110 protein-coding genes, 2 tRNA genes, 1 other RNA gene and 2 pseudogenes (1 of these 115 running past the window's edge) are annotated in these 115343 nt (G+C 42.2%); 70 read left to right on the top strand and 45 right to left on the bottom strand.

Features of this window, described 5'->3' with window-relative positions:
• Positions 1-335, bottom strand: partial view of a 3'-5' exonuclease gene (locus H8S63_RS10350; protein ID WP_186926718.1) — the 5' portion only. It extends 187 nt beyond the left edge of the window; only the first 335 of its 522 coding nucleotides appear in the window; its start codon is at positions 333-335; its stop codon lies off the left edge, out of view.
• A gap of 74 nt (positions 336-409) precedes the next feature.
• Between H8S63_RS10350 and H8S63_RS10345 the strand changes: the two genes are divergently transcribed.
• Together H8S63_RS10345 and H8S63_RS10340 are read left to right on the top strand one after the other, a co-directional pair.
• Positions 410-1234, top strand: a complete 825-nt coding sequence (locus tag H8S63_RS10345) for a helix-turn-helix domain-containing protein (RefSeq protein ID WP_186926717.1) — start codon at positions 410-412, stop codon at positions 1232-1234.
• Positions 1235-1314: 80 nt separating this feature from the next.
• Complete coding sequence (locus H8S63_RS10340) at positions 1315-1731, top strand: pyridoxamine 5'-phosphate oxidase family protein (protein WP_186926716.1); 417 nt, start codon at positions 1315-1317, stop codon at positions 1729-1731.
• Positions 1732-1795: 64 nt separating this feature from the next.
• Here H8S63_RS10340 and H8S63_RS10335 read toward each other — a convergent pair whose 3' ends face one another.
• The gene (locus H8S63_RS10335; protein ID WP_186926715.1) at positions 1796-2071 is read right to left on the bottom strand and encodes a putative quinol monooxygenase; all 276 of its coding nucleotides are present in this window, start codon (positions 2069-2071) and stop codon (positions 1796-1798) included.
• 110 nt (positions 2072-2181) lie between these two features.
• Positions 2182-2616: a hypothetical protein gene (locus H8S63_RS10330; protein ID WP_186926714.1), complete on the bottom strand. Its 435-nt coding sequence runs from the start codon at positions 2614-2616 to the stop codon at positions 2182-2184.
• 529 nt (positions 2617-3145) lie between these two features.
• Between H8S63_RS10330 and H8S63_RS10325 the strand changes: the two genes are divergently transcribed.
• The 5 genes from H8S63_RS10325 to H8S63_RS10305 all read left to right on the top strand — a co-directional run bounded on the left by H8S63_RS10325 (position 3146) and on the right by H8S63_RS10305 (position 10514).
• A complete protein-coding gene (locus H8S63_RS10325; RefSeq protein WP_186926713.1) occupies positions 3146-3766 on the top strand; it encodes an HU family DNA-binding protein in 621 nt (206 codons plus the stop codon).
• 78 nt (positions 3767-3844) lie between these two features.
• Positions 3845-5557, top strand: a complete 1713-nt coding sequence (locus H8S63_RS10320; protein WP_186926712.1) for an ATP-binding protein — start codon at positions 3845-3847, stop codon at positions 5555-5557.
• A 153-nt stretch (positions 5558-5710) separates the two neighbouring features.
• On the top strand, positions 5711-6250 hold the full coding sequence (locus tag H8S63_RS10315; protein ID WP_186926711.1) for a flavodoxin family protein: 540 nt from the start codon (positions 5711-5713) through the stop codon (positions 6248-6250).
• 117 nt (positions 6251-6367) lie between these two features.
• Positions 6368-7171: an MBL fold metallo-hydrolase gene (locus H8S63_RS10310; protein ID WP_186926710.1), complete on the top strand. Its 804-nt coding sequence runs from the start codon at positions 6368-6370 to the stop codon at positions 7169-7171.
• A gap of 37 nt (positions 7172-7208) precedes the next feature.
• Complete coding sequence (locus tag H8S63_RS10305; protein WP_186926709.1) at positions 7209-10514, top strand: S41 family peptidase; 3306 nt, start codon at positions 7209-7211, stop codon at positions 10512-10514.
• 82 nt (positions 10515-10596) lie between these two features.
• Here the strand turns inward: H8S63_RS10305 and H8S63_RS10300 are convergent, their stop codons facing one another.
• Positions 10597-11064, bottom strand: a complete 468-nt coding sequence (locus H8S63_RS10300) for a hypothetical protein (protein WP_186926708.1) — start codon at positions 11062-11064, stop codon at positions 10597-10599.
• Between the two features lie 213 nt (positions 11065-11277).
• A complete protein-coding gene (locus H8S63_RS10295) occupies positions 11278-13035 on the bottom strand; it encodes a 1-deoxy-D-xylulose-5-phosphate synthase (protein WP_186926707.1) in 1758 nt (585 codons plus the stop codon).
• Positions 13036-13353: 318 nt separating this feature from the next.
• Between H8S63_RS10295 and H8S63_RS10290 the strand changes: the two genes are divergently transcribed.
• The 17 genes and pseudogenes from H8S63_RS10290 to rhuM all read left to right on the top strand — a co-directional run bounded on the left by H8S63_RS10290 (position 13354) and on the right by rhuM (position 32363).
• On the top strand, positions 13354-14487 hold the full coding sequence (locus H8S63_RS10290; RefSeq protein WP_022276575.1) for an OmpA family protein: 1134 nt from the start codon (positions 13354-13356) through the stop codon (positions 14485-14487).
• 201 nt (positions 14488-14688) lie between these two features.
• Complete coding sequence (locus H8S63_RS10285; RefSeq protein ID WP_117935035.1) at positions 14689-15762, top strand: STM4015 family protein; 1074 nt, start codon at positions 14689-14691, stop codon at positions 15760-15762.
• 3 nt (positions 15763-15765) lie between these two features.
• Positions 15766-16776 (top strand): STM4014 family protein, encoded by a 1011-nt coding sequence (locus tag H8S63_RS10280; RefSeq protein WP_186926706.1) that lies wholly within the window; start codon positions 15766-15768, stop codon positions 16774-16776.
• Entirely contained in the window at positions 16763-17617 is an 855-nt protein-coding gene (locus tag H8S63_RS10275) for an STM4013/SEN3800 family hydrolase (RefSeq protein WP_186926705.1), read from the top strand. The genes H8S63_RS10280 and H8S63_RS10275 overlap by 14 nt, the downstream gene beginning before the upstream one ends.
• Positions 17614-18891, top strand: a complete 1278-nt coding sequence (locus H8S63_RS10270; RefSeq protein ID WP_186926704.1) for an STM4012 family radical SAM protein — start codon at positions 17614-17616, stop codon at positions 18889-18891. Before H8S63_RS10275 ends, H8S63_RS10270 begins: the two co-directional genes overlap by 4 nt.
• An 11-nt stretch (positions 18892-18902) precedes the next feature.
• Positions 18903-20468 (top strand): STM4011 family radical SAM protein, encoded by a 1566-nt coding sequence (locus H8S63_RS10265; protein ID WP_186926703.1) that lies wholly within the window; start codon positions 18903-18905, stop codon positions 20466-20468.
• A gap of 237 nt (positions 20469-20705) precedes the next feature.
• Positions 20706-22070, top strand: a complete 1365-nt coding sequence (locus tag H8S63_RS10260) for an MATE family efflux transporter (protein WP_186926702.1) — start codon at positions 20706-20708, stop codon at positions 22068-22070.
• Positions 22071-22089: 19 nt separating this feature from the next.
• The gene (locus tag H8S63_RS10255) at positions 22090-22968 is read left to right on the top strand and encodes an AraC family transcriptional regulator (protein ID WP_186926701.1); all 879 of its coding nucleotides are present in this window, start codon (positions 22090-22092) and stop codon (positions 22966-22968) included.
• A gap of 93 nt (positions 22969-23061) precedes the next feature.
• Complete coding sequence (locus H8S63_RS10250; protein ID WP_186926700.1) at positions 23062-23484, top strand: pyridoxamine 5'-phosphate oxidase family protein; 423 nt, start codon at positions 23062-23064, stop codon at positions 23482-23484.
• Positions 23485-24130: 646 nt separating this feature from the next.
• Positions 24131-24337, top strand: coding sequence for a helix-turn-helix transcriptional regulator (locus H8S63_RS10245; RefSeq protein WP_186926699.1), 207 nt, complete (start codon positions 24131-24133; stop codon positions 24335-24337).
• Entirely contained in the window at positions 24334-24672 is a 339-nt protein-coding gene (locus H8S63_RS10240) for a HipA N-terminal domain-containing protein (protein WP_186926698.1), read from the top strand. Before H8S63_RS10245 ends, H8S63_RS10240 begins: the two co-directional genes overlap by 4 nt.
• Entirely contained in the window at positions 24665-25606 is a 942-nt protein-coding gene (locus H8S63_RS10235; protein WP_186926697.1) for a HipA domain-containing protein, read from the top strand. The genes H8S63_RS10240 and H8S63_RS10235 overlap by 8 nt, the downstream gene beginning before the upstream one ends.
• 492 nt (positions 25607-26098) lie before the next feature.
• The gene (locus H8S63_RS10230; protein WP_186926696.1) at positions 26099-26302 is read left to right on the top strand and encodes a helix-turn-helix transcriptional regulator; all 204 of its coding nucleotides are present in this window, start codon (positions 26099-26101) and stop codon (positions 26300-26302) included.
• A gap of 72 nt (positions 26303-26374) precedes the next feature.
• Positions 26375-27280: a Dam family site-specific DNA-(adenine-N6)-methyltransferase gene (locus H8S63_RS10225; protein WP_186926695.1), complete on the top strand. Its 906-nt coding sequence runs from the start codon at positions 26375-26377 to the stop codon at positions 27278-27280.
• A gap of 35 nt (positions 27281-27315) precedes the next feature.
• Positions 27316-29652, top strand: coding sequence for a DGQHR domain-containing protein (locus H8S63_RS10220; protein ID WP_186926694.1), 2337 nt, complete (start codon positions 27316-27318; stop codon positions 29650-29652).
• Positions 29649-31325: a DEAD/DEAH box helicase gene (locus H8S63_RS10215; protein ID WP_186926693.1), complete on the top strand. Its 1677-nt coding sequence runs from the start codon at positions 29649-29651 to the stop codon at positions 31323-31325. The genes H8S63_RS10220 and H8S63_RS10215 overlap by 4 nt, the downstream gene beginning before the upstream one ends.
• 51 nt (positions 31326-31376) lie before the next feature.
• A pseudogene (gene rhuM / locus H8S63_RS10210) lies at positions 31377-32363 on the top strand (RhuM family protein).
• 36 nt (positions 32364-32399) lie between these two features.
• On the opposite strand, the gene H8S63_RS10205 reads toward rhuM, so the two are convergent.
• The 6 genes from H8S63_RS10205 to H8S63_RS10180 form a co-directional block, all read right to left on the bottom strand.
• On the bottom strand, positions 32400-32804 hold the full coding sequence (locus H8S63_RS10205) for a hypothetical protein (protein WP_186926692.1): 405 nt from the start codon (positions 32802-32804) through the stop codon (positions 32400-32402).
• A 34-nt stretch (positions 32805-32838) separates the two neighbouring features.
• Entirely contained in the window at positions 32839-33780 is a 942-nt protein-coding gene (locus H8S63_RS10200) for a relaxase/mobilization nuclease domain-containing protein (RefSeq protein ID WP_186926691.1), read from the bottom strand.
• A complete protein-coding gene (locus tag H8S63_RS10195) occupies positions 33770-34078 on the bottom strand; it encodes a MobC family plasmid mobilization relaxosome protein (RefSeq protein ID WP_018668625.1) in 309 nt (102 codons plus the stop codon). Before H8S63_RS10195 ends, H8S63_RS10200 begins: the two co-directional genes overlap by 11 nt.
• Before the next feature lie 137 nt (positions 34079-34215).
• On the bottom strand, positions 34216-35295 hold the full coding sequence (locus H8S63_RS10190; protein ID WP_186926690.1) for a DUF6371 domain-containing protein: 1080 nt from the start codon (positions 35293-35295) through the stop codon (positions 34216-34218).
• A 79-nt stretch (positions 35296-35374) separates the two neighbouring features.
• Positions 35375-36751, bottom strand: coding sequence for a DUF3987 domain-containing protein (locus H8S63_RS10185; RefSeq protein WP_186926689.1), 1377 nt, complete (start codon positions 36749-36751; stop codon positions 35375-35377).
• Between the two features lie 8 nt (positions 36752-36759).
• On the bottom strand, positions 36760-37128 hold the full coding sequence (locus H8S63_RS10180; protein ID WP_186926688.1) for a helix-turn-helix domain-containing protein: 369 nt from the start codon (positions 37126-37128) through the stop codon (positions 36760-36762).
• A gap of 306 nt (positions 37129-37434) precedes the next feature.
• On the opposite strand from H8S63_RS10180, the gene H8S63_RS10175 reads away from it, so the two are divergent.
• The gene (locus H8S63_RS10175; RefSeq protein ID WP_186926687.1) at positions 37435-38355 is read left to right on the top strand and encodes a hypothetical protein; all 921 of its coding nucleotides are present in this window, start codon (positions 37435-37437) and stop codon (positions 38353-38355) included.
• Here the strand turns inward: H8S63_RS10175 and H8S63_RS10170 are convergent, their stop codons facing one another.
• The 5 genes from H8S63_RS10170 to mnmE all read right to left on the bottom strand — a co-directional run bounded on the left by H8S63_RS10170 (position 38356) and on the right by mnmE (position 43539).
• A complete protein-coding gene (locus tag H8S63_RS10170; RefSeq protein ID WP_186926686.1) occupies positions 38356-39243 on the bottom strand; it encodes a mobilization protein in 888 nt (295 codons plus the stop codon). It lies immediately after the preceding gene.
• A gap of 182 nt (positions 39244-39425) precedes the next feature.
• Positions 39426-39788 carry a lipofamily protein gene (locus H8S63_RS10165; protein WP_186926685.1) on the bottom strand — a complete coding sequence of 121 codons (363 nt, stop codon included), beginning with the start codon at positions 39786-39788 and terminating at the stop codon, positions 39426-39428.
• Positions 39789-39796: 8 nt separating this feature from the next.
• Positions 39797-40903, bottom strand: coding sequence for a site-specific integrase (locus tag H8S63_RS10160; protein ID WP_186926684.1), 1107 nt, complete (start codon positions 40901-40903; stop codon positions 39797-39799).
• 84 nt (positions 40904-40987) lie between these two features.
• Positions 40988-41893 carry a helix-turn-helix domain-containing protein gene (locus tag H8S63_RS10155; RefSeq protein WP_186926683.1) on the bottom strand — a complete coding sequence of 302 codons (906 nt, stop codon included), beginning with the start codon at positions 41891-41893 and terminating at the stop codon, positions 40988-40990.
• A gap of 248 nt (positions 41894-42141) precedes the next feature.
• A complete protein-coding gene (gene mnmE, locus H8S63_RS10150; protein ID WP_186926786.1) occupies positions 42142-43539 on the bottom strand; it encodes a tRNA uridine-5-carboxymethylaminomethyl(34) synthesis GTPase MnmE in 1398 nt (465 codons plus the stop codon).
• A gap of 130 nt (positions 43540-43669) precedes the next feature.
• Here mnmE and H8S63_RS10145 point away from each other — a divergent pair.
• Positions 43670-45136: pseudogene (locus H8S63_RS10145) on the top strand (histidine kinase dimerization/phospho-acceptor domain-containing protein).
• A 58-nt stretch (positions 45137-45194) separates the two neighbouring features.
• Here H8S63_RS10145 and H8S63_RS10140 read toward each other — a convergent pair.
• The 4 genes from H8S63_RS10140 to H8S63_RS10125 form a co-directional block, all read right to left on the bottom strand.
• A complete protein-coding gene (locus H8S63_RS10140) occupies positions 45195-46073 on the bottom strand; it encodes a nucleoside phosphorylase (protein WP_007748128.1) in 879 nt (292 codons plus the stop codon).
• A 157-nt stretch (positions 46074-46230) separates the two neighbouring features.
• Positions 46231-47232: a flotillin-like protein FloA gene (gene floA, locus H8S63_RS10135; RefSeq protein ID WP_007748127.1), complete on the bottom strand. Its 1002-nt coding sequence runs from the start codon at positions 47230-47232 to the stop codon at positions 46231-46233.
• A gap of 43 nt (positions 47233-47275) precedes the next feature.
• Positions 47276-47746, bottom strand: coding sequence for an NfeD family protein (locus H8S63_RS10130; RefSeq protein ID WP_022276613.1), 471 nt, complete (start codon positions 47744-47746; stop codon positions 47276-47278).
• A 16-nt stretch (positions 47747-47762) separates the two neighbouring features.
• Complete coding sequence (locus H8S63_RS10125) at positions 47763-49184, bottom strand: tetratricopeptide repeat protein (protein WP_186926682.1); 1422 nt, start codon at positions 49182-49184, stop codon at positions 47763-47765.
• 183 nt (positions 49185-49367) lie between these two features.
• On the opposite strand from H8S63_RS10125, the gene H8S63_RS10120 reads away from it, so the two are divergent.
• Together H8S63_RS10120 and H8S63_RS10115 are read left to right on the top strand one after the other, a co-directional pair.
• Entirely contained in the window at positions 49368-50114 is a 747-nt protein-coding gene (locus H8S63_RS10120; RefSeq protein ID WP_007748120.1) for an ATP-binding protein, read from the top strand.
• Positions 50115-50117: 3 nt separating this feature from the next.
• Positions 50118-50489 carry a DMT family protein gene (locus tag H8S63_RS10115; protein WP_007748119.1) on the top strand — a complete coding sequence of 124 codons (372 nt, stop codon included), beginning with the start codon at positions 50118-50120 and terminating at the stop codon, positions 50487-50489.
• Positions 50490-50556: 67 nt separating this feature from the next.
• On the opposite strand, the gene H8S63_RS10110 is transcribed toward H8S63_RS10115, so the two are convergent.
• The 7 genes from H8S63_RS10110 to H8S63_RS10085 form a co-directional block, all read right to left on the bottom strand.
• Positions 50557-51483, bottom strand: a complete 927-nt coding sequence (locus H8S63_RS10110) for a site-specific integrase (protein WP_186926785.1) — start codon at positions 51481-51483, stop codon at positions 50557-50559.
• 226 nt (positions 51484-51709) lie between these two features.
• On the bottom strand, positions 51710-52315 hold the full coding sequence (locus H8S63_RS10105) for a hypothetical protein (protein WP_255467645.1): 606 nt from the start codon (positions 52313-52315) through the stop codon (positions 51710-51712).
• Between the two features lie 17 nt (positions 52316-52332).
• The gene (locus H8S63_RS20330) at positions 52333-52536 is read right to left on the bottom strand and encodes an aspartyl aminopeptidase (RefSeq protein WP_007748112.1); all 204 of its coding nucleotides are present in this window, start codon (positions 52534-52536) and stop codon (positions 52333-52335) included.
• Between the two features lie 325 nt (positions 52537-52861).
• Positions 52862-53155 carry a hypothetical protein gene (locus H8S63_RS20085; protein WP_229091208.1) on the bottom strand — a complete coding sequence of 98 codons (294 nt, stop codon included), beginning with the start codon at positions 53153-53155 and terminating at the stop codon, positions 52862-52864.
• Complete coding sequence (locus H8S63_RS10095) at positions 53127-53471, bottom strand: hypothetical protein (RefSeq protein WP_229102214.1); 345 nt, start codon at positions 53469-53471, stop codon at positions 53127-53129. The genes H8S63_RS20085 and H8S63_RS10095 overlap by 29 nt, the downstream gene beginning before the upstream one ends.
• 728 nt (positions 53472-54199) lie before the next feature.
• On the bottom strand, positions 54200-54544 hold the full coding sequence (locus H8S63_RS10090) for a hypothetical protein (protein ID WP_186926681.1): 345 nt from the start codon (positions 54542-54544) through the stop codon (positions 54200-54202).
• Between the two features lie 3 nt (positions 54545-54547).
• Complete coding sequence (locus tag H8S63_RS10085; RefSeq protein WP_007748091.1) at positions 54548-54847, bottom strand: septum formation initiator family protein; 300 nt, start codon at positions 54845-54847, stop codon at positions 54548-54550.
• Positions 54848-55005: 158 nt separating this feature from the next.
• On the opposite strand from H8S63_RS10085, the gene H8S63_RS10080 reads away from it, so the two are divergent.
• Entirely contained in the window at positions 55006-56865 is a 1860-nt protein-coding gene (locus tag H8S63_RS10080; protein WP_186926680.1) for a DNA polymerase III subunit gamma/tau, read from the top strand.
• Positions 56866-56942: 77 nt separating this feature from the next.
• Here the strand turns inward: H8S63_RS10080 and H8S63_RS10075 are convergent, their stop codons facing one another.
• Both H8S63_RS10075 and H8S63_RS10070 read right to left on the bottom strand, forming a co-directional pair.
• A complete protein-coding gene (locus H8S63_RS10075) occupies positions 56943-57176 on the bottom strand; it encodes a PspC domain-containing protein (RefSeq protein ID WP_007766317.1) in 234 nt (77 codons plus the stop codon).
• A gap of 216 nt (positions 57177-57392) precedes the next feature.
• Positions 57393-58319, bottom strand: a complete 927-nt coding sequence (locus tag H8S63_RS10070) for an AraC family transcriptional regulator (RefSeq protein WP_186926679.1) — start codon at positions 58317-58319, stop codon at positions 57393-57395.
• Between the two features lie 176 nt (positions 58320-58495).
• On the opposite strand from H8S63_RS10070, the gene H8S63_RS10065 reads away from it, so the two are divergent.
• The 3 genes from H8S63_RS10065 to H8S63_RS10055 all read left to right on the top strand — a co-directional run bounded on the left by H8S63_RS10065 (position 58496) and on the right by H8S63_RS10055 (position 60572).
• Entirely contained in the window at positions 58496-59320 is an 825-nt protein-coding gene (locus H8S63_RS10065; protein WP_082436461.1) for a carboxymuconolactone decarboxylase family protein, read from the top strand.
• A 42-nt stretch (positions 59321-59362) separates the two neighbouring features.
• Positions 59363-59929, top strand: a complete 567-nt coding sequence (locus H8S63_RS10060; protein ID WP_022276620.1) for a sugar O-acetyltransferase — start codon at positions 59363-59365, stop codon at positions 59927-59929.
• A gap of 76 nt (positions 59930-60005) precedes the next feature.
• Entirely contained in the window at positions 60006-60572 is a 567-nt protein-coding gene (locus tag H8S63_RS10055; protein WP_186926678.1) for a flavodoxin, read from the top strand.
• Positions 60573-60782: 210 nt separating this feature from the next.
• Here H8S63_RS10055 and H8S63_RS10050 read toward each other — a convergent pair.
• Positions 60783-60856, bottom strand: a tRNA-Asp gene (locus tag H8S63_RS10050).
• A gap of 55 nt (positions 60857-60911) precedes the next feature.
• A tRNA-Asp gene (locus H8S63_RS10045) sits at positions 60912-60985 on the bottom strand.
• Positions 60986-61427: 442 nt separating this feature from the next.
• On the opposite strand from H8S63_RS10045, the gene purU reads away from it, so the two are divergent.
• From purU to H8S63_RS09995, 10 genes are all read left to right on the top strand, one after another.
• On the top strand, positions 61428-62285 hold the full coding sequence (gene purU, locus H8S63_RS10040; RefSeq protein ID WP_007748072.1) for a formyltetrahydrofolate deformylase: 858 nt from the start codon (positions 61428-61430) through the stop codon (positions 62283-62285).
• A complete protein-coding gene (gene hisH, locus H8S63_RS10035; RefSeq protein WP_186926677.1) occupies positions 62285-62881 on the top strand; it encodes an imidazole glycerol phosphate synthase subunit HisH in 597 nt (198 codons plus the stop codon). Before purU ends, hisH begins: the two co-directional genes overlap by 1 nt.
• Positions 62882-62961: 80 nt before the next feature.
• The gene (gene hisA, locus H8S63_RS10030; RefSeq protein WP_007748069.1) at positions 62962-63681 is read left to right on the top strand and encodes a 1-(5-phosphoribosyl)-5-[(5-phosphoribosylamino)methylideneamino]imidazole-4-carboxamide isomerase; all 720 of its coding nucleotides are present in this window, start codon (positions 62962-62964) and stop codon (positions 63679-63681) included.
• A gap of 131 nt (positions 63682-63812) precedes the next feature.
• Positions 63813-64568 carry an imidazole glycerol phosphate synthase subunit HisF gene (gene hisF, locus H8S63_RS10025; protein WP_186926676.1) on the top strand — a complete coding sequence of 252 codons (756 nt, stop codon included), beginning with the start codon at positions 63813-63815 and terminating at the stop codon, positions 64566-64568.
• Between the two features lie 21 nt (positions 64569-64589).
• A complete protein-coding gene (hisIE, locus tag H8S63_RS10020; protein ID WP_007748067.1) occupies positions 64590-65201 on the top strand; it encodes a bifunctional phosphoribosyl-AMP cyclohydrolase/phosphoribosyl-ATP diphosphatase HisIE in 612 nt (203 codons plus the stop codon).
• A 42-nt stretch (positions 65202-65243) separates the two neighbouring features.
• Positions 65244-65972: a cell division ATP-binding protein FtsE gene (locus tag H8S63_RS10015; protein WP_007748066.1), complete on the top strand. Its 729-nt coding sequence runs from the start codon at positions 65244-65246 to the stop codon at positions 65970-65972.
• Between the two features lie 13 nt (positions 65973-65985).
• Positions 65986-67305, top strand: coding sequence for an aspartate kinase (locus tag H8S63_RS10010; protein ID WP_007766339.1), 1320 nt, complete (start codon positions 65986-65988; stop codon positions 67303-67305).
• A 77-nt stretch (positions 67306-67382) separates the two neighbouring features.
• Positions 67383-68543 (top strand): diaminopimelate decarboxylase, encoded by a 1161-nt coding sequence (lysA, locus tag H8S63_RS10005; protein ID WP_186926675.1) that lies wholly within the window; start codon positions 67383-67385, stop codon positions 68541-68543.
• Between the two features lie 141 nt (positions 68544-68684).
• Positions 68685-69164 carry a ferritin gene (locus tag H8S63_RS10000; RefSeq protein WP_186926674.1) on the top strand — a complete coding sequence of 160 codons (480 nt, stop codon included), beginning with the start codon at positions 68685-68687 and terminating at the stop codon, positions 69162-69164.
• Between the two features lie 174 nt (positions 69165-69338).
• Positions 69339-71603 (top strand): ATP-binding protein, encoded by a 2265-nt coding sequence (locus tag H8S63_RS09995; RefSeq protein WP_186926784.1) that lies wholly within the window; start codon positions 69339-69341, stop codon positions 71601-71603.
• On the opposite strand, the gene H8S63_RS09990 is transcribed toward H8S63_RS09995, so the two are convergent.
• A complete protein-coding gene (locus tag H8S63_RS09990; protein ID WP_186926783.1) occupies positions 71600-72013 on the bottom strand; it encodes a DUF2721 domain-containing protein in 414 nt (137 codons plus the stop codon). The two genes, H8S63_RS09995 and H8S63_RS09990, sit on opposite strands and share 4 nt — an antisense overlap.
• Before the next feature lie 85 nt (positions 72014-72098).
• Entirely contained in the window at positions 72099-73286 is a 1188-nt protein-coding gene (gene kbl, locus H8S63_RS09985; protein ID WP_007748055.1) for a glycine C-acetyltransferase, read from the bottom strand.
• A gap of 135 nt (positions 73287-73421) precedes the next feature.
• Between kbl and H8S63_RS09980 the strand changes: the two genes are divergently transcribed.
• The 6 genes from H8S63_RS09980 (at position 73422) to H8S63_RS09955 (ending at position 78847) form a co-directional block, all read left to right on the top strand.
• On the top strand, positions 73422-74375 hold the full coding sequence (locus H8S63_RS09980; RefSeq protein ID WP_007748052.1) for an NAD-dependent epimerase/dehydratase family protein: 954 nt from the start codon (positions 73422-73424) through the stop codon (positions 74373-74375).
• Positions 74375-75223, top strand: coding sequence for a DUF4348 domain-containing protein (locus tag H8S63_RS09975; RefSeq protein ID WP_186926673.1), 849 nt, complete (start codon positions 74375-74377; stop codon positions 75221-75223). Before H8S63_RS09980 ends, H8S63_RS09975 begins: the two co-directional genes overlap by 1 nt.
• A 20-nt stretch (positions 75224-75243) precedes the next feature.
• On the top strand, positions 75244-76233 hold the full coding sequence (gene murB, locus H8S63_RS09970) for a UDP-N-acetylmuramate dehydrogenase (protein WP_186926672.1): 990 nt from the start codon (positions 75244-75246) through the stop codon (positions 76231-76233).
• A gap of 6 nt (positions 76234-76239) precedes the next feature.
• Positions 76240-76998, top strand: a complete 759-nt coding sequence (locus H8S63_RS09965) for an MBL fold metallo-hydrolase (RefSeq protein WP_007748038.1) — start codon at positions 76240-76242, stop codon at positions 76996-76998.
• An 83-nt stretch (positions 76999-77081) separates the two neighbouring features.
• On the top strand, positions 77082-78662 hold the full coding sequence (locus H8S63_RS09960) for a DUF3352 domain-containing protein (RefSeq protein WP_186926671.1): 1581 nt from the start codon (positions 77082-77084) through the stop codon (positions 78660-78662).
• 26 nt (positions 78663-78688) lie between these two features.
• Positions 78689-78847, top strand: coding sequence for a hypothetical protein (locus tag H8S63_RS09955; protein WP_007748034.1), 159 nt, complete (start codon positions 78689-78691; stop codon positions 78845-78847).
• 273 nt (positions 78848-79120) lie between these two features.
• On the opposite strand, the gene H8S63_RS09950 is transcribed toward H8S63_RS09955, so the two are convergent.
• Positions 79121-79495: a DUF3127 domain-containing protein gene (locus H8S63_RS09950; protein WP_007766361.1), complete on the bottom strand. Its 375-nt coding sequence runs from the start codon at positions 79493-79495 to the stop codon at positions 79121-79123.
• A gap of 152 nt (positions 79496-79647) precedes the next feature.
• Here H8S63_RS09950 and dnaN point away from each other — a divergent pair, with 152 nt between their 5' ends.
• From dnaN to H8S63_RS09910, 8 genes are all read left to right on the top strand, one after another.
• A complete protein-coding gene (gene dnaN, locus H8S63_RS09945) occupies positions 79648-80772 on the top strand; it encodes a DNA polymerase III subunit beta (RefSeq protein ID WP_186926670.1) in 1125 nt (374 codons plus the stop codon).
• 109 nt (positions 80773-80881) lie between these two features.
• Positions 80882-81661: a 3'-5' exonuclease gene (locus tag H8S63_RS09940; RefSeq protein ID WP_186926669.1), complete on the top strand. Its 780-nt coding sequence runs from the start codon at positions 80882-80884 to the stop codon at positions 81659-81661.
• Positions 81661-82878: a bifunctional phosphopantothenoylcysteine decarboxylase/phosphopantothenate--cysteine ligase CoaBC gene (gene coaBC / locus H8S63_RS09935; protein ID WP_186926668.1), complete on the top strand. Its 1218-nt coding sequence runs from the start codon at positions 81661-81663 to the stop codon at positions 82876-82878. The genes H8S63_RS09940 and coaBC overlap by 1 nt, the downstream gene beginning before the upstream one ends.
• Before the next feature lie 23 nt (positions 82879-82901).
• Positions 82902-84563 (top strand): DNA repair protein RecN, encoded by a 1662-nt coding sequence (gene recN, locus H8S63_RS09930; protein ID WP_186926667.1) that lies wholly within the window; start codon positions 82902-82904, stop codon positions 84561-84563.
• A gap of 72 nt (positions 84564-84635) precedes the next feature.
• On the top strand, positions 84636-85379 hold the full coding sequence (gene rlmB, locus H8S63_RS09925; protein WP_007748020.1) for a 23S rRNA (guanosine(2251)-2'-O)-methyltransferase RlmB: 744 nt from the start codon (positions 84636-84638) through the stop codon (positions 85377-85379).
• A gap of 4 nt (positions 85380-85383) precedes the next feature.
• Positions 85384-87096, top strand: a complete 1713-nt coding sequence (locus H8S63_RS09920; protein ID WP_186926666.1) for a serine protease — start codon at positions 85384-85386, stop codon at positions 87094-87096.
• A 336-nt stretch (positions 87097-87432) separates the two neighbouring features.
• Positions 87433-87930 carry a DUF805 domain-containing protein gene (locus tag H8S63_RS09915; RefSeq protein ID WP_186926665.1) on the top strand — a complete coding sequence of 166 codons (498 nt, stop codon included), beginning with the start codon at positions 87433-87435 and terminating at the stop codon, positions 87928-87930.
• Between the two features lie 216 nt (positions 87931-88146).
• Positions 88147-88521 carry a RidA family protein gene (locus tag H8S63_RS09910; protein ID WP_007758287.1) on the top strand — a complete coding sequence of 125 codons (375 nt, stop codon included), beginning with the start codon at positions 88147-88149 and terminating at the stop codon, positions 88519-88521.
• On the opposite strand, the gene H8S63_RS09905 is transcribed toward H8S63_RS09910, so the two are convergent.
• Complete coding sequence (locus H8S63_RS09905) at positions 88489-89979, bottom strand: folylpolyglutamate synthase/dihydrofolate synthase family protein (protein WP_186926664.1); 1491 nt, start codon at positions 89977-89979, stop codon at positions 88489-88491. The genes H8S63_RS09910 and H8S63_RS09905 overlap by 33 nt on opposite strands.
• 133 nt (positions 89980-90112) lie before the next feature.
• On the opposite strand from H8S63_RS09905, the gene H8S63_RS09900 reads away from it, so the two are divergent.
• Positions 90113-91438, top strand: a complete 1326-nt coding sequence (locus H8S63_RS09900) for a PhoH family protein (RefSeq protein WP_007758285.1) — start codon at positions 90113-90115, stop codon at positions 91436-91438.
• A 121-nt stretch (positions 91439-91559) separates the two neighbouring features.
• Here the strand turns inward: H8S63_RS09900 and H8S63_RS09895 are convergent, their stop codons facing one another.
• The 4 genes from H8S63_RS09895 to H8S63_RS09880 all read right to left on the bottom strand — a co-directional run bounded on the left by H8S63_RS09895 (position 91560) and on the right by H8S63_RS09880 (position 94360).
• Entirely contained in the window at positions 91560-92537 is a 978-nt protein-coding gene (locus H8S63_RS09895; protein ID WP_186926663.1) for a dihydroorotate dehydrogenase-like protein, read from the bottom strand.
• A 15-nt stretch (positions 92538-92552) separates the two neighbouring features.
• Positions 92553-93227, bottom strand: coding sequence for a YggS family pyridoxal phosphate-dependent enzyme (locus H8S63_RS09890; protein WP_022276637.1), 675 nt, complete (start codon positions 93225-93227; stop codon positions 92553-92555).
• A 6-nt stretch (positions 93228-93233) separates the two neighbouring features.
• Positions 93234-93713, bottom strand: a complete 480-nt coding sequence (locus H8S63_RS09885) for a DUF4494 domain-containing protein (protein WP_007758282.1) — start codon at positions 93711-93713, stop codon at positions 93234-93236.
• 83 nt (positions 93714-93796) lie between these two features.
• A complete protein-coding gene (locus tag H8S63_RS09880; protein ID WP_186926662.1) occupies positions 93797-94360 on the bottom strand; it encodes an HdeD family acid-resistance protein in 564 nt (187 codons plus the stop codon).
• A gap of 135 nt (positions 94361-94495) precedes the next feature.
• On the opposite strand from H8S63_RS09880, the gene tpx reads away from it, so the two are divergent.
• Complete coding sequence (gene tpx, locus H8S63_RS09875; RefSeq protein WP_007758280.1) at positions 94496-94993, top strand: thiol peroxidase; 498 nt, start codon at positions 94496-94498, stop codon at positions 94991-94993.
• A gap of 108 nt (positions 94994-95101) precedes the next feature.
• Here the strand turns inward: tpx and H8S63_RS09870 are convergent, their stop codons facing one another.
• The 4 genes from H8S63_RS09870 to H8S63_RS09855 are packed head-to-tail and all read right to left on the bottom strand — an operon-like array spanning position 95102 to position 99863.
• A complete protein-coding gene (locus H8S63_RS09870; protein ID WP_186926661.1) occupies positions 95102-95740 on the bottom strand; it encodes a DedA family protein in 639 nt (212 codons plus the stop codon).
• Positions 95741-95773: 33 nt separating this feature from the next.
• Positions 95774-97246 (bottom strand): lipopolysaccharide assembly protein LapB, encoded by a 1473-nt coding sequence (locus H8S63_RS09865; protein ID WP_186926660.1) that lies wholly within the window; start codon positions 97244-97246, stop codon positions 95774-95776.
• An 11-nt stretch (positions 97247-97257) separates the two neighbouring features.
• Positions 97258-99000, bottom strand: a complete 1743-nt coding sequence (locus H8S63_RS09860; protein WP_007758273.1) for a glutamine--tRNA ligase/YqeY domain fusion protein — start codon at positions 98998-99000, stop codon at positions 97258-97260.
• Between the two features lie 50 nt (positions 99001-99050).
• The gene (locus H8S63_RS09855) at positions 99051-99863 is read right to left on the bottom strand and encodes a PstS family phosphate ABC transporter substrate-binding protein (protein WP_022276638.1); all 813 of its coding nucleotides are present in this window, start codon (positions 99861-99863) and stop codon (positions 99051-99053) included.
• Between the two features lie 191 nt (positions 99864-100054).
• Between H8S63_RS09855 and pstC the strand changes: the two genes are divergently transcribed.
• The 6 genes from pstC to H8S63_RS09825 all read left to right on the top strand — a co-directional run bounded on the left by pstC (position 100055) and on the right by H8S63_RS09825 (position 105619).
• On the top strand, positions 100055-101251 hold the full coding sequence (gene pstC / locus H8S63_RS09850; protein WP_186926659.1) for a phosphate ABC transporter permease subunit PstC: 1197 nt from the start codon (positions 100055-100057) through the stop codon (positions 101249-101251).
• 1 nt (position 101252) lies between these two features.
• On the top strand, positions 101253-102128 hold the full coding sequence (gene pstA, locus H8S63_RS09845; protein WP_007758267.1) for a phosphate ABC transporter permease PstA: 876 nt from the start codon (positions 101253-101255) through the stop codon (positions 102126-102128).
• A gap of 10 nt (positions 102129-102138) precedes the next feature.
• A complete protein-coding gene (pstB, locus tag H8S63_RS09840) occupies positions 102139-102897 on the top strand; it encodes a phosphate ABC transporter ATP-binding protein PstB (protein ID WP_007766411.1) in 759 nt (252 codons plus the stop codon).
• Positions 102898-102956: 59 nt separating this feature from the next.
• Positions 102957-103646, top strand: coding sequence for a phosphate signaling complex protein PhoU (phoU, locus tag H8S63_RS09835; protein ID WP_007758257.1), 690 nt, complete (start codon positions 102957-102959; stop codon positions 103644-103646).
• Between the two features lie 820 nt (positions 103647-104466).
• Positions 104467-105069: a riboflavin synthase gene (locus H8S63_RS09830; protein WP_186926658.1), complete on the top strand. Its 603-nt coding sequence runs from the start codon at positions 104467-104469 to the stop codon at positions 105067-105069.
• Position 105070: 1 nt separating this feature from the next.
• Positions 105071-105619 (top strand): nitroreductase family protein, encoded by a 549-nt coding sequence (locus H8S63_RS09825; RefSeq protein WP_007758254.1) that lies wholly within the window; start codon positions 105071-105073, stop codon positions 105617-105619.
• 1 nt (position 105620) lies between these two features.
• On the opposite strand, the gene H8S63_RS09820 is transcribed toward H8S63_RS09825, so the two are convergent.
• Positions 105621-106940, bottom strand: a complete 1320-nt coding sequence (locus tag H8S63_RS09820) for a YihY/virulence factor BrkB family protein (protein ID WP_186926657.1) — start codon at positions 106938-106940, stop codon at positions 105621-105623.
• Between the two features lie 21 nt (positions 106941-106961).
• Positions 106962-107335: RNase P RNA component class A (gene rnpB, locus H8S63_RS09815), an RNA gene on the bottom strand.
• Between the two features lie 98 nt (positions 107336-107433).
• Here rnpB and H8S63_RS09810 point away from each other — a divergent pair.
• The 6 genes from H8S63_RS09810 to H8S63_RS09785 all read left to right on the top strand — a co-directional run bounded on the left by H8S63_RS09810 (position 107434) and on the right by H8S63_RS09785 (position 114212).
• Positions 107434-108417: a C40 family peptidase gene (locus tag H8S63_RS09810; protein ID WP_186926656.1), complete on the top strand. Its 984-nt coding sequence runs from the start codon at positions 107434-107436 to the stop codon at positions 108415-108417.
• Between the two features lie 32 nt (positions 108418-108449).
• On the top strand, positions 108450-109595 hold the full coding sequence (locus H8S63_RS09805) for a dipeptide epimerase (protein ID WP_007758249.1): 1146 nt from the start codon (positions 108450-108452) through the stop codon (positions 109593-109595).
• 219 nt (positions 109596-109814) lie between these two features.
• Positions 109815-111350, top strand: a complete 1536-nt coding sequence (locus H8S63_RS09800; protein WP_186926655.1) for a trypsin-like peptidase domain-containing protein — start codon at positions 109815-109817, stop codon at positions 111348-111350.
• A 184-nt stretch (positions 111351-111534) separates the two neighbouring features.
• Entirely contained in the window at positions 111535-112395 is an 861-nt protein-coding gene (locus tag H8S63_RS09795; RefSeq protein ID WP_002561589.1) for an RNA polymerase sigma factor RpoD/SigA, read from the top strand.
• Positions 112396-112517: 122 nt separating this feature from the next.
• Positions 112518-112919, top strand: coding sequence for a hypothetical protein (locus H8S63_RS09790; RefSeq protein ID WP_022276645.1), 402 nt, complete (start codon positions 112518-112520; stop codon positions 112917-112919).
• A gap of 108 nt (positions 112920-113027) precedes the next feature.
• Positions 113028-114212: a clostripain-related cysteine peptidase gene (locus tag H8S63_RS09785; RefSeq protein WP_186926654.1), complete on the top strand. Its 1185-nt coding sequence runs from the start codon at positions 113028-113030 to the stop codon at positions 114210-114212.
• The last annotated feature ends 1131 nt before the right edge of the window (positions 114213-115343 follow it).

The raw sequence follows: 115343 nt of genomic DNA, 5'->3' as shown, positions 1-115343 counted from the left end.
AATTTATATGGAGGATAAGTCATTCCATACAGTTCATGAACCGCACGAAGGCAACCCTCATCAAAAGGGCTGTTGTGAGCTACCAGTGGCAAACCGTCTATCAGCGGTTTGATTTCCGCCCATACTTCTGGAAAATCATCCGCTTCTATCGTGTCATCGTACGTGAGTCCGTGGACAGCTGTCGTCCATTGGGTATAGTAGTTGGGGGCAGGACGAATCAAACGATAGATTTTGTTCATAATCTTTCCTTCCTTTACAATGACAACACCAACACTGCATATGCTAGTACGTTTGCCGTTGGCTGTTTCAAAGTCGATAGCAGCAAAATTCCTCATTTATTTTTTTATTTTGAGATACAAATGTATGAATTAGAATTTATTCTCTCTATATTTGTTTGCAAAATATATCCATGTATACAGAATATCAGCCTTCTCATTTACTTGTTCCCTATATTGATAACTATTGGGAGTTTAAGGGTAATCCGGATTATGGTATGCGCATCCATATTCTGCCGGATGGTTGTACCGATTTTATATTTACGCTGGGAGAGGTGGCTAATGCTGTTGAAGAAGGAAGTCTGATGATGCAACCCTATCGTTCCTATTTTGTAGGACCTATGACAAAATATTCGGAACTCGTCACTTATGCAGAATCGGTTCATATGTTTGGCGTTCGTTTTTTACCTTGCGGGCTCTCTTGTTTTACAAACCTGCCTCTGCATGAGTTTGTGAATAGTAGAATCAATGCCAATGAGATGAAGGCTGTTTTTGATGATACTTTTATTGAAAGACTGTGTGAGCAGAAGCATATTGCAGATCGAATACGAGTAGTGGAGGAATATTTGCTGGCATATTTGGCGCGCCATTATCGGCCTGCAGATTCGCACGTCGCTATGGCAGTGAACATGATTAATCATTCCGGAGGAAAACGTTCAGTTCGCAGCTTGATGGATGACGTCTGTTTGTGTCAGCGTCATTTTGAGAGAAAGTTCAAGCATTATACCGGATTTACTCCTAAAGAATACAGCCGTATTGTCAAATTTAAGAATGCTGTGGAATTATTGAGAACCACAACATCAGCCAATCTGTTGACTACGGCAGTCGATGCAGGATATTATGATTTAGCGCATTTTTCAAAAGAGATTAAGTCGATGTCCGGCAATACTCCTGCGTCTTTTCTTTCCCTTACCGTTCCGGAAGAAACTACACTTACTTATATCGAACCACAAAGATAGATAGGTAAAAGTCGCTTTTTTACAATAGAATGGGAAGATATGCCGTTACCTTTGCAGGGTTAATAAAAAACAATCAGCTTATGACCACAAAAACAATGAAAGAGAAAGCAACAGAATTGTTGCAGAGATGTGAAGTAGTTACCCTTGCTTCTGTGAATAAAGAAGGTTATCCCCGCCCTGTACCGATGAGCAAAATCCTGGCAGAAGGAATTTCCACTATTTGGATGTCTACCGGAGCAGATTCATTAAAAACAATTGATTTCTTATCGAATCCGAAAGCGGGATTATGTTTTCAGGATAAAGGAGACAGCGTAGCGTTAACGGGGACAGTGGAAGTTGTAACTGACGAAAAGATGAAGCAGGAACTTTGGCAGGACTGGTTTATCGATCATTTTCCCGGTGGCCCCACTGATCCCGGCTATGTCTTGTTGAAATTTGAATCGAATCACGTAACTTATTGGATTGAAGGAACATTCATCCATAAGAAACTCGACTAATTCTACTCGGGGAGATAAGGAATAGCGGTTAACGAGGCTGTTCGAGAACAGCCTCGTTATTCATTTAGAATTCAAATTTTTCCAATTTCATTTCAGCCAATTTCTGAATGATACCTACATATTGAGCGAAATGAGGAGATTTTTCGTGTGCTGCTAATACTTCGGCATTCTGCCAAGTTTCGCAAATCATGAAAACGTCAGGACGCGTGCTGCTTACGAAAGTATCATAAGCAATACATCCTTCTTCTTTTAAAGAGCAGGCAGTCAGTTCTTTTGCCGCTTTTATCGCTTCTTCGCGGTTGGATTCGTTTACACGAACAAAAACATTTAATCTGATCATAGTTTTTTTTATTAAATAGTTAGAATTTACTTTATCACGTTCTTGTGAATAAATCACGGGCAAAGATAACATTTTTGTGTATTTCCTAATTGTTTGTTCTTCAAAATTTACTACTCTTTGTCTGACGCCAAAGACAATAATAACATATTCCAAGCCTTTATCCCCATGAGATAAGGAAATTCTTGTGTCTGAGTGATTCTGACATTAACTTCCGGCAGTACACAATTGCCGATTCGAATATTAAACAGATGCACAGTGAGACTGTCGTTTACTGTATTCTCCTTTAGTTGCCTTATGGTTTCTTCTCCGCCTATTTCTTCGGTTGTCAGTACTCCCGCTTCATGCCATGCTAATACACCTTGCGGAGAGACAGTGAATTCACTATTTTCATCTGATAGTTGAAAACAGGTTTTACTACCGTTCACTATGACAGATACAAGTTTTCCTTTATCAGTAATTTCCATAGGAAGTTCGAGCGTCTTATCTTTTCCCTGAAAGGTATATACAGGGTGTTTATTCGATTCAATAGCCCGGATTTCCGACATAACTTTCGCTGTTTTTATTTTCTCTCGATGTTCTCTTATACGTCCGTTACGAGATTTGCATCTGAAGAGTATCAGCAGACATAGAAGTAAAATGAATATGAGTACAGAGACTAAGTAATCTTTGCATTTTTCTCGGAGTCTATTTAGAGAGGAAGAAGATTTTCTCATTGTTGTTGCTTTTAAATCACCCGATGTTGCAGCACCAGATATGAAAGGCTTATTTCCCATAAGCCTCAACTGTTAATTCAAGCAAAGATAAGTAATATCTCTATTACTAACCATGTTTTTGCTTAAAACTTAATGGTTGTATCTCATAAAGTTATATCTTTGTATGCGATGAATTAATCGTCTGACAGTTGTTGTACTTTCGTCTGACAATTGTTATCTTTTCGTCTTACAGTTGTCATACGAAAAAGATACAGTTGTCAGACGATTAATTTTATATAGACTGATGATTAAAGTTTAATGAATAGAGATTAAATCTATGCAGTAGAAGTAATAAATGTATGAACTAATAAAAAATATGCTTATGAGTGCCCAATATGATTTGTATGAAACGCCGGATCCTGCTAATACCGGTGAACAAAAGCCACTACACGCCCGTATCGTTCCAAGCGGAACCTACTCGAAAAAAGAGTTTCTGGAACGTGTGTCCCGTTCTTCCCAGACTTTTAATTATAATGTTATAGATGCGGTGGTAGGAGTGGTGATAGACGAACTGGCTGAGGCTCTATCAGAAGGATATACCGTCGAACTTGGCGAGCTTGGTTATTTCAGCATCTCTTTGAAATGTACGCATAAAGTGATGAATAAACGGGAGATTCGTGCCGAATCAATCTGTTTTGATAATGTACATTTGCGCACTTCCAAAGAGTTCAAAAGGAAGATTAAGCGTGAGATAGAGTTGGAACGTGTGGATAAATCCAAACACTCTTCTCAAAAAGTGGAATTTTCTATGGAGCAACGCCAGCAGCTTTTACAGAAATTTCTGAAAAGTAACGGTGGTATTACCCGGCTGGAATATAGTAGCTTGACCGGACTTTCCCGGCTGAAAGCAATAGATGATTTGAATACTTTCATTGAGAAAGGGATTCTTCGTAAACGTGGAGCTGGAAGAGCCGTGTTTTATGTTTGGAAACAAGAGCAATAACAATCAATTCAAAGATTTCTTCTTGTTATTGCTAACAATTTTGTACCTTTGTTTGTCTATAGAAAAAACAGTAGGATTATGGCAAGTATAACAATTCCTTATGCAGTAGCAGATTTCATAGAAATGCGTGAACGTGGTTTCTATTACGTAGATAAGACCCAATATATAGCTAAGCTTGAAGATTATAAGGCTCCTGTATTTCTGCGTCCCCGTCGCTTTGGAAAGAGTTTGTTAGTCTCTACTCTAGCTTGCTATTATGACCGTACGAAAGCGCATCGGTTTGAAGAACTGTTTGGTGACACGTGGATTGGAAACCATCCGACAAAAGAACATAACCGTTATATGATAATCCGTTATGACTTCTCCGCAATGGTAATGTCAGACCATATTCAAGGGCTGGCACAGAATTTTAATGACCTGAATTGCGGTCCGGTAGAAGTAATGGTAGCACATAATCGTGATTTGTTTGGTGATTTTGAATTTACCAATCGCGGGGATGCATCTAAAATGTTGGAAGAAGTGCTTACTTACGCCCGCTCTCACGAACTGCCTAAAGTTTATATTTTGATTGATGAATATGATAATTTCACCAATCAATTACTTACTGCCTATAATGATCCACTCTATGAAGAAGTTACTACTAATGACAGCTTTCTGCGTACTTTTTTTAAAGTAATTAAAAAAGGTATTGGTGAGGGGAGTATCCGTACTTGTTTTTGTACAGGTGTGCTGCCTGTCACTATGGATGATTTGACTAGTGGATATAATATTGCAGAGATATTGACTTTTGAGCCTAATTTCCTGAATATGCTTGGGTTTACATACGAAGAAACTGAAACGTATCTACGTTATGTGCTTGATAAGTATTCTACGGGACAGGATCGCTTTGACGAAATATGGCAACTAATAGTGAGTAACTATGATGGTTATCGTTTCCGTCCGAATGGAGATCGGTTATTCAATGCCACTATCCTTACTTACTTCTTCAAGAAATTTGCAGCCAATGCCGGTAGTATTCCGGACGAATTGGTAGATGAAAATCTACGTACTGACATTCATTGGATTCGTCGGTTGACTCTTTCGCTGGATAATGCGAAAGCGATGTTGGATGCATTGGTAATTGACGATGAATTGCCTTATAATGTGGCTGATCTTGCCGGTAAGTTTAATAAGAAAAAGTTTTTTGATAAAGAGTTTTATCCCATTAGTTTGTTTTATTTGGGAATGACGACGTTGAAGGATAAATTTGTGACCACATTGCCTAATATGACGATGCGTAGTGTATACATGGACTACTATAATCAACTGAACAAAATAGAAGGCAATGCACAACGTTATGTTCCTGTGTATCGGCACTATGATTCCAATCGAAGCTTGGAACCACTCGTTCAGAATTATTTCGAACAATATTTGGGACAATTTCCAGCACAGGTTTTTGATAAGATCAATGAAAACTTTATCCGGTGTTCTTTCTACGAACTGGTATCGCGTTATTTAAGTAGCTGTTATACCTTTGCCATCGAACAGAATAATTCAGCAGGCCGATCAGACTTTGAAATGACCGGTATTCCCGGTACAGATTACCATACGGATGATCGTGTGGTCGAATTTAAATATTATCGTATGAAAGAAGCTGAAAAGATGCTTGTACTTTCCGAGCCTCTTCCCGAGCACGTGGAACAGGTGAAAAGATACGGTGAAGACACTAAGAAAAAGTTTCCTAATTATAATGTACGGACATATGTGGTGTACATTTGTGCTAATAAGGGATGGAAATTTTGGGAAGTATGAGACTTCGTTGTTTTGCGGTTACTCTGCTGATGTATATCTGTAATTCGGGTATCTTTCTCTGTAATTTGTCTACATTCGATATACTTTTATTTCCATATTTTTGCAAAGTGAATCATTGATAAAAGGATTCGGAAAATATAAAATAGTAAAGTTATGGCTAAAAAAGTTCTGATACTTTCGTCCAGTCCACGCAGAGGTGGAAATTCGGACGTACTTTGTGATGAGTTTATGAAAGGTGCTCTTGAAGAGGGTAATGAAGTGGAAAAGATTTTTCTGAAAGATAAGACGGTACATCCTTGTACGGGGTGCAGTGTTTGCAGTATGTACGGAAAACCTTGTCCGCAGAAAGACGATGCGGCTGAGATTGTGGAGAAGATGATTGCCGCCGATGTCATCGTAATGGCAACACCGGTTTATTTTTATACTATGTGCGGACAAATGAAGATAATGATCGATCGCTGCTGCGCACGGTATACGGAAATAAGCAACAAGGAATTTTATTTTATCATTGCGGCAGCTGAAAACAGTAAAGCGATGATGGAACGCACTATTGATGGTTTTCGTGGGTTCCTCGACTGTCTGGAAGCACCGCAGGAAAAAGGGGTTGTCTATGGGGTAGGTGCTTGGAAAGTAGGGGAGATTAAAGATACTCCACATATGAAGGAAGCCTACGAAATGGGAAAACGTATTTGACGAAAACCAATTATTTTAGTAGATAATAGTCTGGATTGTTTGTTCTGCTACGGAATTGTTATAATTTTGTGGCAGAACTTTTTGTCATGTGCAATATCTATCTAAAAGTACATTATTATGAATTATAAAATAACCACTCTGGTGGAGAATTGCGTTTATGGGCGCAAGCTACAGGCAGAGCATGGGCTTTCTCTTTATATTGAAACGGCAGAACATAAATTACTCTTTGATACAGGTGCATCGGATTTATTCATTAGCAATGCCCGTCTGCTTCACATCGACTTGCGGGAAGTAGACTATCTGATACTCTCTCATGGGCATAGTGACCATACGGGAGGTTTGCGTCATTTTCTGGAATTGAATACCATTGCAACAGTTGTGTGCAAGCGTAGCATTTTCTTACCTAAATTTAAGGATGATCGTGAAAATGGAATTAAGCATACCGAAACGTTCGACTTATCCCGTTTTCGCTTTATTGACCAACGGACGGAATTGCTTCCGGGAGTTGTCTTGTTTCCATCGATAAAAATCGAAGATAAGGAAGATACTCATTTTGAACGGTTCTTTGTTCAACAAGATGACGGCAATAAGATTCCCGATACTTTTGAGGATGAACTGGCGGTGGCGCTGGTCGGCGATGAAAGTTTCTCTGTGCTGAGTGCCTGTTCCCATCGAGGAATCACTAATATATTGCGAACGATACGGAACGCATTTCCCGGTCTCCCTTGTGAGCTGCTTTTGGGCGGTTTTCATATCCATAATGCGGAAGAGCAAAAATATCATGTGATTTCAGATTATCTCCAACGGTATATGCCTCGTCAGATAGGAGTGTGCCATTGTACGGGAGTAGACAAGTACGCTTTTTTCTGTAAGGATTTTGGTGACAGGATATTTTATAATCACACAGGAAGAGTTATTTAGAAGGACTGTTTTAGGCATAAATATAGACTAATTAAATATGAAGAAACTTATCACTTGTTTATCGTTTGCGCTGGCCGCAGTATCCGTCGGCTATGCTGCTGTAACTCCTTTATGGATGCGCGACGCGCGTATTTCGCCCGATGGAAGCGAAATAGTCTTTTGCTATAAAGGCGATATCTACAAAGTATCCGCACAAGGAGGAACTGCCGTCCAATTAACAACACAAGCCTCTTATGAAGCCAATCCGGTCTGGTCGCCCGATGGAGAGCAGATTGCTTTTGCCAGCGACCGCAATGGGAATTTTGACCTTTTTATTATGTCTGCCGATGGAGGTGCTGCCCGGAGACTGACTTATCATTCTGCTTCGGAAATTCCCTCCACCTTTACACCGGATGGGAAGTATGTGCTTTTTTCCGCTTCCATTCAAGATCCGGCAACCAGTGCATTGTTTCCTACAAGTGCTATGACGGAACTGTATAGAGTGCCTGTCGAGGGGGGGAATACCGAACAAGTCTTGGGTACTCCTGCCGAATGGGTTTGTTTTGACAAGGCCGGGAGTAATTTCCTTTATCAGGACCGTAAAGGGTTTGAAGACGAATGGAGAAAACACCATACGTCATCCATCGCAAGAGATATCTGGCTGTACGATACTCAAACAGGAGAACATACTAATCTGACGAACCGCAACGGGGAAGACCGTAATCCGGTTTACGCTCCCGACGGGAAGTCTGTGTATTTTCTGAGCGAACGTAATGGAGGTTCATTCAATGTATATTCTTTCCCATTGAATGCTCCGCAGCAAGTGAAGCCTGTAACGACTTTCCGTACTCACCCGGTGCGTTTTCTCTCTGTCAGTGATAAGGGAACCTTGTGCTATGCATACGATGGGGAACTTTATACGCAACTGCCGAACTCCCGTCCGCAAAAGGTGAAAGTGGAACTTGTCCGTGATGATGACAAGGATATCGCATCATTCAGATTCTCACAGGGAGCTACTTCCGCCTGTGTTTCTCCGGATGGCAAGCAGGTAGCGTTCATCGTTCGTGGCGATGTTTTCGTTACGTCAACTAATTATCCGACAACTAAGCAGATAACCAATACACCTGCCGGAGAATCGGGCCTTTCGTTTGCTCCGGACAATAGGACGTTGGTGTATGCCAGCGAACGGACAGGCAACTGGCAACTGTATATGGCAAAGATTATACGTAAAGAAGATCCTAATTTTCCCAATGCAACTCTTATTGAGGAAGAGGTGTTACTCCCCTCTAAAACAGTGGAACGCAGATATCCGCAATATTCTCCGGATGGGAAGGAGATTGCCTTTATCGAAGACCGCAACCGTCTGATGGTACTCAATCTGGAGACGAAGAAAGTACGTCAGGTGACGGATGGATCTACATGGTACAATACAGGGGGCGGGTTTGATTATGAATGGTCGCCGGACGGCAAATGGTTTACGTTGGAATTTATAGGAAACCGTCATGATCCGTATTCTGATATCGGTATTGTCAGTGCGCAAGGAGGAGCAATCACTAATCTGACAAATAGCGGTTATATGAGCGGTTCTCCGCGTTGGGTACTTGACGGGAACGCTGTTCTTTTCCAAACGGAACGCTACGGGATGCGTGCCCACGCTTCGTGGGGTTCACAACAGGATGTTATGCTGGTATTCCTGAACCAGGATGCATACGATCGTTATCGGTTGAGCAAGGAGGATTTCGAATTACTCAAAGAGTTTGAAAAGGAACAGAAGAAGGCGAAAGAGAAAGACGAGAAGAAAAAGAATGAAAAGAAAAAGGACGCCGGTAAAGATAAAAAGAAAGATGGAGATAAAGATGGAGACAACGGTAAGTCCGACAAAGATAAGGAAAGTAAAAAAGAGATTGTAGTAGAGTTGAAAGGTATTGAGGACCGCATTGTCCGCTTGACACCCAATTCTTCGGATTTAGGTAGCGCCATTGTCTCAAAAGACGGAGAGAACCTCTACTATTTTTCTGCTTTTGAAGGTGGTTATGACCTTTGGAAAATGAATCTTCGTGAAAAGGAGACAAAGCGTCTGCATAAGCTCAATACCGGTTGGGTTTCCTTATCTATGGATAAAGATGGAAATATATTCTTGTTGGGCAGTAGGAATATGCAGAAGATGGATGCAAAGTCGGATGCGTTGAAACCGATTAGTTATCAAGCGGAGATGAAGATGGATTTGGCTGCCGAACGGGAAGCTATGTTTGACCATGTATATAAGCAACAGCAGAAACGCTTCTATAACTTGAATATGCACGGAGTGAATTGGGATGAGATGAGTGCGGCTTACCGTAAGTTCCTTCCTCATATCGACAATAACTATGATTTTGCCGAATTGCTGAGTGAGTGGCTGGGCGAGTTGAATGTATCCCATACCGGAGGCCGTTATTTTGCCAACGGTAAGGGAGATGTTACTTCTAATTTGGGGCTTTTGTTCGATTGGGAATATCGGGGAAAAGGCATGAGAATTGCTGAAGTGATAGAGAAAGGTCCGTTTGATCATTCCCGTACCAAAGTAAAGGAAGGATGCATTATTGAGAAAATCAATGGACAGGAAATTTCTCAGGAAAATGATATTACTGTTTTGCTGAACAACAAAGCAGGCAAGAAAACATTGATTTCACTATACGATCCGCAGAGTAAAGAGCGTTGGGAAGAGGTGGTTATGCCTATTTCCGGTGGGCGTTTAAACGGACTGTTGTATAACCGTTGGGTAAAACAACGTGCTGCGGAAGTGGAAAAATGGTCGAACGGAAGATTGGGATATGTGCATATACAGTCTATGGGTGACGGAAGTTTCCGTACTGTCTATTCTGATATTCTGGGTAAATATAACAACTGTGAGGGGATTGTCATCGATACTCGTTTCAACGGTGGAGGCCGACTGCATGAAGAGATTGAAATTTTGTTCAGCGGGCAGAAATATTTCACGCAGGTAGTACGTGGGCGTGAAGCTTGTGATATGCCGAGCCGTCGTTGGAATAAACCTTCCATTATGTTGCAATGTGAAGCGAATTACTCGAATGCGCACGGTACTCCTTGGGTATATAAACACCGGAATATCGGCAGGCTCGTCGGTATGCCTGTACCGGGAACGATGACCAGTGTTTCTTGGGAGACTTTGCAGGATCCTTCGTTAGTATTCGGTATTCCTATTGTCGGTTATCGTTTGGCTGACGGTAGCTATCTGGAAAATTCTCAGTTGGAGCCTGATATTAAGGTGGCTAATAGTCCGGAAACTGTTGTAAAAGGTGAGGATATACAATTGAAGGCAGCAGTTGGCGAATTGTTGAAAGAGATTGATAGTAAAAAGAAATAGATAGATTTGCTATAGATGAGGGGTGTACCATAATTCATTTATGACACACCCCTTATTCTTTTATATAGTTAATAGTTCCGGTTTATTCTTCTTCTTCATTCTCTTCTTTATTTTTCTTTCCTAGTCCTAAAAGGCCGAAAATGAAATCTTTCAGATAGCTTATTATGCCGATGACCACTAAAGCGGCAAATCCATAGAAAAGAATACTGCCACCCCATTTGTCCCAAAATGTAGGAGTGGGGATAAGGATGCTCAGTTCTTCCACATTCAAGTCTTTTTTAATGACTTCTGCGTATTCGTCTGAAATTTCATAATAAGTGTCGGGCTTCGATTCTGAGAAGAGTACTAAAGTACGTTTTCCGTCTTCTTCGATGTACCCTAAATCCAAATGAGCGCCTTCATCTGTTTTGTAATAAGAACTATCCGGAAGAGCGGCAACTTTCGGGATACTGTTGTCTACCGGAATTCTGATTTTCATACGTGCTTCGGCATTGCTCACGAAAAGTCCGGCAATGACAGTCAGGATAAATAGAAATTTTTTCATAATCATAAAATATAAAGATTTAATAATGTGTAGTTGTTAGTCGCAATCACAATTAATCTGTTTTTGTGTTCCAAAGATAAATGAAAAACATGAAAACCAAACAATTGTTTTGTTTTTTATTTGATTGAATAGTTGAAAAATAAGAATAGGTTGATGTATACTGTCTGTTATGACAATTACATCAACCTATAAGAGTATATAGTGAATTGGTAGTATGCTTTATCTGATAAGTGCAGTGATATCTTCTACAATCTGTTCATCCGTCAGGTGATTGGCACGAAGAAATTCCTGTAGATCATAACGGTCTACAAATTCTTTTTTGGCTCCGTAATTGAGAACTTTCATGTCGGAAGTGCCATAATAGCGGCTAATCTTTTCGCCGAATCCACCATCCAAGGTACCATCTTCTAACGTGATTACTAATTCATGGTCGGCTTTCAGCTCATTCATGAGCTCGCTGTCTATTCCGGTGATGTAACGCGGATTGATGAGTGTCGCGTCAATATTTTCTTTTTCTTTTAGGAGTGATGCGACCGACTGTCCTAATCCATAGAATGAGCCTAAAGCTACAATTGCGACTTTCGAACCGCGATGAGTGACTTTATAGCGATTAAGAATGCTGTAATCGGAGTCCACCGGCTCTCCGCAACTAATAACCTCGGTAGCCGGAACACGGATGGCAACAGGGTGTTCATTTTGACGGATGCTCCATTCTAACATGGCAATATATTCTTCTTTGCAAGTCGGTGCCAGATAAACCATATTGGGAATATTGCTGATGACCGGAATATCGAAGAAACAGAGATGTGTCACATCATTCATTCCGGATAATGTACCCCAGAATACGAGCAGGACAGCCGGATTATTGTTGATGCAGAGGTCTTGTGAAAGTTGGTCGTAAGAGCGTTGGATAAATGTACTGTAAACTCCATAAACCGGCTTTCCACCGTTGGCTGCAATGCCCGAAGCAAGTGCTACCGCGTGTTCTTCAGCAATACCTACATCTACGAATTGTTTGCCTGCTTCTTGCCGACGGTCCGGAGTAAAGCCCAGAACAGCGGGAGTGCCCGAAGTAATTGTTACTACACGCGGGTCTTCTTTCATCTTTTGCAGCAGGTATTGGGCGGTTACTTCGCTATAATCTTCTTCTTCATCGTTTACTTTGGCTTCTCCGGTCTCCGGATTGAATGGAGTACGCCAATGATAAGTCTCTTTATCTTGCTCGGCACGTGCATAGCCTTTACCTTTGAGAGTATTGATGTGTACTACTATCGGATGTTGGATATCTTTTATTTTAGAGAAAGCTTCGATTAATGCCTGTACATTGTTGCCATCATTTACATACATATAATCCAGTCCCATAGCTTTGAAGAAGTTACAGTCACATTGACCGTTGCTGTCACGTAATTCTTTTAGATTCTTGTATAATCCGCCATGATTCTCGGCAATAGACATTTGGTTGTCATTGACGATGATAATCATGTTGGTACCCAGCTCTGCCACATAGTCCAACCCTTCGAATGCTTCACCGCCACTTAAAGAACCGTCGCCTATGACAGCTATGATATTTTCATTACCGCCTGTAAGGTCACGTCCTTTTGCCAGTCCGCTGGCCAGGCTGACGGAAGTAGAGGTATGTCCGATGATAAAGAAATCGTGCTCACTTTCTTGCGGTTCGGTATACCCTGATACATTGTCGTATTTGGCCGGATTGAGGAAAGCGTCTTTACGACCGGTCAACATCTTGTGTACATAACTCTGGTGCGATACGTCAAATACAATTTTGTCTTTGGGCGAGTTGAATACATAGTGTAGGGCAATTGTCGTTTCTACCATTCCGAAGTTGGGGCCGAAATGTCCGCCATGTTCACTTAGCTTTTGCAGAAGTGCGGCACGGATTTCACCGCTTAATTTATTAAGCTCTTCAATCGATAGTTTTTTTACATCTTCAGGCGAATAAATATTTTCTAAATACATACCAAACAGTTTTTATAAATAATCTTTTTACTTATTTCTTTATGATATTGCAAAGATACGGCAGAATTTGTGATTTACTTGTATATGAATTACGGATTAACTTACCCCTATTACTGTTCTTTTTCATTGGAAGAGTGTCTGTCTTTATCTTTCTAAAAAGACAATAGATGTTAATTAGGCTTTTGCCTTGTGAACTAATATTTGATACAATATGTTGTTTGAAGTAAATAAAGAACTTAATTATGAACTAAAAAATTAGACATGGCTAAACCAAGCATATCTAATGATTTAGCAGGTAAAACATAATATTTTAAACTTATGATTATGAGAAAATCTATTATTCTATTAGCTTTTGTATTGGGTGGATTTACAGCAAATGCCCAATCTGTCGTAGAAGGTACAAAATTAACAGACAACTGGTCTGTAGAACTAAAAGCGGGTGCGGTAACCCCTCTCACCCATAATGCTTTTTTTAAAGGGATGCGTCCTGCGTTCGGAATTGGAATATCGAAACAGTTAACTCCTATTTTCGGATTAGGGTTTCAGGGTATGGGATATGTTAACACGACCCAAAGTAAAACAGCTTTTGATGCTTCGGATGTCAGTTTATTGGGTAAGGTGAACTTGATGAATCTGTTTGCTGGTTATAACGGTACTCCTCGTCTCTTTGAGGTGGAAGCGGTAGCTGGAATGGGCTGGTTACACTATTACGCAAGTGGTGATGGAGACGAAAACTCTTGGTCTACCCGCTTCGGATTGAACCTGAATTTTAATTTGGGTGAAAGTAAAGCATGGACAGTGGGGCTTAAACCAGCCATCGTATATGATATGCAAGGTGGCTTCCCGGAGTCAAAGAGCCGTTTCAATGCCAACAACGCAGCGTTTGAGTTGACAGCCGGATTGACATATCACTTTAAGACAAGTAACGGAACACATCATTTTGCCAAAGTGAGAGTATATAATCAAGCCGAAATTGACGGACTGAACTCTTCAATCAATGCACTTCGTGCAGATGTAAACAACAAAGATGGTGAGATCAGCAATGCAAACCAACGTATCAACGGATTGCAGGAAGAACTTGAAGCATGCCGCACAAAAGTGGTTCCGGTGGAGACTGTAGTGAAAACCGCCCGTGTACCCGAATCTATCATTACTTTCAGACAAGGTAAATCGTCAGTTGACGCTTCACAACTTCCTAATGTGGAACGTGTAGCTTCTTACCTGAAGAAATATGCTGATTCTAAAGTGGTTATTAAGGGATACGCTTCTCCGGAAGGTAGTGTTGAAGTGAATGCCAGAATTGCCGCAGCACGTGCAGAAGCTGTAAAAACGATCCTGGTCAACAAATATAAAATCAGTGCATCTCGTATCACTGCTGAAGGTCAGGGTGTAGGCGATATGTTTACTGAACCGGATTGGAACCGTGTAAGTATATGTACTATTGAAGATTAAACTGATATATTACAGAAATAGAATAATGAAGGCTGCCCCAAAAGGCAGCCTTTGTTGCATATCTTGGGTTGTATTTTTGAATACTCTGAAAGTTTAGTAAACAGATTTCTTTGTACATTACATAAAATGGTTATTTTTGCAGGTATTGTTCATGCGCGTTCTGTGTTGAGTGTGCAAATATCAACCATTAAAAACTGTATTATGAAGAGAGTATTCGTTTTTCAAGATTTTAAATCGCAGAAATTCTGGAGTATAGATGTAGTCGGAACAGATGTTACTGTAAATTATGGCAAGTTGGGAACCGACGGACAAACACAAGTGAAAAACTACGCAACGACTGAAGAAGCTGAAAAAGCAGCCGGCAAACTGATTGCGGAAAAGACCAAAAAAGGGTATGTAGAAACTGCTGAAGAAACTGCACGTGAAATGAAAGTGGAAGCCAAGAAATATACTTTGAGTTACGATGAGTATGAAAATAATGTGAATCTTCTGGATAAGATATTGAAAGATAAACATCTCTCTGAATATAAACAAATAACAATCGGTTGTTGGGATTATGAGGGTGGCGACTGTTCTGCCTTATTACAGGGAATGATTGAAAATAAGGAGAAGTTCGCACAAATAGAAGGCTTGTTCTGGGGAGATATTGAGCAGGAAGAACAGGAGATTTCATGGATTGAACAAGCTGATATTAGTCCGCTGCTCGATGCCATGCCTAAATTGAAGGATCTGAAAATCAAAGGAACCAATAATCTGCGTTTGGGAAAGACTTCACGGCCGGAGTTGCGGTCACTCGAAATTATCAGTGGTGGCCTGCCTACCGAAGTGGTAGAAGATATTCTTGGTTCTGATTTCCCCAATCTGGAAAAACTGATTCTATATGTTGGTGTGGAAGATTATGGATTTGAAGCTGATATTGAGATATTCCGTCCGTTGTTCTCCAAAGAACGTTTCCCGAAGCTGACTTATCTGGGGATCGTCAACTCTGAAGAACAGGACAAGATTGTAGAAATGTTCCTGGAGTCGGATATTCTTCCCCAACTTGAAACAATGGATGTTTCGGCTGGTACTCTCAAAGATGAAGGTGCCCAATTATTGCTGGATAATATGGATAAGATCGCTCATTTGAAGTTTATCAATATGCGCTACAATTATTTGAGCAAGGATATGAAAAAACAGCTGCAGAATCTTCCTATGAAAATAGATATTGCTGAAACTGAAGAGGTGGATGAATATGATGGTGAATTGTGGTATTACCCGATGATTACAGAATAGGAGATGCAGATAATCGTTGTCAGCAACTCTCTGTCCAAACGTATAGAATACTTTATTGAAGCAGGCAAACACTTGCAGGTGGAAGTTCGTTTTATGACTTACGGGGAACTTTTTAACTGCTTGCCGCAACTACGGCAGGCAGTTATCAAACTGGAACCTTGTGTAAGCGATGAAACGAATTTCCTGAAATATGCGCTGTTGAATCAGGCATATAAGGAGACACTGCAACGTTTAGGCGAGATGAGGCTATCTGATGACGTGTGCTTTTTGAATACTCCCCATGCTTTATTACGTGCTCTTGATAAAAAGGAAACTAAACAAGTGTTGATGGACAGAGGGTTGAAAGTGACTCCGATGTTACCTTCTCCCCGTTCTTTTGATGAGTTGAGAGAGCTTCTTGCCGGTTGCGGTAGAGGATGCTTTTTGAAACCCCGTTACGGTTCGGGGGCGGGAGGCATTATGGCTGTTCGCTATCAACCCAACCGGAATAAATGGGTAGTCTATACTACCTTGCAACAAGTGGATGGAGTCATTCATAACACCAAACGTATCAACCGTTTGAGTACGGAAAAAGAGATGATCCCGTTGGCGGAAGCGGTGATGCAAACAGAAGCTATTTTAGAAGAATGGATTCCTAAAGAGCAGTTGCAGGGAGAGAATTATGATCTCCGGGTAGTGTGCCGGGAATCTGAAATTGATTATATCGTTGTGAGATGCAGTAAAGGAAGCATAACCAATCTGCATCTGAACAATAAGGCACATTGGTGGAACGAATTGTCTTTGCCGGAAGTAGTGCGGCAACAAATCTATTTTCAGTGTCAGGAAGCGGTTCAATCTTTGGATTTGCAATATGCCGGAGTGGATGTACTGATAGAGAGAGGAACAGATATTCCTTATATAATAGAAGTCAACGGACAGGGAGATCATGTGTATCAGGATATGTTTGCTCATAATTCTATTTATATTCAACAGATAAAAAACATAAAAAAGAGATATAACCATGCAAATAGATGAACTGCCGGCTGGCGAACAGACCCAAAATCCGGATCTGGATATGAATCAGGTGGTGGGTACTCATGATATATTGATGCTTTGCTTTGATACCTTGCGTTATGATGTCAGCAAGGAGGAAGAAGAGGCAGGAAGAACACCGGTACTGAACAGTCACGGAGGAGAATGGGAAAAAAGACATGCGCTGGGAAATTTTACTTACCCGTCTCATTTTGCCATCTTTGCAGGATTTCTGCCTTCTCCGGCGGAACCTCATTCGCTACGCAGCCGTAAGTGGTTGTTTTTCCCTGTGCAAGCTGGTACGGGACGTATTCCGCCTGCGGGAAGTTATCCGTTTACGGAAGCAACTTTTGTGCAAAGCCTTGCCAATGTAGGTTATGAAACGATTTGTATAGGAGGGGTGAACTTCTTCAGCAAGCGTAATGAACTGGGGCGTGTGTTTCCCGGTTACTTTACTAAAAGTTATTGGCTGCCGACCTTTGGATGCACGGCACCCGATAGTACTGAAAAACAAATTGATTTTGCATTGAAGAAACTCGAAAACTATCCGGAGGACAAACGGATTTTTATGTATATCAATTTTTCTGCTATTCATTATCCGAACTGTCATTATGTGGAAGGCAAAATGAAGGATGATAAGGAATCACACGCTGCCGCGCTGCAATATGTCGACAGTCAGCTACCCCGTTTATTTCAGGCCTTTCAGAAGCGGGGAAATACGCTGGTGATTGCTCTTTCCGATCATGGCACTTGCTATGGAGAGGATGGATATGAATATCATTGCATATCTCACGAAACGGTTTATACAGTCCCTTACAAACACTTTATTTTAACGAAAAAATGAATCAACCGCTACCACGATATGTAGACTATATGTATAGTTATCCACATAAAACTGCTTATCGTTCTTTTCCGTCCCCGGTTTCGCTGGTTCCTTACCTGAAACAGGTGGAAGGACAGAAAGCATCGCTTTATTTCCATATTCCTTTTTGTAGTCATAAATGTGGATATTGCAACCTGTTTTCTCTGCAAACAAATCGTGCGGATTATATCGCAACTTATTTGGAAACTCTTCACAAGCAGGCGCAACAGTTGTCTCCACTCACTACCGGACTGGCATTTGATAGTTTCGCCATTGGAGGAGGCACACCGTTGCTCCTCACTGTTCCTCAACTGGAATACTTACTGGATACAGCTGCCTTATTCGGAGTGCATCCTTCACATACCTTTACTTCCGTAGAAACATCGCCGGAATATGCCGATCCTGCCCGTTTGGACTTATTGAAGCAAGCAGGAGTGGCTCGTGTGAGTATTGGCGTACAGAGTTTCCTTGACGAAGAATTAACTGCTTTGAAAAGACGTCCCCGGCGAGACATGATTAATCAGGCGCTGGAGGCTATTCGGAAGAGACAATTCCCGTTTTTTAATATTGATTTGATTTACGGAATCAGAGGACAAACTGTGGCCAGCTTTCTTTATTCATTGGAACAGGCTCTTCTGTTTCAGCCTAACGAACTCTTTATCTATCCGCTATATGTGCGACCGGGAACGGCTATCACGGAGCGGGAATCCGACGATGTCTGTTTTCAGATGTATTGTGCCGCTTGTGATTTGTTGAAAGACAGAGGTTTTCTACAAACTTCGATGCGACGTTTTATTCATCATCCGTCTACTGATGCGGAAATCTCATGTGGGGATGAAGTGATGCTATCGTGTGGCTCCGGCGGACGCAGTTACCTCGGTAATTTGCATTATGCCACCCGCTATACTGTTTGTCAGCGTTGTATTGCCGGAGAGATAGATGATTATATGGGCACTACTGATTTTACAGTGGCTCGTAATGGATTTATTCTTTCGCAGGAAGAACAGCGACAACGTTTCATCATTAAGAATCTGATGTATTATATGGGGCTTGATAAGGCCGAATATAAGCGTCGCTTTGGAGAATCACCGGATAATGTGACGTTGTTCCGACAGTTAGCTGAACGGCAATGGATAGAAGATACGGATAACGGTCGTGTTTGTCTGACTTCCGAAGGAATGGCATACTCCGATTATATTGGTCAGTTGTTCATTACTCCTGAAATAAGAGAATTGATGGAAACTTATTCTTATTGAACGAAATAAAAATGGAAAACGAAGGCTCTTTACTTTCCTTCAAGCGTATATATTATCGCGGCAAATTGAATAGCTGCAACTATACCTGTTCTTATTGCCCTTTCGGTAAGAAGTCGCATCTGGCAGATACGACCCAGGATGAACAGGCATGGAATCGTTTTATAGCAGCTATTGAACAATGGAAAGGGGAGCCGTTACAGTTATTTATTATTCCTTACGGTGAAGTATTGATCCATCGTTATTATCGGAAAGGAATGGTGCATTTGGCGGCATTGCCACAGGTGGCCGGAATTTCCTGTCAGACTAACCTTTCTTTTCCGGCTAAACACTGGCTTGATGAGATTCGTGTGGCTCCCACTGTGATAAGTAAGATAAGGCTCTGGGCCAGTTTTCATCCTGAGATGACTTCGGTAGAGAAATTTGCGCATCAGATTCATATACTCCATCATGCGGGAATACAGGTATGTGCCGGGGCGGTAGGGAATCCCTCTGCAAAGGCCGTACTCAATGATTTACGGAATACTCTTTTGCCGGATATTTATTTATTCATTAATGCTATGCAGGGGTTAAGGGCACCATTAAGTCAGGAAGATATTCAGTTTTTCAGTCAATTGGATAATCTTTTTGAGTATGACTTGAAAAATGCTCCGGCACAATGGGAAGTTTGCGCAGGAGGAAGGGATAATTGTTTTATCGATTGGAAAGGGGATATGTATGCTTGTCCCCGAAGTCGGGTGAAGATAGGTAATTTTTATCAAGGTGATGGAGCTGTTGTGCCGTTATCTTGCAAGAGGAAGGTTTGTGATTGCTATATTGCGTTCAGTAACCTGAACAATCACCCTTTACATCGAATCATGGGAGAAGGGGCGTTCTGGCGAATACCTGACAAGCCACTTATTACGACTGTTTTCTTCGATGTGGATGGAACACTGACTGATTCACAGGGAAAAGTTCCAGAAAGTTATGTTAACGCTTTACGATATATGGCACAGTCCGTTTCCTTATATCTTGCCACTTCTCTGTCGATGGAGCAGGCGAAGAAAAAGCTGGGAAAGGCTCTTTTCGATTTATTCAGGGGAGGAGTATTTGCAGATGGAGGGTTATTATCTTATTTGGGGCAGATTAAGTGTTTGCCGGTGAAAGTATATCCGGAGGTATATGGAGAATCGTCAAAAGTTACTATTCATAGTTATGAAGGAGTGGTTTACAAGTATAGTATATTGGTACGTGATAAAGAACAGAGAGAAGCTATTCTTACCCGGTTGAAAGAAAATCCCTGCCAGGTCTTTCATAAAGCTCCGCTGATAACAGTCATTCATCCTGAAGCGAGTAAAAAAGAGGGGGTGCTTCAGTTATGTAAGGCTTTGGGTTTAGCTTCTGAACACACTTTAGTTGTAGGAAATTCGTTAAAGGACTGGCCGATGATGTCCGTGGTTTCTCATTCTTGTGCCGTAATGAATGCGGAACCCTTATTAAAAGAACGCGCACATTATACGCTGAATCCGGATCGGTTGGCAGCTTTCTTTCGTTTTTCTAACGGAGATCCTATAGACCAAACCTCGTCTGATAATAGTTGATATATAGCTAGTTACATCTTCATAAGAAAATAAAAACCGGTTAAAATTTGGTAATTATGAAAACAAAGCCCATATTTGCAGCTCTGAAATAGGGACAGGCATAAAAATCCTCATCGGAGGGTGCTATAATAATAATTATAGTGCTGGATAAGATGAATGGTGCAAATCATTCGCTTGTCCGGCACTTTTTTTATGTTGTAACAAAATAAGATAAAGAGGAAAAGTATCGAAGAAACTATGAAAGAGTTAGATTTGACACAAGGAAGCGTACCGAAGGTATTGTTGCAGTTTGCAGTACCTTTTCTGATTGCCAATGTGCTCCAGGCACTTTATGGCGGGGCTGACCTTTTCGTTGTCGGACAATATGATGATTCGGCAAGTGTGGCAGCCGTAGCTATTGGTAGTCAGGTGATGCAGACAATAACAGGTATTATTCTGGGTATTACTACCGGGACAACAGTGCTGATTGCTATTGCTACCGGAGCTAAAGACAATCGAAAAGTAGCTTTTACTATCGGGTCTTCCGTATGGTTGTTTTCAATAACCGGCGTAGTGCTAACTTTGGTCATGGTGCTTTTTCATAGTCGGATAGCAGAACTGATGCATACTCCCGTCGAAGCGATGGCCGATACGAAAAGCTATATTTTGGTATGCTCTCTGGGTATTCTGTTTATAGTAGGATATAATGTTGTATGTGGTATTTTGCGTGGATTGGGTGATTCTAAAACACCGCTTTATTTTGTCGGACTGGCATGTGTGATAAATATAGTGCTTGATTTTATATTGGTCGGTTATTTCCATTGGGGGGCTACGGGAGCGGCTATTGCTACTGTAACCGCACAAGGCGTCAGTTTTGGGATAGCACTTTGGTTCTTATACCGGCACGGATTCCATTTTGATTTTTCACGGAAAGATATTCGATTGAACCGGAATCTGTCTAAAAAGATCTTGGTGTTGGGAGCACCTATTGCTTTGCAGGATGCTTTAATCAATGTTTCTTTTCTGATTATCACTGTCATTGTCAATCAGATGGGAGTCATTGCATCTGCTTCCCTGGGTGTTGTTGAGAAAATCATTGTGTTTGCTATGCTGCCTCCGATGGCTATATCATCGGCTGTGGCAACCATGACTGCACAGAACTATGGAGCGGGACTTGTCAAGAGAATGAATAAATGTCTGGCTTCGGGGATTGGGATTGCTCTTGTTTTCGGTGTGTCGGTTTGCGTGTATTCGCAATTCCTGCCGGAGACTCTTACTGCTTTCTTTACGAAAGATGCTGCTGTGGTGGCAATGGCGGCTGATTATTTACGGGGCTATAGTATCGACTGTATTATAGTTAGTTTCGTGTTCTGCATTAATTCTTATTTCAGCGGACAAGGAAACTCGTTATTCCCGATGATTCACAGTCTGATAGCCACTTTCCTGTTTCGTATACCGTTGTCATACTGGTTCAGCCAGATAGATAGCTCGTCGCTGTTTATCATGGGATTTGCTCCACCCATTTCAACTGTCGTTTCATTATTGATCTGTATCTGGTATTTACGATATACCCAAAGGAAATTATATTTGAGAGGCACAATGATGCCTGCTATGTCGAATTAGGTGTTTTTAGGTGACTAAAATGAAAAACTCAATACCTCGATATACTTTTTATAAGCATAAGTATGGGAGTGAACTTTTGGTTGATGTAGTAGAACTGAAGTATGTGAAGAAGTTCCTGGCTAAAAGTACTGTCCACACTCTAAACTATTATGATATTACTTTCATAACAGAAGGTAAGGGAGCTTTTGCTGTCGATAACCAAACCTATGAAGCAATTCCATGTGACGTCCTTTTCTCTAAACCGGGGGAAATCCGGAACTGGGATACTCATCATATCATCAATGGGTATGCTCTGATTTTCGAAGAAGAGTTTTTGTCTTCCCTCTTTAAAGATTCTTTGTTTGTACGGCATCTTTCGTTTTTTCAGATAGAAAATTTTTCATCGCGACTACATTTGTCTGATGAGCTTTGTACACGCATACTTGAAACCTTACATGATATAAAGATAGAGATTGATTCGTATCAACAGGGCGATGTACACGTTTTGAGAGCATTGCTTTATGAAGTCCTGATGTTGCTGGACCGTGCTTACCTTAAAATGACTTCGATAGAGGAGGGCAGAAGTAGGGAAGTTTTCAATAATCATGTAAGTAAATTCATGAATTTGGTTGCTACACATGCAAAAGAGCAACATTCGGTTCAATATTATGCGGATAAGCTCTGCATTACTCCTAATTATCTGAATGAGATGATAACCTCGACCATGGGGTTCAGCGCAAAACAATATATTCAGGGCAAGGTGATGGAAGAGGCCAAGAGGCTGCTTGTTTATACGGACTTTCCTATAGCTGATATTGCATTTGAACTCTGTTTTTCAACGGTTTCTTATTTTATCCGTAGCTTCCGGCAGCATACGGGAGAAACTCCGTTACTGTATCGTAAGGCGCACAAACCGTAAAAAGTGCTATTTCTACCTTTCTTTTTATTGCATTGTTTTTCTGGCATTTCTCTACTTTCGCATCAGATAATAAACCAATAATAAAAAAGTAAAATGATGAGAGACGCGGAAAAAACAGTAGGCAACATGATTGATAAGCTGAAAACAGCTTTTATCGGTTCGATAGACAGTGAAGGATTTCCTACCATCAAAGCGATGCTGCAACCCAGAAAAAGAGAGGGGATAAAAACGATTTATCTGACAACAAATACTTCGTCCATGCGTGTGGCGCAATACCGGGAGAACAACCATGCATGTATCTACTTTTGTGATACGAGATTCTTTAGAGGGGTTATGCTACGCGGTATGATGGAGGTCTTGACGGATAGTGCCAGTAAAGAGATGATCTGGCAGGAGGGAGATACCATGTATTATCCGGAGGGAGTGACGGACTCTGATTACTGTGTATTGAAGTTTACTGCTGTTTCAGGACGTTTCTATAGTAATTTTAAATCGGAAGATTTTGTGGTCGGATAATGTGTAAGTGCCCTCTTGTTATAGTAGTTCCGAAATGTTCAGAGTTGTTTTAGCTGTTTTACTTGCCGATGCAGCATATTTACATCACTGATTATCAGCGACCATTCATTTTAATCGGTACAACCTCTGTTTTGACAAATACACAGAATGTAGGGACAAATACAAACCGCTGTATTTCATCGCTTTGCATATACGTGTTGTACCGCCTCTTTTCAGTCTTTTTTGTGGAATGTCCGTTATCAGATACAAGGTATTGAGTGATAGGGCATTTCCGCAGGTATGTTACAGAACGCTTGTTGAATGCAAAGGTAGTGGTTTTCTTGGGATTTCTGTGGGTTTGCGGGATGTTTTTTATTCTCCCAAAGGTGCTTGAGAGTAGAAATCGGTCATAAGACCAGAAAAATTTGTAGGCAACACATTCGATTCGCTTGAAAAAGTGTAGGGTAATGGGTGATATTCGTTGAAAAAAGTGTAAAACCGTATGCGCTGTACTTGTTTTTAGCCTTAATATTAATGCCTCAATCTTCCTTGGATTATACCCTTTCTGATATAATTGTAATGGTGAAACAACAAATTATACCCATACTGATATAATATCAAACATTTGTGCTAACTTTGTACCCGAAAAGGTATAAAGTAAAATGGTATGAATAATCTTTCTTTTACGGTCAAAATGTTGCGAAAACAATATAATCTGACACAAGAAGAACTTTCGTTGAAGTCGGGGGTAGGATTGCGCTTTGTGCGAGACCTCGAACAAGGCAAGGAAACGCTGCGTCTTGATAAGGTGAACCAGCTTCTTGATTTCTTCAATTATGAAATGGTTGCCACTTCTAAAACTGATAATCAATGAGACAAGCCCGTATATTTTACAAAGACCAGTTGGCAGGGATTCTAACAGAAAATGATGCCGGATATGAGTTCTACTATTTGCCGGAATATCTCTCTTCGGAAACGGCAAAGGCAGTTAGTCTGACATTACCATTGCAGGAAGAAGTATATACAAGTTCTGTACTATTCCCGTTTTTCGATGGGTTGATTCCTGAAGGATGGTTGCTGGATGTTGCATTACGAAATACGGATATCAGTATTCTTGACCGGATGTCGTTGCTCCTGACCTGCTGCAAGGATTGTATTGGAGCTGTAAGCGTTATTCCAATAGAAGAAAAGGAGGAGAGTCATGTGTAATTGCCTGTATTGTTATCGTCCGCTCTTAAAGGGTGAAAAGGATATGCACACGGCTTGCATAAAGAAGTTCTTCGGGACAACAACATTGCCTGTTCTTGATTATACTACAGAACAACTTGACCAACTTGCTTTGCAAATCATTCAAGACCAAACCTCTTTGACCGGTGTTCAACCGAAATTATCCTTGCATTTGAATGAGCATGAGGGCAGCAAACGATTGACTATTGTCGGGCTATGGGGCGGTTATATTTGTAAGCCGCAGACCTCGCAATATGAAATGATGCCTGAAGTTGAGGATTTAACCATGCACCTTGCAGAGGTGGCACGTATTGAGGTTGTTCCTCATACGCTGATGCGGATGGCAGATAATACGTTATGCTATCTTACCCGTCGAATTGACAGGACTTCTGACGGAGAGAAGATAGCGATGGAAGATATGTGCCAACTGACCGAAAGGCAAACAGAGCATAAATACAAGAGCAGTTATGAACGTGTCGGCAAGGCTGTTTTGAAATACTCGTCTTTACCTAAAATGGATGTTACCAATTTCTTCGAGTTGCTGCTTTTCTCTTGGTTGACAGGAAATAACGACATGCACTTGAAAAACTTCTCTTTGTATGAGGTAGCGGATAAGATACGTTTAACCCCTGCTTACGATTTGCTAAATGCGGCTATCATCAATCCCAAGGATGACGAAGAACTGGCATTGACCTTGAATGGTCGGAAGAAAAAGCTTCAAAGAGAGGATTTTATCAGGTCAGCAGCTACGTTGGGTATAGAGAATGTGATTGTAGAACGATTGATAAATAAGTATATCAAACTATTGCCCAAGTTTGAGACTGTCATTAAAAGCTCTTTCCTAAGTGCTGAATTAAAAGAAAAGTATGGCGAATTGTTGAAGTACCGGCTTGCAAGGCTTTCGCAAGGGCTATAACGGTAAAATAACAATGCTATGGATATCCCTTGTAGCCTTTATGATGTATTGAGGCTTTTCAGTTATTCGAAATTTTCGAATAACTGAAAGGCGATAATATATGATAGGTGAGTATTCAATCGTGTTTTGATCGTTTGTGTTTTTGTGCATAATGCTCATCTATTGAAAGAAGCCCTTCTATATGTTTGCGTGTAGTCTCAATGAGAAAGCTGGATACGCATAGGTTATCAACTGCTTGTAAGCCTATAGATGCTCTCCAAAGCTTCGCTCGTTCACGCTTCTTTATGTTTTCATCATTCAGATATTCACTAGATATATCCATACTTGATATTTGACTATGCTTTTATAAAATAGGGCTTAACAAGTTCGTTGTTGATTACGTTTTGCAAATTTACTCATAAATACGGGATTATGACCTCTAATAGAGTCAAAACCTTCGGATGTTCCAAATAAATGTTGTACTTTTGCATTGAACTATAAGTCGTTTTTGTTATGAAGCAACTAAATAGGATTAAAGTAGTATTGGTGGAGAAGAATAAAACCGCCAAATGGTTGTCTGAACAGATTGGCAAGAATACCTGTTCGGTGTCTCGTTGGTGTACAAATAATTCCCAGCCAGACCTTGAAACTCTGTTTCAGATTGCAAGACTTCTTAATGTTGATGTGAGAGAGTTGATTTATGTTGAGAATAATTGACGAGTCGCAATTACATGATTATGTAGCAAACCTCTAATGACAAGGTAAGTTGTTAAAGTAATGATTAAGTAAATGGAACAACAAAATAACAAGATAATAGCAAAACCTTTTGTAAAGTGGGCTGGTGGAAAAGGTGCCTTAATCAAACAGTTGGTTAATTATCTTCCCAATGATATTGAAGAACAACAAAATGTTACTTATATTGAACCTTTTGTTGGTGGTGGTGCTATGCTCTTTTATATGTTGACTCATTACACTAATATAAAACGAGCCATAATCAATGATGTTAACGAGGACTTGATAAGTTGTTATCTATTAATTAAAAATGACCCACTAAAATTAATAGCATTATTACGAGAGATAAAAGAAGAGTATTACCAGTTAGCTAACATAGAAGAAAAGACGAGGTACTACTATAAGATGCGGGAAAAATACAACAATAATGAATTCGCAAAAGGGGAACGAGCAGCTTGTTTTATTTTCCTTAATAAGACTTGCTTTAATGGCTTATATAGGGTAAATACTAAGGGTAAATTTAATGTGCCATTTGGCAAATATGAGCATCCCAATATCTGTGATGAAGAGTTAATTATGGCTGACCACAGTGTGTTGCAAAAGGTAGAGATATCTGTGGGAGGGTATAAAAACATTACTAAGTATTTAGGTGAGAGATATAACTTTATTTATATAGATCCACCATATCGTCCTCTCTCCGGTTCTGCATGTTTTATCGAGTATACACATAGTATATTTGATGACACAGAGCAAGAGAAACTTAAAGCATATTGTGATGTGCTAACACAAAAAGGGTGTAAGATTATGCAAAGTAACTCTAACTCTGCAGACATTAATGAAGATTCTTATTTTGCTAAATTATATGACGGATATAATATCAATCAAATTTTGGCGCATCGATTCATAAATGCTCATGCAGGTAAACGTGAGAAAGAAACAGAGCTTCTTATTATGAATTACTAATTCAACATAGTGCTAACAAAAAAAATGAACTATATATGGCCCCTCTGACAATTTCACAGATTCAAGCGATTAAGGAGCATATGACCCACGATGACTCTGTGCTAACCAAGAAATTTAAAGCAAAGAAGACTCCGTATTTTACATTGAGTATTTCGCTCAATGAATTGGATGACTATCTTAATGAAGGCTGGGAAGAAGTTTCTCGCTCAAAATATAAAGCAAAGATCCAAAAACTCAAACCTGTTGGTGTAAAGTTTGAGGATGATATTTGGTGCATGTTTTACAATCTTGGCTTTAGACACCTTAATTACGATGAAAAGTTAGTGGTACAATGGGGTGACAATCCTGAGGATAAGCACCAACTTGATGTAGTAGCTATTGGGGAAGAAGCTATATTTGTTGTAGAATGCAAGGCTACGGAAAATATTAAACAAGCATCATTCAAAAAAGATATAGACGATATGCGTTTATATAAGGATGGTGTAATGAAAGCTTTGCGTCAAATATATGGAGAGGGGAAAAAAGTGAAATTTGTTTTTGCCACACGTAATTACACGTTTGCAGAGGGTTGCGAAGATGAGAAACGATTGGCAGAAAACAAGATATTCCAATTTACTGATAATACATATGACTATGTAAATAGTCTTATAAAATCATATAGGTCAACGGTTATTTATCAGTTCTATGGCTTGATGTTTCGACACGAGCGCATCAATAGTGATAAAATCCGTATCCCGGCATTAAAAGGAACAATGGGAGGTCATACTTATTATATGCTATCTATTGAGCCTGCGACGCTTCTTAAGATAGGCTTTGTGTTGCATCGAACAAGAGTTAATACGCAGATTACGATGCCAACATATCAGAGGTTACTTGTTCCTTCCCGATTAAAGGGTATAAGAGAGTTTATTGACAAGAAGAATGGTTACTTCCCCAACTCTGTTATTATAAATTTTGACAACTCTGAAAGAAAAAATAGGATTCAATTTGATTTAGCTTCAGGGGGCTCTGATGACACGAGAACAAAATTGGGATATCTCACGATTCCTAATGCTTATTGTATTGCATATATAATTGATGGACAGCATCGTGTATATGGTTATGCCGGTTCTAAATATAAAGACACTAATACAATCCCTGTTGTTGCTTTCGATGGTTTACCATCAGATGAGCAGCTTCGAATTTTTATGGACATAAACGAACATCAAAAAGCCGTCAGTCCAAGTTTACGATTAGACTTAAATGAGGATTTGAATTGGGAGTCACCACATTTGGATTCTCGTTTAAAAGCGTTGCGTTCATCTATCATAAAACAACTTGGTAGAGACAATAGTAGTGTTTTAGCGCGTAAAATAGCGATAGGTGAAGACACGGCAAAACTCCAATTAAAACCATTTGATACAGCATTATCCAAATCTTCGTTATTACCTAAAGCTACAAAAAAAGAATTTATAGATCATACGGATGTATGTCTATATAACACTAATTGCGTAGAACACAATAAAGCGATGTTGGATGCTCAAAAACGAATATCCAATTTGATAAAAGATTGTTATGCTCATGTTTATTACAAAATGATTGATGAGCATAAAGAAGAATATGAAACATTCATTGAAAGCAATCGTGGTACATATGCTTTTGTATCATTAATTGCATCGTTGAATGAGCACTTGATTCAGTGTAACAGGTTGTCACAAAAATCAAGCACAAAAGAACAGGTTGACTCAATGGCTCCGTATTTTGATGTGTTGATCAATTATTTATGTAATATGCCTATAGATGATCAGACTCAAATTCGATTAATTAAGGGGCAGGGGGCGGATACTCTGTGGTTGGGAATGTATCAAAATGCTATTCATAAACAAATTCCCGAATATAATCCTCATGGTTTGGAAGCTTGGCTGGAGAAACAAGATAAAGGACTACAGGAAGATGGAAAGGAGTGTGGAAGACAAATTGAGAAGCATATAAAAGTTCGCATCTTAAATAAGTTAGAGGAACTCTATGGTGAGACTTGGGAGAATAAAGTAATGAAGGTAAAAGGTAGATGCTTCCAGCGTATGGATGACAATGAAGATATTGACAACCAAGATTGGACAGATCTCATGAATTTGCAGGACTATAAAGAAATTATTGAAAGTAATTGGAGTGTAAAGAAAGATGATGAGTCGTTTGTTACATTCGAGAAAGAATTTGCAATACCAGTATCTGATTCATTTAAGACAAAGACGGACAAACTTAAATGGATAAATGACCTTATTTCATATAGTAAGGCTTGGACAACTACCAAAGGGCGAGCTTTGTCTCAAGCTGAAGTAAATGAAATGAAGTCTATATTGCAAAGTTTAGTACCAACTGAGGAGTTCGAATGATTGATTATAATGAGTTTTGTCAAAATGACATCACTTTGCGTGATTATCAGCAACTTGCCAAAGAAGATATATTTGACAAGTGGAATCTTTTTGACAATATCCTATACCAAATGCCCACGGGTACGGGTAAGACTCGATTATTCACATCAATCATTCGAGATATAAATATTTGGGGATTAAGACATAATATTAATTTTCGTATTTTGATAATCGCTCATCGTAGTGAGTTGATAGAGCAGAGTTCTCGTAGTCTTGATAAATATCGTATTAAGCATGGTGTGTTAGCTGGTACCATGAAGGATAAACGTGATTTGACACAGGCGATACAAGTGGCCTCAATTCAAACTATCACGCATCCTGCCAATCAATGCTTGATTGAAGACCTTAAATTTGATTTTATAATCATTGACGAAGCTCATCATGCAGTCGCGAGTTCATATCAGAAATTATGGGAATTTTGTCCAGATGCTAAAAAATTAGGAGTAACAGCAACTCCGTGGAGGATGAATAATAATGGCTTTGCGCAAATATTTGATGCATATATTCCATCAATGTCAATTAAGGAGTTTATACAAAAAGGATGGTTGGCAACATATCAATATTATTCTATTCCTATAAGCTCTGAATTGCTCAAGTCTATTGATTCTATTAGAGAATTTGACATAGAAGGTGACTACAAGAATAGTGCGTTGGCTGAAGTATGTGATACTTTAAAAATTAGAGCACAACTTTATGATAGCTATGCAAAGAATGCTTTGGGCAAGAAAGGAATTATCTATAGCATCTCTAGAGAGCATAGTGAACACATATGTTCTCAATACCAAAGTCATGGTGTATCGATTGAGAATATTGACAGTAAGACTCCGGCAAAAGTTAGAGAGGCTGTTATAAATGCTTTCAAAAATGGTGAGATCGATATCATTGTGAATGTTGATATTTTCTCCGAAGGTTTTGACTGCCCAGACATAGAGTTTATCCAACTAGCAAGACCTACAAAATCATTAGTTAAATATATACAACAAGTTGGAAGAGGTTTGAGAAAAAATGGCGATAAACGATGTATAATACTTGACAATGTTGGCATGTACTCTAGGTTCGGATTGCCTGACGAGGTGCGTGATTGGGAATCATATTTCTATGGAGAGAGTAGAGAATACTCATCCTCAAAGAGATATTCTCGCAATAATGGTAATATAAGAGAATATGTTGAAACCGACTTGAGTGAAGGTGATGATGAAATGGTTCTTATACAAGATTTTGAAATGCCTCAAACAGTAGAAATTGACGTAAAAGATTCTTCATCAGATACACCAATCATCCAAATTAAAGATATTTCCACTCAAGAAAATAACAAAACTCATCATTTTGCAATTAGAAGCAAGAGTTTTAGTTCTGGGAAATATTTTATTGAGGAGAATGAAAATGGATTCTTTATAGTGAATGCTCGAAACCAAAATAAGATGTTACTTACTACTATGAAAACAATGCGTGGTGGTGTTATTATAGTCACTACAGAATCATCAAAAAAAGCATTTACAATAATAAAGACATTATCAGCAACGATAAGTCGCTTTTCTATGAGCTGTATAGTTGGAACATTGCACAAAGAGGGGCTTTTACTGAAATTTACAGCATTTGATAAATCTGAAATAAATAAAACTATAACAGTCTGATATGTTGAATTTTATAAGATTAAAGTTGTAAGTATATAGCTGTTTCTAATTATGTTACAAGATATTCGATTTATTCTATACAATTTTCCAGAAGAGGAAGGTAAGGTACAAGTAATCATCAGGGATGAAACTCTTTGGTGTACTCAAAAAGCAATGGCTCAGCTTTTTGGTGTAGATAGAACTGTCATCTCAAAGTATCTGAAAAATATTTTTGAATCATTTGAGTTGCAGCAGGATTCAGTATGTGCAAAATTTGCACATACTGCTGAAGATGGCAAAATATACAATACGCAATTTTACAACCTTGATGCTGTAATCTCGGTTGGTTATCGTGTAAATTCGCTAAAAGCTACTCGTTTCCGTCAATGGGCTACGAAAATCCTGAATGAATACATTAAAAAGGGATTTGTTCTTGATGATGACCGGCTGAAGCAGGGAGAGACTGTATTTGGGCAGGATTACTTTCAAGAGTTGCTTGAAAGAATCCGTTCCATCCGTGCAAGTGAACGTAGGGTTTGGCAGAAAATTACGGATATATATGCAGAGTGTAGCGTAGACTATGACAAGAACTCCCCAACAACACACGATTTCTATGCGATGATTCAAAATTGTTCCCATTATGCAATTACATGACAAACGGTTGCTGAAATTGTATATCATAATGTGGATCATACCAAAGAACACATGGGTTTGACTACTTGGAAAAACTCTCCCAAGGGTCGTATATTGAAGTCTGATGTTATTGTTGCCAAAAACTATCTGCAAGAGAAAGAGATAAAGGAATTGGAACTAGCTGTATCGGCATTCTTTGACTATATTGAAAATATTATTAGACATCGAAATACATTCAATATGGAGCAGTTCGCTGGTAGTGTAACTAAGTTCTTGTCGTTTATGGATTATCAGATTTTGCCAGATAAAGGGCGTATTTCAGCGGCTCAAGCAAAAGCAAAGGCAGAACAGGAGTATGATATTTTTAATCGAACTCAACTAATTGATTCTGATTTTGATAAACAAATAAGAGGTATATTGAAATAAGGAGGAGAAATCCCCTCCTTAACTCTAAACCATGTATTAGACATTCAAATCTTTCATCGGCAATCCATAATTGTTTTGGTCGAAAATGCCTTGATAGATAAGTTTCAAACCAAGTGTCTGATAATATTTGTAGTCGTCAGCTTCGGTGCAGAGGTATTTGTAACCGTAACGTGGCATGTACTCTTTGAAGAACCGAGCCAAGTCTTTCAGACTTTCTTCTTGGTTCTTCTTGAAGTTGCTGCGCACAATAATGATAGACCAGTCGGGGAAGTTGCCTCTTCCGCAGCTATACTCCCAGAATCGGATATAGCAGTCCAAATCTCGTTCACGGATGTTCACACAAAAGCCATTGGCATTTTGCATCACGCTACAACTGTTTCTGTAGCCGAACTTCTCACACAAGTAGAGATTGAAATCAAGAATTAAATCTTTTTGTACCATAAATAATTGAATTTAAGATGTTAATAATAATGGATTATAAATGAAAGCCTCGCTTACGCTTAGCCTTTTTCTTCTTCATCAGGCGATTGAACTCGGCTTCTTCTGCTGCAGTAGCATCGTAGGATGAGCTGCCGTTTAGCAAACCGAGACTGATACCGAAACTATCATCGGAATGAGAAACGCTCTGCTGTAGCTCTTCTTTTTGCTGTTTGGGTTCCTGTTTGGCTGACTCCAACAAGGATGCACATACATTTTCTTCCAGTCGGTTGTCGATATTCAAGTAGCTGAACTCTCGACTTATTTTTGAACCGGAGAAAGAAAATCCGTTATGCTCAAACTTGATACCCTGTATTTCTCGTGTAGTCCGACCGAGTTTGAATTTCATATCAATGTCCCGGTCTGCAAGTACTTCTTTCAAATCATCCCAACTATGAGTTTTGGGCAATTCTTCTTTCAATGCCTTGTATATCTCATGTTTTGCCTTATCATAGGGGCGCAAGCGTTTTTCTTTGATATGGTCTTTACCATTAGCAAAGTGCAAGCGATATTTGGCGGTCAGCATTTTGCAGACTTTCTCATTCCTACGGAAGTCATTCTTGTCGCTAATTGTCTTACCGTCATTGTTCACTCGGCTGAATACGATATGGCAATGCGGATGTTCACTGTCGATATGTCGGGCAATGATGTATTGAGTGTTTTCAATACCCATCAGTTTCATATAGTCATGCGCTATGCTCAGCATCAGAGCATCATCGGACTTTAATCTTGCACTATCTTCTGGTGAGAAGTTGAGCGAAGTGTGTCCGACAATATTCTTTACCTTGTCGTTGAGTAGCGATTGTAACTCAAATTGCTCTGCCATCTGTTCGGGTGTACCTTCTACTCCAACTGCTTCCAGCAATTTGGATTTCTCCTCTTTGAGAACATAGCTAACACAGCCACCGAACGATGTCCCTTTAGTCTGTTTACCTATCATCTTTTAGTCGTTTTATAAGTTGATTAATGTACTGAGCCATTTCCTCGCATCTGTCCGCAACGGCAAAGAAACCGTAGGTGTTTGCCTGTCTTGCCAACTGGTTAAGATTGGTACTTTCGCCAATCAGCTGACGGATGATGTGGATATGCTCTTGCGTGATTCGTTCACGTACCGAACCGTTCTCGATGAGCGAACGGATGACTTCGCTTTGAGTTTGCTTGCTCCGTCTGCAAAGCGCACCAAGCCATGCGTGTTGTTGATATGACAGACGGAGCGTTATTGTATATTTCTTTTCCATGTGAATTGTTTTTAGTGAATAATTTGTGACCATCGGGAGCCGCCTCCTCAGATTTTTTGAGGAGCAAGTAGTCGGGGAATGTAATACACCGACATTAACTTGCTACAGTAAAAAAGTCTCGATTCTTCTCCCTGAGTTCAAAGTCTGAATCCTCGCTTCTTGGGTGGTAAAACCTTCGGTTGTGGAGTGCCTTGTTGTACGCTGATGAGCTTTAAATCGAATGTATCTATCAGTGTTTTTAAGACAGGATTCTTCCTTATCATTTGTTGAAGAATGGCTTCGTCAGGCTTCACTTTGAGTAGATAATCAGCTATGTCGTACCCCTCTTTGCGTTCGTCTTCGGTAGCGTTGGCTTCCAAATAATCGAACATTTGTACTTCAATTCCGCAGCTTTTCATTAGACTGATTTTGCTCTGCCAATAGTCGGTTGCACCTAAATCAGGGAATAATACAACTCTTCTTCCTGCCAGAACGGATAGGCTGTTGACATTGAAGCAACCGTTCTTTCCACCTGATGCTATCCATAGGAATTGCGGCAGATAGTAAGATGCAATAATTGCCGTTTTCTCGCTTTCGACCAGTGCAACTGGACGGCTTTTGTCTTCGGAAAGCAGATGCTCACCGAAGAAGCACTGCTTCAAATTGTAATCATCTTTGTGTAATACGGAGTGCACCCACGTAACATGATTGTATGGTTCTTTTATTCGCTTACCCGTTTCGGAATTGTAAAGCATTATCTTACCAGTTCTGACTTTACTCTGATTGTCTGTTTGCCAGAATACGGTTGCACCATCCCAATACTTGGATGTACCAACCTTGTATCTCTTCATAAGATTCAATGTTTCCGCCTCTCCGAATTGAGCCGATAGAAACTGAAATAACTTGTTCGCAGAATAGCCTCGTAATGATTGGTTGACTATATCCAAATCCATGTAGGAGATGGCTATCGGTTTTACTTCTTTAATAGGTGTATAACTTCCGAAGCTATTCTCAGCAAACTTTTCTTTTTCAGATGGATTCTGCTCAAAGTAATCACGAGGCGTGAAGTGATAACCGCATTTCTGCTCATGGTCACAACGCCCCACGTATTCTGGGAACTTGATTTGCTTCTCTCTATCAATGTATTTGGAAAAGCATCTTTGGCGGTGGCAGTTCGGGTACGTGTGCCGAGTGCTTGCACCTTTGTAGGGTTCTAATATGAATCTATGTGTATTCATTGTATATGTCTCTTTTGGGTGTGTCACTTTTGTCGCTATTGTCGTTTTCGCTTGGGAAGTGTCAAAACCGACAAAAATGTCACGGGTTAATCTTTGAATATTCTCCATGTTTCTCTTTGCGGAACAATGTTCCGATGTTGTCATTGAGAAAGCGTTGAAATGTCCGTTCCTTCATTCCGTTCTGCTCGGCTATCTGTATAGCTTGGGCTGTTGTAAAGGATGGAGGAAGCAGATTGACTATCGCTTGTTGTTGGCTGTTGAGCGCATTTTCATTGAGGATATTTTGAACGTTCAATGCGGATTCCTTGAAATATTCCGTCAGTTTGATGGCTCGTTCTACAGTCAACGGGTCGATATAGGTTTTACCACACTCTCCACAAGTCCATCGGGCTAATTGGATAATTAGGCAAAAGCGGATGATGTATATCTCCAACTTGCAATAGATACTCACAATGGTGTCGTTTGTCTCTTGGTCGCACAACTCTGAGAAGTGGTGCTGCCATTCGTAAAGCCGTCTCTTGGCATCCTCCGTGAAAAGAAGAATCTGCGGTTCTATCTCTCCAAATTCATTGAGGGCATACTCTTGTTGTATCAGCTTGTCAATAATGGTATTCCATTCTTGCTCGATATTCTCCGGGAGCTCCTTGTCATTCCAACGTGCCTTCCGTTGCAGATTGGGCATTACAAACAGGATACGGTCAATGAATCCATTACTGGAGCGTTCGCCCTTAGCCAGTTCACTGAGAATCTTCTTTTGGATAGTGCCGATAACTGAGATATACGGTCGCTTGATGAAGATGGAACTCTTGGCATTCTTGCGGTCGGATATAGTGGTCTTGGCACTGAATACTGACAACCAGAATTGTTCTTCCGAACCGTTGTTATAGCGGTTGAAGTTCTTGAACCAAGCGGATAATTCGTCAGCCCACAAGCATAAACCACGTTTGTTCTGTGCATGAATGAGGCTCAATCCTTCGGGGGTTACATCCGAAATCAAGAAGCGTTTACGGATTGGTTCCTGTGGAAATTGTTCTTCACCGTTGTCTGCACGTTCTTTACGGCTCATACTCATCAACTCATCATATTTGGCAAGTGCTTTTTCAAAGACTTGATTCTGTTGATAGTCGTAATCAAGAAACGGTTTCATCGCAAAGCTAAGCGGATGGCTTTTGTTTGCTCCCGGTCGTCCAATCAATGCCATATACAGGATAGGGCTTTCTACCCAGCCTTGCTTGATTTGGGCAAGATGCGTGTTACCGATGCCAACTGCTATTGCCGTAAGGATTGCTGCGGCAATGTAGTCGGTAGGGTAGTTATGGCATTCGTGTACCTCGCTGATGATGCGTTGGATTTTTGACGGGAATATGCTGACAGGAAAATCAGTATCCGTCAGTTGCATACTTAAATCAACCGCTTCGTCAATGATGGATGCCGGATTAATAGAATATGTATCCATATCTACACTCATTTAAGTTTCATGGATGATTTGGGCTTATGACGGACACCGCCTTGCATATTGGCAAGCATCTCCTCGTATGTTTGCTCGGAAGTCTTTCTACGCCCGTTCTCAATCCAAGCCAGAAGTTCGTCTTCGTAGAAATAGAGCTTTTTGCCTTTCTTATAGGCAGGAAGAAGTCCCTTGCGTACCAATGTATAAATGGTTGGCTTGGCTTTTCTGATGATACGGCAAGCATCCTCAATTTCAACCAGCACGTGTTTGTCTGATACAGGTGGTTGAAGTTCCGACACCATTCTTTTCAACTCAATGACCTGTTCGGTCAGATAATCTACCGCTTCGGGCAGCTTATCAAATGTTACTGTTTCTTTTTGCATACGTCGCTCGTTTTTAATTGTTCGACGGCAAAGGAAACAGGTGTTTCAATGGTGGAATTATTCACCAAGATATAACTGATGAATAACTTTTTGATGGTGATTAGTCGTGATAAGTCGTTGGTAATAAGTCTGTATTGTATATTTGATAATATTCTTTATACTAGTTCTTGGGAGCTATTGATGAAAAAAGAGGTGATTTTTATGAAATATCAGATTCTCTACAAATAAAACAATGGTAGTTGAATTTAAGAATGAACTGTTTATTGTAATTTTGTAGCATGATTTAGTTTTTTGAATGCAATAAAGATGAAGAATAATTTATATTGGAATGTATATAAGTCACTTGAACGAGAATTATTAGCTTTAGCTGAGATTATTCATATAGACGATAAGCAGCTTGATGTTTATTCAATGAAGATTGCTGATTTATTGATTCGTACAAGTGTAGAAATAGAATCTATATCTAAAGAATTATATTTTAGAGAAGGAGGTACAAAGCCAGATGATAAAGATTTGTATTTTGATACAGATTGCTTGGCTTTGTTAGAGTCAAAATGGTGTTTGAGCAACAAAGTTGTTATGGTCTCAAGTCCAATATTGTATTTAGAACAGGATGAAAATCTATATTTAACGCCACTACATAAGGCACATAAAAGAGGTACTAGTTCTTCAGATTGGCAAAAAGCATATCAAGCAGTAAAACATAATAGAGTAAAGTCGTTACATAAGAAGGGAACCTTAAAACATTTCATACGTTCATTGGGAGCATTGTATCTTTTAAATATATATTATCAAGACCAAATATTTGATTTAGAATCAAATAGTAATGGAAACTTATTTGATGCAAGTATAGGGTCTTCAGTATTTTCAATACAATTGCATCCTTTTCCTGGTATTGATGCATCCGGAACTTACAAAAAGAATGATGATTTTGACAAATGTATGTATTTAATACAAGCTACAGATAAAACAAAAGAAATTGCACAAAAGGCTCTAATTGAAATTAATAATAAGTTGATAGAAAAAGTGCTATCGCAAGTGAATCAGGAATTTACAACGATGACTGAGTCATTAACTTCAGTTGATTTAAAAGATAAGGTTGCAAAGGCTGTAGAAAAATATAAAGCTCAGTTACTAGTTCCTATTGCAAAGGAGAATGGAGTATTGTTAACTAAGGCTTTTAATGAAATTCGATACGAAGCAGTTTTAAATAAATGTCAGTATTGATTATGCAATTCTTCTATCCAGCTTAATCCTGCACTCAGATTCCGTGTGCGACATTTTGCGTTCAATGGTAGATATTTCCGAATCACGGAGAGTATGAGCAAATACCCTCTTTATAAAGGTAGCAGTCTGTAGGCGTAGCTTGCCGAATGCTTTACCTATATTCCATCCAAAGTGCATGATGTCAATGGTTTTTAATTGAGCGTCAACCTTTATCTGTTCAACTTTAGGCAGGGAATCTGAGAAGTAGTATTCTGTGATATATCCACATAGACGATTAAGGTCAGTTTCGCTAAGGTAGAGAATCAAGTTTTGTTTCGTATATGCGAGAACCTTATCTAATTTTTCTTGCGATGCTCGTTCCTTCTCAGCCATAGCGTTAGCACGGAATATCTCGTATTCTGTTGGCTGATTGGATTCTTCAATAGATATATTGTTGATGGTAGGAGGTGCGGTTTCTTCATTTGAAAGTTCTACCACGTCTTCGTTGGGTTCAAGAAACGGAGGTGTCGAAACTTCTTCTGATGTGTCAGATGTAGTTTTGATTTCAATATCGGGCTCAGGTTCAGAAATGATGGATTCAGAATTTATGGTACTTTCGGCAAGTTCGGAGTGTACCACTGGAGCTTTTACCACTATAGCCTTATTGCGGTAGCACTCAAATCTCATAAAGCACTTCTCTATTGTTGGTGAAAGAAGTTGACTGAATACCATTTGCAGATTAAGATAGATTGCTCCCATGACAATGGAGCATACCACAAAAATAAGGTAGCTACTGAACTCGTCCCAACCATAGTGTAGTACGGTCTGGCGGGCTAAAACACCAATGATGACAATTGTCCCGAAAACAATCAGATGCAAGGTAATATGTTCTATCTTTTTCTGCTCCATAATGATATATGTTAATCGTTTGTGTGCAAATATATATCATTTGCAAGATGTGTAGATACATTTCCTGGGAAGTGGCAGCTTTTGGCTCCGGTAGGTAGCATTTTTCTATGCCACCTGTGCCACAATAGCAAAGGAAAGTCCGACATGGGACTAGCCAACATCGGACTTTTAAGTTGTGGGTATCAGCAATTGTAAGTGTTAGCTGACCTTATTGGAATAAATAGTGATATGCCCTTCTGCTTGGAGGCAACTTTATTGATAACCCATTTCCTGAATGCAGCGGAATGTCCAGTGTCTATTTGATAGGATAGGGTAATAATCATGTCGAGATTATACACATCGGCACTATTCCCATTTTCCAACTTTATACATTGCCAGGCTTCATACTCCTTTAAGACGTTGGTTTTCAATATCGCTTTTATGCGGGAATTGATTGCTCCAACTGTTGTATAGAACAAGTTGGCAATCTCCCAAGCGGTCATCCATACTTCGCCATCAGATATATGGATACCTTGTCCGTTGTTTGTTATGATTCCTCGTTTCATAGCTGTATTTATTTCAGTGAAATCTTATTAGCAGTCTCCCGTTTCTTCACATTTACCAAATCTGCATATATTTGAGTTGTGGAAACGTTCTTGTGGGTTAGCATCTTTGAGACCGTGTAAATATCTGTACCTAAAGAGATTTGAATAACTGCATAGGAGTGACGAAATCCGTGGAAGGTTATCGGTTTCGTTATTCCTGCCTTTTTGAGCCAGTTTTTCAGCGGATAGTTAATCATACTCCGCTTCAATCCCTTGAATACCTTACCTGTATCGGGCGTACCACACAGTTCATAGGCTTCATAACTGATAGGAAGTGTAGCTTCCGTTTGGGTTTTCTGTGTTCTGATACGCAAGCAATAGCCTTGGTCGGGAGCAATGGCAAAATCTTCCCATTGAAGATTGAGAATATCGCTGATGCGTAAACCTGTCAGACAAGCAAACAATGATGCGGCTTTCAGAACGGGGATGTCGCAAGGAGTGGCGGCAAGTTGTTTCACTTCGTCCAGTGTCAGGTACTCTTTCTTCACATCTTGTGGCTCAATCTTGTCAAGATAGTCATTGATATTCTCCCGAAACCATTTGTCCCGATAGGCAATCTTCAATAATCCTCTGAAAGTGGAGTAGTAGCCGGATGCCGAATTGAGGGATATGGGGCGGTTGCTATGTTTGAGCTGTTTGGCGTTCAACAGATACTCACGGAACTTCTTGCACAAGTCCACATTCACCTCGCCAAAGGTACATTGCCCTTTGACAAAGTTGTAGAAATGCTGATAGACAAACGTCCATTTCTGGTCTTTGCTTCGGCACATCTTTTTGAAGTAGGCAAGGAAATCGGCTTTCTGCTTGGTCTTATCCAAGAAACCAAACTCTTCATTGATAAGCGACTGCACTCTGATACAACGGATAGCCTCTGCTTTGTTCAACATATCGTTGTTGAACTCTCTTTCCATTTCGTTTTTCGGGTGGGCATAGATGTATATGCCGAGGTATTCCCGACGGCTCATCTGCATGGTTTCGGGGTTACGAACTGCCGGATAATAATCCAGATACAAAGAGATGCGATTATTCCGAATTGCTCTCTGACGAACTGTTACTTTTGTACATGTGTGTGTCATACTGATTAATATTTAGAGTTTTACATTTGTTTGGTGCAAAGGAATATGGTGATTCAATGGTGGTAACATTCACCGATAAATAACTTATTCAATCTTTGGGGCTTCAAGCAATTTATCCAATTCGGGTTTGGATATAAGCGTGTATTTGCCCTTCTTGACCTTTGGGATATTATGATACTTCGCATAATGATAGAGTTGATCACGGGTGAGATTGAATTTCTCTATTGCTTCGGCTACCGTATAATATTGCGGTTCTTCGGGTGCTGCCACGCCTTTGGCTATATCCACGTGCTTCTTGGAATAGTACACCATAATACCCTCTTTCTTCTTCGGGATGGCATTCTTGGAAACGAAAGTGTAGATAGCTGATAAAGTCATGCCGAATTTCTCCTGCATTTCCTGTGTGCTGTACCATTCGGTAATATCGGGATTCGGGGCTTTCTTGGCAAAGTAAGCGTCCATGTGCTTCTTGCTCCAGTAGGTCTTACCACGCTTGAAAGTCCGAGGAATGTTGTTTTTCTTGGCTACCAAAAATATCCATGATTCGTTTACATGATATTTCTCTTTCACTTCGGCAGTGGTGTAGAAGTCGGTGATAGGAGCTTTCTCTTTTGTTGGAGTATGGAACTCTGTTGGATTATTGAATAACTCATCAATATTCTCTTTCTTCAAAAGGTATTTGAAGCCCAAACGAGTGACCTTTAATTCACCTCGTTTAATGTATCCGTAAACGGTAGGTCGGGTTACTCCGAGATAGATTGCAGTCTCAGTAATTGTGAGAAATGGCTTGTCTTTGATTCTTTCAATGGGCTTTTCATCAATCTTCTTATTCACGAATTGATTATTAGCCTTGATAGCTTCGTCACGCTTTTTCTTTTTATAAAGAGCGTTGGCGCATTGTTTGGAACAACATGCCGTTGTTGTTTTCTGGGCGATAAACTCTTTACCACACCAAGCGCAAATTCGCTTAATTTTCAGGTTACTGCTCATTTTAATTCATCTTTATTTCTCCGTTATTACTGTAAATTCCCGTAAAACCGTGTAAAATGGCGTATAGTTTCTCTACTACCTTTCTACAGGATTTTCAGTTTAACAAGCGAGCAACAAATACGGTACAAAAATGAGCTAAAAAAGCCCTATAAACGATAACCATCGCTTATAAGGCTAAAAAGAAAGGCACTCAAAATGAACGTCTTAATAATCGTTGATGATATATGCTAATTGTTGGTAATCACCACTTACTTGCCGATGCAAAAGTGCTGAAAGATATTTTGCAGTACCATATCGTTAGTCACTTCTCCTGCAATATCGGAAATGAAAAAGATACATTCACGTATGTCTTGTGAAAGGAAATCCCCTGAAAGATGTGAGTCAAGTCCATTTTGTACTCTATGAATAGCATCTAAAGCTTTGCTTAAGGCTTCGTAATGTCTTACATTTGTTACGATGACATCATTTTGTGTTACTGTTGGCAAATGCGCAGCATTGATAAGCATTTTTTGTAATTCATTAGTGTTCTCTCTTCGTTTAGCTGAGATGTAAATATGCTCTGTAGATTCTTGTGGGAAATTCTCCAATAAAGCTGATAAATTACTTTTTTGTACATCTTCAATTAAATCAGCTTTATTGAATACTACGATCAAGTGCTTTCCTTCACAACGTGGGATAATCTTTTTTGATAACTGTTCAATTTGAGATGCGGCGTTTACAGAATCCACCATCCAGAGTACAATTTCTGCTTGATCTAACTTTTGGAAAGTACGTTCAATACCTAAACTTTCGATCTTGTCATTAGTTTCCCGGATTCCGGCAGTATCAATAAACCGGAAAGTAACTCCTCCAATACTAATAGTATCCTCAATAACATCGCGTGTTGTCCCATGAATATCACTGACGATAGCCTTATCTTCATTCAATAAAACATTCAATAAAGTAGACTTTCCCGCGTTCGTTTCACCGATAATTGCTACGGGAACACCACTTTTGATAGCATTACCCACATTAAAGGATTGTACTAGACGAGAAATGACTTGTTCTATCTCATCTGCTAACTTTTTTAATGCCGACCGATCTGCAAATTCAACATCCTCCTCGCTGAAATCCAATTCCAGCTCAATCATAGAAGTGAAGTTCAATAGCTTGTTGCGTAAATCAGTTAATTCTTTGCTGAAGCCACCCCTCATCTGACTCATGGCTAGCCGATGGGTAGCGGCAGATGAGGATGCGATTAAATCGGCAACGGCTTCTGCCTGACTTAAATCCATTTTTCCATTGAGAAATGCCCGCTGCGTATATTCTCCCGGTTGAGCCATGCGGCAACCCTTTTTGATCAGCAGTTGTAGCACCTGTTGAAGAATGTAAGAAGAACCATGACAAGTAATTTCCGTGCTATCTTCTCCCGTGTAGGAATGAGGCGTGCGAAAAAGGCTGACAAGTACTTCGTCGATAATTTCGTCTCCGTCGTATATACGTCCGAAAGTCAAAGAATATGGCTTTTGGTCACTAAACAATTTGTCCGGTTTTGCCGGTTTGAATATAAGGCTGGTGATGGAAATTGCTTCCGGACCGGAAACACGGATGCTTCCGATAGCACCGCCTTGAGCGGTAGCAATAGCACAGATAGTATCTTGGTTCATCATATTTCTTTTTGGAGACTGCAAAGATAATTGTTTCTCATCAAAAAAGATAAGATTCTGTACAACTTGTACTTTATTTGTTTATATTTGCTGTGTGCGGTGATATGCCAAATGAAATAATATAATGCTTATGGAGCCAGACACAAATTTATATTCCCAAAGTGAGAATAGTGAAATCATACGGGAAAATTCACAGAAAATACTCTCTGTACTTGCTGCACACCAAATTGCTTTGTGGGAATATGATATATCTACAGGAAAGTGTTCCTTCACGGATGACTATTTTCGTACATTAGGCTTGAAAGAAGCTGGAATTGTTTTTAAAGATATCGATGATTTTTATCGCTTTGCCTATCCGGAGGATGTGAAGGCCTATCAAACAGCTTTTTCCAAGATGCTTGCATCGGATTCAAAAATATCACAGATTAAAGTACGTTGTGTGTAGGCAAGCATGGTGAAGTGATCTGGCTGGAAGATCATTTTCTGTCTTATAAGGGTACTCAGGACGGACGTCTTGCTGATAAATTATTGGCATATACGGTAAACGTCACTTCGCAATGTGAGAAAGAACAGCATATCAATCATCTGGAAGAGCACAATCGTAAGATAATAGAGGCGTTGCCAGAATTCATTTTTATTTTTGATGATAATTTTTTTATTACCGATGTGCTGATGACACCGGGTACCGTTTTGCTTCATCCGGTGGAAGTGTTACGTGGTGTAGATGGGCGAGATATTTATTCTCCTGAAGTCAGTGATCTGTTTCTGTGTAATATTCGGGAGTGCTTGCAAGATGGAAAATTAAAAGAAATAGAATACCCACTTGAAGTAGATGGAAGCCGAATTATTTTCAGGCACGTATCGCCCCCTTTGAAGGGAATAAGGTACTTGCTCTGATACACGATATCGGTGATCGGATTCGTTGTTCGCAAGAGTTGATCGAAGCTAAACGGCGGGCGGAAAAAGCTGACAAGATGAAATCTGTCTTTTTGGCAAATATGAGTCATGAGATTTGTACTCCGTTGAATGCTATTGTCGGTTTTTCGGAAATAATTGCGGTGACAGAGAACGAAGAAGAAAAGCTGCAATATTTGGAGATCATTCAAAAGAATAGCAATTTACTGTTACAGTTGATTAATGATATTCTGGACTTGTCACGTATAGAATCCGGAAAATCGGAAATGCACTTCCTGCAGATTGAAATCTCAGGGCTGGTAGAGGAAGTGGAAAAAGTACATCAGTTGAAGATGAAAACAGATGTAGAATTGAAAGTTATCCGCCCGGAAGGAGAATATTGGACATCTACCGATCGTAACCGGGTGATGCAGGTACTTTTCAATTTTTTGTCGAATGCCATAAAGAGTTCGTGAAAAGCCGGATTTGATTCTGATGGATATCCGTATGCCGGTGATGGACGGTATTCAAGCTACTGAAAAGATACGTACCATTTTCCTTTCCGTACCTATTAATTGCGGTTACGGCATACGCTTTTTATACGGAACAGCAACAAGCCATTCAAGCCGGATGCAATGCTGTGATCTCCAAGCCTTATTCTTTGGAAAAACTGAAAGAGACAATTGAATCTTATATCGGATAAACGATAAAAAGTCAGTGTCACCATCATAGCAGAATGGTGTCGCTGACTTTTTATATATTTATATTCTGTCAAGAACAGTCTTAATCAACGTATCAATGGTATTTTTATATCCGGTGTTGGCTTCCTTAATCAGTCGATTGGCAATCACCATACAGACAGTCATAGCTTTATGTCCCATCAGCCGACTGAGACCAGCCAAAGCCGAACTCTCCATTTCGAAATTGGTAATCTTGAATCCTTTATACTCAAATGCTTCGATTTTGTCGTTTTGTTTCGGATCTGCCAAAGGAACACGCAGCTCACGTCCTTGTGGACCGAAGAACCCTCCGGCGGCAATTGTAACGCCACGTACCATATCGTCTTGGGCAATCCGTTCAATCAGTTCCTCGCTTGCATCAATTACATAGGGAGCAGGAGCACACATATTTCCCATCCATCCCATGTGATTAAGAAAAGCACGCTCGAAAGGCAGATCACATACCTCATTGCGTCCGGCGTAGAAATTCAATAAACCGTCGAAGCCGATAGACTTCTGGGAACAAACGAATGTACCTACCGGAGTATTGGGTTGCAAACCGCCGCATGTACCGATGCGTACTAATTCCAATTGACGGAACTCATCCTTTTCTTCTCGTGTATTGAAATCAATATTAGCCAGTGCATCCAACTCATTCATGACAATATCGATGTTGTCACAACCTATTCCGGTGGAAACTACGGTGATTCGTTTTCCTTTATACGTACCTGTAACCGTCTTAAACTCGCGGCTTTCCACTTCGCATTCTTTATTTTCAAAGTGAGAAGCTACGAGTGCTACACGTCCCGGATCGCCTACCAAGATTACTTTATCTGCCAACCATTCAGGTTTTACGTGAAGGTGGAATACCGAACCGTCTTCGTTGATAATTAATTCAGAGGATGGAAAGTACTTTTTCATGCTATTAAAAGGCTTTAGTTTTACAATATGTTGCTGCTATAAAAATAAAAACACCGGAACCGGATTTAAGTTCAGAAGAAGACTCTTTCTTTTCCGTTAGGAAAGGGGAGTACATCTTGAGACTGAAATGAAATCAGATTCCGGTGTTTGTTGTAACTTATTTGCTCAAAGGCTGATTCCCTGCATTGCCTGCTGCCGGTTTGGCAATCGTTTCACGCATGGAGGTGTCAGCTTCGATATTCTTCATCCGGTAATAATCCATGATACCCAAATTACCGCTACGGAAAGCTTCTGCCATTGCTTTCGGAACTTCCGCTTCCGCTTCGATTACCTTTGCGCGTGCCTCTTGTGCTTTCGCTTTCATTTCCTGTTCGGAAGCTACAGCCATAGCACGGCGTTCTTCTGCTTTTGCCTGAGCGATATTCTTGTCTGCATTAGCTTGGTCAATCTGTAAAGCGGCACCAATATTCTTACCTATGTCGATATCCGCGATATCAATAGATAGAATTTCGAAAGCAGTTCCAGCATCCAGTCCCTTACGGAGTACAAGTTTGGAGATAGAATCCGGATTTTCGAGTACCGATTTATGATTCTCGGAAGAACCGATCGATGAAACGATACCTTCACCTACACGGGCGAGGATTGTATCTTCTCCGGCACCGCCCACCAATTGACGAATGTTGGCACGTACCGTAACACGAGCTTTGGCAATCAACTGGATACCGTCTTTTGCGACAGCCGTTACCGGAGGAGTATCAATCACTTTCGGGTTAACGGACATCTGTACAGCTTCAAATACGTCACGTCCTGCCAAGTCAATAGCGGTAGCCATCTGAAAAGGCAGCTCAATATTCGCTTTTGATGCGGATACAAGCGCATGGACCACTTTTTCGACATGTCCACCGGCTAGATAGTGTGCTTCCAGTTCATCACGTGTGATGTTTTTCAAACCGGCCTTGTGAGCTTCGATCATGCCCGGTACGATGATATACGGCGGAACATTACGGATACGCATTAAAAATAATTGTATCAGCGAGATGTGTACTCCCGATACTTTGGCCGACAACCACAGGAAGAACGGCACGTAATGGAAAAATATTATCAGGAAGATAATACCTCCGGCTATCAGAAAGATAGGCAAATAGAAAGATGTTTCCATTGATAGTTTGTATTAAGTGAATATTATTTCTGTAAAAGAATAATTATTTTCTGTGTTTCTCAACCATAATTGTTCCGTCACTGATACGGTTGACGATAATCGGAGTCTTTTCGTCCAGAAAACCGTCCATCGACTTTACTTCCACAATGTTACCATTGATTTCCGCATAACCGATTTGTGCGAGGCGGGTAGTACTTATACCTGTATCACCTACTTTTACACTTTGTTCTGCGCTGCGGTCTACTTTCGAATCGATGTCTTTTTTCAAAGCCAGCTTATCCAGCATCTTTGAGCGCATAAACCAGATCAGTGAACCGATACAGGCAATGGCCGATATGCCCAAAGTGATAAATCCTCCCGCCATTCCAATATTTGCAAACGCATAATAGTTGGCATAGATAATGCATCCCAGTGCTGAGATTCCAGCCAGACTAATGCCGGGAATAACGAACAGTTCTACCAGGAACAGTATAACTGCGGTAATAATGAGAACGGCGATAATGAGTATATCCATAGTTCAGGGTTATTAATTATTTTGTTTTTTCTGCATTACGCACATTTATTTCGAGAGCTGCCAATTCCTCTGACATCTGCAATATCCGCTTTTCCAGGTCGAGGATAGCAGGAGCCATTCTCTCTTTTCCCTGTTTATTGCCGGTGGAATACTGTTGTCGCAAGTTGTTCAGTTTTTCTTCCTGTTGCAGATAATCTTTTTCCATTTGTCGGTAACGCAGGAAAAGCTGTTTGGCTTTGGCGGACTTAAAGTCAGTCATCAGGTAATAAGTTGTATTATCGTCAATGACAAATTCAAAATCGACCTTTCGACGTTCTTTGGGCTTATGGTTGATAGCGGCTTCCAGACGTTGCAGGGCTTCTGCAACCGTTTGTTTATCTTTCCAGGTTTCTTTCAAAGAATGGATTTGTGCCAGCCGAATCATCTGCTTCCGATCCATCGCTTCGTAGTTGTAAGTCTGTTTTGAATTATTGGGAATGAATACATAGATACATACCTTTCCTTCCGGTTGGAAACGGTCGGAAGCGAACCAGCCCAGATTGTTATATTCGTCAATGACGTACATATAATCATTGTATGGAGAATTGAACGGCATACCCACGTTTTCCGGTACTAAATAAGTATCGGTATTGGTATTGTAACGGGTGACAAAAATATCATAACCTCCCAATCCTTCACCGTCACTGGCATAATAAATAGTCACACCATCTGCCATTACATAAGGATAGTTTGCGTTTCCTGCATCATTGATACTACCCGGCAGTGGTCGTCCGTTGCTCCATTCATTCTGCAACTTGTTTTTGGAAAGTATATCCAGACTACCTCTTTCACCCTTCTCGCTGTAATAGATTTTATTCCCGATTTCAGTTTCGTAGACAGTACCTTCGTGATCTCCTCCTGTTTGGAAGAACTCGTTGAAAGTAAACAGTTTTCCCGATTCCTCACTAATTTTATAAGCATTCAGAAACGTTGCTTTATCTACAACGAAACTGTCGATAATACAAACATCTTCAACACCTTTCAACATACGGAGATCAGCTTTGCTCTTTTCCAGTAGTTTCTCTGCTTCTTCGGTTGCTCTTTTACGCTTCTTCAAATCAGCGATATACTCTTCAAAACATTCTACTGCCTCTTCGAAACGATATGTTCCGTTATAAGCCTGTCCTAAATAAAGCTGTCCGCTAGCTACACGCTTCTTGACTGCCATTTCGAGAGGTTTCACCGCTTCTTCGGCTTCTCCGGTTTTCAGGCAGCACACGCCATACCAATAGTTGTAGTTTCCGTTGGACAGTTGAGATTTTACGTACCTTTTAAAGACAGGTTTGGCTTTCTCATATTCGCCTTTTGTGAACAAAGCGCGTGCCTGTTCCAATGTTTGCGCAGAAACTTCGCATAAGAAGAGACTACAAAATAGAAATAGAATATATTTTCCTTTCATCGTTTTTAGCATTTATGGGTGGCAGATTATTTAAAAGTATTGTTGCTTTTGGAAATCTGCCAACTAATCAATTGCTCAAAAGTACAAATTTATTAGAAATAAACCCTTTTTCAGAGATTCTATTATGTTAATTCTTCTTTAAATCATTCTTTTCGCTTACTTTTGCAGCCGATTTTTGAAGATATGACACAATTTACCGAAGAAGAGAAAGCCATTCGCCGCATTGAACGGCGGTTTAACAAAGGAGTGGTGCAATATGGGCTGATAGAAGAGGGGGATAGAATACTCATCGGACTATCGGGCGGGAAAGATTCGTTGGCGCTTGTAGAGCTGCTGGGAAAACGCGCACGTATCTACAAACCTCGCTTTTCTGTCATTGCAGTTCATGTGGTGATGACGAATATTCCTTATCAGAGTGATACGGAATACCTGAAAGCGCATTGCGAAGCGAATGGAGTGGCTTTTGTGCAATATGAAACTTCTTTTGATCCTTCTACAGACACCCGTAAATCTCCTTGCTTTCTTTGTTCTTGGAATCGCCGTAAAGCATTGTTTACGGTGGCCAAAGAACATGGCTGCAATAAGATTGCTTTAGGACACCACATGGACGACATTTTGGAAACTTTATTGATGAATATTACTTATCAAGGGGCATTCAGTACAATGCCGCCCCGATTGGTGATGAATAAATTCGATATGACGATTATCCGTCCGATGTGTCTGGTTCACGAGTCGGATTTAATAGAATTGGCAGCTTTGCATCATTATCTGAAGCAGATGAAGAACTGCCCTTATGAATCGCAATCCAGCCGTAGTGATATGAAAGGCATTTTACGGCAATTGGAAGCGATGAACCCGGAAGCGCGTTATAGCCTTTGGGGAAGTATGGCGAATATACAGGAAGATTTATTACCGAATAAAATTGATTGAGTTATGAAAGGATTCTATACTATTTTACTATTGATTGTGTCCAATATATTTATGACCTTTGCTTGGTACGGACATCTGAAAATGAGACAGGAATATAATTGGTTTGCCGCTTTGCCCTTGATAGGAGTAATTACATTCAGTTGGGCAATCGCTTTTTTTGAATATTCATGTCAGATTCCAGCGAATCGCATTGGGTTTATAGGTAATGGTGGCCCTTTTTCATTGATGCAATTGAAAGTGATTCAGGAAGTTATCACTTTAATCATCTTCACATTGTTTACTACTGTGTTCTTTAAAGGAGATGCGTTGCATTGGAATCATTTAGCTGCATTTGTGTGTCTGATTGCGGCGGTGTATTTTGTGTTTATGAAATGAGTCCTTTTTAAAGAATATAAGATTATAGGATAAGTGCTATACTTGCTAGACTTATCCTATTTTCGTATTACTTGATAGATTTAAAAACCTTATCAATGCATCGCTTCTTCTGTTCCATGTTTGGATGAACATAGAGATTTAATGTAGTAGTGATATCTGAATGTCCAAGTATTACACTTACAGTTTTGTAGTCGCAATTGCTTTCAATGCAACGTGTGGCGAAACTGTGGCGCAGTCCGTGAAATTTTAGTGGGGGAATATTGAGTTGTTCCATCATTCGTTTGTAATAGTTACGATAGGTACGCGGCTCAGTTGGTTTCTCTTCATTAGTAAGTACATAGAACTTGCCATTTACGATTTTTTTTAACGGGCGTAGCATCTTTAATAATTCCTTGTTCATAGGAATGTCACGAATAGAATTCTGAGTTTTAGGTGTGCCGATAATGATTTCCGTATGTCTTTTTTCTCCGTCCAATATGTAAATTCGTTCAATCGTTTTCCGAATACATATTACTCCATTGATAATATCTATATCATCCCAAGTTAGTGCACAAATTTCACCGATTCTAATTCCTGTAGTCAGACAAATATAGATGCCTAAGTTGCGGAAAGTGAAGTGATTGCTTATATACTGTAGAATTGCTTTGTGATTAGCGATGTTGAGTACATTTAGTTGCTTGTTTTCCTGTGGTGGCGGGAATTTGATACACCAATCCTGATAGGACAATATACCAAGTTTTGCTCCAAACTTCATAACCATTTTTAGTACAATGAGTATATCCTTTACACTTTTTGCGCTTAGTCTTTGCTGAAGTTTCTGTAAGACAAACTCTTGTACTTCGTTTTCGAGTAACTCATACTTATCTCCAAATGTAGGAAGTATGTGATTTTCTAAAATTAGGGCATACGCTGAATATGTTGAACTTTTCACATATTTACGTTTGTCTTCTTTCCACATAATGGTAATTTCTTTAATCGTTTTCTTTGCTGTTATGCTTTCATAATTTAAATAGATTAATATTCTTGTAAGATATTAATTAAAGAAATAAAGTCTCCAAAGATAACGAATAATATCCAAATATTTAGATGTAATGCTATTTTTTTATAGAAAGGTACATTTCTTGATCTCTTGTTTTACTTCGAAGTGAATAAATGTGAAAAATGGAGAAAAAAGAGAATATTTTCTTTCATCTCCATTTTCGTTTAATGGTTTTGTAGAATTAACTGCGCATCCAGTTAGAACCACAATCACCGGAGCAGCCGCAACTGTTGGTGCATACTTCCCAAGTTGTGTCTTTCAATTGTTCCATTGTCCTACCATATTTCTCATTGATGGCAGCAAGATTTGTTAATTTAAAGTTCATTTCTTTGAGTATTAATGATGATATATCCTGTTTATGGTAAGGATAATTAACCGTATTTTTTGTTGGATGCTTCCAAAAAGCAACTAAAAAACGGATTAGATTATAGAAATCTTTTGTTCCACAACTCTCTCGAGAAGAGTGCATAGCCCAACAAGGAATTCCCACTTTTACCCATCTCATTTCTGTCTGGGTCTGTAAAAAGGCGCTAATTGTTCTTCCTGTTCTGAAATCAGAGTGGGATGTTTCTTTTTGGAAAGGGATACCTGCCTGTTTACATAAGTCTTGAAATACTGCTGAGGATAAAGCAGTGGTAGCATAGTGCATATTGGCGTCATATTTAATCGTTATACCTTTGTTGATTACAGGTGAGCAAGTCGGATCTTCACATTCCCTATAATTGGGATGAGTAGCAAAAGATACGTTCAGCGATACGGTAAAAAAATTATGCAGCATTTTTATCATATCATCCTCGTTTCCGTTCATGCTTTAGTCAATACATTCCTAAAGAATGGAGTATCCGCCCCTCCTAATGCAGAATTTGTTTCTTCTTCCGCATCGAAGAAAGCTACCATGTTGCTTGCGTTGTTTTTTGCATTTGTTTCCATCAGGGCATGATGGGCTGCGTAAACCATCGTCCTATCATCCATGAAGTTGTCAATGCACGGATTTTTGTAATCATACACGTATAGGAATTACGTTTGTATATATCTCTGTTTGTAATAAATTTCCACCAGAATACGTAGGGCATACCGGTTCAAGTATCCAACCTTTGCATCGCGTATCCGACAGATAACGAGGGGAGGATAGATCGATGTTGTCCGTCTTTATATCTTTCTCTTTTTTTTCTTTGTTCATGAGAAGACCAGTCCTTAATAGCTCCATGTATGAGCGTACCGTTGGTTGTTGCGTAGCAGATATATTTGGTCGGCTATGTTTGCGCCCATAACCATTCGCAAATTTTTTTAATTTGCGGGATGTCATGAACGGTTCTTCGCTGTGAAATAGTATTTAGACATAGTCTATTCCTTCCTTTATGGCACGTTCAAAAGTCGATTTGATACCTGTTTGGTCTATGTCTATCGACATTACGGCTTTCCCTTTTATGTGCTCGTTGCAATAAATGCGGTTTAAATTGCGGGCTTCCGTCATATAAAGGGTATATGTGCATCTTTTGACCGCTTTTCCTTTCTTGTTTGTAAGTGTTACGTTTTCTATCAATGTCGTTACATCATCTATACGGTGATTCTGCATATATTCGAGTGCACCGGAGATTTCAAGTAGTTTGTCCCCTCTCTCCATCATAACTTTTAGATAGTTTTTTCCCTTCCGGACCATTCATGGTTTCGTTGAATAAAGACCGCATGGCTTTCTCGTCTTCGTCATTGTTTTCTTCCGGTGGATTGAAAGGGTTGACTGTAGTGTCTATCGGGACATGAGATGTAAGCGTTGTGCCATATTGGACAGTACTGTTATTCTTTTTGATAATGAGAAAATATATAAGCCAATAGGCTATCATTGCTACCCAACCGAGAAATAGCATGGCTATGCAACTGAGTGCTTTTATCCATTTGGATACCGGGATATTTTTCCATGCATGGATGGCTGTGAAAATATCCAATGCGACTAAAATGATGCCTAAAATCAGTAATACTCTGCCATGATGTATAATAAAAAGTGTCCCCGATTGATTAACGAATCGGTGACACTTTTAGTGCATATTGCCCAATAAAAGCGTTTATGTATGTGTTTATTCTTGCTTCGCATCTTTTTTATTTCTTTTGAATAGGGCGAGAAGAAGTCAAATTCTAAAATAGTGGATATTCTAGCTAATGTGTCGGTGTCCACTGAATATTTTATATACGTTTGTTCTGCTGCATGACAGACGCTGGGTCAACCACACAACAGTCCGTTGTCGTTTTTCCTTCCTTACTTGTGCAAGTCTTTCTTTATGACCTTTACTTTATAGTTGAATGAGCGGTCATTTCACTTGCAATAAGGGTATTTGTTGCCTTATTCTTCCTATATTCTTGTGATAATACGGCATTGTTCTTTGGTTGGATATTAGTTATTTCTATGAGCTCACTATTGTGAGCTGAAAGGCTAACACTAGTGGATATATATGTCCATTGATGTTAGCTTATTTGTTCACATTAGTGAGCTCTTGTAAATATCAAGAGCTTTTACTGAGAATGTTAAGAAAGTATCTGTGGAATGACTATATGTTAAATGATGAGACACCTGAGAGCATAAGTAACCCTCAGGCTTGCTATCATAACTGAAAAGCCGATGAATAAAGGAATGCAGGTGATTTATGAGAGTATGAGGGTAAAATGCGCAAAACTTTTTTTAGTTGGCTTTTTTTTTCTCTTCTTCCTGCGGGATGCGGAAAGCTGTATAAAGTTCGAGTATGGCGGCAATTGTAAGACAAGCAATCCATTCGTTACCACGTGTTGTGAACATGAATGCTCCGGTGAGAATCAGGGCTAATGCTCCGAATATTTGTTGAATGCGTAAACGTTTCAAAGTTTTGCTTTTACCTTTGATGGGTGTGTTCACTTGTGCCAGTGCGATAAAACCGGCACCGACAGTGTATATGTAGGGAGCATACGCCCATCCGGTGATAAATACGGCAGCTCCGGCAAGAGTCATTATAGCGCCGACAACGAACAGTGCGGGTATTAATTGTTTCATTCTCTATTCTTCTTCAAAAACGTAAATATCTTCGTTGGGTTTCTTCATCAAGTACTTTTCGCGGGCTATCTGTTCGATTGCATCCGGATTGGTACTTATTTCGTTGAGGCGTTTCGTATTCTCTTCATAATCTGTGCGATACTTTTCTATTTCTTCTTTTAGCTGACTGATTTCGCGTTCATATCCGAGACGGCGCACCAAACTGTTCTCATCCAGAAAACCTATGATGACAGCGAATGCGACAATGGTAATAAGATACTTCCGTCTGCATATGAAATTCCAAATACTGATTAGCTTACTCATAACCTACCTTTATAAATATCCGCAAAGATAAAACTAATAACTTAAAAACTTATCTCTTCCGCTTTAAAACTTCTTTCTCTATCCCTTATTACTTATCACTTTTTTATGTACTTTTGCACTGAAAGCAAAAAATAAAGAAAAATAGAGGAATCCCGGATATGGAAAACTATATTGTATCAGCCCGTAAATATCGTCCGTCCACTTTCGAATCGGTGGTGGGACAACGGGCGCTGACCACTACGCTGAAAAATGCGATTGCTACTCAGAAACTTGCTCATGCTTATTTGTTCTGCGGGCCACGCGGAGTCGGAAAGACTACGTGCGCACGTATCTTTGCCAAAACCATTAACTGCATGACGCCTACTGCTGATGGCGAAGCTTGCAATCAGTGTGAGTCTTGTGTGGCTTTTAATGAACAACGGTCGTACAATATCCATGAACTGGATGCTGCTTCCAATAATTCGGTGGACGATATCCGCCAATTGGTGGAGCAGGTGCGTATCCCGCCACAGATCGGTAAATATAAGGTATACATTATCGATGAAGTACATATGCTCTCCGCATCTGCTTTCAATGCTTTTCTGAAAACGCTGGAAGAGCCTCCCCGTCATGCCATCTTTATTTTGGCTACAACGGAGAAACATAAGATTCTTCCGACCATTCTTTCCCGTTGCCAGATTTATGATTTCAACCGGATTAGCGTGGAAGATACTGTGAATCACCTTTCTTATGTCGCTTCAAAAGAAGGAATTACGGCAGAGCCGGAAGCATTGAATGTGATTGCCATGAAGGCGGACGGTGGTATGCGCGATGCTTTGTCTATTTTCGACCAGGTGGTGAGTTTTACCGGAGGTAATATCACATACAAGAGCGTAATTGATAATCTGAATGTACTTGATTACGAATATTATTTCCGTCTGACCGATTCTTTTCTTGAAAATAAGGTAAGTGATGCATTGTTACTTTTCAATGATGTGTTGAACAAAGGTTTTGACGGGAGTCATTTTATAACCGGTTTGTCTTCTCATTTCCGTGATTTGCTGGTAGCTAAAGATGCAGTGACATTGCCTTTGTTGGAAGTAGGAGCGAGCATACGCCAACGCTATCAGGAGCAGGCACAGAAATGTCCGTTGCCTTTTTTGTATCGGGCGATGAAGCTCTGTAATGAGTGTGATTTGAATTATCGTGTCAGCAAAAATAAGCGTTTGCTGGTAGAACTGACCTTAATACAGGTTGCGCAGCTTACCATTGAGGGGGATGATGTGAGTGGTGGGCGTAGCCCTAAAAAGACTATAAAACCCGTATTCACCCAACCTGCCGCAGCACAGCAACCGCAGGTGACTTCTGCTGCTTCAGCGTCTCAGACTGCTGTTCATCAACAAACGCCTGTTCGTCAGCCGCAGACACCTGTGGCAGCGCAGGTGGTATCATCGTCTACATTATCATCATCTTCTTCTTCTTCTTCGAATTCCACTACTTCCGTTCCGTCTCAAAGTGCGGGAATTGCTCAGGGAGGGCAGGGAGAACGGAAGATTCCTGTCATGAAGATGTCCAGTCTGGGGGTATCTATCAAGAATCCGCAGCGTGATCAGGTTGCTCAGAAAGAAACGATGCCACAGCCTGGTAAAGTACAACAGACTGTAGAAGAGGATTTTATCTTTAATGACCGTGATTTGAATTTCTATTGGCAGCAGTATGCCGGTCAGTTACCGAAAGAGGAAGATTCTCTTACGAAACGTATGCAGATGCTTCATCCGGTACTGCTCAATAACTCGACGACTTTTGAGGTAGTAGTGGACAATGAGATTGCTGCAAAGGATTTCAGAAATCTGATTCCTGAATTGCAGAATTATCTTCGTGTCCAGTTAAAGAATAGTAAAGTGGTGATGACAGTGCGGGTTAGTGAACCAACAGAAACGGTACGTCCTGTCGGCCGTGTAGAAAAGTTTCAGATGATGGCTCAAAAGAATCAGGCATTAATGCAGTTGAAAGACGAGTTCGGATTGGAATTGTACTAGTCCTTAATGGAGGGGTATAAAAATGAGCCACATTCGATTGATTATTGTTTGATAAGAAATCGGATGGGCTCTTGGTCTTAATGTAATCTGTTGTTCATGCGGTTTTCATATCCGTCTGAAGGCATTTTGTAAGGCATGACAATCCACAAGATAATATAGATGATTACACCAGCGAAAGCTGTGAAGAATGTGGCTAATACGTATACGATTCTTAATAAAGTTGGGTCCCATCCAAAATATTCGGCTATTCCGGCACATACACCTGCAATCATTCGATTGGAAGATCGGGTCAGTTTCTTTTCATTTTCCATATTTATTGTATAATTGTTTAGTATAAGTTTGTAACTTATCAGAGTTTACTTTATCTATTGTTTATGACTTTTATGGGGCTGAGTTCTTTCCATGCTCTAATCGATAAAAGTGCTTTGCGCAAAGATATAATAATTAGTTGGTATAATTCTATTTCTTATATTTTTCTTCTGCCTGCTGCCCTCTATATAAATTCTATAAATAAATATGGGAGCGAGTTACTCATGGATGTTATTTTCGTATAAAGACTGATTCTGTGAGCGGAATTCATTGGGAGTACAACCCGTAACCCGTTTGAACATCCGGCTTAGATGCTGCGGATATTGGAATCCCAATCTGTAAGCAATTTCACTTGTAGTCTTGTCTGTTGCCAGCAAATCCTCTTTGGCGCGTTCGATCAGTTTATTTTGGATATATTCCGAGGCGGTTTGTCCCGTCTGTTTTCTAATCATATCTCCGAAATAGTTGGCTGATAGAAATACTTTGTCGGCAAAGTATTTAACGGTAGGTAATCCCTCTCGCAGTGGAGTCTCGTTGTCGAAATACTCATCCAGCAACCGCTCGAAACGGACGATGATGTCTTTGTTCACTTCTTCGCGTGTTGCGAACTGTCGTTCGTAGAAACGCATACAATAATCGAGCAGTAGTCCGATATTGGCACAAATTAACCGACGGCTGTGCTTGTCTATATTGTGTTTCAGTTCTATTTCAATCTTATGCAGGCAATCCATCACGGTCTCCCGTTCCTCCTCTGAAAGGTGTAGTGCCTCACGGGTTTCGTAGGAAAAGAAAGAATAGTTCTTGATCTCCTGACCGAGTGCCGTGCCACGAATCAGATCGGGGTGAAACAGGATGCCATGAGCGTTTGGTTGGACATCTTTAATCATCTTTGTCTCTACTATTTGGCCTGGAGCAAAGCTGACAATCGTACCATCCTGATAGTCGTAACTCTGACGCCCATACATGATATTCCCGCAGTAGGTATCTTTCAGGTAAAGAGCATATACACCGTAGTTGATTTTGCAATGTTCCGGCCATTGCGTTGCTTTTGACAGATCAACAACACTAACCAACGGGTGTCGTGTTTCAAGTCCGAAAAGTTTGTTGTATTTATCTATCTCATCAAGTTTAATAACCTCTTCCATAATCCTTTCTTTAATTTTCTTTATCGCAAATATAACTTATTTCATTTGAATTATGTATGGCTTTATTACAGAATCGAGGATTTGGGTACAAATATCAGTAAATCATATACAAGCTCACTCGTTTTATCGCAGTAAATTTGCAATCAGAAGTTTAACAATGAAAAAACGAAATGATTATGAATAAACTCCTATTATTTTCAGTATTCAGTATTTTAACACTCAATGTTATGGCACAGGAAAAGATTGTACAGACGGCAGGACGCGACCAGTTAGGAACGTTTGCCCCCAAGTTTGCGGAACTCAATGACGATGTCCTCTTTGGAGAAGTTTGGAGCCGCACCGATAAACTCAGTCTGCGTGACCGCAGTTTAGTAACCATTACCTCTCTTATCAGTCAGGGAATCACGGACAATTCGCTCGTATATCATCTTCAGTCAGCAAAGAAGAACGGCATCACCCGTACGGAGATCGCAGAGATTATCACTCACATAGGTTTCTATGCAGGTTGGCCGAAGGCGTGGGCGGCGTTCAATTTGGCAAAAGGAGTATGGTCTGAAGATACTGCTGGTGAAGATGCCAAAGCAGCTTTCCAGCGTGAGATGATTTTCCCCATCGGGGAACCTAATACAGCCTATGCGCAGTATTTTATTGGTAACAGCTATCTTGCTCCGGTTTCGCGCGAGCAGGTGAACATCTCTAACGTTACTTTTGAGCCGCGTTGCCGCAATAACTGGCATATCCACCGTGCGACGAAAGGTGGCGGACAGATGCTTATCGGTGTAGCTGGTCGCGGTTGGTATCAGGAAGAAGGCAAACCGGCGGTGGAGATTCTGCCTGGCACGGTTATTCATATTCCTGCTAACGTGAAACACTGGCACGGAGCTGCTGCTGACAGTTGGTTTGCTCATTTGGCTTTCGAGGTTTCCGGCGAAAACACTTCCAATGAGTGGCTTGAATCGGTTACGGATGAAGAGTACGATAAACTCGAACGGACTAAGTAATGATTTTTGCTAATTCTGTTTTATCTTTTAAAAAGTAATAATATGACTACCGAGGAATTTAAGGAATATGTAAAGACGCGCAAGGCGCTCAATACAGAAGAAATACATCGTTTGATGGATGATATGAGCAATGAGGCAAGACGTATCACCTTTCAGCTGAATACAGCATATCATACACCGGACGAAGTGCGCCGATTGCTCTCCGGGTTGTTCGGTTATCAGGTTCCGTCGTCGCTCCGTGTCTTTCCACCGTTTTATACGGATTTCGGTAAGAATATTGTCGTTGGTGAGGGTGTGTTTATTAATGCTTGTTGTCATTTTCAGGATCATGGTGGCGTGACTATTGGCGACGGTTGTCAAATCGGGCATAACGTTGTTTTTGCTACACTTAATCACGGGTTGGTTCCGAAAGACCGTAAAACGACTTATCCTGCACCTATTGTACTCGGTAGGAATGTATGGATAGGTTCTAACGCGACGATTCTTCAGGGAGTGACTATCGGTGATAATGCCGTTGTAGGTGCCGGAGCTGTGGTAACGAAAGATGTGGCAGCGAATACGGTTGTAGGTGGTGTTCCTGCACATTTTATCAAAGTAATAGAAGAATGAAAATGTCTGTGGGGTTACTCCATCGTGGCAATGTTTAAACTAATTAGTGATAAGAAATATTTAAAATTTAAATAAAATGAAACAGATTATATTCATATTTATGAGTCTCCTTTGCTTTAGCTGTTCATCAAAAGCGCAAAACCAGACAGCAGATGCCAATGTACGATCTGATAAGAAAATCCTAGTCGCCTACTTTTCCTGTACTGGAACTACAGAAAAAGTAGCTGATGTCATTGCAAAAACGGTTGGCGGCAAACTTTATAAGATAACTCCCGCTACAGCCTATACCTCGGCAGATCTCGACTGGAACAACAAAAGTAGTCGTAGCTCAATTGAAATGACGACTGAAAATTCACGTCCGGAATTGGGTGGAGATGTGCTTGATTTGAAAGATTATGATGTGGTATTTCTCGGTTACCCGATATGGTGGAATTTATGCCCGCGTCCAGTCAATACATTCCTTGATAAATATGATTTTTCCGGTAAAACCGTTATTCCATTCGCTACTTCCGGAGGAAGCTCGATAGCTAACAGTGTAAAACAGCTCAAGAAACTTTATCCCAAAATCGTATGGGGAGAAAGCCAGTTGCTGAACGGAAGTGGCAAGGAAGCGGGAGAGTGGGCAAGACAAGTAATCAGGTAACTGCATGGAAGAGCGTAGAATTACTGTCTGTTTCAAATCTATTCTATGAGATTGGTGTAATGCTGTACGGCAAATGGCAGGTAAGTTACTGGGGATCTCTTTATCTTGTTTCAAACAAATGGCGAGATAAGTAAAACAAAACACCCGATTTTACTTATGGGGGTAAAATCGGGTGTGTTTTTGTAATTTGCTGATAATCAGTATCTATTGCGGTGCGTACGGGACTCGAACCCGTGACCCCATGCGTGACAGGCATGTATTCTAACCAACTGAACTAACGCACCAGAATTTTAATTGGATTAACTCATTTCTATTCTCTTTGCTTCTTAATGAAAGAAGCGGTGCGTACGGGACTCGAACCCGTGACCCCATGCGTGACAGGCATGTATTCTAACCAACTGAACTAACGCACCAGAATTTCAATTTATTAATCTGCATCTCTCTCGATTGCGGGTGCAAAGGTAGTTGTTTTTTGTAAACCTGCAAGCGTTTTGAGAAAAGATTTTTTCAATAAAAAAAGAGAAAAATGCTTAGTGTCTCATTTTGAGTGCTTTTGTAATGAAAAAAAATATTCGTTTTCCTTCAGATCGAATAGTAAGGAGAACCGATCTTTATAGTGATACTATTGCGATGAAATGCCGCCACTATCCGAAGGCAATGGTGTCACTATCCTAAAGTTGGACATTCTTTTCAAATAAAATGGCTCCCGATATCTTTCTATCTGTAAGAAATCACCGTTTTTATATCAACTTTCTGCTTGATTAATTCGTAATTTTGCAATAAATCGTTATTTTTGCGGACTAAAATTAAAAAGGTAGAAAAGATTCTGCCTGGAATCGTTAATTAGTAAAAAGAATGATGACAACAGCCAAACTGTTATTGCACTGTCCCGACAAACCGGGAATCCTTGCGGAAGTGACAGACTTTATTACGGTAAACAAAGGAAATATTATCTATCTGGATCAGTATGTAGATCATGTAGAGAACATCTTCTTCATGCGTATTGAATGGGAACTGAAAGATTTTCTGGTTCCACAGGAAAAAATTGAAGATTATTTCAGAACACTCTACGGGCAAAAATATGAAATGGATTTTCGTCTTTATTTCTCTGATGTAAAACCACGTATGGCTATTTTCGTATCCAAGCTGTCGCACTGCCTTTTCGATATGCTGGCCCGGTATACGGCAGGAGAGTGGAATGTAGAGATACCTCTTATTATAAGTAACCATCCGGATTTGCAGCACGTGGCAGAACGTTTCGGAATTCCTTTCTATCTGTTCCCTATCACCAAGGAGACGAAAGAAGAACAGGAGCGCAAAGAGATGGAACTGCTTGCCAAACATAAGATTACATTTATCGTATTGGCACGCTATATGCAGGTGATCTCCGAACAGATGATTAACGCTTATCCGAATAAGATTATCAATATTCATCACTCTTTCCTTCCCGCGTTTGTAGGGGCGAAGCCTTACCATGCAGCTTTCCAGAGAGGAGTAAAAATTATTGGTGCAACCAGTCATTATGTAACGACCGAGCTGGATGCCGGACCGATTATTGAACAGGATGTAGTGCGCATCACTCATAAAGACGCCATTGAAGACCTCGTAAATAAAGGAAAGGATTTGGAGAAAATCGTTCTTTCGCGTGCAGTGCAGAAGCACATCGAGCGCAAAGTCTTGACTTACAAAAATAAAACTGTAATATTTAGCTGATGAAAGTAGCAGTTGTAAAATACAATGCCGGCAATATTCGTTCTGTAGATTATGCCTTAAAGCGGTTAGGTGTAGAAGCGGTGATTACTGCTGATAAAGAAGAACTCCAATCGGCTGATAAAGTTATTTTTCCCGGAGTGGGAGAGGCGGAAACTACCATGAACCACTTGAAAGCTACGGGACTGGACGAACTGATAAAGAATCTCCGTCAACCTGTATTGGGAATTTGTCTCGGTATGCAGTTGATGTGCCGGTATTCCGAAGAAGGAGAAGTCGATTGTTTGAATATCTTCGATGTGGACGTAAAACGTTTTGTCCCGCAGGAACATGAAGATAAAGTGCCTCACATGGGATGGAACACCATTGGGCAAACGAATAGCAAATTGTTTGAAGGCTTCACCGAAGAGGAGTTTGTCTATTTTGTGCATAGCTTCTATGTGCCGACCTGCGACTTTACTGCTGCTACAACTGACTATATTCATCCGTTCAGTGCTGCGTTGCATAAAGATAACTTTTATGCTACCCAGTTCCATCCGGAGAAAAGCGGCAAGACAGGAGAGAAGATTCTGACAAATTTCTTGAACCTCTGCCGGTAACAGTATGGATGATGTGTCATGAAAAACATTTCGATGTTTGAAATAAATATTTAGTGAATCGTCAAATAGTAAATAAATAGATGATAGAAATTATTCCAGCCATTGATATTATTGATGGAAAGTGCGTACGTCTTTCCCAGGGAGATTATGATAGTAAAAAGGTATATAATGAGAACCCGGTGGAAGTAGCTAAAGAGTTTGAAGCGAACGGTGTTCGCAGGCTTCATGTGGTAGACTTGGACGGCGCTGCTTCTCATCATGTCGTTAACTATCGGGTGTTGGAACAGATTGCGACACGTACTTCTCTCGTTATAGATTTTGGCGGTGGAGTAAAGAGCGATGAAGATTTGAAAATTGCTTTTGAGAGCGGTGCGCAGATGGTAACCGGAGGAAGCATTGCGGTGAAAGACCCGGAATTATTCTGTCATTGGCTGGAAATATACGGCAGTGAGAAGATCATTTTGGGAGCAGATGTAAAAGATCATAAGATAGCCGTCAATGGTTGGAAAGACGAAAGCGCCTGTGAGCTTTTTCCGTTTCTGGAAAATTATATGGATAAAGGTATACGAAAAGTAATCTGTACGGATATTAGCTGTGATGGAATGCTGAGTGGTCCTTCTATCGATTTGTATAAAGAGATGTTGGCTAAATTCCCCGATCTCTATCTGATGGCCAGTGGCGGGGTAAGCAAGGTGGATGATATTGTTGCTTTGGATGAGGCCGGTGTTCCCGGAGTTATTTTCGGTAAGGCATTGTATGAAGGCCATATCACCTTACAAGATTTGAGAATCTTTTTATAATTCGCATATCAGAATATACCTTATATAATAAGGAGAAGTTATATAAGAGGATTTGATGTAATAAGAAAAATTTAAGAAGCAAGCTTAGGCATATAGATTGTAAATTGTTGAATAGTAAATAAAATAAGATTGTGTTAGCAAAAAGAATAGTACCTTGTCTGGATATAAAAGACGGACAAACCGTGAAAGGAACGAATTTTGTCAACTTGCGCCAAGCCGGTGATCCGGTGGAGCTGGGTCGTGCTTACAGTGAACAGGGAGCAGATGAACTTGTTTTCCTGGACATTACTGCAAGCCATGAGGGACGTAAGACTTTTACGGAATTGGTAAAACGGATTGCTGCTAATATCAATATCCCGTTTACTGTAGGGGGAGGAATCAATGAATTGAGTGATGTGGACCGTCTGCTGAATGCGGGAGCGGATAAGATTTCCATCAATTCTTCCGCTATCCGTAATCCCCGATTGGTTGATGAGATTGCAAAGAATTTCGGCTCACAGGTCTGTGTGTTGGCGGTAGATGCGAAACAGACCGAGAACGGTTGGAAATGTTACTTGAACGGAGGACGTATCGAAACGGATAAAGACCTGTTCGAGTGGACTAAGGAAGCGCAGGAACGCGGAGCGGGAGAGATACTCTTCACGAGTATGAATCATGATGGTGTGAAGACCGGCTATGCGAACGAAGCACTTGCCGTTTTGGCTGGACAGCTTTCTATTCCTATCATTGCATCGGGTGGAGCAGGCAGTAAAGAACACTTCCGTGACGTCTTTTTGCAAGGAAAAGCAGATGCGGCATTGGCAGCCAGCGTTTTTCATTTCGGAGAAATTAAAATTCCCGATTTAAAATCGTATCTTTGCGGCGAAGGTATTATAATGCGTAAATAGTAAATTAAGATATTGAATAAAATGGAATTGGATTTCGAGAAGATGAACGGACTTGTTCCGGCTATCATACAAGACAATGAGACGCGCAAAGTCTTGATGTTGGGCTTCATGAATAAGGAAGCCTATGATAAAACGGTAGAAACCGGAAAAGTGACATTCTTTAGCCGTACAAAGAATCGTCTGTGGACAAAAGGCGAAGAAAGCGGTAATTTCCTTCATGTTGTTTCTATCAAGGCCGATTGCGACAATGATACGTTGCTCATTCAGGTTAATCCGGCAGGTCCTGTGTGCCATACAGGTACAGATACCTGTTGGGGCGAGAAGAATGAAGAACCTGTGATGTTCCTGAAAGCATTGCAAGACTTTATCGACAAACGTCACGAAGAAATGCCCGCAGGCTCTTATACAACCAGCCTGTTTGAGTCCGGAATCAATAAGATGGCGCAGAAAGTAGGTGAAGAAGCAGTCGAGACAGTGATCGAAGCAACCAACGGCACTGACGAACGCCTGATCTACGAAGGAGCCGACCTTATTTATCACATGATTGTATTGCTGACTTCAAAAGGCTATCGTATCGAAGATCTTGCTCGTGAATTGCAGGAAAGGCATAGCAGTACATGGAAGAAGCATTAAATAAATAAGAATTAATAATTAAAAATTAAAGCGGGAGTCGGCATGGATGACGGGGCGTTGATACGATATAAGAACGTAGAAATCCATCAACAGGAACTCTGTGTGCTGAGTGATGTAAATCTGGAATTGCACAAAGGAGAGTTTGTCTATCTGATCGGAAAAGTAGGTTCGGGAAAGACGAGTCTGCTCAAGACCCTTTATGGCGAACTGGATGTAATTGACGGTGAGGCTAAAGTACTGGATTATAATATGCGGTCTATCAAACGTAAGCATATCCCGCAACTGCGCCGCAAGTTAGGCATTGTATTCCAGGATTTTCAGTTACTGACGGACCGTACCGTTTACAATAACCTGGAATTTGTACTTCGTGCCACAGGCTGGAAGAACAAACAGGAAATCAAGGAACGTATTGAAGAAGTGCTCAATTTGGTAGGAATGTCCAATAAAGGATACAAACTGCCGAACGAACTTTCCGGTGGCGAACAGCAGCGCATTGTGATTGCACGTGCCGTACTCAATTCTCCGTCCATCATCCTGGCGGATGAACCGACCGGAAACCTGGATACGGAAACGGGGAAATCGATTGTTGAATTGTTGCATAATATTTGCAGTTCCGGTTCATCCGTTGTGATGACCACGCACAATCTGCAATTATTGAAAGAATATCCGGGTCGGGTGTATCGTTGTGCCAACCATCAGATTGTAGATGTGACCGATGAATATATGCCCAGGCAGAGAACAATAGAAATAGATTTAAATATAGATAACTAAAACAGTAACGAAAATGAAAGTTTTAAAGTTTGGAGGAACTTCCGTAGGTTCTGCTCAGCGCATGAAGGAAGTAGCCAAATTGATTACCGATGGTGAACAGAAGATTGTTGTTCTTTCTGCTATGTCAGGAACAACAAACACATTGGTGGAAATTTCGGACTATCTGTATAAGAAGAATCCGGAGGGTGCCAACGAGATTATCAATAAGCTGGAAGCTAAATATAAACAGCACGTTGATGAGCTATTCGCAACTCAGGAATATAAACAGAAAGGTCTCGAAGTCATCAAGTCTCACTTCGACTACATCCGCTCCTATACGAAAGACCTTTTCACTTTGTTTGAAGAGAAAGTGGTTTTGGCGCAAGGAGAGCTGATCTCTACGGCAATGGTGAACTTCTACCTGCAGGAATGCGGTGCGAAGTCCGTACTGCTTCCGGCTTTGGAATTCATGCGTACTGATAAGAACGCGGAGCCGGACCCCGTATATATTAAGGAGAAGTTGCAGGCACAGCTCGAACTTTATCCGGATATGGATATCTACATCACGCAAGGTTTCATCTGCCGCAATGCTTATGGTGAGATAGACAATCTGCAACGTGGCGGTAGCGATTATACGGCTTCTCTGATCGGAGCAGCGGTGAATGCTTCCGAAATTCAGATCTGGACAGACATTGACGGTATGCACAATAACGATCCGCGTATCGTTGACAAGACAGCTCCGGTGCGTCAGCTACATTTCGAAGAAGCAGCCGAATTGGCTTATTTCGGTGCGAAGATTCTGCATCCTACCTGCATCCAGCCGGCTAAATATGCCAATATTCCTGTACGTTTGCTGAATACGATGGATCCGACCGCTCCCGGCACATTGATTTCCAATGATACAGAGAAAGGAAAAATCAAAGCAGTAGCCGCCAAAGATAACATTACTGCTATCAAGATCAAATCCAGCCGTATGTTATTGGCTCACGGTTTCTTGCGTAAGGTGTTCGAAATCTTCGAAAGTTATCAGACATCCATCGATATGATCTGTACGTCAGAAGTCGGTGTTTCTGTAACGATAGATAACACGAAACATCTTAATGAGATTCTGGATGACCTGAAGAAATATGGAACGGTAACCGTTGATAAAGAAATGTGTATCATCTGCGTTGTAGGTGACTTGGAATGGGAAAATGTCGGTTTTGAAGCCAAAGCGCTTGATGCGATGCGCGACATACCGGTGCGAATGATTTCATTCGGAGGAAGCAACTACAACATCTCCTTCCTCATTCGGGAGTGTGACAAGAAGGCGGCTTTACAGTCGTTGAGCGATATGCTTTTCAACGGCAAATAATTCCATCAATAATATGAGCGCTTTTACCGAACTGATAAAAGCGCTTTTTTTTAACCAACTAAACAAGTTTTTGAATTATGAAGGGAATATTTCCAATCGATAAATTCCGCACTTTGCAGACACCTTTCTATTATTACGATACCAAAGTGCTGCGTGATACATTGTCGGCTATTAACCATGAGGTTGCCAAATATCCTAATTATTCAGTACACTATGCTGTCAAAGCGAATGCCAATCCGAAGGTACTTGCCATCATCCGTGAAAGCGGAATGGGAGCCGACTGTGTGAGCGGTGGAGAGATCCGTGCCGCTATCCGTGCAGGATTTCCGGCCAATAAAGTCGTTTTTGCGGGAGTGGGTAAAGCAGACTGGGAAATCAATCTCGGATTAGAATATGGAATCTTCTGTTTTAACGTAGAATCTATTCCCGAGCTTGAAGTAATCAACGAGCTGGCAGCCGCTCAAAACAAAATAGCCAATGTCGCTTTCCGCATCAATCCGGATGTAGGCGCGCATACTCACGCCAATATCACTACCGGTCTTGCCGAAAATAAATTCGGTATCAGTATGCAGGATATGGATAAAGTGATAGACGTGGCTTTGGAAATGAAGAATATCAAGTTTATCGGCCTTCACTTCCACATCGGTTCGCAGATTCTCGATATGGGCGATTTCGTCGCTTTGTGCAATCGTGTCAATGAATTGCAGGACAGGTTGGAAGCGCGTCGGATTCTGGTAGAACATATAAATGTCGGTGGTGGTCTGGGGATAGATTACGGACATCCCAACCGTCAGGCTATCCCGAACTTCAAAGATTATTTTGCCACCTATGCCGGACAACTGAAACTGCGTCCTTATCAAACACTTCATTTTGAATTGGGGCGTGCCGTCGTGGGACAATGCGGTACGTTGATATCCAAAGTACTGTATGTGAAGCAAGGAGCCAAGAAGAAATTTGCCATCCTCGATGCAGGTATGACCGACTTGATCCGTCCGGCTTTGTATCAGGCATACCATAAGATGGAAAACCTGACTTCCGAAGAACCGGTGGAAGCGTACGATGTAGTAGGTCCGATATGTGAGTCGTCCGATGTGTTCGGAAAGGCGATTGATCTGAACAAAGTCAAGCGTGGAGACCTGATAGCCCTTCGTTCTGCCGGTGCATACGGTGAAATAATGGCTTCCGGCTATAACTGTCGTGAGCTTCCGAAAGGATATACTTCCGACGAGCTGGTGTAAATAAAAAATGAACCGCTACAATCAAAGTGTGAATGTAGTTTAAAAATAGGGGGTACATGGAACAATTTGAACTGAAATCTTGTTATTTTTGTAATGAGTTCAAAAAGAAACTACATTAACAACTTAATAAAAGATACGATTATGATTTCAGAAAAATTACAAAATGCAATTAACGAACAGATTACTGCTGAGATGTGGTCTGCTAACCTGTATTTGGCAATGTCTTTCTATTTCGAGAAAGAAGGTTTCAGTGGTTTTGCCCATTGGATGAAGAAGCAGTCTCAGGAAGAGATGGCGCATGCTTATGCTATGGCAGATTATATTATCAAACGTGGAGGAACCGCTAAAGTTGATAAAATAGATGTTGTTCCTAACGGTTGGGGTAGTCCGCTGGAAGTATTCGAGCACGTTTACAAACATGAATGCCATGTTTCCCAATTGGTAGACAAACTGGTAGACGTAGCTGCTGCTGAGAAGGACAAAGCAACACAAGATTTCTTGTGGGGATTCGTTCGCGAACAAGTAGAAGAAGAAGCTACAGCGCAAGGCATTGTTGACAAAATCAAGAAAGCCGGTGATACCGGAATTTTCTTTATAGACTCACAATTGGGACAGCGTTAATTTATAGTAGTCTAAAAGATTTATATGCAAGAAGTTGTCTGAATTTCATATTCGGGCAACTTCTTTTTTTTGACTTTGTTTGCCCTTATTTAAAAATCAGTTATCTTTGTACCTAATCGTATGGAGTATAGAAGGCGAATGGCTGCTTTTATCCAAACAAACAATAATATGGATATGGACAAACACGGACAATGGAGTAATATTTCTATCACACTTCTATTATTACTAATAGGATTGAGTAGCTGTTCCCCGAAAGAAGAGCATCGCATATTGGTCATACATTCTTACGAAGAGACTTACGGCGGTTATCCTGATTATAACGAAATGATTTCCAGGCAGTTTGAGAAAAAGAATATAAAAGCGGATATTCGCACGCTCTATCTGGATTGTGAAAATTATCTCGAAAAGCAAGAATTGGAAAGAATGTTTCATCTGTTGGATTCTGTGTCTGTAGACTGGAAGCCGGAGGTGATTATAGTAAATGAAGATCAAGCCACTTACTCTTTGTTGAAATGCGGTGCACCGTTAGTAAAGGAAGTTCCTGTTATATTCGGAGGCGTTAACTATCCGAATTGGAAGTTGATAAGTCAATATCCCAACGTGACGGGATTTCATGATAAAATAGATTTCAAGAGAAATATAGCCATAGCTAAAAAAATCTTCGGTAATGCAATATCGTTATTTACAGTCCTTGACTCCACTTTTCTAGACAATCAGATTAAGCAAGACGCTCGTGAACAGCTGAGAGGATCTAAGGTGATTGGTTTTATTGACTCGATAAAGACTGTGCGTACTCCCAAACAAGAATTGCAGATAAAATTGAAAGAAGGATATACGCACTTTCTTGCAGTTTCCGCACGTGTTTCCGGGAAGAATGATGTTAGTTTGATGTGGATACTGAACAGAAATTATCGTGAGCGGTGTTACATTCAGCTAAAGCGTGATTTCACTACAGAGAATTTTGGTAATGTATGTATGAATCCCTGTTTGACCGTTATCAATGAGGGGTTTGGATATGGAGAAAAGCTAATTGGAGGTTACCTGACCACATTGCCTGTTCAAGTGGAAGAAGAAGTCAATGCCGCAGTTAGTATTTTGCATGGAACATCTCCTTTGGATATTCCTATAGCCGAAAGTCGTAAAGAGTATGTGGCAGACTGGAATGCTATGCTGCGGATGGGATTAAGGAGCGAAAGAATTCCTTCCGGCTTTACAATTATAAATATACCTTTTAATAAGAGATATCCTTTGTTATGGGGGAGTATGCTAATTACTTCAATCATACTACTTCTCTCTCTTTTTGCTTGTTTGTGGTGGCTTTATCTCCGTGAGCAGAGAAGGAAAAAACAGGCACTTTGTGCGTTAGCCCATGAAAAAGAAACATTAGCATTGGCCATTGCAGGGGGAGCAACATACGCTTGGCAACTGGAGACGAAAACATTTGTGTTTGAAGATGCATTTTGGCATTCGCAAGGAATATCCCCTCGGAAACTGACATTCGAAGAACTCAAACATTTAATTCATCCCGACTATTGGGAGAGCGTGCAAATTAGTTGGAAGAACCTGCAAAATGCACGGAAGAAAATAGCGCAACTTCCTTGTAATTTTGACGGAAAGGGTTATCAATGGTGGGAATTTCGTTATAGTACCAACCCGATTGGAGGAGGGCAGTACAAAACTGCGGGATTATTACAGAACGTGCAAAAAGTAAAGGATAGGGAGGAGGAGTTGGAAGCGGCACGTTTGCTGGCTGAGAAAGCCGAGCTCAAACAATCTTTTCTGGCGAATATGAGCCATGAAATACGCACTCCGCTAAACTCAATTGTCGGCTTCTCCAATATTCTGGCGGTAGAAGAGGATTTAACTCCCGAAGAACGGGAAGAATATGTAGATACCATAAATAAAAATAGCGAACTATTGCTTAAACTGGTGAATGATATTTTGGAACTTTCCCGTATCGAATCCGACTATATGTCTTTTGTCTATCAGCGGTATCAGGTAAAAGATTTGATTGATGATGTCTATTCCACACATCAAGTACTTATTTCTCCACGTTTGGAATTTCTGAAAGAGACGGAAGAAACGGCTTTAGAAATAAATGTGGATAGAGACCGCTTGATACAAGTACTTACCAATTTCTTGAATAATGCGGACAAGTTTACGGAAAGCGGTACTATCAGAGTAGGATATCACTATTTCTCCGACGAAAGTAAAGTTGAAATCTATGTTGAAGATACTGGTCGTGGCATACCATTGGAAGAACAACGGATGATATTCGGTCGTTTCTATAAGCAGAATGAGTTTTCGCAGGGTGCGGGATTAGGACTTTCCATCTGTAAAGTGATTGTAGAGAAATTGGGTGGAACGGTTACCCTTCAATCCGAGGTCGGTAAAGGAAGTCGTTTCGCTGTGATCCTTCCTTGTTGGGTGGTGGCTTAATGATTAGCTCTGCTCTTTCCCTTCTCCATTGTTCCCAGATAAATCTCCAGCGAACGGGTGGAAATCTGTATTTCGCGGAAAGACACGCCCAATGAAGCGATAAGCAACAGCAGAGCCACTCCGAATACATAGGCGGACAGCAGTTGCAGTCCGATATAAATGAAAAACATACTGACCACACAGAGAAACAGGCTCGCAATTCCCAGTCCTTGCATGGTGCGGGTCAGATTCAAACGTTTCCGTAAGTTCTCTATTTGTGCTACCGTGATATCCGTAGGATTCTCCATATAGCGGTCGCGTAACTGCCGCACAAGCTGTGCGTACGATAAGAAACGATTGGTGTAAGCCAATAAAATCAGTGAGACTGCCGAGAAAAGAAGGGCAGGAGTCGTGAGAGTCAGTTCTTCCATATATAAATAAAAAAAATCTTCCATTGTTATCTTGTCGGCGCTTCTAATGCACCCCGATAATAACAATGGAAGATATGAAAAAGTTTTATTTCAATACGCCGAGTTCTTTACCCACTTTGATAAAGGCAGCGATACATTTGTCGAGATGAGCCTTCTCGTGTCCTGCAGAGATTTGCACACGGATACGCGCCTGTTCCTTCGGAACCACCGGATAATAGAAACCGGTCACGTAAATACCCTCTTCCTGCATACGTGCAGCATAAATCTGAGACAACTTCGCATCATACAGCATCACAGCGCATATCGCACTCTGCGTCGGTTTGATATCAAATCCGGCAGCGGTCATCTTGTCGCGGAAGTAATTCACGTTCTCTACGAGCTTGTCGTGCAGCGCATTGCTTTCTTTCAGCATTTTGAACACCTCAAGGCTGGCGCCGATAATGCCCGGAGCCAATGAATTAGAGAACAGATACGGACGGCTGCGTTGACGCAACAGGTCGATAATCTCTTTGCGGCCTGTCGTAAATCCTCCCAGCGCACCACCGAAAGCTTTGCCCAGCGTTCCGGTGTAGATATCCACGCGGCCGTGTGTCTTATACAATTCGCTGACCCCGTGACCGGTGGCGCCTACCACTCCTGCCGAGTGAGACTCGTCTACCATCACCAGCGCATCATATTTCTCGGCCAGATCGCAAATCTGATCCATCGGAGCTACATTGCCATCCATAGAGAACACACCGTCCGTCACGACAATACGGAAACGTTGCGCCTGCGCTTCTTGCAGACATCTTTCCAAATCCTTCATGTCGGCATTGGCATAACGATAGCGTTTCGCTTTACACAGACGCACGCCGTCGATGATGGAAGCGTGGTTCAGCGAGTCCGAGATAATCGCATCCTCTTCGGTGAAGAGCGGTTCGAATACCCCGCCGTTCGCATCGAAGCAGGCAGCATATAGAATCGTGTCTTCTGTCTGGAAATAGTCGGAAATAGCCGCTTCCAGTTCTTTATGAATATCCTGTGTCCCGCAGATAAAACGGACGGACGACATACCGTATCCGCGGCGGTTCATCATCTCTTGGGAAGCCTTGATCAATCGGGGGTGATTGGACAGTCCCAAGTAATTGTTGGCACAGAAGTTCAGTACCTCTTTACCTTTTACTGTAATGGCAGCTTGCTGCGCACTCTCAATCAGGCGTTCTTCTTTGTAAAGTCCGGCCTCCTTGATTTCAGCCAATGTCTGGCTGAGGAATTCTTGCATTTTACCGTACATGGTGTTTATGTGATTAAGTTATATTGCAAAGGACACAATTTTTCTTGGAATAACAATGTCTTTTTGATTAAAATCTGAAAAAAAAGTGCTTACTTTGCGCACTATTTAAGCTTATTATTCTAAGTCAGAAAAAAAATGGAACACATTTTGATTATTGGAGCTACCGGACAGATCGGGTCCGAACTTACAATGGAGTTACGTAAACGCTATGGAAATACAAATGTTGTAGCAGGTTATATACCGGGTGCAGAGCCTAAAGGAGAATTGAAAGAGTCCGGTCCTTCGGCAATTGCTGATGTGACGGATGCGCAGGCGGTGGCATCTGTGGTAAAAGAGTATCACATTGATACGATTTATAATTTGGCTGCCCTGTTGTCCGTAGTTGCCGAGTCGAAACCCAAATTGGCTTGGAAGATAGGTATTGATGGATTATGGAATGTGCTGGAAGTGGCACGTGAACAAGGATGCGCGGTGTTCACTCCCAGTTCTATCGGCTCGTTTGGTGCAAGTACGCCTCACACCAAGACGCCGCAAGACACGATCCAGCGTCCGCGTACCATGTATGGAGTCACGAAAGTAACGACAGAGTTGCTGAGCGACTACTATTTTAATAAATACGGTGTCGATACCCGTGCTGTCCGTTTTCCGGGTATTATTTCGAATGTGACCCCTCCGGGAGGAGGCACGACCGACTATGCTGTCGATATTTACTATTCGGCAGTGAAAGGAGAGAAGTTTGTGTGCCCCATTAAGCAAGGCACTTTGATGGATATGATGTATATGCCGGATGCGCTGAACGCGGCGATCACACTGATGGAAGCTGAGTCGGAAAGACTGATACACCGCAATGCTTTCAATATCGCTTCCATGAGTTTCGACCCGGAAACGATATACCAGGCAATCAAGAAGCACGTGCCGCAGTTTGAGATGGTTTATGAAATAGACCCCTTAAAGCAGCGCATAGCCGATAGCTGGCCCGACAGTCTGGACGACACCTGTGCCCGCGAAGAGTGGGGATGGAAGCCCGCCTACGATTTGGAAAGCATGACGGTGGATATGCTTGAAAAGTTACGAGAGAAATTAAAATAATGAAAAAACTAATTGCAGGGGTCATATTGCTCGGTATGCTGAGTTCCTGTGGAAACAAGAAAGCTAAGATTGACCCCTTCGCATCTATTACAAAAGAGGTGGATTCCATCCGGTACAAAACCGATTCAATCCACCAGGAAGAATTGCCGGAAGAGCCGCAGCCTATACAGGCCGACGAGTCTTTCGACGATTTCATCTATAATTTTGCCTCCGATGACGTGTTGCAGCGTCAGCGTGTGAAGTTTCCGTTGCCCTACTACAATGGAGACAAGAAGCTGGACATCGACGAACACCATTGGAAGCATGACGACTTATTTACCAAACAGCATTACTATACGCTCCTGTTTGATAGAGAAGAAGATATGGATTTAGTAGGAGATACTGCGCTTACCTCTGTGCAAGTGGAGTGGATATTCGTGAAGACACGGATGATGAAAAAGTATTACTTTGAACGCATCAAAGGAGCGTGGATGCTGGAAGCCATCAATTTGCGTCCTATCGAGCAGGACGACAATGAGGACTTTGTGGAGTTCTTCGGCCGTTTTGCCGTCGACAGCCTTTTCCAGAGTCGGCGCATACGCGAACCGTTGATTTTTGTTACCAGCGATCCGGATGACGACTTCTCCATTTTGGAGACAACGCTCGACCGGGACCAATGGTTTGCCTTCAAACCGGAACTTCCTTCCGAACGTCTCTCCAATATCAACTACGGACAGAGAAACGATGATAACTCGACAACGAAGATTCTTGCGTTGAAAGGTATCGGCAACGGTTTCTCCAACATCCTATACTTCCGTCGGAAAGCCGGAGGATGGGAGCTGTATAAGTTTGAAGACACCAGTATATAACTTTTTTAAACAGATAGATTATGTATTCTCTTTTGCCCTACAATACCTTCGGCATTGATGTCAGTGCCTCCCGTTTTCTGGAATACGCCTCAGTAGCGGAACTGAAGGAGTATATTGCGCAAGGTGCCGTTACGACACCTTTTTTGCATATTGGCGGCGGCAGCAATCTGCTGTTTACCAAAGATTACGACGGGCTGATACTGCATTCCCGCATCGGAGGTATCGAAGTGACGGCCGAAGACTCTCAGACCGTATCCCTGCGTGTCGGTGCGGGAGTTGTGTGGGATGATTTTGTAGCCTGTTGCGTGGAGCATGGATGGTATGGAGCGGAGAATCTTTCGTTGATTCCCGGTGAGGTGGGAGCGAGTGCCGTGCAAAATATCGGAGCCTACGGAGTGGAGGTGAAAGACCTGATAACGGCGGTAGAGACAGTGAACGTTCAAGGATACGGGCGTGTTTACTCTGTCGAAGAATGCGAGTATGCCTATCGCAGCAGCATTTTCAAGCGTCCTGAGAACAAATCCGTTTTTGTCACCTATGTCCGCTTCCGTCTTAGTAAAGAAGAACGGTACACGCTGGACTATGGAACGATTCGTCAGGAGCTTGCAAGGTATCCTGCACCGACGTTGCCCATTGTCCGTAAAGTGATTATTGAGATTCGCGAAAGTAAACTGCCCGACCCGAAAGTGACGGGAAATGCAGGCAGTTTCTTTATGAACCCCATTGTGGCGAAAGAAAAGCTGGAAGCCTTGCAGCGGGACTATCCCCGCATACCTTACTATGAGCTTCCTGACGGGCGTATGAAAATCCCTGCCGGATGGATGATCGACCAATGCGGATGGAAAGGAAAATCCTTAGGACCCGCCGCCGTCCACGATAAACAAGCATTGGTGCTGGTGAATCGGGGTGGAGCGAAAGGCAGTGACATTGTCGCACTCTCAGATGCGGTGCGGGCTTCGGTACGCGATAAATTCGGTATCGATATCCACCCGGAAGTAAACGTAATTTAATGAAGTATGAAGGTAAGAATCATTGGAAGTGGAACATCGACAGGAGTGCCCCAGATTGGTTGCACATGTGCAGTTTGTACTTCTGCCGATCCGAAAGATAACAGGTTGCGTGCCTCTGCCATTGTAGAGACGGAAGATGCGCGCATATTGATAGATTGCGGTCCCGACTTTCGGGAGCAAGTACTGCATCTCCCTTTCGAGAAGATAGACGGAGTGCTCATTACGCATGAGCATTACGATCATGTGGGCGGTCTGGACGATCTTCGTCCGTTCTGCCAGTTCGGTTCAGTTCCTATTTATGCGGAAGAATACGTAGCACGCGGATTGCGTTCGCGTATGCCCTATTGTTTTGTGGAACATTCGTATCCCGGTGTCCCTAATATTCCTTTGCAAGAGATTGTGGCGGGACAACCCTTTTACATAAACCATACCGAAGTGCTTCCCCTGCGTGTGATGCACGGGCGGTTGCCGATTCTCGGATACCGGATCGGAAAACTCGGTTATATCACCGATATGCTGACCATGCCCGAAGAATCCTATGAACAATTGGCAGGCGTGGATGTTCTGATTGTGAATGCACTCCGCATAGCCCCGCATCCTACACATCAGAATCTGGAGGCGGCTTTGGCGGTTGCGCGGCGCATTCAGGCAAAGAAGACATACTTTATACACATGAGTCATGATATGGGCTTGCATGCCGAAGCTGAACGGAGACTTCCGGAGAATATTCACCTGGCATTTGACGGATTGGAAATCCTTCTTTAATTACCGGCGGATTTTTTAGCAAAAGTTTTGTTTTCTTTGTAGAAATTATTATTTTTGCACCGAGCCGATAAACAGCAAATATTATGAAACTTCGTACGATAGTGAAAATAGCGGTCACTTCTTCTGTTGTACTTCTGTGCGCAGGTTTCGTCATGTACTCTTTTTTCAGGCTGTCGGCGGCTGACGGACAGAGAAATTTCAATCTTTACGAGCTGGTTCCCGCCACTACTTCGGCAGTGTTTGCTACCGATGATGTGCTTGAGTTTGTGACTGAAACCGATAATCTGACTTGCAGCAAAGAACGGCAATACCTGTATGTATCCAAGCTGTTTTCCTACTTAAAACATTCCCTGTACGAACTTTCCGAAGATAGTCCCCACGGATTGAGTCGGCAAATGAATCAAATGCTGATAAGTTTCCATGCTCCGGACAGCGAACGCGACCAAGTGCTCTATTGCAGATTGGGAGAAGGTGATAAAGAACTGATAGACAGATTCGTGCAAAAATATATTTCATCACTCTATCCGCCGAAAACCTTCGATTACAAAGGAGAAAAGATAATAATCTACCCGATGGCGGACGGTGATTTCCTTGCTTGCTATCTCACGCCCGATTTCATGGCGTTGAGCTTCCAGAAAAAACTGATAGAAGAAGTCATTGACACCTGCAAGAAGGGAGATTCTCTGGCGGATGATCCTGCTTTCATGCAGATAAACGCACCGAAAAAAAGCAGAGCGGTCGCTACCATTTATACCCGTGTGAACGGCATGATAGGGTGGACGGAGTTTGACATGAAGATGAAGGACGATTATGTCTATTTTACAGGTGTCAGCCATGAACCGGATACCTGTCTCGCCTTTATCAACCAGCTTCGGCAACAAGAATCTGTCAAAGGATTTCCGGGCGAAGTGTTGCCTTCCACCACTTTCTATTTTAGCAAACAAAGTGTCACGGACTGGAACTCTCTGCTTGCCTATGGCGACAGTCGTGAATATATACCGGCAGGGGTGGACGATGATAGCGGAATGCAGGAAAGAAACCGTGAAATCTCGCGTTATCTGATGGAAAACACCGGGCATGATTTGGTGACCTGTCTTTTCCAGCGGGAAGATACATTGCGGGACGCGGCGTCTGTGCTGAGTCTTTCTGTGCCCGATGTGACGGAGGCTGAGAGGATGATGCGCTCCCTGACAAATACGGCATCCGCTGTAGAAAGGCATAAGAATCCCCGTATAACTTTTTGTTATACTGCGGATAAAGCCTATCCTGTCTACCGGCTGCCTCAGACAACGTTGTTTACGCAACTTTCTAGTTTCGTGGAGCCGGCTTCGGAGCTGTACGCTGCCTTTTATGCCGGTCGTTTATTATTAGCACCGGACGAAGACAGTCTGTCGGACTATATACTCCGGTTGGATAAAGGCGAAGTGCTTGACAGTGCTGTTACCTATAAAGCGGGGATGAGTAACCTGTCCGATTCTTATCATTTTATGCTGATGGCAGATTTCGGACACCTCTTCCGGCAAGTGGAAAAACAGGTCTGTTTCGTGCCCGATTTCTTTGTGCGCAATGCGGAATTTTTTCGCAATTTCATACTTTTTGCTCAGTTTACTTGTGCTGATGAAGTGGCATATCCCACCATCGTTTTGAAGTATAAAGCCGACTAAAGACAAGCTGGAAAAATCATTTCGGGTTGATTGGAAAAAGATTTCCGAACGGAGAAAAACCGGATTTGAAAAGAGGAAAAACAGGTGAAAAAACTACCTGCGAAAAAACACTGTTTTTGCAAAAACTAAAAGCGCTGAAACGCCTTCTGGCAGGGCGCAAAAACCCAACCATAACCCAACCATAACCCAAGAGAAGAGAAAAGAAGAGATTAGAAGAGAATAGAAATACTATCAGCGATAGTATTTCTGGGTTTTGGTTGCCGACGTTATTGCTGACCTTTTTTCACCTGTGGGCTTATTCCCCTGAGCCCGTGTCCGGGTGTTGTTCATCTGTGGGCTGAGAAGTGTTTAGCTGTGGGCGGAATCTTTACAAAGTGCGGGCATAAAAAAACTCCCGGCAAAAATCAAATTCACCGGGAGTTTTTCAGTGCGTATCGTTACGCCTTGATTTTTTTTGTTTAGAAAGGCAGATCGTCTTTCGCGTCGCCCGGAGTAAATTCCGGAGTAGCGGACGGAGCCGGAGGAGGAACGGGAGCACCCGGAGCCATTGGAGCGCCTGCGCCTACACGTTCGACTTTCCATGCACGGATACTGTTGAACCAACGGTCCTGCCATTGACGGGCGTCAACATCAAATGATACGGTCAGTTCTTCGCCCATCTGAATATTGAACTGCTCGATTTTGTCCGCGCCGAATACGTCGAAACACATTTTACGCGGATATTGGTCGTGATTTTCGATAACGAACTCTTGCGATTTCCACTCGTTGCCGCTTGTTCTTGATACTCCACCTCTCGGAGGGAGAATAGCGATGATTTTTCCTGTAAATTCCATTGCGATTAATTTAAATTCTGCGGCGAAGTTACGACTTTTTAGGAATATCCCTCACACAAAGACTGTTTTTTCTTTTGTTTTGTTGGGTTGCCCGAATCTTTTTTCGTAACTTTGTGCGTTAGAATATTTAAAACTTAAATACACGAAAATATATGAAATTTATCGTTTCAAGTACTGCTCTTTCTAGCCATTTACAGGCTATAAGCCGCGTGATCAATTCGAAAAACGCATTGCCTATCCTCGATTGTTTTCTCTTCGAACTGGAAGATGGAACATTGTCTGTCACCGTATCCGACAGCGAGACAACGATGGTTACTACCGTAGAAGTGAATGAAAGCGATACGAACGGACGTTTTGCCGTAGTGGCGAAAACGTTGCTGGATGCATTGAAAGAGATTCCGGAACAGCCATTGACGTTTGATGTCAACCCGGACAATTATGAAATTACGGTGCAGTATCAGAACGGAAAATATAGTCTGATGGGACAGAATGCGGACGAATTCCCTCAGTCGGCTACATTGGGAGACAATGCAGTTCGCGTGGAGATGGAAGCGGAAGTGCTTCTGGGAGGTATCAACCGCTCGGTATTCGCAACTGCCGACGACGAACTCCGTCCGGTGATGAACGGTATTTATTTTGATATTACGACAGAAGACATCACGATGGTCGCATCGGACGGTCATAAGCTGGTGCGTTGCAAGACATTGGCGGCTAAAGGCAACGAGCGTGCGGCGTTCATCCTGCCGAAGAAACCGGCTACGCTGCTCAAGAATCTTCTGCCGAAAGAACAGGGCATGGTGACAATCGAATTCGACGAACGCAACGCCGTGTTCATGCTCGAAAGCTATCGCATGGTTTGCCGTCTGATCGAAGGGCGTTATCCGAACTACAACTCGGTAATTCCTCAAAGTAACCCTCACAAGTTGACCGTAGACCGCCAGCAGCTGATGGGAGCTTTGCGCCGTGTGTCTATCTTCTCCTCGCAGGCAAGCAGCTTGATTAAACTCCGTATGCAGGAAAACCAGATTGTCATTTCCGCACAGGACATCGACTTCTCCACCTCTGCCGAAGAAACACAGGTGTGCCAATATGCGGGAGCTGCCATGAGTATCGGATTCAAATCTACGTTCCTGATCGACATCCTGAACAACATTTCCGCAGACGAAGTTATTATCGAATTGGCCGATCCCTCACGAGCCGGAGTAATCATTCCCGTAGAGCAGGAAGAGAACGAAGACTTGCTGATGTTGCTGATGCCGATGATGTTGAATGATTAATTATTCACCACAGAGGGCACAGAGGACACGGAGGAAAATTTTGAATATTTATTAAACAACCCTCCGTGTCCTCTGTGTCCTCTGTGGTGAAACGAAAAAATAACCAGAAATGAAATTAAATTTGAAAAATCCCATCGTCTTTTTCGATCTTGAGACGACCGGAACCAATATCAACACAGACCGTATTGTTGAAATCTGTTATTTGAAAGTTTATCCGAACGGGAATGAGGAAGCCAAGACTTTGCGTATCAATCCGGAGATGCATATTCCCGAAGCCTCTTCCGCCGTGCATGGCATTTACGATGCGGACGTAGCGGATTGCCCTACTTTCAAGGAAGTGGCAAAGAACATTGCCCGTGACATTGAAGGATGCGATCTGGCAGGATTCAACTCCAACCGTTTCGACATTCCTGTGCTGGCGGAAGAATTTCTGCGTGCGGGAGTGGATATCGACATGACGAAGCGCAAATTTGTGGACGTGCAGGTGATTTTCCACAAAATGGAGCAACGCACCCTTTCGGCAGCCTACAAATTCTACTGCGAAAAGAATCTGGAGGACGCGCATACGGCGGAGGCGGACACACGTGCCACTTATGAGGTGCTGAAAGCGCAGCTCGACCGCTATGACGAGTTGCAGAACGATATTGCGTTTTTGGCGGACTACTCCAGCTATTCCAAGAATGTAGACTTTGCCGGTCGCATGGTCTATGATGATAATGGAGTGGAAGTGTTCAACTTCGGAAAGTACAAAGGAATGTCTGTAGCTGAGGTCTTGAAGAAAGATCCCGGATATTACAGTTGGATTTTGAACAGTGATTTCACGCTGAATACGAAAGCGGTATTGACAAAAATCCGTCTGCGTGAAATGAGCAATCTGATAACGAAATAATGCTAAAAGGAAAAAAGATAATTCTTGGAATTACCGGCAGTATTGCCGCGTACAAGGCTTGCTACATCATTCGTGGGCTTATCAGGCAGGGAGCGGAAGTGCAGGTCGTGATTACTCCGGCGGGAAAAGAATTTATTACTCCCATCACTCTTTCGGCGTTGACCAGCAAGCCGGTCATCAGCGAGTTCTTTGCACAGCGCGACGGAACGTGGAACAGCCACGTAGACTTGGGGTTGTGGGCGGATGCCATGTTGATTGCTCCCGCCACCGCCTCTACCATCGGCAAGATGGCAAACGGGATAGCCGACAATATGCTGATTACAACCTATCTTTCGGCCAAAGCTCCGGTGTTTGTCGCTCCGGCAATGGATCTCGATATGTATGCGCATCCTTCTACCCAGAAGAATCTGGATATTCTCCGTTCGTTCGGCAATCATATCATCGAGCCGGGCACGGGAGAGCTTGCCAGCCACTTGGTGGGGAAGGGAAGGATGGAAGAACCGGAAAATATCATCCGGGTATTGGACGAGTTTTTTGCCGCAAACGGTGAGTTGAAAGGAAAGAAGGTCATGATTACAGCCGGACCGACGTACGAGAAGATTGATCCCGTCCGTTTCATCGGCAACTATTCTTCCGGAAAGATGGGATTTGCTTTGGCGGAAGAATGCGCCCGTCGTGGTGCGGAGGTGACGTTGATTGCGGGTCCCGTGCAACTGGAAACGCGGCACTCCCGTATTCGCCGGATCGATGTGGAATCGGCGGAGGAAATGTATGCGGCTTCGCAAGCGTGTTTCTTCGATTCCGACGCAGCCATACTGTGTGCCGCAGTAGCCGATTTCCGTCCGGAAATGGTGGCCGGCAAGAAGATCAAGCGCGAGAAAGAGGAAGAGCTGACGCTGCATCTTCGGGCAACCAAGGATATTGCCGCCAGTCTGGGGGCTGTCAAAAGAAAAGACCAGTTGTTGGTAGGCTTTGCCCTCGAAACGAACAACGAGCAGCAGAATGCCGAAGGAAAACTCGAACGGAAGAATTTCGATTTTATCGTGCTCAACTCTCTGAACGACCCGGGAGCCGGTTTCCGTCATGATACCAACAAAATCAGTATCATCGACCGGAAAGGCCGTACCGACTATCCGCTCAAGTCGAAGGCGGAAGTGGCACGGGATATCATCGACCGCCTGTCTGATGAATTAAAACACTTAACTCTCAATTCTTAACTCTCAACTCTCAACTTATTCAAATGTTACGTTCACTATACATTCAGAATTACGCATTGATAGAGAAACTGGATATTAGTTTCGACACCGGCTTTTCCGTTATTACAGGTGAGACGGGAGCCGGGAAATCAATTATTCTGGGAGCCATCGGGCTGCTGCTCGGACAGCGTGCCGATGTGAAGTCAATTCGTCGCGGAGCTTCTAAATGTATCATAGAAGCTCGTTTTGATATATCGGCTTATGGGATGCGCCCGTTTTTTGAAGACAATGAGCTGGAATATGATGAAGAGTGCATTTTGCGTCGTGAAGTGCAGGCGTCCGGTAAGAGTCGGGCGTTTATCAATGATACGCCCGCTTCGTTGGCGCAGGTGAAGGAGTTGGGAGAGCGGTTGATTGACGTGCACTCACAGCATCAGAATCTGCTGCTCAACAAGGAAGGCTTTCAGCTGAATGTGCTTGATATTCTGGCGCATAACGACACTGCGTTGGAGAAATACCACACCTGTTATGCCGGATGGAAACAGACGGAACGCGAATTGGCGGAGTTAGTCTCGCTTGCCGAGAAAAGCCGTTCGGACGAAGATTACATCCGTTTCCAGTTGGAGCAACTCGAAGAAGCCCGTCTTGTGGAAGGAGAGCAGGAGGAGTTGGAACAGGAAGCTGAAATACTGAGCCATGCGGAGGAAATCAAGGCAGGGCTTTACCGGGTGGAGCAGGTGTTCGCCTCAGACGAAGGCGGACTGCTTTCTTATCTGAAGGACAATCTGAACACGCTGAACAATCTGCAAAAAGTCTACCAGCCTGCCAAAGAACTGGCGGAACGTATGGAGAGCGCTTATATCGAACTGAAAGATATCGCGCATGAAATCTCTTCGCAGGGTGAATCGGTGGAATTCAACCCGGCACGGCTGGAGGAAGTGAACGAGCGTCTGAACTTGATTTATTCCTTGCAGCAGAAACATCGGGTACAGACGCTTGATGAGTTGCTGGCTTTGACGGAAGAATACCGTGTCAAACTGTCCGACATCACTTCATACGATGAACGGATTGCCGAATGGACCGCCCGCAAGGAGGAACAGTTCAAACAGGTGAAGCAGCAGGCTGCCTTGCTGACCAAAGCCCGCGTCAAGGCTGCCCGTGAGGTGGAAAAGCAGTTGGCCACCCGCCTGATTCCGTTGGGAATGCCGAATGTCCGTTTCCAGGTGGAGATGGGATTGAAGAAAGAACCCGGATTGCAGGGAGAAGATACGGTCAGCTTCTTGTTTTCCGCCAACAAGAACGGTACATTGCAGAATATTTCTTCTGTGGCTTCGGGGGGTGAGATAGCTCGTGTCATGCTTTCCATCAAAGCCATGATTGCGGGAGCCGTGAAGTTGCCGACCATCGTGTTTGACGAGATAGATACCGGAGTTTCCGGTGAGATAGCCGACCGCATGGCGGATATGATGCAGGAGATGGGCGAGCAGAACCGTCAGGTGATCAGCATTACCCACCTGCCGCAGATTGCCGCTCGTGGACGGGCGCATTATAAGGTGTACAAGAAAGATAGCGATACGGAAACCAACAGCCATATCCGCCGTCTTACTGATGAGGAGCGGGTGGAGGAGATAGCCCATATGTTGAGTGGCGCCACTTTGACCGAAGCCGCGCTCAGCAACGCTAAGGCGCTGTTGAACAGCGATTAGCGGTGTGTCATTGCCGTTACGGTAATGTATAAATAATAATTCGTAAATATAGTACAATAGTAAATAAATAAGATGCTTGACAAAAGTGAAATGATTTTCGGTGTTCGTGCCGTGATAGAGGCCATTCAGGCTGGAAAAGAAATAGATAAAATCCTCGTGAAGAAAGATATTCAGAGTGATCTTTCCAAAGAGCTTTTTGCAGCTTTGAAAGGTACGCTGATACCCGTTCAGCGTGTTCCGGTGGAGCGTATCAACCGTATCACCCGGAAGAATCATCAGGGTGTGATCGCTTTCATTTCTTCCGTGACTTATCAGAAGACGGAGGATCTTGTTCCTTTCCTGTTTGAGCAAGGCAAGAATCCGTTTTTTGTAATGTTGGACGGAGTGACTGATGTCCGCAATTTCGGCGCGATTGCCCGTACTTGCGAATGTGCCGCCGTAGATGCGGTGATTATTCCCGCGCGTGGCAGCGCGTCGGTAAATGCCGATGCGGTGAAAACATCGGCGGGAGCGTTGCATACGCTTCCCGTATGTCGTGAACAGAGCTTGCGCTCGACGCTTCAGTATCTGAAAGACAGCGGCTTCCGTATTGTGGCGGCTACCGAAAAGGGAGATTACGATTATACGAAAGCTGATTATACGGGACCGTTGTGCATCATTATGGGAGCGGAGGATACAGGGGTGTCATACGATAACCTGGCGCTCTGCGACGAATGGGTGAAGATACCGATGCTGGGCACTATCGAGTCATTGAATGTCTCCGTAGCTGCGGGTATCTTGATTTACGAGGCGGTGAAACAAAGAAACAATGAGTAATATTATGAAGAAGATTTTAATTCTACCTTTGGCGCTTTTCTTTCTGGTGCAGGGAAGCATGGCGCAGACCCCTAAATGGGTAGAGAAGGCGAAACGTGCGGTCTTCTCGGTCGTGACCTACGATAAGAATGATAAAATGCTGAATACCGGTAACGGATTTTTTGTCTCCGAAGACGGACTGGCATTATCCGATTTTTCTCTTTTCAAGGGGGCGGAGCGTGCGGTGGTCGTGACGGCGGACGGTAAGCAAATGCCGGTCAGCCGGATATTGGGAGCGAATGATATGTATGATGTCATAAAGTTCCGTGTAGGAATTACTGAAAAGAAAGTGCCTGCGCTGGTGGTGGCGACTGCTGCTCCGGCAGTGGGAAGTGATGCGTGGATGCTTCCTTATTCCACGCAGAAGAGTATCGCCTGCGTTTCAGGCAAGGTGAAGGAGGTATCCAAAGTGGCGGGAGAGTACCATTATTATACATTGAGTATGCGGATGAAAGACAAGATGGTGAGCTGTCCGGTGATGAACGCGGAAGGACAGGTGTTCGGCATTGCGCAGAAGTCGTCGGGACTGGACACGATAACCACTTGTTATGCGGCAGGGGCGGCTTTTGCGATGGCGCAGAAGATCAATGCCCTTTCTCTGGGGGATGCAACGTTGAGAAGCATTGGTATCCGGAAGGGATTGCCCGAAACGGAAGACCAGGCATTGGTCTATTTGTTTATGGCTTCCTCTCAGATGTCGGGAGACGACTATGGAGAACTCTTGGATGATTTTATCGCTCAGTTCCCGAACAACGCGGACGGGTATCTCCGCCGTGCGAATTACTATATAGCCAAAGGCAAGGATGACCAGTCTTGGTATGATAAAGCCGTTGACGACTTTAACCGCGCGTTGAAGGTGGCTCAGAAGAAAGACGATGCATATTATAATATAGGTAAGATGATGTATTCTTACCAGCTGTCCAAGCCGGAAAAGACGTATAAGGATTGGACGTATGATACCGCTTTGGAGAATGTCCGTCAGGCGATAGCTATTGATCCGTTGCCTGTTTACATTCAGATGGAAGGCGATATCCTGTTTGCCAAGCAAGACTATGCAGGTGCTTTGGCTGCTTATGAGAAAGTAAACGCCAGCAATCTTGCTTCTCCCGCTACCTTCTTCAGTGCCGCCAAGACAAAGGAATTGATGAAAAGCGACCCGAAAGAGGTCTTGACATTGATGGATAGTTGCATTGCCCGTTGTCCGCAGCCGATAACCGCTGAGTTGGCTCCTTATCTGCTGGAACGTGCGCAAATGAATATGGCGGCCGGTCAGGCACGGAATGCCATGCTTGATTATGACGCCTACCATACCGCAGTGAAAGGACAAGTGAATGATGTATTCTATTATTACCGTGAGCAGGCGGCACTGAAAGCCCGCCAGTATCAGCGTGCGTTGGATGATATCGCTAAGGCTATCGAGCTGAATCCTGCCGACTTGACTTATCAGGCGGAACACGCAGTGGTGAATTTGCGCGTAGGCCGTTATGAAGAGGCGGTTCGTATTCTGAATGACATGCTGAAAACAGATCCGAAATATGCCGAAGCCTATCGCTTGTTGGGGCTTTGTCAGATACAGTTGCAGAAGAAGGACGAGGCTTGCGGGAACTTTAAGAAAGCTAAGGAACTGGGAGATCCGAATGTGGATGAGCTGATTCAAAAATACTGCAGTTCATTTTGACACCCTCGATTTTGATGAAAGGGAAAAGGGGAAGGTTTCAAACCTTCCCCTTTCATTTGGGGACGTTAATTAAAAAAAACTCTCTCTTTCTCTTTTAATTTCCCCCTTCTGTTCAAGCTCAGGTTGTAGGTTAATGATACATGGTTTGATTTGCTACTTTTTCTTTGTTTCATAGGTTAAATGCAGGAAAATAGGAAATACTGCACGGGATTCGGTTATTTTTTTATTCTTTTCCTTAAAGAACTTTTTTTATTTTATTTTTTTTATAACTTTGCTTCCATGTAATAAATGCACGATGAACAACTCACTTATTTATTAATATAAATTTTATAAATTATGTTCAAAGCTCCTTTTTCTTTTGACGGTCGTATTCGTAGAATCGAATATTTCCTGTCTGGTATTGTTGGTGGTATAGTAACTTGGATCGCTATGCTGTTGGGTGTAGGTACTTTTATTTTTGGTGCTTCCAGCGGTTCTGCCGGTGGCTCCGTATTCGGCTTGTTGATCGGTCTTGCTGCTTTGGTTGCTTCTGTGTGGTTCTCTCTGGCACAGGGTGTGAAGCGTCTGCACGACTTGAATAAATCCGGCTGGTTGATTCTGTTGATGTTCATTCCTATCGTGAATGCTATTTTCGGACTTTATATGTTGTTTGCTGACGGTACTGTAGGTCCTAACCAATATGGTGCTGACCCGAAGAACCGTATGCCTTACCAGGGACAACCTTCTGCTGTCAACGTTACGGTAAACGTATCAAGAGAAGATGTAAAGGTTGAAAAACCGGTTGAAGCTGCTCCTGCACCTGCTGAAACTCCTGCAAAAGAAAAAGCGGAATAATCTTTTCGAACAAATAATAAAAAACCTCCTGTGAGATTCGTTTCACAGGAGGTTTTTTGTTTATGTTTCGTTTTCTGATATCAATGAGAGAAATCTACTTATATTGGAAAAGCCAAAATAAAAGAGACGGATGGATATATTAAAAACGATATTTTATGAGAGGGGATAGAATATTTCTATAACTTTGTGCCTTATATAAATAACAATTATAGAAATATGAAAAAAGTAATTTGCTGTGAGAAAGCTCCCGGAGCTATCGGTCCGTACAGCCAGGCGATGGAAGCGGGCGGAGTGGTATATGTGTCCGGACAGTTGCCTATTGACGCCGCTACGGGGCAGATGGCGGAAGGGATAGAAGGACAGACCCGCCAGTCGTTGGAAAATATAAAGTACATTCTTGAAGAGGCGGGATTGACAATGGACGACATTGTCAAAACCACCGTGTTTCTTCAGGATATGTCCCTTTTTGCGGGGATGAATGGTGTGTATGTCACTTATTTTGACAGAACTTTCCCGGCACGCTCGGCGATTGCCGTAAAAGCTCTGCCAAAGAACGCGTTAGTAGAGATCGAGTGTATCGCGATTCGCTAACAGATCGGCGACAATGAAACTGCTGCCTCCCACAAAGATGAAGTCTTTCGGGGGGCAGTCTTTTTTTGCCGCCTGCACCGCTTCTACCACAGTGGGGTAAGCGTTGCCTTTCAATCCGGCTTTCTGAGCCAGTTCCTGCAACTCGTTCTCCGGAAGCGCGCGTTTCACGCTGGCTTTGGTGAAATAATAGGTGGCGTCTTTCGGCAATATTTTCAGTACACCGCTGATATCTTTGTCATTGACCATACCGAATACGATATGGATCTTTTTTCCGTCGTTTGCCCGGATAGCTTCGAGCTGCTTGCAGATATACTTGATTCCGTCGACATTGTGTCCGGTGTCGCAGATGATATCCGGATAGCTGTACACTTTCTGCCAGCGTCCCATCAGTCCGGTGAGTTCGCATACATTGGAAAAGCCCTCGAAATAGTTCTTGGGTGAGATGTGGTATCCCATTTTCACCAGTTCGTCAAGGGCGGTCAGGATAGTAAAGCCGTTTTCGACCTGGTAGAGACCGGTGAGCTCCAGAAAAATACCGTCCTGAAAATGATTATTGCTGAGTTTTATCGCGCTTTTTCTTTTGTCGAGTATTCTGTCCATCGCGCGTAGGGCATTGTCCAGATTGAACGTAGACAGTAACTTCTCCAGAGACTTCTCATTTTTCCGGTGTTTGTCTTGTAGCATTTTGAACATTTCGAGACCTTGCCGCGTCATTTCGTAAAAGTTGTTCCTTTCTTTCTGTAATTCCGGATAGCTATATATAGCGACGTCGTTGCCCGCGGCAGTCTGTTTCGTATACGTGATGGGGGCGTTCATCTCCTCCGCTTTTGCGGAGAATACTTTTTTCACCGCTCCTCTGGCTCTTCCGATAACCACCGGTACGCCTTCCTTGATGATTCCGGCTTTTTCTTCAGCGATCTTTTCGAGTGTACCGCCCAGATACTGGGTATGGTCAAGACCGATGTTGGTGATGACGCATAGGTCCGGACGGATGATGTTGGTGCAGTCCAGACGTCCGCCCATTCCTACTTCGATAACGGCTACATCTACTTTTCTGTCGGCAAAATAACGGAATGCCATAGCGGTGGTGAGCTCGAAAAACGAAGGTTGGAGAGGTTCGAAGAAAGGACGGTGCTTTTCCACAAAGTCAACTACGTATTCTTCGGGCACCATTTCGCCATTGACGCGGATGCGTTCGCGAAAGTCCACCAGGTGCGGGGAGGTGAATAATCCTACCCGGTAGCCTGCCGATTGCAATACGGCGGCGATAGTATGCGAACAGGAGCCTTTTCCGTTCGTACCCGCAATGTGTATCGTTTTGAATTGTCGATGAGGATGGCCGAAATATTCGTCTAATTTTTGTGTGGTTTCCAATCCCGGCTTATATGCTTCTTTCCCTACTTGCTGAAACATAGGTACACTTTCATATAAGTACTTTAAAGTGTTCTGATAGTCCATGTTTTATAATATTTAACGCCGGGCGATCTTTATTGCCCGCTAATTTGTTTATCTTTAGAACCGTCAACCGGACTGCGATAAGTGAGGTTGACGAATTGAGATTGCAAATATCAACATTTAAATCTAAGAAATCATGGGAACTAAGAAAAATTTTGTGCTAGACACCAATGTTATTCTTCACGATTATAATTGCTTGAAGAATTTCCAGGAAAATGATATTTATCTTCCCCTTGTCGTGCTTGAGGAGTTGGATAAATTCAAGAAAGGAAACGAGCAGATTAATTTCAATGCCCGTGAGTTTGTGCGTGAGTTGGATACGCTGACGAGTGACGAGATTTTCTCGAAAGGAGTGAAGCTGGGCGAAGGCTTGGGACGCCTGTTTGTGGTGACCGGTCAGGTGGAGGCTCCCGAAGTATGGGCTGCTTTTCCGGCGAAGAAGCCCGATCATTTTATTTTGGCGGCAACCGAGTTTCTTGCCTCCAAATATCCGAAAATGAAAACGGTATTGGTGACCAAAGACGTGAACCTGCGTATGAAGGCGCGTTCCATCGGTCTGCTGTGCGAGGATTATATCACGGACAAGGTGGTGAATGTGGATGTCTTTGAGAAATCCAATGAAATCTTTGAAAATATAGATCCGGCATTGATTGACCGTATTTATTCTTCTAAGGAGGGTATCGACTTGAGTGAATTTGATTTTAAGGATCTGATTCATCCTAACGAATGTTTCGTACTGAAGAGTGACCGGAATACGGTGCTGGCACGTTACAATCCTTTTACTCATTCTATCTGCCGGGTGATGAAGGGTAAAAATTACGGAATCGAACCACGCAACGCGGAACAGAGTTTTGCTTTTGAGATTCTGAATGATCCGAATGTGAAGCTGGTAGCGTTGACCGGAAAGGCGGGAACGGGTAAGACGCTGTTGGCATTGGCTGCCGCTTTGGGCAAACTGACCGATTACAAGCAGATTCTGCTGGCACGCCCTGTCGTTGCGCTTTCCAACAAAGATATAGGTTTCCTTCCGGGAGACGCGCAGGAGAAAGTGGCTCCTTATATGCAACCGCTATTCGACAACTTGAACGTGATAAAACGCCAGTTTGCTGCCAACTCTACTGAAGTGAAGCGTATAGAAGATATGCAGAAAAGTGAACAGTTGGTCATTGAGGCTTTGGCATTTATACGTGGCCGCAGCTTGAGCGAAATGTATTGCATCATCGACGAGGCGCAAAACCTGACACCGAATGAGATAAAGACCATCATTACCCGTGCGGGAGAAGGTACGAAGATGGTGTTTACCGGAGATATCCAACAGATTGACCAGCCGTATCTGGACAGCCAGTCCAATGGTCTGGTATATATGATTGACCGTATGAAAGACCAGAAAATCTTTGCGCACGTGAACCTGGTAAAGGGAGAACGGAGCGAGCTAAGCGAGCTGGCAAGTAACCTGCTGTAGAAGAAATTAAAAATTAAAAGATGAAGAATGAAGAATTTACTATGCAGCATTAGAGCGCAGATAATTCTTCATTCTTCATTCAAAATTATTCTTCGTTTAAAAGGAATTCTTCCTTTAATCTTTATTCTTTCTTCCCGAAGTATTTCAAGAATTGTGTACGTTCAAAAGTATTAATGCCTTGAATATCCTTGATATTCAGCTTGCCTTTGAACTGTGCAATGCTGTTGAAGCCTTTGCGTTCCATCCATGCGGAGAGGAAGCGGTTGGCTTCGCCGATGAATGCGTTTGTATTCTGGTAGATCGCGCTGCAAACTTCTACGGCTGAAGCACCGGCAAGAATAGCCTTGACTACTGCTTCTGCGTTAGCCACGCCACCGGAAGCTGCATAGTCGATCTTGTCTACTGCGGCAGATGCGATGCCGATCCAACGGAGAGGAGTGCCCAGGTCGGCAACAGTGCTGAATACTTCGCCTGAGATATGCTCCATCTTTTCAATGTTGATGTCCGGCTGGTAGAAGCGGTTGAAGAGAACAACAGCCGCCGCACCGTTGGCATACAACTGATCGATCAGTGCTACGGGATTAGTCAGGTTGTCACCCAATTTCATGATGACCGGAATGCTTACCGTTTTTTTGATGTGGCGGAGAATATCAATGTGACGCTGTTCAAAAGAACCGTATGTATATTGTATGTCCGACTGCAAAGCCAGAATATTGATCTCTATCGCATCGGCTCCGGCTTCTTCTATTTGTTTGGCAAAGTCGACCCATTCGGAATCACTGTAACAGTTAATGCTGGCAATGATAGGAATCGGGCATACCTTCTTGCTTTCTTTTATCAAAGTCAGATATTCGGATAACTTGTGTTCACGAATGTACTCTGCCAGGTAATCACTGCCTTCCGGATAGAAAGCTGGATCTTTCAGTTGTTCTGCTTCCAGCATGATTTGCTCTTCGAACAGTGATTTCAGAACGATAGCACCGGCTCCGTCTTCGGCCAGCTTCTTGTTTTTGCCGACACTGTTGGTCAGTCCCGAGCTACTGATGATAATAGGGTTCTTGAGGGAAAGCCCTGCGAAAGTAGTTTTTAAATCGGTCATGGTGATAATGATTGGTTAAATATTATATTCTCGTTCTCCGAAAATCTTGCTTCCTACCCGTACTAACGTACTTCCGGAGGCAATGGCTTCGTGATAATCGTGCGACATACCCATCGACAATTCCCGAAAGACGTCCGAGTCGGCGAACCAGTTTTCTTTAATCTCTTTAAAGAGACTGCTCAATAAACGGAATTCACCGTTGATTTGTTCGATATTATCGGTGTTGCTTGCCATTCCCATCAAGCCGCAGATACGTACGTGTGCCAATGCTTTCCACTCTCCGGCATCCAGCATTTCCCTGCATTCTTCGGGGCTGAAACCGAATTTTGTTTCTTCCTGCGCCACGTGTATCTGCAACAGGCAGTTTACGGTACGTCCTGCTTTGCCTGCCTGCTTGTTGACTTCCGCCAGTAATTTATAGGTGTCAATGCCATGTATCATCGCTACGTATGGTATCATGTATTTGATTTTGTTACTTTGCAAGTGTCCGATAAAATGCCATTCGATGTCTTTGGGTAAACTTTCGTATTTAGCTGTCATTTCCTGCACCTTGCTCTCTCCAAAAATACGCTGTCCCGCCTGATATGCTTCTTCTATCGCTTCATTGGGATGGAATTTCGAGACAGCAACCAGCCGGACTCCTTGCGGGAGCTCGGCCAGTACTTGCTTTAAATTGTCAGCAATACTCATTGTCATTTATGATTTTGCGGGGTCAAACTCCGGTTTGTCATTCGGTTCGGCACTGTAAGGGTAGACGTCCATCAACGGAGTCTCGGATACCATTCCGATCTGATAATCGGCCATTGTACCTTTCATTCCCTCGTCCAGCTTCTTCACCGCGTCGCGCAGGTCGGCAGCCTGTACCAGCACTTGAGTGGATGTCTTTTTCTCCGCGCCGCTTTTTTCATCCAGCGTGATGAAAATAAGTTTGCATTTGAACCAGCGATCGGCACTTTCTTCGTCACTGGGGAAAAGTTCACTATAGTTGGCACGTTTAATGTCCGAAACGGTAAATTCTCCGGAGATAAACGGAGTCATTTCCTCGATGATTCGTGCCTCTGCTTCTGTAAAGCTGAGTGCGTCAACCAGATAAGGTTCCGTAACTTTCTTCTGCATTCCGTTTTCCATTACTTTCTCATAACGGATCTTGCACTCAAACCATGTATGCATTGCCATAATTTTCTTTCTGTTTAATTAGTTGATTCATGTAAATTGCCTACAAAGATAAACAAAATACCAAAGTAAGTGCCGAAAGATTTTTATTTTCTTTTATGTAAATTCTTTAGTTCAAATGAAAGCATGACACGGAAAAGTCCGATGATGAGGAATGTGAAAGAGATCATGTAGACTGCATAAAGGGCTCCTATGGCTGGTTGCCACAATATCAGCAATGAGCAGAGGATAGCCAGAATGCCGAATGCCATATACCATCCCCAGTCGCGGGTTCCGTAACGTTTCAGGTCGATGGAATAGCCGGTAGAAGAGAAACCGCGGAACATGAGCCAGAAGGCGATGATAAACGGAATGACTTCCATGCTGACCATCGGGTAAGCGATCAGGTAAATGCCTAGAATAAGGTCGATGATTCCTCCTACAACGTACCATCCCCAACTGGGAACACCTTTCTTGTTGCTGATGGCGAAAATGATTTCCAAAATTCCGCTGACCAGCATAGATACGCTGAAGATAATACTTAAAGCTATGTAACTGCTTACGGGGGAGAACATGAGCCAAAGGGCTACGATAATATACACGATTCCCAGAAGAAGGGAAGTCCACCAGTTCTTTACTGAATGTTGAATCTCATTGAATACTGTTTCCATACATTTTCTATTTTAAATTGTTACTAGAATAATTTCGTTGTGAGATAACAAATTCAATTTGGAAAAGGTTTTCCGTGAACATATTTTGGGTAATTGTTGTTTCTATATAAAGTAATTTTTAAATAGATATGCATTATGGCAACAACAAATTTCAAAGGACAACCGGTAAAACTGATCGGTGAATTTATACAAGTAGGTAAAGTCGCTCCCGACTTTGAATTGGTAAAAACAGATTTGTCTTCTTTCTCATTGAAAGATCTGAATGGCAAGAATGTGATTCTGAATATTTTCCCAAGTCTGGATACCAGTGTTTGTGCTACTTCGGTACGCAAATTTAACAAGATGGCTGCCGGACTGAAAGATACGGTGGTATTGGCTATCTCCAAAGACCTTCCTTTTGCGCATAGCCGTTTCTGTACAACGGAAGGTATTGAGAACGTGATTCCATTGTCTGATTTCCGTTTCTCCGATTTCGACGAAAGCTATGGAGTGCGCATGGCGGACGGTCCGTTGGCAGGGCTGTTGGCTCGTGCGGTGGTAGTGATCGGAAAGGATGGCAAAGTGGCCTATACGGAACTTGTGCCGGAGATTACGCAGGAACCTGATTACGATAAGGCATTGGCTGCACTGTAAATCAGGGGGATGATTGCTTAGGATTAAACGCAGATAAACGCGGATTAACGCAAAAGATTATTTCTATTTGCGAAAATCCGCGTTTATCTGCGTTTTATGTTTTGAAGTTTATTTCTTCTTCATTCCTTTATAAACCAGGAAGGCAACGATAAACACACCGAGGGCAATGAAGCCATAGCCTATTTCGTGGCTGTATTCTGTTACTTTGGCAATCAACTGTTCCTCACTCTCGATTCCCGGCACTTTGGACAAGTGGTAGCCGATAATGGCTAGAATGGCATTCCACAATCCTGCTCCTAAAGTGGTGTATAGCAAGAAAGTAGTCAACTTCATCCGTGCCAGTCCGGCAGGTATGGAGATCAATTGGCGGACAGCCGGAATCAGTCGGCCGATAAATGTGGAAAGCGCACCATGTTTGTCGAAATAAGTTTCAGCGTTGCGCACTTTGGCTTCATCAATAAGGCACATATGCCCGAAACGGCTGTTGGCAAACTTATAGACGATAGGGCGTCCCAACCACTTTGCCAGAAAATAGTTAATCAATGCTCCGATATTGGCTCCGATGGTAGCGAACAAAATCACCAGATAGATATTAAGCTCGTCGTTGACTGCGGCTTTATATGCTGCCGGCGGGATGACCACTTCCGAAGGGAAAGGGATAAAGGAACTTTCGATAGTCATTAATAAAGTGATAGTCCAATAATTCAAATGATCCAGACACCACTGGATAAAAGCTACTGATTCCATGATTTTTAGGGCTAGGGTTTATTAAATTGATGATTATTTTCCTTTGTTTTTCTTACTCTCCTTTTTCTCCTTTTTCTCCTTTTTCTCCTTTTTCATACGTGCCAGTATCTTCTTGAATATTTTCCGTTGTTCTTCGTTCTGACACGCATAATTTATCAAACCCGCAAGGGCTTCCTCTGTGACCGGATGCGCGCAGTCGTTGTTATATTTGAAAAAACTTTCTATGTCACCGTAAGCCAGACTGCAAACGCTCAATTTCTCCGCAACGTCTTCAAATTTCGGATCAAGAGCATATACTTTCTCTAAGTAATATTGACTTTCGATCTCATAGTTGTTCTCCATATAGGCACAGGCTATCATGTAATACATATCTATGCTGGAATCTATATCCGATAACTTGATGAAGCAGATTCTGGCTTTTTCAAGTTTCCTTTCCAGCAAGTAGATTTTGCCTTCGGTCAGGAGGATTGTCGCGTCTTTCGGATGGATTTTGCTTATTTTCTTACAAGTCTGATGTGCTTCTTTGTATCTTCCCAATTCGGCTAAGGCATTTGCTTTATTGGTATAAATGTCTATTGATAAAGCAGACTCATTACCATTGTTTTTTTCTAAAAAATCGATTACTTTGTCATAATACTCATTCGCTTTTTCCCAATCTTCTTTGGCGCTGTAACACAGCCCGATGAACATATAGCCCATATCGGGGGAGACGGCCTTGTATTCCATCGCTTTCTTATAATTTTCGATGGACTTGTCGAAGTTGTTCAGTTGGAAAAAGGAATGTGCCTTGGTGGTATATGCTTCTCCGTCAGATTCATCGGCTGCCAATGCGAAATCACAGGCTTCGATAGCCTTGTTCCATTTTGATTGGAAGAAGTAGCATTTTGCCAGTCCTGTCCAATAAGGGGTATTATAAGGCTCTATATCAAGTAATTGATTGTATATCTTGATTGCTGAGTCCAATTGTTGGGTGGCTAATGCGTAATCGGCTTGGAGAGCCATAAACTCTTTTGCCTCAGAGTATGTTTTCTCCCCTTTTTCCATCCATTCTTTTGCCATATCGGGATATCCCATCTCCAGATAGAGATAGACAACCTCGCAGATTCTGCCGAGTTCGTCCGCATCTTCAATGGTAGCTAATAGTGACCGGGTTTCTTCGAGTTGCCCTTCATTCAGTAACAATTCAGCCTTCAGCATTTTCACTTCGGGATCATACGCTTCGGTGATGGAATCCAGCACCTGTTTTGCTTTCTGCAGGTTCCGGGTGTCCAGATAAAGGTATGCCTGTTCCACTAGCAGGTCGGTGTTTCCCGGATGTAATTGAAGTCCGTAAGTGACGGCTTCTTGCGCTTCCTCAAATTTACTTCTGGAGGCATACCAATCAGAGATATCAGCCAATTGGTCTCCATCCAGATAGAGTTGTCTGTTTTCGGCTTTTGCAGCCTCGTAGTTTGTGATCAGTTTTTCCAGTTCTTTTTTTTCAGACGGAATGTTTTTTCTACTCATTATTTTATATTTTATTTATTGATCTTGCCCCACGTGTCTTTTAATCCCACAGTGCGGTTGAAGATCAGATTTTCCGGTGTTGAGTCCTTGTCAATATTGAAATATCCAATCCGTTGGAACTGTAAGTAGGAGAGGGTGGGCAGTGTAGCTGCGAACTTTTCTATGTAGCAGTTAGGGAGAACTTTCAATGAGTCCGGGTTAATAATTTCTTTCATGGCTTCCAGTGCCTCGCAATTCTTCGCTTCGCGGATGGCAGCCAGTTCGTCACGCGGATTTTCTACTTTCCACAGACGGTCGTACAAACGCACCTCTGCTTGTATGCAGTGGTTGCAGCTCACCCAGTGAAGCGTACCTTTCACTTTGCGGTTCGCGTCCGGCATACCGCTGCGGGTGTTCGGGTCATATTCGCAGTACACTTCCGTGATCACGCCGTTTTCATCTTTCTTGCAGCCGGTACATTTCACGATATAAGCATTCTTGAGACGTACTTCCTGTCCGGGTGTCATGCGGAAATATTTCTTGGGAGCATCTTCCATGAAGTCTTCACGTTCCATCCACAACTCGCGGCTGAACTCAATCAAGTGGCTTCCCGCTTCCGGATCTTCCGGGTTATTGATGGCTTCCAATTCTTCTACTTGTCCTTCCGGATAGTTCGTGATGACGAGTTTCACCGGATTGATTACTGCGGACACGCGGGTAGCGCGGCTGTTCAGGTCTTCGCGGACAGAACTTTCGAGCAGTGCGATGTCATTCAGTGCGTCGTATGTGGTATAACCGATTTTGTCGATAAACTTATGGATAGATTCCGGCGAGTAACCGCGACGGCGGAAACCGCAGATGGTCGGCATACGGGGATCGTCCCATCCGTTCACCAGCCCCTCTTTTACCAGAGTGAGCAGGTTGCGTTTGCTCATCAGCGTATAGCTCAGGTTCAGTTTGTTGAACTCGGTCTGACGGGGACGGTTGTCATTCAGGTCTTTTCCTTCTTTCAGCCAGTCGATGAAGAGGTCGTAGAGCGGACGGTGTACTACAAACTCAAGCGTACACAGTGAATGGGTCACCCCTTCAAAGAAGTCGCTCTGACCGTGCGCGAAGTCATACATAGGGTAGGCTTTCCATGTAGTGCCGGTACGGTGATGCGGATGTTTCACCACACGATAAATAATCGGGTCGCGGAAGTGCATATTCGGGTTGGCCATATCGATTTTGGCGCGAAGCACCATAGCGCCCTCTTCAATCTCTCCACTATTCATTTTCTTGAAAAGTTCGAGACTTTCTTCAATCGGACGGTTGCGGTAAGGGCTTTCCACACCCGGTTGGGTAGGAGTGCCTTTTTGCTGCGCGATCTGTTCGGAACTCTGTTCGTCGATATATGCTTTTCCTTCCTGAATCAGACGGATGGCGAAGTCCCATAATTGTTGGAAGTAGTCGGAAGCATAATATTCATTTCCCCAACGGTAGCCTAACCATTGGATGTCTTCTTTGATAGCTTCTACATATTCCACATCCTCTTTGGTGGGGTTTGTGTCGTCGAAACGAAGGTTGCATACACCGCCATGTTTTTCTGCAATGCCGAAATCGAGGCAAATGGCTTTGGCATGGCCGATGTGAAGGTATCCGTTTGGCTCGGGCGGGAAACGTGTCTGTACTTTTCCACCGTTTTTACCTTCTTTCAAGTCTTTTTCTACTGCCTGTTCTATAAAGTTCAAGCTCTTTTTTTCACTTGCTACTTCTTCGTTTTTAATATCTGTCATAACGTTTTATGCTAATACATGATTCAGGCTACAAAAGTAGGACATTTTTTTTATTTAACCGGAATATAACCGCTCTTTTTTATAATGTCCTGTCCGTCGGGAGAAAGAATGTACTGAATCAAAGGATCGATTTCCGCTTTCTTCTTTACATTGTAATAGTAGTAAAGCGGGCGGACGATGGGATAAGTCTTGTTGGTGGCATTCTCTACTGTGGGGGCTGCATAATGTTTTCCGTCATAGGATACGGAAAGGGTTTTGACACGTGGAGACACATAGGCAAGTCCGACATATCCGATGGCTCCTTTGGTCTGGCTGACCGACTGGATAATGGCGCCCGTTGCGGGCATGGAAAGGCTGCTCGCCATGTAGTTTTTGTTTTTGAGTACGCTCTCTTTGAAAAATTCATAAGTGCCGGAAGAGGTCTCGCGGGAGTAAACCACAATTTTGCGGTCGTCACCGCCTACTTGCTTCCAATTGGTGATTTTCCCCCGAAAGATGTCTTCCAGTTGTTGGCGGGTGAGTTGCTTTACTGGATTGGAAGGATGCGCTACTACGGCAAGGGCGTCATACGCCACAACTATTTCGGCTACATCTTCTCCCGCACTCTTGATTTTCATCTTTTCGCTGAACTTGATAGGGCGGGAAGCCATTGCGATGTCCGTCGTGTTGTCCAATAGCGCGGAAATTCCTACACCGGTTCCTCCGCCGGTCACGGTGACACGGGTGTCTGGGTGTTGGTTCATAAACCGTTCTGCTGTCTGCTGGGCGACAGGTAGTACCGTATCACTGCCTTTGATGCGTTGCGCGCTGGCACTGATTGACAATAAGGACAGGGCTATTAATAAACTTCTTCTCACTTTCATAAATCTTCTTTTTTGTACGGATGTAAATGAATACGGATGCAAATAAAGCAATCGGATGTTACATTTCTATTGCATCTAGCGGGTAAAAGGTGTTTGTAACATAAATGTAACAAGATTGAAACATTTCCTTCAAACGTTAGTCACATCTCTTTAATAAGGAGCCGCTTTCTTTGCATCAGAAATCGACAGGTATGAAAAAGTTTTTGGAAAAGATTATAGAAGGGATTCTGACTTGCAGCGGTTTCGTAACAAGTATTACGATTCTGCTGATTGTACTCTTCCTGTTTACGGAGGCTTTCGGGCTATTCAGAAGCAAAGTGATCGAGGAAGGTTATGTGCTGGCACTGAATAAAAGTAATAAGGTAAGCGTTCTGAGTCCGGCTCAGATAAAGAATGTTTTTGACGGGGAGATAACCAATTGGAAGGAACTCGGTGGGGAAGATCTCCCTATCCGGGTTTTTCGTCTGGAGGATATTACACAATATTATACGGAGGAGGAACTCGGAGCTGCCTATGAGTATGCGGGAGATAAGGTAACGGAACTGGTGGGGAAGACACCGGGCATTGTGGCTTTTGTTCCGCAGCAGTTTATCGTTCATCCGGATGCGGTGCATTTTATAGAGGACAACACCATTTCCGTGAAAGATGTCTTTGCGGGAGCCGAATGGTTTCCGACGGCGACTCCGGCCGCACAGTTCGGCTTCCTGCCTCTGATTGGCGGTACGTTGTGGGTGAGCCTGTTTGCCATTCTTTTCGCGCTGCCTTTCGGACTTTCGGTTTCTATCTATATGTCCGAAGTAGCCCATCCGAAAGTACGGAACTGGCTGAAGCCGGTCATTGAATTGTTGAGTGGCATTCCTTCCGTTGTCTATGGCTTTTTCGGTTTGATCGTCATTGTTCCGTTGATTCAGAAATTGTTTGATCTTCCGGTAGGAGAAAGCGGTCTGGCAGGGAGTATCGTGTTGGCTATAATGGCGCTGCCTACTATTATAACAGTGACGGAAGATGCGATGAGGAATTGTCCGCGCGCCATGCGTGAAGCGAGTCTGGCGCTGGGGGCTTCACAGTGGCAGACTATATATAAGGTAGTGATTCCTTATTCCATCTCGGGCATTACGTCCGGCGTGGTGTTGGGTATCGGGCGGGCTATCGGAGAAACGATGGCAGTATTGATGGTGACGGGAAACGCGGCCGTGATTCCGACCACTATTTTGGAACCGTTGCGTACGATTCCTGCCACCATTGCGGCGGAATTGGGGGAAGCACCGGCGGGAGGTCCGCATTATCAGGCATTATTCCTGTTAGGTGTCGTGTTGTTCTTCATTACACTGATCATCAACTTTAGTGTGGAATACATTTCTTCTAAAGGACTAAAACGAAGTAAATAATATGGAAGTAAGGAGTAATAATAAAGCCAAGCACCGTTCGCAGAAGATCGCTTTCGGCCTATTCCGATTGTTGAGTCTTTGCATTGTGCTGATATTGTTTGTGATTCTGGGATTTATCATCTATAAAGGAATCGGTGCCATCAGCTGGGAGTTTATCACTTCGTCTCCTACGGATGGAATGACGGGAGGAGGCATCTGGCCGGCTATTGTCGGTACTTTTTATCTGATGGTGGGTAGTGCGCTATTTGCTTTTCCGGTGGGGGTGATGAGTGGAATCTATATGAACGAGTATGCGCCGAAAGGCAAATTGGTACGCTTTATCCGGGTGATGACGAACAATCTGAGTGGTATTCCCTCTATTGTGTTCGGTTTGTTCGGTATGGCGCTTTTTGTCAATTATATGGGGTTCGGTGATAGTATTCTGGCCGGTTCTTTGACATTAGGCTTACTTTGTGTACCTTTGGTTATCCGGACGACGGAAGAGGCTTTGAAGGCGATTCCCGACAGTATGCGTGAGGGAAGCCGGGCGTTGGGAGCGACGAAGTTGCAGACGATCTGGCACGTTATTCTTCCGATGGGTATGCCGAATATTATCACCGGGCTGATTCTTGCTTTGGGACGGGTGTCGGGAGAGACGGCGCCGATTCTGTTCACCTGTGCCGCCTATTTCCTTCCGCATCTTCCGGCAAGCATTCTGGATCAGTGTATGGCGTTGCCTTATCATCTGTATGTGATTTCTACAAGTGGAACGGATATGGAGGCGCAGCTGCCATTGGCATACGGTACGGCATTGGTACTGATTATGATTATTCTGCTGGTGAATTTGCTGGCGAATGCGTTGAGAAAGTATTTTGAGAAAAGGGTAAAAACGAATTGAGTTAGTATATATGGATACAGTGAAAATAGATGCGCGCGACGTGAATTTCTGGTATGGTGATTTCCATGCGTTGAAAGGTATCAGTATGCAGATTGAAGAGAAGTCGGTTGTTGCCTTTATCGGGCCTTCCGGTTGTGGTAAGTCTACCTTCCTCCGGCTTTTCAATCGGATGAACGATCTGATTCCCGCCACCCGTCTGGAAGGGGAGATTCGTATTGACGGGCAGAATATCTATTCTAAAAGCGTGGCGGTGGACGAACTGCGCAAGAATGTGGGAATGGTGTTTCAGCGTCCTAATCCTTTTCCGAAAAGCATATTCGAGAATGTGGCTTACGGACTTCGTGTGAATGGAGTGAAAGATAACGCTTTCATCCGCCAGCGTGTGGAGGAAACACTGAAAGGGGCGGCACTTTGGGATGAGGTGAAAGATAAGTTGAAGGAATCGGCTTATGCCTTGTCCGGCGGACAGCAGCAACGTCTTTGCATTGCCCGTGCTATGGCGGTGTCTCCTTCGGTGTTGCTGATGGACGAACCTGCGTCTGCGCTCGACCCCATTTCTACGGCAAAAGTGGAGGAGCTGATTCACGAGCTGAAAAAAGACTATACTATTGTGATTGTGACGCACAATATGCAGCAGGCGGCCCGTGTCAGCGACAAAACGGCTTTCTTTTATATGGGCGAGATGGTAGAATTCGATCAGACCAAGAAGATATTCACAAATCCGGAGAAAGAGGCTACGCAGAATTATATTACAGGTCGCTTCGGATAGAACGGCCCCCCTTGCCTGTGTTAGAAACAGAATATTAATCATTTATATATAAGTAGACTATGGTAAAGTTTATAGAATCGGAACTTGTTCTATTGAAGAAGGAAATTGATGAGATGTGGACGTTGGTGTACAACCAGCTCGACCGTGCCGGAGAGGCTGTATTGACTCTTGACAAAGAGTTGGCTCAGCAGGTGATGGTTCGCGAACGCAGGGTGAATGCCTTTGAGCTGAAGATAGACAGTGATGTGGAAGATATTATCGCGTTATATAATCCGGTGGCGATCGACCTGCGTTTTGTGCTGGCTATGCTGAAAATCAATACGAATCTGGAACGCTTGGGAGACTTTGCGGAAGGGATTGCCCGCTTTGTGATTCGTAGTAAAGAACCGGTGTTGGATGCAGAACTGTTGAACCGTCTTAGGCTGGCGGAGATGCAGGCTGAGGTTTTGTCCATGCTGGAGCTGGCGAAACGTGCCTTGAATGAGGAGAGTATTGAACTGGCGGCAGGTGTCTTTGCCAAAGATAATTTGCTGGATGAGATCAATGCTGGGGCAACAGGTATCATTGCGGACTATATTACCGAACATCCGGAAGCGGTACATACGGGGGTGGACTTGGTCAGCGTGTTCCGCAAATTGGAACGTGCAGGAGACCATATCACCAACATTGCTGAGGAAATCGTATTTTTCATTGATGCCAAAGTGTTAAAACATCGTGGAAAAACGGACGAAAATTATCCGGAGAAGTAATTTTGGGCGAATTTTTAAACAGAAATTAGGTCTCCTTAAAAAAATATCTTATATTTGACTCCTGTAACGGGCTAGTTACAGGAGTTTTTGCGTCAAATGATAATAAATCCAAAGATTTTTCAAAAAGATGTTATATGACATGTTTTATAATTTGGATAGTATCGGTAAAAGCCCCTATATTTGCACCGTTATCCTGAAAACAATCTTTTTACCTTAAAAAAAAACTAATACCTATTGAAAACTGAAGAATGGAGCTTTGTGAAAAGCCCCATTTTTTTATGTCCTTATTTAATGTCTACCAATCTACATTTTGGACAGTATAAGAACCGGACAGTTTGTCTACTTTGCCAATCTGTTTATTAAGAAGTGTGCAATTTTCCATGTTGTGTTCCTCGCACTTGCATCTCAATTATTATTACAACAACCAGTGGCATCAAAACGATATTGAGAAATTTACTTTAGATGGCAACAATCTGATTCCTGTGGATGGAGGAGGTACAGAATTTACTTCTGTCAAATTACTTGTTGTTAATTCCAGTCAATTGGTAGTTGAACAAAAATAAACTGACGAAGATGGAGACTTTTACCGTAAAATGACATATAAACGTATGTAAATTTCCACCCTTTCGGATTATAAGGCAGTATTTGAGACATTCATCTGCTGCCTTTTTTACCATCTCTCTTGTCACAGGTCTGTGTGTAATGTGAATTTTTTATGCTCTTATTTTCTATCCTCCTTGCTTATTCGTATCTTTGACCCTTGCATTAAAGGAGTGCTTTTAAACGTAGAATAGTAAATCATGAAATAATAAGTAGAATTATGTTTTCCGGAATTGTAGAAGAATATGCTACTTTGGTGGCGCTGGTGAAAGACCAGGAGAATATACACTTTACATTGAAGTGTTCGTTTGTGAATGAGTTGAAGGTTGATCAGAGTATTTCTCACAATGGTGTATGTCTGACAGTCGTAAGTATGACGGATGACACCTATACGGTGACTGCTATGAAAGAAACGCTGGAACGGTCCAATCTCGGTCTGCTGGAAGTGGGAGACAAAGTGAATGTGGAGCGCAGCATGGTGATGAACGGCCGGTTGGACGGTCATATTGTGCAGGGACATGTGGATCAGACCGCCACTTGTGTTGACATAAAGGATGCGGAAGGAAGCTGGTATTTTACATTCCGTTATGCGTTTGATAAGGAAATGGCGAAACGTGGATATATTACTGTGGATAAAGGTTCGGTGACGGTAAACGGTGTCAGTCTGACAGTATGCAATCCCACGGATGATACGTTCCAGGTGGCCATTATTCCTTATACTTACGAGCATACCAATTTCCATACGTTTGCCATTGGCAGTGTGGTGAATATAGAGTTTGACATTATCGGTAAGTATATCAGCCGGATGATTCAATATAAATAAGATGGAATACAGTGATTTTCTGCAATTAGTACTTTCCCGTCAGAGTGACCGGGCGTATGATAAAGAACGTCCGGTGGAGACGGAGAAGTTAGAGCGGATTTTGGAGGCAGGTCGTCTGGCTCCTTCCGCTTGCAATGCCCAACCCTGGAAGTTTGTGGTGATAACCGACCGTGAACTAGCTGTGAAGATTGGCAAGGCTGCAGCAGGACTGGGAATGAATAAGTTTGCCAAAGATGCGCCTGTGCATATCTTAGTTGTGGAAGAGTCGGCCAATATTACTTCAATGCTCGGGGGAAAAGTGAAAGATAAACATTTTCCTTTGATTGATATCGGGATTGCCGCCGCTCATATCACCCTTGCTGCTGAAAGTGAAGGACTGGGCTCGTGTATGATAGGCTGGTTTGACGAAAAGGAAATGAAGCGACTGACAGGCATCCCTTCGTCCAAACGTGTATTGCTGGATATCACGATAGGCTATCCGGTGAAGGAGAAAAGAAAGAAGATGAGAAAACCGAAAGAAAAAGTGATTTCCTACAACAGCTATAAATAGGCTACAAATCCTTGAGTAACACTTTGCTTGCCTTCTTATAGTATTCTTCTCTGGATTCGGTCAGTACTTTCCATTCGTCGCTGAATTCTTCATCTTTGTCTATCTTGAAATTCTCCGAGCCGTATGTATCCAAGCGGTCGAGCAGGATGGCTACGTTCAGTTGATTGATGTCCATAGACGGCTGATAACCGATTTCCTCACTTTTTGCATCTGTGACTACCTCATGGATCAAGTCTATTTCCTGTAGTTGATAAAGTACTTGATTGGTGAGTCTGATCGGTATTTGATGTTCTTCCGAAATTTGCGCGGCTGTATAAGGCGGCTCGTTTTTCTCAAACTGTTTGGCGATGAGGGACATAATGAGGATGGATATAAAGTCCCGGTAGCGCCTGCTGATATTGCGGGTATCCTGGTCGAAACTGAAACTCTGGATATTCTGACCTGCATAGGCCAGCTCCGCACCGAACAGACAGATAGTCCAGGATATTTGCAACCAAAGCAGGAATAAAGGTAAAGCGGCAAAACTACCATAGATGGCATTGTATTTTGATACTCCCAACTGACTGCTGATATATAGATACTGGAAAGCTTGGTAGGCGGTTCCTGCCAAAACGCCTGCGATAAGCGCGTGCTTGAATTTCACTTTCGTATTCGGCATGAAGATATAAAGTCCGGTGAACATCAGCCAAGTCAGTACAAAGGGTATAAGACGTATCATGAACTTCATGATAGGGGCCAGCAGCACAAAATCATCCATCTGCTTGAGCATGGTGCTCATAAAAATGGAAAGACCGCCGGAGACCACAATCAAGATCGGCATTAACAGGAACATGGAGAAGTAGTCCGTTATTTTACGGTACATAGACCGGGCTTTCTTTACTTCCCAGATACGGTTGAACGTGATTTCGATATTGCTGACCAGATTGATGACTGTCCATAGCAACATCACCAGACCGATTCCGATGAATACTCCCCCTTTGGTCTGCGAAAGGTATGAATCGACAAATGAGAGGATAGCTTCTGTTGTTTCTGTGTTTCCTCCGAATCCGTTGCGGAATTGGTGCTCCATCAAATTATTAAATCCAAAACCGCGTGCCACTGCAAACAGGATGGCAAGTATCGGAACAATGGCAAGCAGGGTGCTGTAAGTCAGCGCGGAGGCTTTGTTGGCCATCCGGTCTTTGGTGAACCGGTTGATACAAAGATAGATGGTCTTTATAATATTGTAAAGTGAGAACTTGGTTCGGGTCACTTCATCTTCCGTAATACGCCAGATGTCATACGTGAGGAATTTCCATATATCGGTGAATTTCTTCTTCATGGCTTAGAATTTAAAAAAAGAAAAAGCAGTCAGCCTATAAGCCGAGTTCTGTACCTTCTATAATTTTACTTATAAAAAGTGCCTGTCATTTATCTGAGTGACGTGTCACCACGACACTTTAGCGGTCTACCCTCCGACATGGAGCGAGCAACTCTCATAACGCCGGTTTACATGACCTTACAACTCCTAAGACGTACAGCCCGATATGTCACCATACGGCTGGTGGGCTCTTACCCCACCTTCTCACCCTTACCTCTCCCCGAAAGGAGTGGCGGTTATTTTCTTCTACGTTACTCTACCCTCGCGGACAGCTTTCTGTTAGGAAGTAGGATGCTCTGTGTTGCCCGGACTTTCCTCCTGCACGCTGACGTGCACGCGACAGACCGGCCAACTGCTTTAGACTGCAAAAATACGTCATTTATTTTGTTTTAGCTAAAGAAAGTATCACAAATAGAAATATTTTCTAACTTTGCTATCATTAAAACATGATTCAATGAAAAAAAACATTCTCTTTTTCTTTTATTTTCTGGCAATGGCGATACTCAGTCTGAAAGCTCAGGAGATACGCCCCATGCCTGCTGATTCTGCGTATGGGGTAGTGCATATTTCTGTTTGTAATATGCGCGAAGAAGGCAAGTTTACCTCCGGTATGAGCACGCAAGCATTATTGGGTATGCCGGTCAAAGTTCTGCAATACACCGGCTGGTACGAGATTCAGACTCCGGATGACTATACCGGCTGGGTACACCGGATGGTGATTACTCCTATGTCAAAAGAGAAATATGATGAATGGAACCGTGCGGAAAAGATTGTTGTAACTTCACATTACGGATTTACTTATGAGAAACCGGATGCAACTTCCCAAACCGTGTCTGATGTAGTGGCCGGTAATCGTCTGAAGTGGGAAGGTAGCAAAGGACATTTTTATAAAGTGTCTTATCCGGACGGCAGACAGGCTTATATTCCGAAATCTATTTCACAGCCTGAAAACCGATGGAGAGCTTCGTTGAAACAAGATGTTGAAAGCATTATCGAGACGGCTTATACAATGATAGGAGTTCCTTATTTGTGGGCGGGCACTTCTTCAAAAGGAGTGGATTGCAGCGGTCTGGTCCGGACAGTGCTTTTTATGCATGATATCATCATTCCGAGAGATGCGTTGCAACAGGCGTATGTGGGCGAACGTATCGAAATAGCTTCCGATTTTGCCAATGTGCAGCGGGGAGACTTGGTTTTCTTCGGTCGGAAGGCAACGGGCGAACAAAAAGAGGGAATCTCACACGTGGGGATCTATCTCGGCAACAAGCGTTTTATCCATGCTTTGGGGGATGTGCATATAAGCAGTTTTGAACCTTCGGATAAGAATTATGATGCATTCAATACGGGACGTTTGCTTTTTGCAGTCCGTTTCTTACCTTATATTAATAAGGAGAAAGGCATGAATACTACGGATCGCAATCCCTATTACGGCAATTAAAATGAAGAATTCTTCATTAATTTATTTATTTTATGCAAAACAGAAGAGATTTCTTGAAGACGGCGGCTTTGGCTGCTCTGGGTTCCGGGTTGGTTGTACGTCAGACGTTGGCTGGAGAATCATTACCTTATAATATAAATAAGCTTGGTTTGGGAGGAAAGATGAAAATGAAATTCTTTCCTTATGAGTTGAAGTTAAGACATGTATTTACGGTAGCTACTTATTCGCGTACAACGACTCCCGACGTGCAGGTGGAAATAGAATATGAAGGGATAACAGGATACGGGGAAGCTTCCATGCCGCCTTACTTGGGAGAAACGGTGGAGTCCGTTATGAATTTCCTTAAGAAAGTGAATCTGGAACAATTTAATGATCCGTTTCAGTTAGATGACATTTTGTCATACGTCGACAGTCTTTCACCGAAAGATACGGCAGCTAAAGCGGCGGTTGATATTGCCCTTCATGATCTGGTAGGAAAACTGTTGGGTGCTCCCTGGTATAAAATATGGGGGTTGAATAAGGAAAAGACGCCTTCTACTACCTTTACGATAGGGATTGATACGCTCGATGTGGTGCGTGAGAAAACAAAAGAGTGCGCAGATCGGTTTAATATATTAAAAGTAAAATTGGGTCGGGACAATGATAAGGAAATGATTGAAACCATTCGTTCGGTAACGGACCTTCCTATAGCTGTTGACGCGAATCAAGGGTGGAAGGACCGTCTGTATGCGTTGGATATGATTCATTGGCTGAAAGAAAAAGGAATAGTGATGATAGAGCAACCTATGCCGAAAGAGCAGTTGGATGATATCGCTTGGATCACGCAACAGAGCCCGTTGCCGATATTTGCCGATGAATCTTTGCAGCGCCTAGCGGATGTGGCGGCTTTGAAAGGGGCTTTCACGGGAATCAACATCAAACTGATGAAGTGCACCGGCATGCGTGAAGCGTGGAAAATGGTGACTTTGGCCCATGCACTGGGAATGCGTGTTATGGTAGGATGTATGACAGAGACTTCCTGCGCTATATCGGCAGCGTCGCAGTTCTCTCCGTTAGTGGATTTTGCTGATTTGGATGGTAACCTGCTCATCTCTAATGACCGTTTTAAAGGGGTGGAAGTGGTGAAAGGTAGAATCACTCTGAACGAACTGCCCGGTATCGGTGTCGTGAAAATCTGACTTTACTGAATGAATGTCAGAGTGTTAAAGCCATCTGACATACAACGAATGTAAATTTGTCAGTTGTTGTCGTTAAGCGCTGTTAAGCTCCAAATATTCTCTGTTAAAAGTGGACAAAAAAGAGTGACAAGTAGAATAAGTGAACGATATTTGTTATTATTTTAACGTCGTAAAAGTTAAAACAATGTCGAATATTAACATTTTAAAGAATTATAAATCATGAAACAGACAACAAAGAACATTCTGGGAATAGGAGCAATCGTTCTTCTTAGCTCAGGAGTTGCAGGGTTGACAACTTACAAATTGTTGCAATCTAACAAGGCTGCCACAGAGACATCTTTTAATGAGATGTTCAAGCAGAATCCCAATGTGAAATTGGCTGCTTTTGATGCTGTGAACGCTCAACCGATCGATTTGACCCAGGCTGCGGAAAACTCGCTTCATGCTGTTGTACATATAAGATCTACCCAAGAAGCTAAAACAAGAACAGTTCAGCAAGCGCCGGACATTTTTGATTTCTTCTTCGGTGACGGACGCGGACAGCAACGTCAGGTACAATCTCAACCTCGTGTAGGTTTCGGTTCGGGAGTCATCATTTCAAAAGACGGCTATATCGTAACGAACAATCACGTGATTGAAGGTGCGGATGAAATCAGTGTAAAACTGAATGATAACCGTGAATTTAAAGGACGTGTGATCGGTACTGACCCCAGCACTGACCTTGCATTGGTAAAAATCGAAGGTGATGATTTTCCGACTATTCCGGTTGGTGATTCTGAAGCGTTGAAAGTAGGAGAGTGGGTATTGGCGGTAGGTAACCCGTTCAACTTGAACTCTACCGTAACTGCCGGTATCGTAAGTGCGAAGGCGCGTTCACTGGGAGTCTATAATGGAGGTATCGAATCGTTTATCCAGACGGATGCGGCTATCAATCAAGGTAATAGTGGTGGCGCATTGGTGAACGCTAAAGGTGAGCTGGTAGGTATCAATTCAGTGCTTTCTTCTCCGACAGGCGCTTATGCCGGATACGGTTTTGCCATTCCGACCAGCATTATGACAAAAGTAATTGCCGACCTGAAACAATACGGGACAGTACAGCGTGCATTGCTTGGTATCCGTGGTGGTTCTATCGGTAGTAGTTTGATGGACGACCGTCAGCCGATTGATAAATCCGGTACTACTTTGGCGGATAAAGCTAAAGAACTGGGTGTAGTAGAAGGCGTTTGGGTTTCTGAAATCGTAGAAAACGGTTCTGCATCGGGAGCTGATATTAAGGTGGACGACGTAATCATCGGTTTGGACAACAAGAAGGTGTCCAACATGGCCGACTTGCAGGAAGCTATCGCTAAACATCGTCCGGGCGATAAAGTGAAAGTGAAACTGATCCGTAATAAGAAGGAAAAGACTGTTGAAGTAACGTTGAAGAACGAACAGGGTACTACCAAGATTGTGAAAGATGCAGGTATGGAAATACTGGGAGCTGCTTTCAAAGAGCTGCCGGACGACCTGAAGAAGCAGTTGAATCTGGGTTATGGTCTGCAAGTGACAGGAGTTTCTTCCGGTAAGATGTCCGACGCGGGAGTTCGCAAAGGATTTATCATCCTGAAGGCAAACGACCAGCCGATGCGTAAGGTCAGCGATTTGGAAGAAGTGATGAAAGCAGCGGTGAAATCTCCGAATCAGGTATTGTTCTTGACAGGAGTATTCCCATCAGGCAAACGCGGATATTTCGCTGTCGATTTGACACAGGAATGAAGATATAAAATAAGGTAAGAAGATTATAGGATAAGCTAATGAAATAGAAAAAGGATGCCGGCTATCAACTTGTCGGCATCTCTTTTTGTTTTATTAGTTGAAAAATATAATGCAAAAGTTGCTTAAATTTGTATGTTAACAAATTATTTGTCGTAACTTTGCGCACCAAATCTGTTTTTAAAGAATGAGACAACTAAAGATTACCAAAAGTATCACTAACAGAGAGAGCGCTTCTCTTGACAAGTATTTGCAGGAAATCGGTCGCGAAGACCTGATTACTGTCGAGGAAGAAGTGGAACTCGCTCAACGCATTCGTAAGGGTGACCGTGTGGCATTAGAGAAACTGACACGTGCCAATCTTCGTTTCGTCGTATCTGTGGCCAAACAGTACCAAAACCAGGGTTTGAGTTTGCCGGACTTGATTAATGAAGGCAATTTAGGACTGATTAAGGCTGCTGAAAAATTTGATGAAACACGTGGATTCAAGTTTATCAGCTACGCTGTATGGTGGATTCGCCAGTCTATTCTGCAAGCATTGGCAGAGCAGTCGCGTATTGTTCGTCTCCCGTTGAATCAGGTAGGTTCGCTGAATAAGATCAGCAAAGCCTTCTCGAAATTCGAACAGGAAAACGAGCGGCGTCCGTCTCCCGAAGAGTTGGCAGACGAACTGGAAATTCCGGTTGACAAGATCTCTGATACGCTGAAGGTATCCGGCCGTCATATTTCGGTGGATGCGCCTTTTGTGGAAGGAGAGGATAACAGCCTGCTGGATGTGTTGGTAAACGATGATTCGCCTATGGCGGACCGCTCTCTGGTTAATGAGTCTCTTGCGAGGGAAATTGATAGAGCTCTTTCTACGTTAACCGATAGGGAAAAAGAAATCATTCAGATGTTTTTCGGTATCGGACAACAGGAAATGACATTGGAAGAAATCGGCGATAAGTTTGGGCTCACACGTGAGCGTGTTCGTCAGATTAAGGAAAAAGCAATTAGAAGACTTAGACAAAGTAATCGTAGTAAATTGCTCAAATCTTACTTGGGATAAGTAAGGAATATCAGTTTCTGAAAGAAAAAAGAATTTGAGTCGCATAGGTAACACTTTTCATATCGGAGAATGTACTTATGCGACTTTTTTTGTTACCTTTGTCACAATTAAAATTATATGATATGAAATACGTAAAAATACTATTTGCCATTGCACTTGTGTTTACCATGTGCTCCGCTTTTTCTTTGAAAAAAGGTAACTCAAAACCTGTGTATGCTTTTGGAATTTCGGCTTCATTTACTGATTCGGTTGTCTATTTCACAGATATCCAGATATTGGATAGTGCAAAGATCAGTAAAGACGGTTTCTTGGCACATCGTGAGTTGTATAGCTATCAGTTGAAAAATTATCTGGAAGATAACAGATTACAACAAAATAGTACCTGTATGATTTATTTCTCGGAAAATAGAAAGAAGCTGGAAAAAGAGGCTACGAAAATTCTGAGTAAATATAAGAGGAGTAATAGAATAATAGTAACACGGGTTGATTCTGAAAAATTCCGCTTTACAAAGCCGGAAGAGTAATATAAGTGATATTTACTCATAACAATATTTTAATTGTTAATGTGATAGGAGATGCAGACTTGCATCTCTTATTTTTTTATCTTTGTGCCGTTATTAATGAGAAATATTATGAAAAAGATTAAAATATTATTTTTGTTTGTATGTTTGTCAACTTTTTTATCGGCATGTGGTGATGATAATGATACCTCTGTTCCGGTGGCGGTAAAAACAGTCTTGATGTATCTTGTTGGAGATAATAATATCAGTGGCCAGATATACAACAATATAGAATCAGTAGAACGAGGATTGAGTGAAGTTACGTCTCCTGGTACATTTGTAATTTATTGGGATGGTGGCAGTAGAAAAGGTGAATTTCCTGTTCCAACTCTGTTTAAGTATGAAGTGGATGGCAAGGGTTCTGTCAGTAAAAGAGAGGTAATAAAAACTTATAGTAGCCAGAATTCCGTATCGAATGAGGTGGTAGTTAATGTTTTGAAAGATGTGGAGACTTATTGTCCAGCTGAAAGATATAGTCTGATTTTTGGCTCTCACGCTACTGGATGGTTACCAGTAGATGATAGTAAAAGTCGTTCTTTTGGAGATGATAGTGGAGCTAAAATAAATATTCCTGATTTATCGAAAGCTTTGGCGCAATCCGGTATCCATTTTGATTATATACTATTTGATGCTTGTTTAATGTCGCAAGTTGAGGTTGCTTATGAATTAAGGAATGCTGCTGATTATTTAATTCTTTCTCCTGCAGAGATATGGGATAAAGGTTTTCCTTATTTTAAAATGGTTAAATATTTGTTGGCTACGGATAATGCGAAACAAAATGCAATAAGTATAGCGAAAGATTTTGTTGATTTCTATGAAAATGAATGTACGGAACGTATTCCTTGGGCTACCATTGCTGTAATAAAAACGGATGAGATGCAAGCTTTGGCAAGTATAACTCGTTTGATTATGGGGCAGTATCAGGATAATTTGGCAAAGTTTGATAGTAATAAAATAAATTATTTTCAAACCCATTATGGTTATGGGCGTTTTTCATTTAATTATTCAACATATGATTTTCGAGCTTTTGTGCGTGAACTGACAAGCAACAATATTCCTTCTGCTTTCGAAGAACAACTATCAAAGGTGGTTGTTTTTAAAGATTATGTCGATGATGCTGGCTTTGTGAATATAGATCCTGAAGTATATTCAGGTATTGGTTGTTATATTCCATACAAAAGTTTTTCGAAATGGAATGCTTATTTTAAAAATTTGCAATGGTATTTGGCTGCCGGATGGGATGAGGCAGACTGGTAAATGCAGGAGGAATATTTTTCAGATGTCAACTAGGTGAGAGTTGCCCCCCCCAAAAAAAAAGTTATGAACAGCCCGGTGGGTACAAAAGGTACAGTAGATGCACCGTATAATTTTCTCACACACGCGTACGCGCGTATAATAGGTATAGAAAGTATCGCTTGAGACCAAGTGGTCTCTATTGACAATATTAAAGATGTTATCATCACCTATCAAAGGAGATTTATTGCCATTGTCGATTTTATGAGATCTTACCTCACCTTGCGAGACCTCTCAGTTGTTCTTGTGTGCCTGTATCCTGTTGCTCGTTTTTCCTTCATAAATTGAAATAATACTATACTCATCTGATTGAAACGCCTGATTGAATGCAGAATGTTTGTCAATACAGGTGATAAGGGGTACTATATAATACGCGTGCGTGTGCGTGTGTAAGAGAGCCCCGAAAAAATGTACCTTCTGTACCCACCTGTTATTAACAGGCGGGTGGTTTGTTAATGCTAAAGCAGTGCTTTACGAGTGCTAAAGCATAGCTTTATGCTCTCTAAAGCTATGCTTTTTTTTAGTTCTTCCATAGCGCCTGTCATAACCTGACTTAGGTTGACTCTTTAGTGTTATTACTCTTATTTTTTTGTGTATTCCCATCTTTCTCTTTTTTCTGTTGAAAAAACATGTTCTACAACATCGTTATGATTCAGCTAGTTAGCGTTTTTCTTTCAAAATACTTCAAAAAAATAGTTGAATATATTTGGATGTTATTGATAAGTTGTCTACTTTTGCACCCGCTTTGCTAGAGAGACAGAGCCTAATGATTGACATTCTGCTAAAGAGTAAGGGGTTCAGAAAATAAAAACAAAAAACTTTCAAAAAAGTTTGGAGGTTATCTGAAAAAGTCCTTATCTTTGCATCCGCTTTCGCAAAGAAAGCAGGCGCGGCGGAAGCCACGTTAGTTCTTTGAAATATTGATAAACAATACAAGTAGTACAAGTTAAAATAGAACCGTCAATGCTTATATAATATATAGGTATATAAGATAGAGTCAATAAATTGTACGGCATCCTGAACAGAGCAAGAAAATCATCTTAACAGATGAGAAAGATACTTTTACAATGAAGAGTTTGATCCTGGCTCAGGATG

Source organism: Bacteroides sp. NSJ-39 (genome assembly GCF_014287315.1).
GTDB lineage: Bacteria > Bacteroidota > Bacteroidia > Bacteroidales > Bacteroidaceae > Bacteroides > Bacteroides finegoldii.
The sequence above is the reverse complement of the archived record's forward strand: the minus strand, read 5'-3'. Positions and strand labels throughout refer to the sequence as shown.

Coding starts and splice junctions, on each gene's coding strand:
- H8S63_RS10345 (WP_186926717.1), top strand. CDS start 410: ATGTATACAGAATATCAGCCTTCTCATTTACTTGTTCCCTATATTGAT.
- H8S63_RS10340 (WP_186926716.1), top strand. CDS start 1,315: ATGACCACAAAAACAATGAAAGAGAAAGCAACAGAATTGTTGCAGAGA.
- H8S63_RS10335 (WP_186926715.1), bottom strand. CDS start 2,071: ATGATCAGATTAAATGTTTTTGTTCGTGTAAACGAATCCAACCGCGAA.
- H8S63_RS10330 (WP_186926714.1), bottom strand. CDS start 2,616: ATGTCGGAAATCCGGGCTATTGAATCGAATAAACACCCTGTATATACC.
- H8S63_RS10325 (WP_186926713.1), top strand. CDS start 3,146: ATGAGTGCCCAATATGATTTGTATGAAACGCCGGATCCTGCTAATACC.
- H8S63_RS10320 (WP_186926712.1), top strand. CDS start 3,845: ATGGCAAGTATAACAATTCCTTATGCAGTAGCAGATTTCATAGAAATG.
- H8S63_RS10315 (WP_186926711.1), top strand. CDS start 5,711: ATGGCTAAAAAAGTTCTGATACTTTCGTCCAGTCCACGCAGAGGTGGA.
- H8S63_RS10310 (WP_186926710.1), top strand. CDS start 6,368: ATGAATTATAAAATAACCACTCTGGTGGAGAATTGCGTTTATGGGCGC.
- H8S63_RS10305 (WP_186926709.1), top strand. CDS start 7,209: ATGAAGAAACTTATCACTTGTTTATCGTTTGCGCTGGCCGCAGTATCC.
- H8S63_RS10300 (WP_186926708.1), bottom strand. CDS start 11,064: ATGATTATGAAAAAATTTCTATTTATCCTGACTGTCATTGCCGGACTT.
- H8S63_RS10295 (WP_186926707.1), bottom strand. CDS start 13,035: ATGTATTTAGAAAATATTTATTCGCCTGAAGATGTAAAAAAACTATCG.
- H8S63_RS10290 (WP_022276575.1), top strand. CDS start 13,354: ATGATTATGAGAAAATCTATTATTCTATTAGCTTTTGTATTGGGTGGA.
- H8S63_RS10285 (WP_117935035.1), top strand. CDS start 14,689: ATGAAGAGAGTATTCGTTTTTCAAGATTTTAAATCGCAGAAATTCTGG.
- H8S63_RS10280 (WP_186926706.1), top strand. CDS start 15,766: ATGCAGATAATCGTTGTCAGCAACTCTCTGTCCAAACGTATAGAATAC.
- H8S63_RS10275 (WP_186926705.1), top strand. CDS start 16,763: ATGCAAATAGATGAACTGCCGGCTGGCGAACAGACCCAAAATCCGGAT.
- H8S63_RS10270 (WP_186926704.1), top strand. CDS start 17,614: ATGAATCAACCGCTACCACGATATGTAGACTATATGTATAGTTATCCA.
- H8S63_RS10265 (WP_186926703.1), top strand. CDS start 18,903: ATGGAAAACGAAGGCTCTTTACTTTCCTTCAAGCGTATATATTATCGC.
- H8S63_RS10260 (WP_186926702.1), top strand. CDS start 20,706: ATGAAAGAGTTAGATTTGACACAAGGAAGCGTACCGAAGGTATTGTTG.
- H8S63_RS10255 (WP_186926701.1), top strand. CDS start 22,090: ATGAAAAACTCAATACCTCGATATACTTTTTATAAGCATAAGTATGGG.
- H8S63_RS10250 (WP_186926700.1), top strand. CDS start 23,062: ATGATGAGAGACGCGGAAAAAACAGTAGGCAACATGATTGATAAGCTG.
- H8S63_RS10245 (WP_186926699.1), top strand. CDS start 24,131: ATGAATAATCTTTCTTTTACGGTCAAAATGTTGCGAAAACAATATAAT.
- H8S63_RS10240 (WP_186926698.1), top strand. CDS start 24,334: ATGAGACAAGCCCGTATATTTTACAAAGACCAGTTGGCAGGGATTCTA.
- H8S63_RS10235 (WP_186926697.1), top strand. CDS start 24,665: ATGTGTAATTGCCTGTATTGTTATCGTCCGCTCTTAAAGGGTGAAAAG.
- H8S63_RS10230 (WP_186926696.1), top strand. CDS start 26,099: ATGAAGCAACTAAATAGGATTAAAGTAGTATTGGTGGAGAAGAATAAA.
- H8S63_RS10225 (WP_186926695.1), top strand. CDS start 26,375: ATGGAACAACAAAATAACAAGATAATAGCAAAACCTTTTGTAAAGTGG.
- H8S63_RS10220 (WP_186926694.1), top strand. CDS start 27,316: ATGGCCCCTCTGACAATTTCACAGATTCAAGCGATTAAGGAGCATATG.
- H8S63_RS10215 (WP_186926693.1), top strand. CDS start 29,649: ATGATTGATTATAATGAGTTTTGTCAAAATGACATCACTTTGCGTGAT.
- H8S63_RS10205 (WP_186926692.1), bottom strand. CDS start 32,804: ATGGTACAAAAAGATTTAATTCTTGATTTCAATCTCTACTTGTGTGAG.
- H8S63_RS10200 (WP_186926691.1), bottom strand. CDS start 33,780: ATGATAGGTAAACAGACTAAAGGGACATCGTTCGGTGGCTGTGTTAGC.
- H8S63_RS10195 (WP_018668625.1), bottom strand. CDS start 34,078: ATGGAAAAGAAATATACAATAACGCTCCGTCTGTCATATCAACAACAC.
- H8S63_RS10190 (WP_186926690.1), bottom strand. CDS start 35,295: ATGAATACACATAGATTCATATTAGAACCCTACAAAGGTGCAAGCACT.
- H8S63_RS10185 (WP_186926689.1), bottom strand. CDS start 36,751: ATGGATACATATTCTATTAATCCGGCATCCATCATTGACGAAGCGGTT.
- H8S63_RS10180 (WP_186926688.1), bottom strand. CDS start 37,128: ATGCAAAAAGAAACAGTAACATTTGATAAGCTGCCCGAAGCGGTAGAT.
- H8S63_RS10175 (WP_186926687.1), top strand. CDS start 37,435: ATGAAGAATAATTTATATTGGAATGTATATAAGTCACTTGAACGAGAA.
- H8S63_RS10170 (WP_186926686.1), bottom strand. CDS start 39,243: ATGGAGCAGAAAAAGATAGAACATATTACCTTGCATCTGATTGTTTTC.
- H8S63_RS10165 (WP_186926685.1), bottom strand. CDS start 39,788: ATGAAACGAGGAATCATAACAAACAACGGACAAGGTATCCATATATCT.
- H8S63_RS10160 (WP_186926684.1), bottom strand. CDS start 40,903: ATGACACACACATGTACAAAAGTAACAGTTCGTCAGAGAGCAATTCGG.
- H8S63_RS10155 (WP_186926683.1), bottom strand. CDS start 41,893: ATGAGCAGTAACCTGAAAATTAAGCGAATTTGCGCTTGGTGTGGTAAA.
- mnmE (WP_186926786.1), bottom strand. CDS start 43,539: ATGAACCAAGATACTATCTGTGCTATTGCTACCGCTCAAGGCGGTGCT.
- H8S63_RS10140 (WP_007748128.1), bottom strand. CDS start 46,073: ATGAAAAAGTACTTTCCATCCTCTGAATTAATTATCAACGAAGACGGT.
- floA (WP_007748127.1), bottom strand. CDS start 47,232: ATGGAAACATCTTTCTATTTGCCTATCTTTCTGATAGCCGGAGGTATT.
- H8S63_RS10130 (WP_022276613.1), bottom strand. CDS start 47,746: ATGGATATACTCATTATCGCCGTTCTCATTATTACCGCAGTTATACTG.
- H8S63_RS10125 (WP_186926682.1), bottom strand. CDS start 49,184: ATGAAAGGAAAATATATTCTATTTCTATTTTGTAGTCTCTTCTTATGC.
- H8S63_RS10120 (WP_007748120.1), top strand. CDS start 49,368: ATGACACAATTTACCGAAGAAGAGAAAGCCATTCGCCGCATTGAACGG.
- H8S63_RS10115 (WP_007748119.1), top strand. CDS start 50,118: ATGAAAGGATTCTATACTATTTTACTATTGATTGTGTCCAATATATTT.
- H8S63_RS10105 (WP_255467645.1), bottom strand. CDS start 52,315: ATGATAAAAATGCTGCATAATTTTTTTACCGTATCGCTGAACGTATCT.
- H8S63_RS20085 (WP_229091208.1), bottom strand. CDS start 53,155: ATGATGGAGAGAGGGGACAAACTACTTGAAATCTCCGGTGCACTCGAA.
- H8S63_RS10090 (WP_186926681.1), bottom strand. CDS start 54,544: ATGAAACAATTAATACCCGCACTGTTCGTTGTCGGCGCTATAATGACT.
- H8S63_RS10085 (WP_007748091.1), bottom strand. CDS start 54,847: ATGAGTAAGCTAATCAGTATTTGGAATTTCATATGCAGACGGAAGTAT.
- H8S63_RS10080 (WP_186926680.1), top strand. CDS start 55,006: ATGGAAAACTATATTGTATCAGCCCGTAAATATCGTCCGTCCACTTTC.
- H8S63_RS10075 (WP_007766317.1), bottom strand. CDS start 57,176: ATGGAAAATGAAAAGAAACTGACCCGATCTTCCAATCGAATGATTGCA.
- H8S63_RS10070 (WP_186926679.1), bottom strand. CDS start 58,319: ATGGAAGAGGTTATTAAACTTGATGAGATAGATAAATACAACAAACTT.
- H8S63_RS10065 (WP_082436461.1), top strand. CDS start 58,496: ATGAATAAACTCCTATTATTTTCAGTATTCAGTATTTTAACACTCAAT.
- H8S63_RS10060 (WP_022276620.1), top strand. CDS start 59,363: ATGACTACCGAGGAATTTAAGGAATATGTAAAGACGCGCAAGGCGCTC.
- H8S63_RS10055 (WP_186926678.1), top strand. CDS start 60,006: ATGAAACAGATTATATTCATATTTATGAGTCTCCTTTGCTTTAGCTGT.
- purU (WP_007748072.1), top strand. CDS start 61,428: ATGATGACAACAGCCAAACTGTTATTGCACTGTCCCGACAAACCGGGA.
- hisH (WP_186926677.1), top strand. CDS start 62,285: ATGAAAGTAGCAGTTGTAAAATACAATGCCGGCAATATTCGTTCTGTA.
- hisA (WP_007748069.1), top strand. CDS start 62,962: ATGATAGAAATTATTCCAGCCATTGATATTATTGATGGAAAGTGCGTA.
- hisIE (WP_007748067.1), top strand. CDS start 64,590: ATGGAATTGGATTTCGAGAAGATGAACGGACTTGTTCCGGCTATCATA.
- H8S63_RS10015 (WP_007748066.1), top strand. CDS start 65,244: ATGGATGACGGGGCGTTGATACGATATAAGAACGTAGAAATCCATCAA.
- H8S63_RS10010 (WP_007766339.1), top strand. CDS start 65,986: ATGAAAGTTTTAAAGTTTGGAGGAACTTCCGTAGGTTCTGCTCAGCGC.
- lysA (WP_186926675.1), top strand. CDS start 67,383: ATGAAGGGAATATTTCCAATCGATAAATTCCGCACTTTGCAGACACCT.
- H8S63_RS10000 (WP_186926674.1), top strand. CDS start 68,685: ATGATTTCAGAAAAATTACAAAATGCAATTAACGAACAGATTACTGCT.
- H8S63_RS09995 (WP_186926784.1), top strand. CDS start 69,339: ATGGACAAACACGGACAATGGAGTAATATTTCTATCACACTTCTATTA.
- H8S63_RS09990 (WP_186926783.1), bottom strand. CDS start 72,013: ATGGAAGAACTGACTCTCACGACTCCTGCCCTTCTTTTCTCGGCAGTC.
- kbl (WP_007748055.1), bottom strand. CDS start 73,286: ATGTACGGTAAAATGCAAGAATTCCTCAGCCAGACATTGGCTGAAATC.
- H8S63_RS09980 (WP_007748052.1), top strand. CDS start 73,422: ATGGAACACATTTTGATTATTGGAGCTACCGGACAGATCGGGTCCGAA.
- H8S63_RS09975 (WP_186926673.1), top strand. CDS start 74,375: ATGAAAAAACTAATTGCAGGGGTCATATTGCTCGGTATGCTGAGTTCC.
- murB (WP_186926672.1), top strand. CDS start 75,244: ATGTATTCTCTTTTGCCCTACAATACCTTCGGCATTGATGTCAGTGCC.
- H8S63_RS09965 (WP_007748038.1), top strand. CDS start 76,240: ATGAAGGTAAGAATCATTGGAAGTGGAACATCGACAGGAGTGCCCCAG.
- H8S63_RS09960 (WP_186926671.1), top strand. CDS start 77,082: ATGAAACTTCGTACGATAGTGAAAATAGCGGTCACTTCTTCTGTTGTA.
- H8S63_RS09950 (WP_007766361.1), bottom strand. CDS start 79,495: ATGGAATTTACAGGAAAAATCATCGCTATTCTCCCTCCGAGAGGTGGA.
- dnaN (WP_186926670.1), top strand. CDS start 79,648: ATGAAATTTATCGTTTCAAGTACTGCTCTTTCTAGCCATTTACAGGCT.
- H8S63_RS09940 (WP_186926669.1), top strand. CDS start 80,882: ATGAAATTAAATTTGAAAAATCCCATCGTCTTTTTCGATCTTGAGACG.
- coaBC (WP_186926668.1), top strand. CDS start 81,661: ATGCTAAAAGGAAAAAAGATAATTCTTGGAATTACCGGCAGTATTGCC.
- recN (WP_186926667.1), top strand. CDS start 82,902: ATGTTACGTTCACTATACATTCAGAATTACGCATTGATAGAGAAACTG.
- rlmB (WP_007748020.1), top strand. CDS start 84,636: ATGCTTGACAAAAGTGAAATGATTTTCGGTGTTCGTGCCGTGATAGAG.
- H8S63_RS09920 (WP_186926666.1), top strand. CDS start 85,384: ATGAAGAAGATTTTAATTCTACCTTTGGCGCTTTTCTTTCTGGTGCAG.
- H8S63_RS09915 (WP_186926665.1), top strand. CDS start 87,433: ATGTTCAAAGCTCCTTTTTCTTTTGACGGTCGTATTCGTAGAATCGAA.
- H8S63_RS09910 (WP_007758287.1), top strand. CDS start 88,147: ATGAAAAAAGTAATTTGCTGTGAGAAAGCTCCCGGAGCTATCGGTCCG.
- H8S63_RS09905 (WP_186926664.1), bottom strand. CDS start 89,979: ATGGACTATCAGAACACTTTAAAGTACTTATATGAAAGTGTACCTATG.
- H8S63_RS09900 (WP_007758285.1), top strand. CDS start 90,113: ATGGGAACTAAGAAAAATTTTGTGCTAGACACCAATGTTATTCTTCAC.
- H8S63_RS09895 (WP_186926663.1), bottom strand. CDS start 92,537: ATGACCGATTTAAAAACTACTTTCGCAGGGCTTTCCCTCAAGAACCCT.
- H8S63_RS09890 (WP_022276637.1), bottom strand. CDS start 93,227: ATGAGTATTGCTGACAATTTAAAGCAAGTACTGGCCGAGCTCCCGCAA.
- H8S63_RS09885 (WP_007758282.1), bottom strand. CDS start 93,713: ATGGCAATGCATACATGGTTTGAGTGCAAGATCCGTTATGAGAAAGTA.
- H8S63_RS09880 (WP_186926662.1), bottom strand. CDS start 94,360: ATGGAAACAGTATTCAATGAGATTCAACATTCAGTAAAGAACTGGTGG.
- tpx (WP_007758280.1), top strand. CDS start 94,496: ATGGCAACAACAAATTTCAAAGGACAACCGGTAAAACTGATCGGTGAA.
- H8S63_RS09870 (WP_186926661.1), bottom strand. CDS start 95,740: ATGGAATCAGTAGCTTTTATCCAGTGGTGTCTGGATCATTTGAATTAT.
- H8S63_RS09865 (WP_186926660.1), bottom strand. CDS start 97,246: ATGAGTAGAAAAAACATTCCGTCTGAAAAAAAAGAACTGGAAAAACTG.
- H8S63_RS09860 (WP_007758273.1), bottom strand. CDS start 99,000: ATGACAGATATTAAAAACGAAGAAGTAGCAAGTGAAAAAAAGAGCTTG.
- H8S63_RS09855 (WP_022276638.1), bottom strand. CDS start 99,863: ATGAAAGTGAGAAGAAGTTTATTAATAGCCCTGTCCTTATTGTCAATC.
- pstC (WP_186926659.1), top strand. CDS start 100,055: ATGAAAAAGTTTTTGGAAAAGATTATAGAAGGGATTCTGACTTGCAGC.
- pstA (WP_007758267.1), top strand. CDS start 101,253: ATGGAAGTAAGGAGTAATAATAAAGCCAAGCACCGTTCGCAGAAGATC.
- pstB (WP_007766411.1), top strand. CDS start 102,139: ATGGATACAGTGAAAATAGATGCGCGCGACGTGAATTTCTGGTATGGT.
- phoU (WP_007758257.1), top strand. CDS start 102,957: ATGGTAAAGTTTATAGAATCGGAACTTGTTCTATTGAAGAAGGAAATT.
- H8S63_RS09830 (WP_186926658.1), top strand. CDS start 104,467: ATGTTTTCCGGAATTGTAGAAGAATATGCTACTTTGGTGGCGCTGGTG.
- H8S63_RS09825 (WP_007758254.1), top strand. CDS start 105,071: ATGGAATACAGTGATTTTCTGCAATTAGTACTTTCCCGTCAGAGTGAC.
- H8S63_RS09820 (WP_186926657.1), bottom strand. CDS start 106,940: ATGAAGAAGAAATTCACCGATATATGGAAATTCCTCACGTATGACATC.
- H8S63_RS09810 (WP_186926656.1), top strand. CDS start 107,434: ATGAAAAAAAACATTCTCTTTTTCTTTTATTTTCTGGCAATGGCGATA.
- H8S63_RS09805 (WP_007758249.1), top strand. CDS start 108,450: ATGCAAAACAGAAGAGATTTCTTGAAGACGGCGGCTTTGGCTGCTCTG.
- H8S63_RS09800 (WP_186926655.1), top strand. CDS start 109,815: ATGAAACAGACAACAAAGAACATTCTGGGAATAGGAGCAATCGTTCTT.
- H8S63_RS09795 (WP_002561589.1), top strand. CDS start 111,535: ATGAGACAACTAAAGATTACCAAAAGTATCACTAACAGAGAGAGCGCT.
- H8S63_RS09790 (WP_022276645.1), top strand. CDS start 112,518: ATGAAATACGTAAAAATACTATTTGCCATTGCACTTGTGTTTACCATG.
- H8S63_RS09785 (WP_186926654.1), top strand. CDS start 113,028: ATGAAAAAGATTAAAATATTATTTTTGTTTGTATGTTTGTCAACTTTT.